The 115,343-nt window shown below is 45.8% G+C and carries 98 protein-coding genes, 4 tRNA genes and 2 pseudogenes (2 of these 104 cut by a window edge); 48 read left to right on the top strand and 56 right to left on the bottom strand.

What is annotated here, in order from left to right; genetic code table 11:
• Positions 1-894, bottom strand: partial view of a type I pantothenate kinase gene (gene coaA, locus L1D37_RS14545; RefSeq protein WP_239848314.1) — the 5' portion only. 30 nt of this gene lie to the left of the window's left edge; 894 of the gene's 924 nt are visible here — the first part of the coding sequence; the start codon lies at positions 892-894; its stop codon lies beyond the left edge, outside the window.
• Positions 895-1,104: 210 nt separating this feature from the next.
• On the opposite strand from coaA, the gene L1D37_RS14540 reads away from it, so the two are divergent.
• From L1D37_RS14540 to rpoC, 14 genes and pseudogenes are all read left to right on the top strand, one after another.
• Positions 1,105-1,180: transfer RNA gene (locus L1D37_RS14540), tRNA-Thr, on the top strand.
• Between the two features lie 44 nt (positions 1,181-1,224).
• Positions 1,225-1,309: transfer RNA gene (locus tag L1D37_RS14535), tRNA-Tyr, on the top strand.
• Between the two features lie 39 nt (positions 1,310-1,348).
• Positions 1,349-1,423, top strand: a tRNA-Gly gene (locus L1D37_RS14530).
• A gap of 13 nt (positions 1,424-1,436) precedes the next feature.
• Positions 1,437-1,512: transfer RNA gene (locus L1D37_RS14525), tRNA-Thr, on the top strand.
• A gap of 94 nt (positions 1,513-1,606) precedes the next feature.
• Positions 1,607-2,459 (top strand): annotated as a pseudogene (locus L1D37_RS14520) (elongation factor Tu); the annotation flags it as partial.
• 59 nt (positions 2,460-2,518) lie between these two features.
• A pseudogene (locus L1D37_RS14515) lies at positions 2,519-2,938 on the top strand (EF-Tu/IF-2/RF-3 family GTPase); the annotation flags it as partial.
• Between the two features lie 223 nt (positions 2,939-3,161).
• Positions 3,162-3,539, top strand: a complete 378-nt coding sequence (gene secE / locus L1D37_RS14510; protein ID WP_017631512.1) for a preprotein translocase subunit SecE — start codon at positions 3,162-3,164, stop codon at positions 3,537-3,539.
• 13 nt (positions 3,540-3,552) lie between these two features.
• Positions 3,553-4,101, top strand: a complete 549-nt coding sequence (gene nusG / locus L1D37_RS14505) for a transcription termination/antitermination protein NusG (RefSeq protein ID WP_010435556.1) — start codon at positions 3,553-3,555, stop codon at positions 4,099-4,101.
• Positions 4,102-4,314: 213 nt separating this feature from the next.
• Complete coding sequence (gene rplK, locus L1D37_RS14500; RefSeq protein WP_010435555.1) at positions 4,315-4,743, top strand: 50S ribosomal protein L11; 429 nt, start codon at positions 4,315-4,317, stop codon at positions 4,741-4,743.
• Positions 4,744-4,747: 4 nt separating this feature from the next.
• Positions 4,748-5,452: a 50S ribosomal protein L1 gene (gene rplA, locus L1D37_RS14495; RefSeq protein ID WP_017631514.1), complete on the top strand. Its 705-nt coding sequence runs from the start codon at positions 4,748-4,750 to the stop codon at positions 5,450-5,452.
• Positions 5,453-5,702: 250 nt separating this feature from the next.
• Positions 5,703-6,197, top strand: coding sequence for a 50S ribosomal protein L10 (rplJ, locus tag L1D37_RS14490; RefSeq protein WP_010435550.1), 495 nt, complete (start codon positions 5,703-5,705; stop codon positions 6,195-6,197).
• A 57-nt stretch (positions 6,198-6,254) separates the two neighbouring features.
• On the top strand, positions 6,255-6,623 hold the full coding sequence (gene rplL, locus L1D37_RS14485; protein ID WP_017631516.1) for a 50S ribosomal protein L7/L12: 369 nt from the start codon (positions 6,255-6,257) through the stop codon (positions 6,621-6,623).
• Positions 6,624-6,858: 235 nt separating this feature from the next.
• Positions 6,859-10,887, top strand: a complete 4,029-nt coding sequence (rpoB, locus tag L1D37_RS14480; RefSeq protein ID WP_017631517.1) for a DNA-directed RNA polymerase subunit beta — start codon at positions 6,859-6,861, stop codon at positions 10,885-10,887.
• A 91-nt stretch (positions 10,888-10,978) separates the two neighbouring features.
• Positions 10,979-15,181, top strand: coding sequence for a DNA-directed RNA polymerase subunit beta' (gene rpoC, locus L1D37_RS14475; RefSeq protein WP_017631518.1), 4,203 nt, complete (start codon positions 10,979-10,981; stop codon positions 15,179-15,181).
• A gap of 280 nt (positions 15,182-15,461) precedes the next feature.
• Here the strand turns inward: rpoC and L1D37_RS14470 are convergent, their stop codons facing one another.
• The gene (locus tag L1D37_RS14470) at positions 15,462-15,959 is read right to left on the bottom strand and encodes an Rsd/AlgQ family anti-sigma factor (RefSeq protein WP_017096512.1); all 498 of its coding nucleotides are present in this window, start codon (positions 15,957-15,959) and stop codon (positions 15,462-15,464) included.
• Positions 15,960-16,123: 164 nt separating this feature from the next.
• Between L1D37_RS14470 and nudC the strand changes: the two genes are divergently transcribed.
• Both nudC and hemE read left to right on the top strand, forming a co-directional pair.
• Positions 16,124-16,933 (top strand): NAD(+) diphosphatase, encoded by an 810-nt coding sequence (gene nudC / locus L1D37_RS14465; protein WP_239848313.1) that lies wholly within the window; start codon positions 16,124-16,126, stop codon positions 16,931-16,933.
• Positions 16,934-17,233: 300 nt separating this feature from the next.
• Positions 17,234-18,301 (top strand): uroporphyrinogen decarboxylase, encoded by a 1,068-nt coding sequence (gene hemE, locus L1D37_RS14460; protein ID WP_017060530.1) that lies wholly within the window; start codon positions 17,234-17,236, stop codon positions 18,299-18,301.
• A gap of 104 nt (positions 18,302-18,405) precedes the next feature.
• On the opposite strand, the gene L1D37_RS14455 is transcribed toward hemE, so the two are convergent.
• Both L1D37_RS14455 and L1D37_RS14450 read right to left on the bottom strand, forming a co-directional pair.
• Positions 18,406-18,999: a uracil-DNA glycosylase family protein gene (locus L1D37_RS14455; protein WP_239848312.1), complete on the bottom strand. Its 594-nt coding sequence runs from the start codon at positions 18,997-18,999 to the stop codon at positions 18,406-18,408.
• Entirely contained in the window at positions 18,999-19,925 is a 927-nt protein-coding gene (locus L1D37_RS14450; RefSeq protein WP_239848311.1) for a D-2-hydroxyacid dehydrogenase, read from the bottom strand. Before L1D37_RS14450 ends, L1D37_RS14455 begins: the two co-directional genes overlap by 1 nt.
• Before the next feature lie 71 nt (positions 19,926-19,996).
• Here L1D37_RS14450 and L1D37_RS14445 point away from each other — a divergent pair, with 71 nt between their 5' ends.
• Complete coding sequence (locus L1D37_RS14445) at positions 19,997-20,584, top strand: DUF416 family protein (RefSeq protein WP_017633397.1); 588 nt, start codon at positions 19,997-19,999, stop codon at positions 20,582-20,584.
• A gap of 79 nt (positions 20,585-20,663) precedes the next feature.
• Here the strand turns inward: L1D37_RS14445 and L1D37_RS14440 are convergent, their stop codons facing one another.
• Positions 20,664-21,815, bottom strand: coding sequence for a hemolysin family protein (locus tag L1D37_RS14440; RefSeq protein ID WP_239848310.1), 1,152 nt, complete (start codon positions 21,813-21,815; stop codon positions 20,664-20,666).
• A 270-nt stretch (positions 21,816-22,085) separates the two neighbouring features.
• Here L1D37_RS14440 and hupA point away from each other — a divergent pair, with 270 nt between their 5' ends.
• Both hupA and L1D37_RS14430 read left to right on the top strand, forming a co-directional pair.
• A complete protein-coding gene (hupA, locus tag L1D37_RS14435) occupies positions 22,086-22,358 on the top strand; it encodes a nucleoid-associated protein HU-alpha (protein ID WP_004729753.1) in 273 nt (90 codons plus the stop codon).
• A 47-nt stretch (positions 22,359-22,405) separates the two neighbouring features.
• On the top strand, positions 22,406-23,104 hold the full coding sequence (locus L1D37_RS14430; protein ID WP_017633395.1) for a DUF1481 domain-containing protein: 699 nt from the start codon (positions 22,406-22,408) through the stop codon (positions 23,102-23,104).
• A 178-nt stretch (positions 23,105-23,282) separates the two neighbouring features.
• On the opposite strand, the gene purD is transcribed toward L1D37_RS14430, so the two are convergent.
• Positions 23,283-24,572 carry a phosphoribosylamine--glycine ligase gene (purD, locus tag L1D37_RS14425; protein WP_123326539.1) on the bottom strand — a complete coding sequence of 430 codons (1,290 nt, stop codon included), beginning with the start codon at positions 24,570-24,572 and terminating at the stop codon, positions 23,283-23,285.
• Between the two features lie 232 nt (positions 24,573-24,804).
• Positions 24,805-26,397 (bottom strand): bifunctional phosphoribosylaminoimidazolecarboxamide formyltransferase/IMP cyclohydrolase, encoded by a 1,593-nt coding sequence (gene purH / locus L1D37_RS14420; RefSeq protein ID WP_239848309.1) that lies wholly within the window; start codon positions 26,395-26,397, stop codon positions 24,805-24,807.
• A 324-nt stretch (positions 26,398-26,721) separates the two neighbouring features.
• Between purH and zntR the strand changes: the two genes are divergently transcribed.
• On the top strand, positions 26,722-27,153 hold the full coding sequence (gene zntR / locus L1D37_RS14415; protein WP_239848308.1) for a Zn(2+)-responsive transcriptional regulator: 432 nt from the start codon (positions 26,722-26,724) through the stop codon (positions 27,151-27,153).
• 121 nt (positions 27,154-27,274) lie between these two features.
• Here the strand turns inward: zntR and fis are convergent, their stop codons facing one another.
• From fis to L1D37_RS14370, 9 genes are all read right to left on the bottom strand, one after another.
• Positions 27,275-27,571 carry a DNA-binding transcriptional regulator Fis gene (fis, locus tag L1D37_RS14410; RefSeq protein WP_004729744.1) on the bottom strand — a complete coding sequence of 99 codons (297 nt, stop codon included), beginning with the start codon at positions 27,569-27,571 and terminating at the stop codon, positions 27,275-27,277.
• Positions 27,572-27,594: 23 nt separating this feature from the next.
• Positions 27,595-28,563 carry a tRNA dihydrouridine synthase DusB gene (gene dusB / locus L1D37_RS14405; RefSeq protein WP_164913329.1) on the bottom strand — a complete coding sequence of 323 codons (969 nt, stop codon included), beginning with the start codon at positions 28,561-28,563 and terminating at the stop codon, positions 27,595-27,597.
• Positions 28,564-28,702: 139 nt separating this feature from the next.
• Positions 28,703-29,590 (bottom strand): 50S ribosomal protein L11 methyltransferase, encoded by an 888-nt coding sequence (gene prmA / locus L1D37_RS14400; protein WP_009844690.1) that lies wholly within the window; start codon positions 29,588-29,590, stop codon positions 28,703-28,705.
• A gap of 186 nt (positions 29,591-29,776) precedes the next feature.
• Positions 29,777-31,120: an acetyl-CoA carboxylase biotin carboxylase subunit gene (accC, locus tag L1D37_RS14395; RefSeq protein ID WP_017633389.1), complete on the bottom strand. Its 1,344-nt coding sequence runs from the start codon at positions 31,118-31,120 to the stop codon at positions 29,777-29,779.
• A 15-nt stretch (positions 31,121-31,135) separates the two neighbouring features.
• A complete protein-coding gene (gene accB / locus L1D37_RS14390) occupies positions 31,136-31,591 on the bottom strand; it encodes an acetyl-CoA carboxylase biotin carboxyl carrier protein (protein WP_048659206.1) in 456 nt (151 codons plus the stop codon).
• Between the two features lie 74 nt (positions 31,592-31,665).
• Positions 31,666-32,115, bottom strand: a complete 450-nt coding sequence (gene aroQ, locus L1D37_RS14385; RefSeq protein ID WP_010435475.1) for a type II 3-dehydroquinate dehydratase — start codon at positions 32,113-32,115, stop codon at positions 31,666-31,668.
• 322 nt (positions 32,116-32,437) lie between these two features.
• Positions 32,438-34,387, bottom strand: coding sequence for an acetate--CoA ligase (gene acs / locus L1D37_RS14380; protein ID WP_009844693.1), 1,950 nt, complete (start codon positions 34,385-34,387; stop codon positions 32,438-32,440).
• Positions 34,388-34,605: 218 nt separating this feature from the next.
• Positions 34,606-35,238: a 3'-5' exonuclease gene (locus tag L1D37_RS14375; RefSeq protein WP_239830596.1), complete on the bottom strand. Its 633-nt coding sequence runs from the start codon at positions 35,236-35,238 to the stop codon at positions 34,606-34,608.
• Positions 35,239-35,249: 11 nt separating this feature from the next.
• Positions 35,250-37,082 (bottom strand): DUF294 nucleotidyltransferase-like domain-containing protein, encoded by a 1,833-nt coding sequence (locus L1D37_RS14370; RefSeq protein WP_239848320.1) that lies wholly within the window; start codon positions 37,080-37,082, stop codon positions 35,250-35,252.
• A gap of 230 nt (positions 37,083-37,312) precedes the next feature.
• Between L1D37_RS14370 and L1D37_RS14365 the strand changes: the two genes are divergently transcribed.
• Positions 37,313-38,494 carry a 3-phenylpropionate MFS transporter gene (locus L1D37_RS14365; RefSeq protein WP_239848307.1) on the top strand — a complete coding sequence of 394 codons (1,182 nt, stop codon included), beginning with the start codon at positions 37,313-37,315 and terminating at the stop codon, positions 38,492-38,494.
• A 131-nt stretch (positions 38,495-38,625) separates the two neighbouring features.
• Positions 38,626-42,057 carry a PAS domain-containing hybrid sensor histidine kinase/response regulator gene (locus tag L1D37_RS14360; RefSeq protein WP_239848306.1) on the top strand — a complete coding sequence of 1,144 codons (3,432 nt, stop codon included), beginning with the start codon at positions 38,626-38,628 and terminating at the stop codon, positions 42,055-42,057.
• Positions 42,058-42,174: 117 nt separating this feature from the next.
• On the opposite strand, the gene L1D37_RS14355 is transcribed toward L1D37_RS14360, so the two are convergent.
• The 4 genes from L1D37_RS14355 to L1D37_RS14340 form a co-directional block, all read right to left on the bottom strand.
• Positions 42,175-43,560 carry a class II fumarate hydratase gene (locus L1D37_RS14355; RefSeq protein WP_239848305.1) on the bottom strand — a complete coding sequence of 462 codons (1,386 nt, stop codon included), beginning with the start codon at positions 43,558-43,560 and terminating at the stop codon, positions 42,175-42,177.
• A gap of 12 nt (positions 43,561-43,572) precedes the next feature.
• Positions 43,573-43,959, bottom strand: coding sequence for a hypothetical protein (locus L1D37_RS14350; RefSeq protein WP_239848304.1), 387 nt, complete (start codon positions 43,957-43,959; stop codon positions 43,573-43,575).
• Positions 43,960-44,159: 200 nt separating this feature from the next.
• A complete protein-coding gene (locus tag L1D37_RS14345) occupies positions 44,160-45,863 on the bottom strand; it encodes a sodium:solute symporter family protein (protein WP_017630894.1) in 1,704 nt (567 codons plus the stop codon).
• 10 nt (positions 45,864-45,873) lie between these two features.
• Positions 45,874-46,140: a DUF4212 domain-containing protein gene (locus L1D37_RS14340; protein WP_010435433.1), complete on the bottom strand. Its 267-nt coding sequence runs from the start codon at positions 46,138-46,140 to the stop codon at positions 45,874-45,876.
• Between the two features lie 413 nt (positions 46,141-46,553).
• Here L1D37_RS14340 and L1D37_RS14335 point away from each other — a divergent pair, with 413 nt between their 5' ends.
• Positions 46,554-48,305 (top strand): potassium/proton antiporter, encoded by a 1,752-nt coding sequence (locus L1D37_RS14335; RefSeq protein ID WP_239848303.1) that lies wholly within the window; start codon positions 46,554-46,556, stop codon positions 48,303-48,305.
• Here the strand turns inward: L1D37_RS14335 and L1D37_RS14330 are convergent.
• The 11 genes from L1D37_RS14330 to aspA form a co-directional block, all read right to left on the bottom strand.
• Positions 48,302-48,931 carry a response regulator transcription factor gene (locus tag L1D37_RS14330; RefSeq protein WP_019821543.1) on the bottom strand — a complete coding sequence of 210 codons (630 nt, stop codon included), beginning with the start codon at positions 48,929-48,931 and terminating at the stop codon, positions 48,302-48,304. The two genes, L1D37_RS14335 and L1D37_RS14330, sit on opposite strands and share 4 nt — an antisense overlap.
• 211 nt (positions 48,932-49,142) lie before the next feature.
• Positions 49,143-50,996 (bottom strand): protein-disulfide reductase DsbD, encoded by a 1,854-nt coding sequence (locus L1D37_RS14325; RefSeq protein ID WP_239848302.1) that lies wholly within the window; start codon positions 50,994-50,996, stop codon positions 49,143-49,145.
• Between the two features lie 175 nt (positions 50,997-51,171).
• Positions 51,172-51,660 (bottom strand): arginine repressor, encoded by a 489-nt coding sequence (locus tag L1D37_RS14320; protein WP_017630898.1) that lies wholly within the window; start codon positions 51,658-51,660, stop codon positions 51,172-51,174.
• A gap of 326 nt (positions 51,661-51,986) precedes the next feature.
• On the bottom strand, positions 51,987-52,451 hold the full coding sequence (gene pyrI, locus L1D37_RS14315; RefSeq protein WP_017630899.1) for an aspartate carbamoyltransferase regulatory subunit: 465 nt from the start codon (positions 52,449-52,451) through the stop codon (positions 51,987-51,989).
• A gap of 15 nt (positions 52,452-52,466) precedes the next feature.
• Positions 52,467-53,396 carry an aspartate carbamoyltransferase gene (gene pyrB / locus L1D37_RS14310; protein WP_017062721.1) on the bottom strand — a complete coding sequence of 310 codons (930 nt, stop codon included), beginning with the start codon at positions 53,394-53,396 and terminating at the stop codon, positions 52,467-52,469.
• A 545-nt stretch (positions 53,397-53,941) separates the two neighbouring features.
• On the bottom strand, positions 53,942-54,952 hold the full coding sequence (locus L1D37_RS14305) for an ornithine carbamoyltransferase (protein WP_016793903.1): 1,011 nt from the start codon (positions 54,950-54,952) through the stop codon (positions 53,942-53,944).
• A 147-nt stretch (positions 54,953-55,099) separates the two neighbouring features.
• Positions 55,100-56,011 (bottom strand): carbamate kinase, encoded by a 912-nt coding sequence (gene arcC, locus L1D37_RS14300; protein WP_016790859.1) that lies wholly within the window; start codon positions 56,009-56,011, stop codon positions 55,100-55,102.
• A gap of 72 nt (positions 56,012-56,083) precedes the next feature.
• Positions 56,084-57,307, bottom strand: a complete 1,224-nt coding sequence (gene arcA / locus L1D37_RS14295) for an arginine deiminase (protein ID WP_017630901.1) — start codon at positions 57,305-57,307, stop codon at positions 56,084-56,086.
• Between the two features lie 834 nt (positions 57,308-58,141).
• On the bottom strand, positions 58,142-59,590 hold the full coding sequence (locus L1D37_RS14290) for a YfcC family protein (protein WP_176680552.1): 1,449 nt from the start codon (positions 59,588-59,590) through the stop codon (positions 58,142-58,144).
• Between the two features lie 510 nt (positions 59,591-60,100).
• Positions 60,101-61,408, bottom strand: coding sequence for an anaerobic C4-dicarboxylate transporter (locus tag L1D37_RS14285; protein WP_017630904.1), 1,308 nt, complete (start codon positions 61,406-61,408; stop codon positions 60,101-60,103).
• 179 nt (positions 61,409-61,587) lie between these two features.
• Entirely contained in the window at positions 61,588-63,039 is a 1,452-nt protein-coding gene (gene aspA, locus L1D37_RS14280; RefSeq protein WP_017630905.1) for an aspartate ammonia-lyase, read from the bottom strand.
• A gap of 284 nt (positions 63,040-63,323) precedes the next feature.
• Between aspA and L1D37_RS14275 the strand changes: the two genes are divergently transcribed.
• Positions 63,324-63,848, top strand: coding sequence for an FxsA family protein (locus L1D37_RS14275; protein ID WP_061033600.1), 525 nt, complete (start codon positions 63,324-63,326; stop codon positions 63,846-63,848).
• A gap of 188 nt (positions 63,849-64,036) precedes the next feature.
• Here the strand turns inward: L1D37_RS14275 and trmL are convergent, their stop codons facing one another.
• The 4 genes from trmL to L1D37_RS14255 form a co-directional block, all read right to left on the bottom strand.
• Complete coding sequence (gene trmL, locus L1D37_RS14270) at positions 64,037-64,516, bottom strand: tRNA (uridine(34)/cytosine(34)/5-carboxymethylaminomethyluridine(34)-2'-O)-methyltransferase TrmL (RefSeq protein ID WP_009844716.1); 480 nt, start codon at positions 64,514-64,516, stop codon at positions 64,037-64,039.
• A gap of 77 nt (positions 64,517-64,593) precedes the next feature.
• Positions 64,594-65,211 carry a superoxide dismutase gene (locus tag L1D37_RS14265; protein ID WP_239848301.1) on the bottom strand — a complete coding sequence of 206 codons (618 nt, stop codon included), beginning with the start codon at positions 65,209-65,211 and terminating at the stop codon, positions 64,594-64,596.
• Positions 65,212-65,287: 76 nt separating this feature from the next.
• On the bottom strand, positions 65,288-66,667 hold the full coding sequence (gene cpxA / locus L1D37_RS14260) for an envelope stress sensor histidine kinase CpxA (RefSeq protein ID WP_239848300.1): 1,380 nt from the start codon (positions 66,665-66,667) through the stop codon (positions 65,288-65,290).
• Positions 66,667-67,356, bottom strand: coding sequence for a response regulator (locus L1D37_RS14255; RefSeq protein ID WP_239848299.1), 690 nt, complete (start codon positions 67,354-67,356; stop codon positions 66,667-66,669). Before L1D37_RS14255 ends, cpxA begins: the two co-directional genes overlap by 1 nt.
• Positions 67,357-67,534: 178 nt before the next feature.
• Between L1D37_RS14255 and L1D37_RS14250 the strand changes: the two genes are divergently transcribed.
• From L1D37_RS14250 to pfkA, 3 genes are all read left to right on the top strand, one after another.
• Positions 67,535-68,044, top strand: a complete 510-nt coding sequence (locus L1D37_RS14250; protein ID WP_017630910.1) for a CpxP family protein — start codon at positions 67,535-67,537, stop codon at positions 68,042-68,044.
• A 163-nt stretch (positions 68,045-68,207) separates the two neighbouring features.
• The gene (gene fieF / locus L1D37_RS14245) at positions 68,208-69,116 is read left to right on the top strand and encodes a CDF family cation-efflux transporter FieF (protein ID WP_239848298.1); all 909 of its coding nucleotides are present in this window, start codon (positions 68,208-68,210) and stop codon (positions 69,114-69,116) included.
• A 316-nt stretch (positions 69,117-69,432) separates the two neighbouring features.
• Complete coding sequence (gene pfkA, locus L1D37_RS14240; RefSeq protein ID WP_176680547.1) at positions 69,433-70,395, top strand: 6-phosphofructokinase; 963 nt, start codon at positions 69,433-69,435, stop codon at positions 70,393-70,395.
• Between the two features lie 369 nt (positions 70,396-70,764).
• Here pfkA and L1D37_RS14235 read toward each other — a convergent pair whose 3' ends face one another.
• Both L1D37_RS14235 and tpiA read right to left on the bottom strand, forming a co-directional pair.
• Complete coding sequence (locus L1D37_RS14235; protein ID WP_239848297.1) at positions 70,765-71,118, bottom strand: endonuclease domain-containing protein; 354 nt, start codon at positions 71,116-71,118, stop codon at positions 70,765-70,767.
• 141 nt (positions 71,119-71,259) lie between these two features.
• On the bottom strand, positions 71,260-72,030 hold the full coding sequence (gene tpiA / locus L1D37_RS14230) for a triose-phosphate isomerase (protein ID WP_086715832.1): 771 nt from the start codon (positions 72,028-72,030) through the stop codon (positions 71,260-71,262).
• A gap of 249 nt (positions 72,031-72,279) precedes the next feature.
• Here tpiA and L1D37_RS14225 point away from each other — a divergent pair, with 249 nt between their 5' ends.
• Both L1D37_RS14225 and L1D37_RS14220 read left to right on the top strand, forming a co-directional pair.
• Complete coding sequence (locus L1D37_RS14225; RefSeq protein ID WP_176680545.1) at positions 72,280-72,627, top strand: 5-carboxymethyl-2-hydroxymuconate isomerase; 348 nt, start codon at positions 72,280-72,282, stop codon at positions 72,625-72,627.
• A gap of 95 nt (positions 72,628-72,722) precedes the next feature.
• Positions 72,723-73,145, top strand: a complete 423-nt coding sequence (locus tag L1D37_RS14220) for a DUF805 domain-containing protein (RefSeq protein WP_239848296.1) — start codon at positions 72,723-72,725, stop codon at positions 73,143-73,145.
• A gap of 99 nt (positions 73,146-73,244) precedes the next feature.
• Here L1D37_RS14220 and L1D37_RS14215 read toward each other — a convergent pair whose 3' ends face one another.
• The 3 genes from L1D37_RS14215 to glpX all read right to left on the bottom strand — a co-directional run bounded on the left by L1D37_RS14215 (position 73,245) and on the right by glpX (position 75,546).
• On the bottom strand, positions 73,245-73,592 hold the full coding sequence (locus L1D37_RS14215) for a DUF3135 domain-containing protein (RefSeq protein ID WP_017630915.1): 348 nt from the start codon (positions 73,590-73,592) through the stop codon (positions 73,245-73,247).
• A 137-nt stretch (positions 73,593-73,729) separates the two neighbouring features.
• On the bottom strand, positions 73,730-74,356 hold the full coding sequence (locus L1D37_RS14210; RefSeq protein ID WP_239848295.1) for a metalloregulator ArsR/SmtB family transcription factor: 627 nt from the start codon (positions 74,354-74,356) through the stop codon (positions 73,730-73,732).
• Positions 74,357-74,538: 182 nt separating this feature from the next.
• A complete protein-coding gene (gene glpX / locus L1D37_RS14205; protein ID WP_239848294.1) occupies positions 74,539-75,546 on the bottom strand; it encodes a class II fructose-bisphosphatase in 1,008 nt (335 codons plus the stop codon).
• Between the two features lie 324 nt (positions 75,547-75,870).
• Between glpX and zapB the strand changes: the two genes are divergently transcribed.
• Entirely contained in the window at positions 75,871-76,113 is a 243-nt protein-coding gene (gene zapB / locus L1D37_RS14200; RefSeq protein WP_008219652.1) for a cell division protein ZapB, read from the top strand.
• Positions 76,114-76,207: 94 nt separating this feature from the next.
• Here zapB and rraA read toward each other — a convergent pair whose 3' ends face one another.
• The 7 genes from rraA to priA all read right to left on the bottom strand — a co-directional run bounded on the left by rraA (position 76,208) and on the right by priA (position 84,143).
• Positions 76,208-76,723: a ribonuclease E activity regulator RraA gene (gene rraA / locus L1D37_RS14195; RefSeq protein WP_239848293.1), complete on the bottom strand. Its 516-nt coding sequence runs from the start codon at positions 76,721-76,723 to the stop codon at positions 76,208-76,210.
• Between the two features lie 73 nt (positions 76,724-76,796).
• Complete coding sequence (locus L1D37_RS14190; protein ID WP_239848292.1) at positions 76,797-77,714, bottom strand: 1,4-dihydroxy-2-naphthoate polyprenyltransferase; 918 nt, start codon at positions 77,712-77,714, stop codon at positions 76,797-76,799.
• 155 nt (positions 77,715-77,869) lie between these two features.
• Positions 77,870-79,210, bottom strand: a complete 1,341-nt coding sequence (hslU, locus tag L1D37_RS14185) for an HslU--HslV peptidase ATPase subunit (protein WP_176680542.1) — start codon at positions 79,208-79,210, stop codon at positions 77,870-77,872.
• A 56-nt stretch (positions 79,211-79,266) separates the two neighbouring features.
• On the bottom strand, positions 79,267-79,815 hold the full coding sequence (hslV, locus tag L1D37_RS14180) for an ATP-dependent protease subunit HslV (RefSeq protein WP_017630920.1): 549 nt from the start codon (positions 79,813-79,815) through the stop codon (positions 79,267-79,269).
• 219 nt (positions 79,816-80,034) lie between these two features.
• Positions 80,035-80,574 (bottom strand): cell division protein FtsN, encoded by a 540-nt coding sequence (ftsN, locus tag L1D37_RS14175; RefSeq protein WP_017630921.1) that lies wholly within the window; start codon positions 80,572-80,574, stop codon positions 80,035-80,037.
• Positions 80,575-80,696: 122 nt separating this feature from the next.
• Positions 80,697-81,701, bottom strand: a complete 1,005-nt coding sequence (gene cytR, locus L1D37_RS14170) for a DNA-binding transcriptional regulator CytR (RefSeq protein ID WP_017630922.1) — start codon at positions 81,699-81,701, stop codon at positions 80,697-80,699.
• Positions 81,702-81,941: 240 nt separating this feature from the next.
• A complete protein-coding gene (gene priA, locus L1D37_RS14165; RefSeq protein WP_239848291.1) occupies positions 81,942-84,143 on the bottom strand; it encodes a primosomal protein N' in 2,202 nt (733 codons plus the stop codon).
• Between the two features lie 344 nt (positions 84,144-84,487).
• Between priA and rpmE the strand changes: the two genes are divergently transcribed.
• Positions 84,488-84,706, top strand: a complete 219-nt coding sequence (gene rpmE / locus L1D37_RS14160) for a 50S ribosomal protein L31 (protein WP_004737142.1) — start codon at positions 84,488-84,490, stop codon at positions 84,704-84,706.
• 333 nt (positions 84,707-85,039) lie between these two features.
• A complete protein-coding gene (locus tag L1D37_RS14155) occupies positions 85,040-86,329 on the top strand; it encodes a malic enzyme-like NAD(P)-binding protein (protein WP_048663011.1) in 1,290 nt (429 codons plus the stop codon).
• Between the two features lie 181 nt (positions 86,330-86,510).
• Here the strand turns inward: L1D37_RS14155 and metJ are convergent, their stop codons facing one another.
• On the bottom strand, positions 86,511-86,831 hold the full coding sequence (gene metJ, locus L1D37_RS14150) for a met regulon transcriptional regulator MetJ (protein WP_004415993.1): 321 nt from the start codon (positions 86,829-86,831) through the stop codon (positions 86,511-86,513).
• 208 nt (positions 86,832-87,039) lie between these two features.
• Here metJ and L1D37_RS14145 point away from each other — a divergent pair, with 208 nt between their 5' ends.
• The 3 genes from L1D37_RS14145 to metF all read left to right on the top strand — a co-directional run bounded on the left by L1D37_RS14145 (position 87,040) and on the right by metF (position 91,832).
• The gene (locus L1D37_RS14145) at positions 87,040-88,221 is read left to right on the top strand and encodes an O-succinylhomoserine (thiol)-lyase (protein WP_017632080.1); all 1,182 of its coding nucleotides are present in this window, start codon (positions 87,040-87,042) and stop codon (positions 88,219-88,221) included.
• Positions 88,222-88,223: 2 nt separating this feature from the next.
• A complete protein-coding gene (locus tag L1D37_RS14140; protein ID WP_239848290.1) occupies positions 88,224-90,635 on the top strand; it encodes a bifunctional aspartate kinase/homoserine dehydrogenase II in 2,412 nt (803 codons plus the stop codon).
• A 297-nt stretch (positions 90,636-90,932) separates the two neighbouring features.
• Positions 90,933-91,832, top strand: coding sequence for a methylenetetrahydrofolate reductase (gene metF / locus L1D37_RS14135; RefSeq protein ID WP_004729683.1), 900 nt, complete (start codon positions 90,933-90,935; stop codon positions 91,830-91,832).
• 165 nt (positions 91,833-91,997) lie between these two features.
• Here the strand turns inward: metF and L1D37_RS14130 are convergent, their stop codons facing one another.
• The 3 genes from L1D37_RS14130 to argE all read right to left on the bottom strand — a co-directional run bounded on the left by L1D37_RS14130 (position 91,998) and on the right by argE (position 96,911).
• Complete coding sequence (locus L1D37_RS14130; RefSeq protein WP_017061141.1) at positions 91,998-92,537, bottom strand: PadR family transcriptional regulator; 540 nt, start codon at positions 92,535-92,537, stop codon at positions 91,998-92,000.
• 349 nt (positions 92,538-92,886) lie between these two features.
• Entirely contained in the window at positions 92,887-95,523 is a 2,637-nt protein-coding gene (gene ppc, locus L1D37_RS14125) for a phosphoenolpyruvate carboxylase (protein ID WP_176680538.1), read from the bottom strand.
• Positions 95,524-95,774: 251 nt separating this feature from the next.
• The gene (argE, locus tag L1D37_RS14120) at positions 95,775-96,911 is read right to left on the bottom strand and encodes an acetylornithine deacetylase (protein ID WP_176680537.1); all 1,137 of its coding nucleotides are present in this window, start codon (positions 96,909-96,911) and stop codon (positions 95,775-95,777) included.
• Positions 96,912-97,065: 154 nt separating this feature from the next.
• Here argE and argC point away from each other — a divergent pair, with 154 nt between their 5' ends.
• From argC to argH, 4 genes are all read left to right on the top strand, one after another.
• Positions 97,066-98,070: an N-acetyl-gamma-glutamyl-phosphate reductase gene (gene argC, locus L1D37_RS14115; protein ID WP_102433309.1), complete on the top strand. Its 1,005-nt coding sequence runs from the start codon at positions 97,066-97,068 to the stop codon at positions 98,068-98,070.
• A gap of 12 nt (positions 98,071-98,082) precedes the next feature.
• The gene (argB, locus tag L1D37_RS14110) at positions 98,083-98,871 is read left to right on the top strand and encodes an acetylglutamate kinase (RefSeq protein ID WP_017063686.1); all 789 of its coding nucleotides are present in this window, start codon (positions 98,083-98,085) and stop codon (positions 98,869-98,871) included.
• Between the two features lie 113 nt (positions 98,872-98,984).
• A complete protein-coding gene (locus tag L1D37_RS14105) occupies positions 98,985-100,196 on the top strand; it encodes an argininosuccinate synthase (protein WP_017632086.1) in 1,212 nt (403 codons plus the stop codon).
• Between the two features lie 347 nt (positions 100,197-100,543).
• Entirely contained in the window at positions 100,544-102,418 is a 1,875-nt protein-coding gene (argH, locus tag L1D37_RS14100; RefSeq protein WP_239848289.1) for an argininosuccinate lyase, read from the top strand.
• 254 nt (positions 102,419-102,672) lie between these two features.
• Here argH and L1D37_RS14095 read toward each other — a convergent pair whose 3' ends face one another.
• Entirely contained in the window at positions 102,673-102,921 is a 249-nt protein-coding gene (locus L1D37_RS14095) for a DUF3624 domain-containing protein (RefSeq protein ID WP_176680535.1), read from the bottom strand.
• 87 nt (positions 102,922-103,008) lie between these two features.
• On the opposite strand from L1D37_RS14095, the gene L1D37_RS14090 reads away from it, so the two are divergent.
• Entirely contained in the window at positions 103,009-103,356 is a 348-nt protein-coding gene (locus L1D37_RS14090; protein WP_004729674.1) for a RidA family protein, read from the top strand.
• Between the two features lie 329 nt (positions 103,357-103,685).
• On the opposite strand, the gene L1D37_RS14085 is transcribed toward L1D37_RS14090, so the two are convergent.
• The 3 genes from L1D37_RS14085 to L1D37_RS14075 form a co-directional block, all read right to left on the bottom strand.
• Entirely contained in the window at positions 103,686-105,152 is a 1,467-nt protein-coding gene (locus tag L1D37_RS14085; protein ID WP_239848288.1) for a dihydrolipoyl dehydrogenase, read from the bottom strand.
• Positions 105,153-105,396: 244 nt separating this feature from the next.
• Positions 105,397-106,125, bottom strand: coding sequence for a glutathione peroxidase (locus tag L1D37_RS14080; RefSeq protein ID WP_048659171.1), 729 nt, complete (start codon positions 106,123-106,125; stop codon positions 105,397-105,399).
• Positions 106,126-106,169: 44 nt separating this feature from the next.
• A complete protein-coding gene (locus tag L1D37_RS14075) occupies positions 106,170-106,349 on the bottom strand; it encodes a hypothetical protein (protein WP_239848287.1) in 180 nt (59 codons plus the stop codon).
• On the opposite strand from L1D37_RS14075, the gene oxyR reads away from it, so the two are divergent.
• On the top strand, positions 106,348-107,241 hold the full coding sequence (gene oxyR / locus L1D37_RS14070) for a DNA-binding transcriptional regulator OxyR (RefSeq protein WP_017632091.1): 894 nt from the start codon (positions 106,348-106,350) through the stop codon (positions 107,239-107,241). The genes L1D37_RS14075 and oxyR overlap by 2 nt on opposite strands.
• A gap of 112 nt (positions 107,242-107,353) precedes the next feature.
• Here oxyR and L1D37_RS14065 read toward each other — a convergent pair whose 3' ends face one another.
• Entirely contained in the window at positions 107,354-109,915 is a 2,562-nt protein-coding gene (locus L1D37_RS14065) for a PBP1A family penicillin-binding protein (RefSeq protein ID WP_239848286.1), read from the bottom strand.
• Between the two features lie 151 nt (positions 109,916-110,066).
• Between L1D37_RS14065 and pilM the strand changes: the two genes are divergently transcribed.
• The 7 genes from pilM to aroB all read left to right on the top strand — a co-directional run.
• On the top strand, positions 110,067-111,092 hold the full coding sequence (gene pilM / locus L1D37_RS14060) for a type IV pilus assembly protein PilM (RefSeq protein ID WP_239848285.1): 1,026 nt from the start codon (positions 110,067-110,069) through the stop codon (positions 111,090-111,092).
• A complete protein-coding gene (locus tag L1D37_RS14055; RefSeq protein ID WP_239848284.1) occupies positions 111,076-111,675 on the top strand; it encodes a PilN domain-containing protein in 600 nt (199 codons plus the stop codon). The genes pilM and L1D37_RS14055 overlap by 17 nt, the downstream gene beginning before the upstream one ends.
• Positions 111,668-112,279: a type 4a pilus biogenesis protein PilO gene (gene pilO, locus L1D37_RS14050; protein ID WP_239848283.1), complete on the top strand. Its 612-nt coding sequence runs from the start codon at positions 111,668-111,670 to the stop codon at positions 112,277-112,279. The genes L1D37_RS14055 and pilO overlap by 8 nt, the downstream gene beginning before the upstream one ends.
• The gene (locus tag L1D37_RS14045; RefSeq protein ID WP_239848282.1) at positions 112,266-112,784 is read left to right on the top strand and encodes a pilus assembly protein PilP; all 519 of its coding nucleotides are present in this window, start codon (positions 112,266-112,268) and stop codon (positions 112,782-112,784) included. Before pilO ends, L1D37_RS14045 begins: the two co-directional genes overlap by 14 nt.
• A 35-nt stretch (positions 112,785-112,819) precedes the next feature.
• Positions 112,820-114,538, top strand: a complete 1,719-nt coding sequence (locus L1D37_RS14040) for a type IV pilus secretin PilQ family protein (RefSeq protein WP_239848281.1) — start codon at positions 112,820-112,822, stop codon at positions 114,536-114,538.
• Between the two features lie 176 nt (positions 114,539-114,714).
• Positions 114,715-115,233 (top strand): shikimate kinase AroK, encoded by a 519-nt coding sequence (gene aroK / locus L1D37_RS14035; RefSeq protein WP_009848907.1) that lies wholly within the window; start codon positions 114,715-114,717, stop codon positions 115,231-115,233.
• Positions 115,234-115,258: 25 nt separating this feature from the next.
• On the top strand, positions 115,259-115,343 hold the beginning of the coding sequence (aroB, locus tag L1D37_RS14030) for a 3-dehydroquinate synthase (protein WP_017061124.1). It continues 1,004 nt past the right edge of the window; the window shows 85 of its 1,089 coding nt (coding positions 1-85); it begins with the start codon at positions 115,259-115,261; its stop codon lies beyond the right edge, outside the window.

Raw genomic sequence — 115,343 nt, 5'->3', positions numbered from 1 at the left:
ATGATCTGCGCCTTTTCGCAAAATCAGATGTGCTCTTTCTCTTGTTGGAAGGATATTTTGTTCAAGGTTCAAGCCATTGATTGAACTCCAGATACCTTCCGCTTTTTCCAGTGCAGCTTGGTTCGATAGCTTAGTGTAATGACTAAAGTACGAACCGGGCTTGGTAAACGCCCCGTCGCGAAACTTCATAAAACGATTGATGTACCACTCTTTGATCTGCTGGCTGTCAGCATCCACATAGAGTGAGAAATCAAGGAAGTCTGAAATAAACACACGATGCGGTTCGTGTGGGTAGTTCATGCCACTCTGTAAGACATTAAGCCCTTCAATAATAAGCACATCGGGTAGGTCGACACACTTAACATCATCAGTAATGTTGTAAGTTAGGTGCGAGTATACCGGTGCGGTGACATTTCTTTTGCACGCTTTAACATCCGAGACAAAGTTCACTAGACGCTTGATGTCGTATGACTCAGGGAAGCCTTTCTTACTCATCAACCCTTTCTCTTCCAACACTTCATTTGGGTATAAGAAACCGTCTGTTGTGACTAACTCAACTTTTGGGTGGTTCTCCCAACGAGAGAGTAGGGCTTTAAGCAGTCGCGCAGTTGTACTTTTACCAACGGCAACACTACCTGCAATACCGATGATAAAAGGTGGCGCTTTCTCTTTCTTATCTAGGAACTCATGAAGTACCGAGTTTCTGTTTTGTCTGGCTGCCACATAAAGATTCAACAGGCGAGAAAGTGGTAGATAGATCTCCACAGCCTCTTCCATTGTGAGTTTTTCATTGATGCCTTGAAGCTCTTTTAAGTCGCTTTCAGAAAGTGTCATCGGAACTAAATTCCTTAGCTCAGACCAGCGTTCGCGGTCAAATGACATAAATGGGCTCATACAAAACTCTATAGTGGATAACAAAACAAGTGCATGGAAAATACATCAAGCGATAGATAAATAAAATATCTTCCTGTGCTAGATGCGGGTTAAAGATGGAAACCTTGAGCTAAATTGCCGTATGTAGGAGTTTGGTAATAGAATTTTGCACTTTTTTTCAATTTACTATTGCAAGGTGGAAAATCATTCAATAAAATGCGCCCCACTTGTGCCGACTTAGCTCAGTAGGTAGAGCAACTGACTTGTAATCAGTAGGTCACCAGTTCGATTCCGGTAGTCGGCACCACTTTCTCCCTTCCTTTAAGGCAAGCGAGAGAAAGCTCAAAATTTGGAGAGGTTCCCGAGTGGCCAAAGGGAGCAGACTGTAAATCTGTTGGCACTGCCTTCGATGGTTCGAATCCGTCCCTCTCCACCATATTCTAAAGGTTAAATAGCTCAAACAGAGTTACGTGTTGCGTGCATCGTATAATGGCTATTACCTCAGCCTTCCAAGCTGATGATGCGGGTTCGATTCCCGCTGCACGCTCCAACTCATTTTGTGTGCTGATATAGCTCAGTCGGTAGAGCGCACCCTTGGTAAGGGTGAGGTCCCCAGTTCGACTCTGGGTATTAGCACCAGTCTAAAGCTTCTTCTCCTTTAATAAAGAAAACCATTTTTTTGGTTGCGTGGTCTTATTTTAAGCCACCTAATCCGTACCTAGAGGGACACCCCATGTCTAAAGAAAAATTTGAACGTACGAAACCGCACGTAAACGTTGGTACTATCGGCCACGTTGACCACGGTAAAACAACTCTAACAGACTCCAGCACGTCACTACGCACACGTAGACTGTCCAGGACACGCGGATTATGTTAAAAACATGATCACTGGTGCTGCACAAATGGACGGCGGTATCCTAGTTGTTGCTGCGACTGACGGCCCTATGCCTCAAACTCGTGAGCACATCCTACTTGGTCGTCAAGTTGGTATCCCTTACATCATCGTATTCATGAACAAATGTGACATGGTTGATGACGAAGARCTACTTGAGCTAGTAGAAATGGAAGTTCGTGAACTTCTTTCTGAGTACGACTTCCCAGGTGATGACCTACCAGTTATCCARGGTTCTGCACTTGGCGCACTAAACGGCGAGAAGCAGTGGGAAGACAAGATCGTTGAGCTTGCAGAAGCACTAGATTCTTACATCCCTGAGCCAGAGCGTGCAGTAGACCAACCGTTCCTACTACCAATTGAAGAYGTATTCTCAATTCAAGGTCGTGGTACTGTTGTAACTGGTCGTATCGAGCGYGGTATCCTACGTGTAGGTGACGAAGTAGAAATCGTTGGTATCAAAGAGACTACTCTTACTACTTGTACTGGTGTTGAAATGTTCCGTAAACTGCTTGACGAAGGTCGTGCAGGTGAGAACGTTGGTGCACTTCTACGTGGTACTAAGCGTGATGACGTTGAACGTGGTCAAGTACTTTCTGCGAAAGGTTCTATCAACCCACACACTAAGTTTGAGTCTGAAGTATACGTACTTTCTAAAGACGAAGGCGGCCGTCACACTCCTTTCTTCAAAGGTTACCGTCCACAGTTCTACTTCCGTACAACTGACGTAACAGGCGACATCACTCTACCNCTTGTACTGGTGTTGAAATGTTCCGTAAACTGCTTGACGAAGGTCGTGCAGGTGAGAACGTTGGTGCACTTCTACGTGGTACTAAGCGTGATGACGTTGAACGTGGTCAAGTACTTTCTGCGAAAGGTTCTATCAACCCACACACTAAGTTTGAGTCTGAAGTATACGTACTTTCTAAAGACGAAGGCGGCCGTCACACTCCTTTCTTCAAAGGTTACCGTCCACAGTTCTACTTCCGTACAACTGACGTAACAGGCGACATCACTCTACCTGAAGGCGTAGAAATGGTAATGCCAGGTGACAACGTTCAAATGACTGTTGAGCTAATCGCTCCAATCGCAATGGACGAAGGTCTACGTTTCGCAATCCGCGAAGGTGGCCGTACAGTTGGTGCTGGTGTTGTAGCTAAAATCTTTGCATAAGATTTGACGAACCACTAGTAAAAAGGGCATCATTTGATGCCCTTTTTCTGCGCTGAAAAAAGAGTTGAGCGATTTGACATCAATTTCAGCTCTTAGCAAAGAATTAAACGGTCTTTTTGACTAAAATGACTGTTAGATGTGTTGTTTTGCAACGCAAAGGAATGTGCCCTGCAACAGCGGGGTTATTGTCGTCTATATTTAAGACTTATCACAGGTTGGTTTTATGAAAGCAAACGCTGAAACTCCTGATAGCTCAAGTGCAGCAGATACAATGAAGTGGATTGTCGCTTTTGTTCTGTTGGCTGCTGCTGTTGTGGGTAATTACCTGTATGGTGAATTGTCTGTTGTAATTCGCGCTGCAGGTGTAGTTGTGCTGATTGCTGCCGCACTAGGCGTTGCAGCAACAACAACTAAAGGTAAAGCTGCGATCGATTTTGCAAAAGAATCTCGTATGGAGATTCGTAAAGTTGTTTGGCCTACTCGCCAAGAAACTATGCAAACTACATTGATCGTTTTAGCTGTATGTATTGTTATGTCTCTAGTGCTTTGGGGAATTGACGGCATTATGGTCCGTCTAGTTTCTCTAGCAACTGGGGTGTAGAGGGTTCTGATTCATGAGTGAAGCTCCAAAAAAACGTTGGTATGTAGTTCAAGCCTTTTCTGGCTTTGAAGGTCGTGTTGCACAGTCGCTACGCGAGCATATTAAAATGCACAACATGGAAGAACTATTTGGCGATGTGCTAGTACCTACTGAAGAAGTAGTGGAAATGCGTGCAGGCCAACGTCGTAAAAGTGAACGTAAATTCTTCCCTGGCTACGTATTAGTTCAAATGATCATGAATGATGAATCATGGCACTTAGTACGCAGCATTCCGCGTGTTATGGGCTTCATTGGTGGTACCTCTGATCGTCCTGCACCAATCACTGATAAAGAAGCTGATGCTATCTTGAACCGTCTAGAGAAAGCGAGCGAGTCTCCACGTCCTAAGACAATGTTCGAAGCGGGTGAAGTGGTTCGTGTGAACGATGGTCCATTTGCTGACTTCAACGGTACTGTTGAAGAAGTAGATTACGAGAAAAGCCGCATTAAGGTATCTGTATCGATCTTTGGTCGTGCAACACCGGTTGAGCTTGAATTTGGTCAGGTTGAAAAACTGGACTAATACTCTTACCTTTTGAGCAAGTTGTGGATAAATAGTTCATAAGCTGTTCAAAATTAAAGAGTATAAAAAATCACCTTTTTAGGGTTGTTAAAGGCGCGAATTATGATTATAATTTCGCGCCTTTTTGCTTCTGAGGAAGTAAAAAAGAGTTAATTGAAATTATGGGGAGCTCGCCTTACGGCTGGCGCATGTACCCAAATATTAGGAAATATCATGGCTAAGAAAGTTGAAGCTTATATCAAACTGCAAGTTGCAGCTGGTATGGCAAACCCAAGTCCACCGGTTGGTCCTGCTCTAGGTCAACACGGCGTGAACATCATGGAATTCTGTAAAGCGTTCAACGCAAAAACAGAATCTGTTGAGAAAGGTCTACCTACTCCAGTAGTTATTACTGTTTACAACGACCGTTCTTTCACGTTCGTAACTAAGACTCCACCTGCTGCTGTTCTTCTTAAGAAAGCTGCTGGCGTTAAGTCTGGTTCTGGTCGTCCAAACACTGAGAAAGTTGGTACTGTTACTGACGCTCAAGTTCAGGAAATCGCAGAAACTAAAGCTGCTGATATGACTGGTGCTGACATCGAAGCAATGAAGCGTTCTATTGCTGGTACTGCTCGTTCAATGGGCCTAGTGGTAGAGGGATAAGATCATGGCAAAACTTACTAAGCGTATGCGCGTAATCCGCGACAAAGTTGACTCAACTAAAGAATACGAAATCAACGAAGCTGTTGCTCTTCTTAAAGAACTAGCGACTGCTAAATTCGTTGAGTCTGTAGACGTTGCTGTTAACCTAGGCATCGATGCTCGTAAATCTGACCAAAACGTTCGTGGCGCAACTGTGCTACCTCACGGTACTGGCCGTGACATCCGCGTTGCTGTTTTCACTCAAGGTGCAAACGCAGAAGCTGCTAAAGCTGCTGGCGCAGATATCGTTGGTATGGAAGATCTTGCTGAGCAAGTGAAAAAAGGCGAAATGAACTTCGACGTAGTTGTTGCTTCTCCAGATGCAATGCGTGTTGTTGGTCAACTAGGTACAATCCTAGGTCCACGCGGCCTTATGCCAAACCCTAAAGTTGGTACTGTAACTCCTAACGTTGCTGAAGCGGTTAAGAACGCTAAAGCTGGTCAGGTTCGTTACCGTAACGACAAGAACGGCATCATCCACACTACTATCGGTAAAGCATCTTTCGAAGCTAACCAGCTTCAAGAGAACCTAGAAGCACTTCTAGTTGCTCTTAAGAAAGCTAAGCCTTCTTCAGCTAAGGGTACTTACCTGAAGAAAGTAAGCATCTCTACTACGATGGGTGCTGGTGTTGCTGTTGATCAAGCTAGTCTTGACACTCAAGCAAACTAATTTGCTTAGGCGCAGATTTAGTGTATACTTCTGCGCCTAATATTTGTGGTTGGGTGGTTTTAAAGCAATTTGAAATCATCTATCCCAAGACCGTAGGCGCTGTCGATTTTCATTAGATTATTGATAGCTTAATAAAACCTACGTAGGCGATGTTGTGGTTTGAAGTGAATTTATTCATTTTTAAATAACATCGTAAACGCTCATTACATTTTGTATTGAGTGCTGTAATCACAACCAGAGGTTAATCCAAATGGCTTTAAATCTTCAAGACAAAAAAGCAATTGTTGCTGAAGTCAACGAAGCTGCCAGTGGTGCACTTTCTGCAGTTGTAGCTGATTCTCGTGGCGTTGAAGTTGGCGCAATGACTTCTCTACGTAAACAAGCTCGCGAAGCGGGTGTTTACATGAAAGTTGTTCGTAACACACTAGCACGCCGTGCGGTTCAGGGTACAGACTACGAGTGTCTAGTAGACACTTTCACTGGTCCAACTCTGATCGCATTCTCTAATGAGCACCCAGGTGCTGCAGCGCGTCTTTTCAAAGACTTCGCTAAAGAGAATAAAGATTTCGAGATCAAAGCTGCTGCATTTGAAGGCGCAGTTACTGATGCTGAAGTACTAGCGACACTACCAACTTACGACGAAGCTATCGCACGCCTAATGATGTGCATGAAAGAAGCTTCTGCTGGCAAGCTGGTTCGTACTATCGCTGCTGTTCGCGACCAAAAAGAAGAAGCTGCGGCATAAGCCTTGCTTTTCACTGGTTGCTATTTAAACTTATTGTTGACTTAAAAGAGAATTGTTATGTCTATTACTAACGAGCAAATCCTAGACGCAGTTGCAGAAATGTCTGTAATGCAAGTTGTTGAGCTTATCGAAGCTATGGAAGAGAAATTCGGCGTTACTGCAGCTGCTGCTGTTGTAGCTGGCGGCGCAGCTGGCGGCGACGCTGCTGCTGAGCAAACTGAATTCGACGTTATCCTAACTGCTGCTGGCGCTAACAAAGTACAAGTTATCAAAGCTGTACGTGGCGCAACTGGCCTAGGTCTTAAAGAAGCTAAAGGTCTTGTAGACTCAGCTCCTGCAGCGCTTAAAGAAGGCGTTGACAAAGCTGAAGCTGAAGCTCTTAAAGCACAGCTAGAAGAAGCTGGCGCTTCTGTTGAAATCAAGTAATTATTACTTAATTTCATAGCCGCAAGGCTAATGGCTGGTGGTTTATTAACCACCGGCCTTTTTGCGCTGTAGGGCTATGACGAAATTTCCGCTGTTTAACCGTCATAATCCGAGCAAAAAAACAGTCATTTTTTCGAAATGATTGTTCACTACCACTAAACAGCTGTTTGTCACCACCCCCTCTGAAGAGTGTTTTGGGTGGTTTGGGTCACTTATCAGCGAGCTGAGGAACCCCATGGTTTACTCTTATACCGAGAAAAAGCGCATCCGTAAGGATTTTGGTACTCGTCCACAAGTTTTGGACATTCCATACCTGTTATCGATCCAGCTTGATTCTTTCGACAAATTCATCGAACAGGATCCAGAAGGTCAATACGGTCTTGAAGCTGCTTTCCGTTCTGTATTTCCAATTCAGAGCTACAACGGCAATTCTGAGCTGCAATACGTTAGCTACCGTCTTGGTGAGCCAGTTTTTGACGTTAAAGAATGTCAAATCCGCGGTGTTACTTACTCAAAGCCACTACGCGTAAAACTACGTCTAGTTATCTTTGATCGAGATGCACCAGCAGGTACTGTAAAAGACATTAAAGAACAAGAAGTCTACATGGGCGAAATTCCGCTTATGACAGACAATGGTACTTTCGTAATTAATGGTACCGAGAGGGTTATCGTATCCCAGCTGCACCGAAGCCCAGGCGTGTTCTTCGACAGTGATAAGGGTAAGACCCACTCATCAGGTAAAGTTCTTTATAACGCACGTGTAATTCCTTACCGTGGCTCATGGTTAGACTTTGAGTTCGATCCTAAGGATAACTTATTCGTACGTATCGACCGTCGTCGTAAGCTACCAGCATCGATTATTCTTCGTGCACTTGGTAAATCGACTGAAGAGATCCTAGATCTGTTCTTCGACAAAGTGAACTTCGAAGTTAAAGACCAAACTCTTCTTATGGAGTTGGTTCCTGATCGTCTACGTGGTGAAACTGCGTCATTCGACATCGAAGCAAACGGCAAAACTTACGTTGAGACTGGTCGTCGTGTTACTGCTCGCCATATCCGTCAACTTGAAAAAGATGGCGTTGAGCACATCGAAGTACCAGTAGAGTACATCGTTGGTAAAGTTGCATCTAAAGATTACATCAATGAAGCAACTGGCGAGATCATCGTTGGCGCGAACCAAGAGATTAGCCTAGAAGCACTTGCTAACCTGTCTCAAGCAGGCCACAAGGCTCTACAAACTCTGTTCACGAATGACCTAGATCACGGTCCATTCATGTCAGATACTCTACGTGCAGATAGCACAGTAGATCGCATCTCTGCATTGGTAGAAATCTACCGCATGATGCGTCCTGGCGAGCCACCAACGAAAGAAGCTGCAGAATCTCTATTCGAAAGCCTATTCTTCTCTGAAGAACGTTACGACCTATCAACTGTAGGCCGTATGAAGTTCAACAGCTCTATCGAGCGTGAAGAAGAAGAAGAGCGCGGTACTCTGGATGAATCAGACATCATCGAAGTGATGAAGAAACTGATTGGTATCCGTAACGGTATTGGTGAAGTGGACGATATCGACCACCTTGGCAACCGTCGTATCCGTTCTGTAGGTGAAATGGCAGAAAACCAATTCCGTGTTGGTCTAGTTCGTGTAGAACGTGCCGTTAAAGAGCGCCTAAGCCTTGGTGACCTTGATGCAATCATGCCTCAAGATCTAATCAACGCTAAGCCGATCTCTGCTGCAGTTAAAGAATTCTTTGGCTCTTCACAGCTTTCACAGTTTATGGACCAAAACAACCCATTGTCAGAAGTTACGCACAAGCGTCGTATCTCTGCTTTAGGTCCTGGTGGTCTTACTCGTGAGCGCGCAGGCTTCGAAGTACGTGACGTTCACGTAACTCACTACGGTCGTCTATGTCCGATCGAAACGCCTGAAGGTCCAAACATCGGTCTAATTAACTCGCTATCTGCGTTTGCACGTTGTAACGATTACGGTTTCCTAGAAACTCCGTACCGTCGTGTAGTAGATGGTGTAGTAACAGAAGAAGTTGATTACCTGTCTGCAATCCAGGAAGGTCAATTCGTAATCGCGCAGGCAAACACTGTTCTTACAGAAGAAGGTACGTTTGCAGATGAGCTAATCACAGCTCGTCAAAAAGGTGAATCTGGTCTTCACCCTCGTGATCACGTTGACTACATGGACGTTGCGACAAACCAAGTAGTATCTATCGCTGCTTCGCTTATCCCGTTCCTAGAACACGATGATGCGAACCGTGCATTGATGGGTGCGAACATGCAACGTCAAGCTGTACCAACACTTAAGGCTGATAAGCCTCTAGTAGGTACTGGTATTGAACGTAACATCGCAGTTGACTCTGGTGTTACAGCGGTTGCTAAGCGTGGTGGTCAAGTTCAGTCTGTAGACGCTTCTCGTATCGTAGTTAAGGTTAATGAAGATGAGTTGGTACCTGGCGAAGCTGGTATCGATATCTACAACCTAACTAAGTACACGCGTTCGAACCAAAACACATGTATCAACCAACGTCCAACTGTACTTCCTGGCGAACCAGTTGCACGCGGCGATGTTCTTGCTGACGGTCCTTCAACAGACCTTGGTGAACTAGCTCTTGGCCAAAACATGCGTATCGCGTTCATGCCTTGGAACGGTTACAACTTCGAAGACTCGATCTTAGTATCTGAGCGCGTAGTTCAAGAAGACCGTTTCACGACTATCCACATCCAAGAACTATCTTGTGTGGCTCGTGATACCAAGCTGGGCTCTGAAGAGATCACAGCTGATATTCCAAACGTAGGTGAGTCTGCTCTGTCTAAACTAGACGAGTCAGGTATCGTTTACATTGGTGCTGAAGTTAAGGGTGGCGACATCCTAGTTGGTAAAGTAACACCTAAAGGTGAAACTCAACTGACTCCTGAAGAGAAGCTACTACGTGCTATCTTCGGTGAGAAAGCATCTGATGTTAAAGATACTTCTCTACGTGTACCAAACTCTGTTTCGGGTACTATCATCGATGTACAAGTCTTCACTCGCGATGGCGTAGAGAAAGACAAGCGTGCACTTGAAATCGAACAGATGCAGCTTAAAGAAGCTAAGAAAGACCTAACTGAAGAGTTCCAAATTCTTGAGGGTGGCCTTCTTAACCGTGTTAAAGCTGTACTTCTGTCTGGTGGTTACTCTGAAGCTAAGCTTGATACTATCGGTCGTAAGCAATGGCTAGAGCAAGTTCTAGAAGACGATGCGCTACAAACACAGCTTGAGCAACTTGCTGAGCAGTGGGATGAGCTAAAAGCAGACTTCGATAAGAAGTTTGAAACTAAGCGTCGTAAAATCACCCAAGGTGATGATCTAGCGCCTGGCGTTCTTAAGATTGTTAAAGTTTACCTAGCGGTTAAACGTCGTATCCAGCCTGGTGATAAGATGGCCGGTCGTCACGGTAACAAAGGTGTAATCTCTAAGATTAACCCTGTTGAAGACATGCCATACGATGAGAAAGGTCAACCTGTAGACATCGTACTTAACCCGCTGGGTGTACCATCGCGTATGAACATCGGTCAGATCCTAGAAGTTCACTTAGGTTTGGCTGCTAAAGGTATCGGTGACAAGATCAACCAAATGGTTAAGGAACAACAAGAACTGCATAAGTTCCGTGAGTTCCTACAGAAGGTTTATGATCTTGGTGATACTCGTCAGAAAGTTGATATTGCTGAACTGTCTGATGATCAAGTTCGTACACTGATCAAGAACCTACGTGGCGGTCTACCGATTGCTACTCCTGTGTTCGACGGTGCTTCTGAGACATTAATCAAAGAACTTCTTAAACTGGGTGATCTGCCAGAATCTGGTCAGCTTAAACTGTTTGACGGTCGTACTGGTGATTCGTTTGAGCGTCCTGTAACTGTAGGTTACATGTACATGCTGAAACTGAACCACTTGGTTGATGACAAGATGCACGCTCGTTCTACTGGTTCTTACAGCCTAGTAACTCAGCAACCACTTGGTGGTAAAGCTCAGTTCGGTGGTCAGCGTTTCGGTGAGATGGAAGTATGGGCACTAGAAGCATACGGTGCTGCATATACTCTACAAGAAATGCTAACAGTTAAGTCGGATGACGTTAACGGCCGTACTAAGATGTATAAGAACATCGTAGACGGTAACCATAGCATGGAACCTGGTATGCCTGAGTCGTTCAACGTACTGTTGAAAGAGATTCGCTCGCTAGGTATCAACATCGAGCTAGAAGACGAAGAGTAATCCCTCCTCTTTTTAAAAGAAGATAGGATTATTTGGTAAAAGGGAGCCCGCTGCAGTAGCGAGCTCCTTTAACTCCTTACAGGAGCTGAATGTGAAAGACTTATTAAACTTTCTAAAAGCACAGCATAAGACCGAAGAATTTGATGCAATCAAAATCGGTCTATCTTCACCAGACATGATCCGTTCATGGTCTTTTGGTGAAGTTAAGAAACCGGAAACAATTAACTATCGTACGTTCAAACCTGAACGTGATGGTCTGTTCTGTGCGCGTATTTTTGGTCCAGTTAAAGACTACGAATGTCTTTGTGGTAAATACAAGCGCCTGAAGCACCGTGGTGTTATCTGTGAGAAGTGTGGCGTTGAAGTTACACAGACTAAAGTTCGTCGTGACCGTATGGGCCACATCGAGCTAGCTTCTCCAGTTGCTCACATCTGGTTCCTAAAATCACTGCCGTCTCGTATCGGTCTACTAATGGATATCCCTCTACGTGATATCGAACGTGTTCTTTACTTCGAAATGTACGTAGTAACTGAACCAGGTATGACTGATCTAGAAAAATCTCAGATGCTTACTGAAGAAGAGTATCTGGATCGTCTAGAAGAGTGGGGTGACGAATTCACTGCTAAGATGGGTGCTGAAGCGATCAAAGATCTGCTTGCAACAATGGACCTTCATCAAGAAGTGGAAGAAATGCGCGAAGAGTTGGAAACAACTAACTCTGAAACTAAGCGTAAAAAAGTTACTAAGCGTTTGAAGCTAGTTGAAGCGTTCATCCAATCGGGCAACGACCCACAATGGATGATCCTGACTGTACTTCCAGTGCTACCGCCAGATCTACGTCCTCTAGTACCACTAGATGGCGGTCGTTTTGCGACTTCTGATCTGAACGACCTTTACCGTCGTGTTATTAACCGTAACAACCGTTTGAAGCGTCTTCTAGAGCTAGCTGCTCCGGACATCATCGTACGTAACGAAAAGCGTATGCTGCAAGAGTCTGTTGATGCACTTCTAGATAACGGTCGTCGCGGTCGTGCGATTACAGGTTCGAACAAGCGTCCTCTGAAATCTCTTGCTGATATGATCAAGGGTAAACAAGGTCGTTTCCGTCAAAACCTTCTAGGTAAACGTGTAGACTACTCTGGCCGTTCTGTAATCACAGTAGGTCCATACCTTCGTCTACATCAGTGTGGTCTTCCTAAGAAGATGGCACTTGAGCTATTTAAGCCGTTCATCTACAGCAAGCTAGAAACTCGTGGCATGGCTACGACAATCAAAGCTGCTAAGAAGATGGTAGAGCGCGAAGAAGCTATCGTTTGGGATATCCTAGACGAAGTTATCCGTGAACACCCAGTACTGCTTAACCGTGCACCTACACTTCACCGTCTAGGTATCCAAGCGTTTGAACCAGTACTAATCGAAGGTAAAGCGATTCAGCTTCACCCACTAGTGTGTGCGGCATACAACGCCGACTTCGATGGTGACCAAATGGCGGTACACGTGCCTCTAACTCTAGAAGCACAGCTTGAAGCTCGTACACTGATGATGTCGACGAATAACATTCTGTCGCCAGCGTCAGGTGATCCGATCATCGTACCTTCTCAGGACGTTGTATTGGGTCTTTACTACATGACTCGTGAAAAGATCAACGTGAAAGGCGAAGGTATGTACCTTGCTGGCCCTGAAGAGGCTGAGAAGGCATACCGTACTAAGACTGCTGAGCTACACGCTCGCGTTAAAGTTCGTATCACTGAGACCGTAGTAGACGAAGATGGTAACAGCACTACTGAAACGAAGATGGTTGATACAACTGTCGGCCGTGCAATGCTATGGCAAATCGTTCCAGCGGGCCTACCATACAGCATCGTTAACCAAAAGTTAGGTAAGAAGCAAATTTCTACCCTTCTTAACGAAGCGTACCGTAAGCTTGGTCTTAAGGACACAGTAGTATTCGCTGACCAAATCATGTACGCAGGTTTTGCATACGCGGCACTTTCTGGTGTTTCTGTAGGTATCGACGATATGGTTGTACCTCAAGCGAAATACGATGAAATTGAATCTGCTGAAGAAGAAGTTCGTGAAATCCAAGAGCAATTCCAATCTGGTCTTGTTACTGCGGGTGAGCGTTACAACAAAGTTATCGATATCTGGGCATCTACGAATGACCGCGTTGCGAAAGCAATGATGGATAACCTATCTTCTGAAACAGTTATCAACCGTGACGGTGAAGAAGAACAGCAAGAATCGTTCAACAGCATCTACATGATGGCCGACTCGGGCGCACGTGGTTCTGCAGCTCAGATTCGTCAGCTAGCGGGTATGCGTGGTCTGATGGCGCGTCCAGATGGTTCAATCATCGAAACGCCGATCACTGCGAACTTTAAAGAAGGTCTAAACGTCCTTCAGTACTTTATCTCAACGCACGGTGCTCGTAAGGGTCTTGCGGATACAGCACTGAAAACAGCAAACTCGGGTTACCTAACTCGTCGTCTAGTAGACGTTGCTCAAGACGTTGTAGTACACGAACATGACTGTGGCACGCATGAAGGTATCGACATGATGCCTCACATCGAAGGTGGTGACGTTAAAGTTGCACTTTCTGAGCTTGCTCTAGGTCGTGTAGTAGCTGAAGACGTTCTTAAGCCTGGTACTGAAGATGTACTGATTCCACGTAATACTCTGATTGATGAGAAGTGGTGTCAAATCATGGAAGACAACTCAGTAGATAGCATGAAAGTGCGCTCTGTTGTTACCTGTGATGCAGACTTCGGTTGTTGTGCACAGTGTTACGGTCGTGACCTAGCACGTGGTCACCTAGTGAACCAAGGTGAAGCAGTTGGTGTTATCGCTGCACAATCTATCGGTGAACCGGGTACACAGCTAACGATGCGTACGTTCCACATCGGTGGTGCGGCATCTACTGCAGCAGCAGAGAACAGCATCCAAGCTAAGACAACTGGTACTGTGAAACTTCACAACGCTAAGTTCGTAATCAACAAAGACAAGAAGCTAGTTATCACTTCTCGTGCATCTGAGATGACGATTATTGATGAGTTCGGTCGTACTAAAGAGAAGCACAAACTTCCTTACGGTTCTGTACTGAGCAAAGCGGACAACGACGCAGTGGAAGCTGGTGAAGTTGTAGCTAACTGGGAAGCGCACACTATGCCAATCATCACTGAAGTGGCAGGTCGCATCCAGTTCGTTGATATGATCGATGGCGTAACTGTTTCTCGTCAAACGGATGATCTAACTGGTCTTTCTTCTTCTGAAGTTACAGATGCAGCAGCTCGTCCAGCAGCAGGTAAAGATATGCGTCCAGCTATCAAACTTGTTGACGAGCAAGGTAACGATGTAATGATCCCTGGTACTGAAATGCCAGCTCACTACTTCCTACCTGGTAAAGCGATTGTAAACATTGAAGATGGCGCTGAAGTTGGCATTGGTGACACACTATCTCGTATCCCTCAAAAATCGAGCGGAAACAAAGATATCACCGGTGGTCTTCCACGCGTAGCTGACCTATTCGAAGCTCGTAAGCCTAAAGAGCCTGCGATCCTTGCTGAGCACACAGGTACTGTGTCTTTCGGTAAAGAAACGAAAGGTAAGCGTCGTCTAGTAATCACTCGTGAAGGCGGTGACGCTTACGAAGAGATGATTCCTAAGCATCGTCAATTGAACGTGTTCGAAGGTGAGAAGATTGAACGTGGTGATGTAATCGCCGACGGTCCTGAAACTCCACACGATATCCTGCGTCTACGTGGTATCCACGCAGTAACTCAGTACATCGCGAACGAAGTTCAAGAAGTTTACCGCTTACAAGGCGTTAAGATTAACGATAAGCACATTGAGACTATCGTTCGTCAAATGCTACGTAAGTGTACAATCACTCATTCTGGTGACTCTCAGTTCCTACCTGGCGAACAAGTTGAGTACCACAATGTTAAGATTGCTAACCGTAAGCTAGAAGCTGAAGGTAAAGAACTAGTACGTTTCGAACGTGATCTACTAGGTATTACTAAAGCATCTCTTGCAACTGAGTCATTCATCTCAGCTGCATCGTTCCAAGAAACGACTCGCGTACTAACAGAAGCTGCGGTTTCTGGTAAGCGTGATGACCTTCGCGGTCTGAAAGAGAACGTAATTGTTGGTCGTCTGATCCCAGCTGGTACTGGTTTCGCATACCACCAAGAGCGTCAAGCTAAGCGTGAAGAAGAGCAAGAAGGTCCTTCAGCTGAACAAGCTACTGACAATCTAGCAGCACTTCTAAATGCTGGTTTCTCTTCAGAAGAGTAAGCTCTACGAGTAGTCTCTAAGAGATAACAAAAAGGCACCTACGGGTGCCTTTTTTGTATCTAGCGTTTGGGTTATTGGTATGTGAGTTTAGGCGTGTTTTTACTGACGCTAGCCGGTGAATCACGAGCATTGATGGAAAGAGGATAATCGTGGGTGAGTCGAGGGTACGGATTAGCAGTTTGCTGGTGGTACTTAGGCTTTAATAGAGTTGAGTGGTTAGGGGAGTTATAGGCAAAACAAAAAGCTTGCACAGAGGCAAGCTTATTAAGGGTTCAGCTAACTAAGCGCCTGGTGGGATCGCTAAACTGTCTGCAATAAGCTGGATAAGATTATCTTCTACTTCAAAACGTACTTCGAGTAGTTCACCTACTTTTGACATATCTCCTTCGAAGTTAGGCAACTCATCGTCTGCATTTACTTTGACGTACTTATCATTGAACTCTAGAAGTGGCTCGGTTGTAAGTACGATCTTCGCGTAAGTTGTATCAATCTCGTCATTGGTTTTAAAGCCTGTTGCTTGCCATTTTTTCATGACCATATCGTAGATCTTAAAATGACCCTCTGAGATATAATCGACAACATGATCGCAGAATGAGCTTATTTCTTTAGGAGAAGGGAGTTCAACAACGTTTGATTGCCCGTTGCTAGCTGGCTGCAAGGCACCTAGCTTACAATACTCAACGATTAGAGACTGTCGAGTTTCGAGCCAATGATCGATGACCTCATTAGAGCCACCCCATTGTTCTTGTATTTGTTTGAATTTATTTAGCATGACCATGTCCTCATGATCTGATCACAACCTTGTGATCAAGTAATTGCCTAAGCAGGGTCCGTTTATTGATAGCTACTAAAAGTAATAGCTTGAATTATTCTCTGCTACAACTCTAGTATGAAATTAGATTGCCAGTAAAATGAACGAACTGCAAGCAATGAGGCATAGGGATGTTAAAAAAAAGTGATAAGAAAATGACAGAGCAAGCTTATTGGTGCGTCGTTTCAGGTAGTGATATTTGGGTTAATAATGATCAGTTTCCTTACGGCTCTGCGGACGAGCTAGGGCTGAGTGTTGAACATGCAATTTGTATTGGTCAATATCAAGGTCGTAAGGTGTATTGGCTTAACGATTGTGATGTCGAGAGTGAACTGAGCATGGTTAACCTACGCGAGTTACTGCACTGGCCTGAATCGAACTTTCTCATGGCAAGTAAGGCTATCCAGTATGGGCACATGACCCAAAGTATGCGTTTTTGCCCGCAATGCGGCGGTCGTAATCACCTGAATCACAATCAAGTGGCGATGCAGTGCGGTGACTGCCGAACTCTTCATTATCCACGCATCTTCCCGTGTATCATTGTCGCTGTACGAAACGACAACAAGATATTGCTGGCACAACACCCAAGACATAAAACGGGCATGTATACCGTGATAGCGGGCTTTCTAGAAGTAGGAGAGACCTTAGAGCAGTGTGTGGCGCGTGAAGTTAAAGAAGAAACTGGCATTGATGTGGGTAATATTCGTTACTTTGGCAGTCAGCCATGGGCTTTCCCATCGAGCATGATGATGGCCTTTCTGGCTGATTATGCTGGTGGTACTCTCAAGCCTGATTACAGTGAGCTATCTGATGCCCAGTGGTTTGACGTGACGGCTCTACCTGACGTGGCTCCGGTAGGTACTATTGCGAGACAATTGATTGAGAAAACAGTCGATGACGTGATGAAAGGCGAAGTGATAGAGCAGGTGCTCGAGCACTAAATGGCCTGCAATAGTATTTGGCCTATGGGTGGTCAAAAGCTAAAAAAAAACCCTCCACAAGTGGAGGGGGTAAGTAAGATGTCGTTATGAGATGCTGAGTAGTGACTACTCAGGTGTTATAATTGTAATTTTCGCTAGCGAACAAATTTTTAACATGCTCCCTTAATTGGGTGCAAATTAAGCATTGATTTAAAAGTTAATAACTTGATCTAGGTTGCAAAGCACACAGCTTTTACCCCTCAATCAGTGTTAGAATACTTGCCATCAAAACTAGACAAGATTGAATTGGAATTTAACGGAATGACCGAATTAAAAAACGATCGCTATTTACGCGCACTTTTAAAACAGCCTGTTGATTACACACCGGTATGGATGATGCGCCAAGCTGGCCGCTATCTTCCAGAGTACAAAGCAACGCGTGCAGAAGCAGGCGACTTCATGTCTTTGTGCAAAAACGCGGAACTTGCATCAGAAGTAACCCTTCAACCTTTACGTCGTTTCCCGCTTGATGCGGCAATCTTGTTCTCAGACATCCTAACGATCCCTGATGCTATGGGCTTAGGTTTGTACTTTGAAACAGGTGAAGGTCCTAAGTTCGAGCGTCCTATCACATGTAAAGCTGACGTAGAAAAGATTGGCCTACCTGATCCAGAAGGTGAGCTTCAATACGTAATGAACGCTGTGCGTCAGATCCGTAAAGACCTGAAAGGCGAAGTACCACTGATTGGTTTCTCTGGCAGCCCATGGACACTCGCGACATACATGGTTGAAGGTGGAAGCTCTAAAGCGTTCACTAAGATCAAGAAGATGATGTACGCAGAACCACAAACACTGCACCTGCTTCTAGATAAGCTGGCTGACAGTGTGATTGAATACTTAAACGCGCAAATTAAAGCGGGTGCTCAATCGGTAATGGTATTTGATACATGGGGTGGTGTACTTACTCCTCGTGATTACAACCTGTTCTCACTGCAGTACATGCACAAGATCGTTGATGGCCTAATCCGTGAAAACGAAGGTCGTCGTGTTCCAGTTACTCTGTTCACTAAGAACGGCGGCATGTGGCTTGAGTCTATCGCAGCAACTGGCTGTGATGCTGTAGGCCTAGACTGGACAATCAATATCGCAGACGCGAAAGCTCGCATTGGCGACAAAGTTGCACTGCAAGGTAACATGGACCCTTCTATGCTTTACGCTCAACCAGAACGTATTCGTGAAGAAGTAGGTAGCATTCTTGAAGGCTTTGGCGACGGTGGTACAGGTCATGTATTTAACCTAGGTCACGGTATTCACTTAGATGTTCCGCCAGAAAACGCTGGTGTGTTCGTTGACGCTGTTCACGAACTGTCTAAGCCTTACCACAAGTAATTCTGAGTAAGATGATTGAAAGCGCTGCTGGGCATCCCGCAGCGCTTTTTTATTGCCTGAAGCTTGGCATTTTATACTTGTTGAATTTCGTCGCGTACAGTTAATTAAGCATTTGGATCATGGTAGGCCAAATGCTCTGAGATGTGCTGTCTGATATAAGGAATGACGTCATTCTCAAACCAAGGGTTCTTCTTGAGCCAGATATTATTGCGTGGTGAAGGGTGGGGAAGTGGTAAAAACTCCGGTGCCCAAGCCTGCCAGTTCTTGACTGTCTCAGTCAGTGTTTTGGTTGCCCTTTCCTTCAAATAATAGTTTTGCGCATACTGACCAATCAATAGTGTCATTTGGATATTGGGTAGTGATTGCAGTACTTTCTGATGCCACAACTCTGCACATTCTGGTCTTGGAGGGAGGTCGCCACTTTTTCCTTTCCCCGGGTAACAAAACCCCATCGGTACAATCGCGACTTTTTGCTCGTCATAAAAGGTATCGCTGTCTACCCCTAGCCATTCTCTTAATCTTTCACCACTGGCATCGTTCCAAGGGATGGAGGATTCATGCACCTTGATACCTGGCGCTTGGCCTATGATCAGCAAGCGCGCGTTTGGATGTGCTTGAATGACAGGATTGGCACCATGCGAGAGGTGAGGCTCACATGCTGTGCATTGTCGTATCTCTTTAAGTAGCGAAGAGGACATCAGTAGCCTTTATCAAAATCAATGACATGGTTCAGTGTAAAACCATCTCGCCATTGTTGGTAATTCTCTACAAAGATCTCGACCACTTGTCTTGGCTCACTGAGTGCAGCGATGTGTGGCGTAATCGTCACTTGCGGGAGTTTCCAGAACGGGTGATCTTGCGAAAGGGGCTCGCTTTCAAATACATCTAAAAATGCGTGTTCTACCCATCGGTTTTTAATTGCCAACAACAAGGCTTTGTTGTCTAAGCTTTCCCCTCTGCCGACATTAAACAGCAGCACATTAGAACAATAACTGAGAGTGGTTTGATTAAGCAGTTGATGGGTTTCAGGCGTCGATGGCAGGGTATTGACCACAATGTCTGCTTGTTTGAGGGCGGCTTCTAACTCATTGATGTGGAATGTATCTTTGAAGGTCTCTTGCTTTGATGGGATACCCGTGCGGTTGACGCCAATGGTATGAATGCCAAACGCTTCAGCGGTTTTTGCTAAATGACTACCAATAGACCCCGTGCCTAAAATCACCATGGTTTTGTCAGTTAGGCTAGAATAAAGCTGAGGCTGCCAGTTTCGTTGCTGTTGTTGCTGGTGGTAATGAGGAAAGTGTCTAGAGTGGCTGATGGCGTAACCTAAAACGTACTCCGCGATAGCAGGGCCGAAGATACCCTTGACGTTAGTCAGCGCGTAATCCTGACGAAGCTCTGGTTGAGTGAGCTTATTGATGCCAGCGTAGGTGCTTTGTACCCAATCAAGCGTTTTAAACTCGTTAAGACGCTCGGCTATCAGGGGAGGCGAGGCTAGTACAATTTCAGCTAACTCGGGGTTTTGAGTGATTTCTAAGTCGGGTAAATCCTGGTTTAGAATCAGTTGCGTATAGGTATCGTCATGCTCAGTAAGAATATAGAGCTTATTCGTAAAATTGTTCATCGGCTTACCTTTTCCCCCCAGGGTTTATCAAGTACACTTTCGCTGTCTTTTTCTGCAATTATTGAGTGACTATGCTTCAGAATCCACTGCAGGTTCGTCTTGAAAAGTTAGAACCTTGGCAACAAATTACCTTTATGGCGTGTCTATGTGAGCGTATGTACCCTAACTATGCCATGTTTTGTGAGAATACAGAATTTGCGGAAGCTCGAATCTATCGTGATGTTTTGGATAGCATTTGGGAAATCCTAACGGTTAAAACGGCAAAGGTGAACTTTGAACGTCAACTAGAGAAAGTAGAAGAACTATTTCCTAGCGCAGATGATTTTGACTTCTATGGTGTTTACCCTGCAATGGACGCGTGCCAAGGCTTAGCAACGCTGATCCATGGTCTGCTTGACCGTGAGCACATGTTTGAGGCTGTGATTAAAGTGAGTCAACAATCGGTGAAGACGGTTGCTGAGCTTGAGTTTGCTCAAGGTGCAGATGAAGTGACAAACGAAAACCAGAAAGAAAACGAAGCGGTGTGTGAAGAGTGGGATGTTCAGTGGGCCATTTTCCGACCTCTACGTGAAACGACTGAGCGCGACCTAGAGCTTATCAAAGACCTACGTCACGAACTGCGTGAAGACCCAGTCAGTAACATTGGTGTCGCGTTATAATTCGTTATCGCATCAAAGTACGAATAAAAATAAAGGCTCCCTTGGGAGCCTTTATGTATCTGACGATATCAAATCGAGATTAAGCGTCTTTTTTCTCTTCTTTTGGCGCTTGCTCTTCATCCGTAGTTTTTGAATCAGAGGCTTCGTTGTCTGCTTGAGTTTCTTCCTCTGGCTCGTCCTCTTCATCGCGGTTTTCGATAACACCGTGTGTTTCTTTCCACTTCTCCCAGCGTTGAAACGCCAGTTCTTGCATATCAGTGGTCTTATCCGCTTCGTCGACGATCTCTTCGCCTACAAGATGCTCAAAGATGTCTTCTAGGGTGATGATGCCCTGAATTGTGCCGTACTCATCAACAACCAAAGACAGTTGCAGGCGGTTTGCCATCATTTGGTCAAAAGCTTTCGCTAAGCCCATGTTGTTCAGTAATACGTGAATAGGACGCATCACTTCACCTAGCGCTTTTTCACCACAACCGGCTTGCTGCAATCTAAACAGCTCCAAGCGGTGGACGAAGCCTATGATGTTATCGCTCTGCTCGCTGTAGACCAGTGGGCGAGAGAATGGCGTATCTTTGTGCTGCTCAAGGAAAGTATTCACACTCATTTCCGCATCAACACGGAATACAACTGGGCGTGGTGTCATTACTTGAGTCACAGGTACGTCTTGAATGCCAAGTAGGTTGCTCAGGATTTTTGATTCGCCTTCTGCAAACTCACCGCTCTCTTTAGCCAAAATTGCCATTGCAGACAACTCATCACGCATTTTTGGTGCTTGGTGGCCGCGAGCCAGACGCTTGGTAATTTGCTCTGAGAACCAAACAAACGGAGTTAGGAAGAACACCATCCAACGAAGTACGGTTGATGATGCTGGAGCAAGTTGACGCCAGTAGGTTGCACCAATCGTTTTTGGAACAATCTCAGACAAGACCAAAATACCCAGAGTTAGCACAGCTGAGAATACACCCAACCATTGGCTACCAAATACAACCGCTGCTTGTGCACCCGCTGTCGCTGCACCGATAGTGTGCGCGATGGTGTTGAGCGTTAAAATTGATGCCAGTGGACGGTCAATATCTGTTTTCAGTTTGTCTAATGACTCTGCTGCAGGGTGCCCATTTTGTTTTAGTTGAGCAATGTAGCTCGGACTAATACTCAAAAGTACAGCTTCCAAAACAGAACAAATGAAAGAAACTCCAATAGCAATGGAGACGTAAATAGTTAGCAGCAGCATGTTTGCCCTTAAATTAAATTGTACGCTTTATCAGCGATTCAGCGTGGATTATAGAGAAAAAGTAGTGGCTAGGTCATCATTAATTTTGCGCTGAGCCCCTTTTAAACAAGGGCTTGCTCAATAAAATCAGTAACAAATTGTGAGTTATTACTCATATTATGGCTAAAACTACGGCATTAGAGCTAAAGATCGACGACAAACCTTTGCCAGATGGGGCATTTATGTTTTAGAGTGAATTGAATTCAAAAATACAAAGAAGGGAAACCTAAAATGAACAAGACTCAATTAATCGACTTTATTGCTGAAAAAGCGGACCTTTCTAAAGCACAAGCTAAAGCTGCTCTAGAAGCAACTCTTGGCGGTGTTACAGATGCTCTTAAAGATGGCGATCAAGTTCAGCTAATTGGTTTTGGTACTTTTAAAGTAAACCACCGTGCAGCTCGCACTGGTCGTAACCCAAAAACTGGTGACGAGATCCAAATCGCTGCTGCAAATGTTCCAGCATTTGTTGCAGGTAAAGCGCTGAAAGATTCAGTGAAATAATCTAAACTGTACCGAGGTAGTCGTATTCCACCTCGGTACAGGTTTTTATGAAAAAAGCATTTCTTCTCGTTTCACTGTTATCTACATTTCTCATTGGCTGTTCTTCAACAAGCCCTCGCAAAAACCTAGAGCAATTTGAAACTCATACCGGCGGCCAAGTCATGGGCGACGCGACAAGTTTCTACTGGGTCACCAATAAGCTAACACAACCTCATACTTCAGCTGACTACGTCACTGTGGGCGATTACGGCTGGTACCAAACTGACTATGCTTGGTCGGAAGGTGTACTGCGTGAATTCATTCGTGAAGGTGAACAGCGTAATTCATCGAATGAGCTAGTCCCTTATCGCGTCCATGTGCGTTTCAATAAGTCAGGCGAAGCTGTGTATCAACAGTATCGTCTTAACAACAAGATCTTACCTATCCAAGCTAAACAGCTTGAGAACTACCAGAAAGAAGCTAAGTCGGTTCTAGAGACCACAATGAAGCAGTATGACGAAGGTTTTCGACTGATTCAGGGTTACTGGAATGGCAGTTCTTTCGAAACATGCTCTGGCGGCGAATTTGATAGCTTTGAGTTTAACCAGACCTTACCAAGCTTCGTGATTGACCGATTGGCGTCTGTGGAAAGCTATGCCGCGTTTCTAGGCAGCGATTCACTCGGTAAAATGTCGGTTGAAGAGTTACTGATGTTAGCTGATGACAGCCATGACTGTGTGACAAGGCCTTCATTACTGAAAGAGTAGTGGGTAATCAAATAATTAAGTGTATTTGGCCTATGGTAGGCCAAGTGCCGATTTGTCTGTACAGATGCAGATTAAGCAATAAAAAGGCGCCTTAGAGGCGCCTTTTTTCATTTTGTTGCGAACAGTCTTTTGTGGTCATTCACTTATCGTATTCGGATTAAGCGAGTGACAGTATTGATTACTGCTCTTGCTCGCGTGCAATCGCACGGTAACCAATGTCATTGCGGTGGAACATACCATTCCAGCTAACTTGCTTCGTTAACGCGTAAGCGCGTTCCTGAGCCTCAGAAACCGTGTTGCCTAGTGCTGTTGCACAAAGTACACGACCACCGTTTGTCACAACGTCGCCAGCTTCGTTATTTGTCGTACCTGCGTGGAAAACCTTTTGGCCTTCAACTTCGCTTGTTGGTAGTGAAATAACGTCACCTTTTGCGTAGTCAGCAGGGTAACCGCCAGCAGCAAGAACAACACCGATCGAAGCGCGTGGATCCCACTTAGACTCAGCTTCGTCCAGCTTCTCGTCGATAGCCATTAGGCAAAGCTCAACAAGGTCTGACTCCATACGCATCATGATAGGTTGCGTTTCAGGGTCGCCGAAGCGGCAGTTGTATTCGATAACCTTAGGTGTGCCATCAGCATCGATCATTAGGCCAGCGTAAAGGAAACCAGTGTAAGGTGCGCCTTCAGCATCCATACCACGTACCGTTGGGTAGATAACTTCCTCAAGGATACGGTTGTGGATTTCTGGAGTCACAACTGGAGCTGGAGAGTAAGCACCCATGCCGCCAGTATTCGGACCAGTGTCTTTGTCGCCAACACGTTTGTGATCTTGGCTGGTGGCCATAGGAAGAACGCTAGAACCGTCAACCATTACGATGAAGCTTGCTTCTTCGCCTTCAAGGAACTCTTCGATAACCACGCGGCTGCCTGCTTCGCCAAATGCGTTGCCAGCAAGCATGTCTTTGATTGCGTCTTCAGCTTCTTCAAGTGTCATCGCAACGATAACGCCTTTGCCAGCGGCAAGACCGTCTGCTTTTACTACGATTGGTGCGCCTTGCTCACGTACGTAAGCGATAGCTGGGTCAATCTCAGTGAAGTTTGCGTAGTAACCTGTTGGGATGTCATGACGAGCTAGGAAGTCTTTCGTGAACGCTTTTGAACCTTCAAGCTGCGCTGCTGCTTGAGTAGGGCCAAAGATAGGCAGACCGACTTCGCGGAATGCGTCAACCACACCAATAACCAATGGCGCTTCAGGGCCAACGATAGTCAGTTCGATTTTTTTCTCTTGAGCAAACGCGACTAAACCTGCGATGTCTTCAACGCCGATGTTTACGTTCTCAAGTTTCGGCTCAAGTGCAGTACCTGCGTTACCTGGAGCAATGAATACTGTTTCAACGTTTGGGTTTTGTGCTGCTTTCCAACCTAAAGCGTGCTCACGACCGCCGGCACCAATAATAAGTACATTCATGTTTTAATCCTTACATCAAAAATCGTCATTCTCGAAGTTGAGGAACGAAACTATCGGGAATCTTCTTAGTTCGTTGAATAGAGAGATTCCGTATTACGCTCGTGCCTCACTATACGGAATGACGATATCGAAAATATTAAGCTTTTAAGTCATGTTGATAGTTGAACCAACATGAGTAATGAATTCTTAAACCAATAAAAAAGGCTCTAGGAAAACCTAGAGCCTGTTCTGATTAGTGGCGGAAGTGACGCATGCCCGTAAAGATCATCGCCATGCCGTGCTCATCTGCTGCTGCGATAACTTCGTCATCACGCATAGAGCCACCCGGTTGGATAACACACTTGATGCCAGCTTCTGCTGCCGCGTCGATACCGTCACGGAATGGGAAGAATGCATCTGATGCCATTACACAACCTTCAACCTGTAGACCTTCGTCTGCAGCTTTGATACCTGCGATTTTCGCAGAGTAAACGCGGCTCATTTGGCCTGCGCCCACACCAATAGTCATGTCGCCTTTCGAGTAAACGATAGCGTTAGATTTAACGTACTTCGCCACTTTCCAGCAGAATAGCGCGTCTTTTAGCTCTTCAGCTGTAGGTTGGCGCTTAGAAACTACTTTAAGGTCATCTTCAGATACCATGCCTTGGTCGCGGTCTTGAACTAGCAAGCCACCGTTAACGCGTTTAACGTCAAAACCAGTTGTCTTAGTTGTCCACTCGCCACACTCAAGTAGACGAAGGTTTTTCTTAGCCGCTACGATTTCTACTGCCTCAGCAGAAACAGAAGGTGCAATGATAACTTCAACGAATTGACGCTCAGTGATAGCTGTTGCTGTTGCAGCGTCTAGTTCACGGTTGAATGCGATGATGCCGCCAAATGCAGACGTTGGGTCTGTTTTGAATGCACGGTCGTAAGCTTCTAGGATGTTTTCACCTAGTGCTACACCACATGGGTTAGCGTGCTTAACGATTACACATGCTGGCTGGTCGAACTCTTTCACACACTCAAGTGCTGCATCAGTGTCAGCGATGTTGTTGTAAGAAAGCGCTTTACCTTGAATTTGGCGAGCAGTAGATACTGACGCTTCTTCTGGGTTTGCTTCAACGTAGAATGCCGCTGCTTGGTGGCTGTTCTCACCGTAGCGCATGTCTTGTTTCTTCTCGAACTGTTGGTTGAACGTGCGAGGGAATTTGCTTTCTTCGTCACCTTCTTTGTTCTCACCGTAAGATGGAACCATAGTGCCGAAGTAGTTTGCGATCATGCCGTCGTAAGAAGCTGTGTGCTCGAATGCTGCGATAGCTAGGTCGAAGCGAGTCTCTAGCGTTAGAGATTTCTCGTTCGCGTCCATTTCAGCAACAACGCGCTCATAGTCGTGAGCGTTCACAACGATAGTCACGTCTTTGTGGTTCTTCGCTGCAGAGCGAACCATTGTAGGACCGCCGATGTCGATGTTCTCAACAGCGTCAGCAAGGGTACAACCTTCTTTAGCAACGGTTTCTGCGAATGGGTATAGGTTTACAACAACCATATCGATAGGGTTGATACCGTGAGTTTCCATCACGTCATCGTCTTGACCACGACGGCCTAGAACACCACCATGAACTTTTGGGTGCAGAGTCTTAACACGGCCGTCCATCATTTCAGGGAAACCAGTGTAGTCAGATACTTCTGTAACAGAGATGCCTTTTTCAGCAAGCAGGCGAGCAGTGCCACCGGTAGATAGGATATCTACACCACGGTTAGCAAGAGCTTGTGCAAATTCAACGATACCAGTTTTGTCTGATACGCTGATTAGAGCGCGGCGAATTGGACGAGCGTTATTCATGCTTCCATCTTCCTCAAATTCATGGGGTTAAAATAAAGATATTTGCCAAAAAAGAACTTGTTTCTATCTTCTTAGCGTGGATTATCTTAGATACCAGTAAGAGATAAAATATTGGCCAGTTTTGGTAAAGACCTTTGGGTTTGTCTTATGATCTCGCTATAAGATAACCAACTCCAAATTTGATGGCGCAGATTCTAACTAATTTATTACAAAAAAGCTCGCGCAATCGTTTGGCATCTCAAAATTAATTATGAAAAGTGCCATTTCAGCCTGAAAAGTAACGATAAGGTTAATTGTGGAATGGACGAAAGAGTAGGAAAAAACATGTTCCAGATCGGTGAATTAGCGAAACGATGCGGTGTGACGGCCGATACCTTGCGATTTTATGAGAAGAATAATCTGATTGCGCCAGCCAGTCGCAGTGAGTCGGGTTATCGTCTCTATGATGAAAATAACCAGAAACAGGTGACCTTTATTCTTAAATCCAAAGAGTTGGGGCTGAGTTTGGATGAGATTAAAGAATTGCTTGAGATTCGCTTGGAAGCGACACAGCACAGTTGTGCCGAAGTGAAGTCGATTACCACAGCCAAGCTGGAGGTGATTGATGAGAAGATTACCGAACTCACCAAGATTCGTACTGCACTTAAGAAGATTAATGATGCGTGTTGTGGACACATAGACGATGATGCGAGCCATTGTTCTATTCTGGCTGCCTTGGACTCAGCAAACCTTGATAAGGGGCGTTGCTGTAGCTAACAGCGCCTTTCATAGCCAGTTCAGGTACTAGATTCTCTCTGGTACTTAACCGACAAGCCAAAAAAAAGCCAAACTCAATTAATGAGCTTGGCTTTCAATTCAATTAATTACGAAAGAACGATTAGTTCATGCCGTATTTTTTAAGTTTCTTGCGAAGAGTACCGCGGTTGATACCCATCATAGTTGCTGCGCGAGTTTGGTTACCGCGAGTGTACTGCATGATGGTGTCTAGTAGTGGCTGTTCAACTTCAGCTAATACTAGTTCGTATAACTCGCTGACTTCTTGACCGTTTAATTGAGCAAGGTAGTTTTTCAATGATGCTTTCACTGAATCACGTAGTGGTTTCTGCGTGATTTGGTCTTGTGATGTTACTGTAGTCACTGTCAATGCTTCTGAAGTCAGATTTTGTTCGAACATATTCGGTCTAGCTCTTCTCGTAATTATGGTGCAACGTTATCAAAATAACCTTCTAGCGCCTCAAGCTGCAGATCACCTGCTTCGAGTGCGTTGAAGGTACGGCGAAACTCACTCGCTTGTTCATGCTCTTTTAGATACCAACCCACATGCTTACGAGCGATGCGAGGGCCTAAAAACTCTCCATAGAATTCATGCAGAGCGTTAACATGACCAAGCATGATGTCCTTCACTTCCAAGATTGGGAGCGGGTCCATCGTGGTGCCGTTTTCCAAATAGTGTAGGATTTCGTTAAAAATCCACGGACGACCTTGGGCAGGACGACCAATCATCAAAGCGTCAGCGCCGGTGTACTCCAGCACAAACTTAGCTTTTTCCGGGCTATCGATATCACCGTTAGCAATAACCGGAATAGATACAGCTTGTTTCGCCGCTTTAATGTGTTTGTATTCTGCCTCACCTTTGTACATACAAGCGCGAGTTCTCCCGTGAAGGGCAAGTGCCTGTATGCCGCAGTCTTCGGCTATTTTAGCGATTTGGACACAGTTTCTGTTATCTGTATCCCAGCCTGTACGAGTCTTTAACGTTACTGGAACGTCGACTGCGTTTACAACAGCCTTCAAGATCTCTTCTATGAGTTCTGGATGCTGAAGTAGGGCAGAGCCCGCAAGCTTCTTATTCACTTTTTTGGCTGGACAACCCATATTGATATCGATGATTTGCGCACCGTTATCGACATTGAATTGAGCAGCCTCGGCCATAAGCTGTGGATCTGCACCAGCGATTTGTACTGAACGAATGCCCGATTCGCCTTCATGTACCATACGCTGCTGAGACTTCGACGTTTTCCAAACCTTAGGATTGGAGGACATCATTTCACTGACTGCCATCCCCGCACCATAGCGAAGACACAACTCACGGAATGGTCTATCCGTTACGCCAGCCATTGGAGCGACGATTAGATTGTTCTTAAGTTGATAATTTCCGATTTTCAAAACGTCATCACAGTTCTGTACCAGCAAGGGCGCGCATTTTACGCATTTTTTCGCTGCGTGAAAAGACTAATATTTGAGCATTTACAAATTGTTTTTGTAATTTGCATAAAATTCAATCAATTAGCGCCCAAAGTCTTGTCTAGCCTTGCTTGCGACCAGAGATACGACACCACTCTTGTTGCTCGATGATCGGATCAATGTGAAGCTCATCACGATAATAAGTCGCAACATCTTCCGCTTGTGTATCTAAAACACCCGACATCGCCAGCACACCATTTGGCTTAACTAGGCCTTTAATGATGCCTGAAAGGTCGCGTAATGGACCCGCAAGAATGTTGGCAACAACAACGTCAGCCAGCAAACCTTCAGGTTGATCTTGTGGCAAGAACACCTCTAGTTGCTCAGCAACGCCATTGCGTTGTGCGTTGTCTTTTGATGCAAGCAGAGCTTGAGGATCAATGTCGATCCCGATAACTTTTGCTGCGCCAAGTTTGATCGCTGCGATCGCTAGGATGCCTGAACCACAACCGAAGTCGATCACGGTTTTGCCTGTAAGGTCTAGGCCTTCAAGCCACTCAAGACACAATGCCGTTGTTGGGTGAGTACCTGTACCGAATGCAAGACCTGGATCCAGCATTACGTTTACAGCGTCAGGTTCAGGGATATCGCGCCAGCTAGGGCAGATCCATAAACGCTCACCAAACTTCATTGGGTGGAAGTTGTCCATCCATTCACGTTCCCAATCCTTGTCTTCAATTTGCTCTACTTTATGAGCAAAGTCTGCAGGGAACATGTTGCTTGCTTTAATCTGCGCTAGAACGACACCAGTATCAGTCTCAGCGTCGTAAAGCGCGAGAATGTCAGTATCACCCCAAAGGCGAGTTTCACCCGGCAGAGGCTCAAATACAGGGGTATCTTGTGCATCCAGGAAAGTTACAGAAAGAGCACCAGTCTCTTCCATTAACATGTCGCCGATTTGTTCGGCATTTTCATTGGTAGCATTAAGCTTGATTTGAATCCAAGGCATGGCTGCATCTTCTATATGAGAAAAATTGGATGGCGAGTCTAGCAGAAAATATGAGCAAATTCACCAAAACCCCACGGAATAAAATGGGGATTAAAGATTGAGTTTTTCGGGGCTATAAAAACAAAAATGCTCACCGAAGTGAGCATTTAAAATGTTCTTAAAAGAACCGATTACTTAGGGCTAGTTTTATTGCAGACCAAGCTTCTTCTCAAGGTAGTGGATGTTCGCACCACCGTGTTGGAAGTTTTCGTCGTTCATAATAGACAGTTGAAGTTCAGTATTAACGTTAATACCTTCAACGATCATTTCACCCAGTGCGTTCTTCATACGAGCGATAGCAACATCACGGTTCTCACCGTAAGTGATCAGCTTACCAATCATTGAATCGTAGTGTGGTGGCACTGTGTAACCTGTGTAGATATGAGATTCCCAACGTACGCCCATGCCGCCTGGTGCGTGGAAACGTTCAATCTTACCCGGAGAAGGTAGGAAACGAACTGGATCTTCAGCATTGATACGACATTCGATTGAGTGGCCACGCAGCTTAATATCATCCTGAGTGAATGATAGAGGCTGACCAGCAGCAATACGCAGTTGCTCTTTCACTAGGTCGATACCCGTTACCATTTCAGTAATCGTGTGCTCAACCTGGATACGAGTGTTCATTTCGATGAAGTAGAACTCACCGTTCTCGTATAGGAATTCAAATGTACCTGCGCCGCGGTAACCAATCTCAAGACAAGCACGAGTACAACGTTCGCCGATGTACTTACGCATCTCTTCAGTGATACCTGGAGCTGGTGCTTCTTCCACAACTTTCTGGTGACGACGCTGCATTGAACAGTCACGCTCACCTAGGTGGATAGCATTACCTTGGCCATCTGCAAGCACTTGTACTTCAATGTGACGTGGGTTTTCTAGGAATTTTTCCATGTAAACCATGTCGTTGTTGAAACATGCTTTTGCTTCAGCACGAGTCATCGCGATAGCTTCTGTTAGTTCAGCTTCAGAACGAACAACACGCATACCACGACCGCCGCCGCCGCCAGATGCTTTGATGATTACTGGGAAACCAATGCGCTTAGCGTGCGCTTTGTTTTTCGCGTCGTCGTCATCAAGAGGGCCGTCAGAACCTGGTACACAAGGTACGCCAGCTTTCTTCATTGACGTGATAGCTGACACTTTGTCACCCATCATGCGAATGGTTTCAGCTTTAGGACCAACAAAGATAAAGCCACTGCGCTCTACCTGTTCTGCAAAGTCTGCATTTTCAGATAGGAAGCCGTAGCCAGGGTGAACGGCTACTGCGCCTGTAACTTCAGCAGCGCTGATGATACGAGGGATGTTCAGGTAGCTATCGATACCACGAGCTGGACCGATACAAATGGTTTCGTCTGCAAGCAGTACGTGCTTAAGATCGCGGTCAGCTGTTGAGTGAACAGCTACCGTTTTAATGCCAAGCTCTTTACATGCACGCAGAATACGTAGTGCAATCTCACCACGGTTCGCGATTACTAATTTATCTAACATAATGAGTGCTCTCTATTATTCGATAATTACTAGAGCTTGGTCGAATTCTACTGGTTGACCGTCTTCAACTAGGATAGCGGTAACAACACCTGACTTATCAGCTTCGATTTGGTTCATCATTTTCATTGCTTCAACGATACATAGAGTTTCGCCAGCTGTTACTGATTGACCAACTTTAACGAATGGTTTTGCGTCTGGGCTTGGAGCGCCGTAGAAAGTACCAACCATTGGAGAAAGAACTTGGTGGCCCGCTGGAACTGCTGGAGCCGCTGCTTCTGCTGCTACAGGTGCCGCCGCAGGAGCTGCTGCCGCTGCTACAGGAGCTGGAGCTGCTGCATATTGAACAGGTGCTACAGGTGCAGTGCTGTTACGACTGATTCGTACTGACTCTTCACCTTCAGAGATTTCTAGCTCAGAAATACCAGACTCTTCAACCAATTCGATTAGCTTTTTGATTTTGCGAATATCCATTGTTTCTTTCTCTTTATCTGTTAATTGAACTTACTCTATGACTGAGTAGGTTAGTAATAGTTCGTTGTTTATGTTTACTTTGAGTTGAGCTTGCTGAGCGCAGCGGTCAAAGCAAATTGATAACCTTGGGCACCTAAGCCACAAATCACACCTTCTGCTTTATCAGATAGGTAAGAGTGGTGACGGAATGGTTCACGTGCGTGAACATTCGATAGATGGACCTCAATAAATGGGATCGCAACGCCAAGTAGTGCATCACGCAGTGCCACACTGGTATGTGTAAAGGCTGCTGGGTTGATAATGATAAAATCAACATTTTGATAAGCACTATGGATCGCTTCAATCAGTTCATATTCACGATTTGACTGTAAGTGAGATAGCTCAACATCGTGTGCTTTCGCTTGCTCGGTCAATGAGCTAATAATCTGGTCAAGTGTTTGAGAACCGTAGTGTGCCGGCTCTCTTAGGCCTAACAGGTTAAGGTTTGGGCCATTTAAAACTAGAATGCGAAACTTTGTAGACATCGTGGGGCTATCTTCCTTTATCGTGTTTACGAACGTGAATGTTGCCATTTTATTGAAAATTTGCGGTTAATTTCTAGTGAGAAAAACCCAAATTTAAAAATTAGAACCAGATTATAGCTAATTCAGCGCAAATCGCAGCAATTTACTGGTCTAATCTCCTATTGATACAGCGTGGAATTGTTACCAACTTAACAAAAAAGCGCCTTAGCCTTAATTTGGGGCGGGATATTTGAGATCAAGATCAGCCATAAAAAAACCGCCACATAGGTGACGGTTTAGGTAAGATCTGTTTTAAACAATAACTCAGGGTGTGACTGGTTGCTTATGCCAGTTCTGCTTTCTCGGCAATCAACTTATCAACCACACTTGGGTCTGCCAAAGTAGAGGTGTCACCTAGGTTACCTGTATCACCGGTAGCAATCTTACGCAGGATACGACGCATGATTTTACCTGAACGAGTTTTTGGTAATGAGTCGGTCCAGTGCAGCACATCTGGTGTTGCGATTGGACCAATCTCTTTACGTACCCAGTCTTTCACTTCTTTATGAAGTTCAGCGGTTGGGAACTCGCCATCATTCAGCGTGATGTAAGCGTAAATTGCTTGGCCTTTAATATCGTGAGGAATACCCACAATCGCTGCCTCTGCAATCTTATCAAACGCGACTAGAGCCGATTCAATCTCTGCAGTACCCATACGGTGGCCAGACACGTTAAGTACGTCATCAACACGACCAGTAATCCAGTAGTAACCGTCTTCATCACGACGAGCACCATCACTGGTGAAGTACATGCCTTTAAAGGTAGAAAAGTAAGTCTGTTCGAAGCGATCGTGATCGCCATGCACAGTACGCATTTGGCCCGGCCAAGAGTCAAGAATCACAAGGTTGCCGTCAGTTGCGCCCTCAATGATGTTACCCATGTTATCAACCAGAGCAGGTTGTACTCCGAAGAATGGACGCGTCGCTGAGCCAGGTTTTAGGTCGGTTGCTCCCGGTAGTGGTGCGATTAAGATGCCGCCCGTTTCTGTTTGCCACCAAGTATCGACAATTGGAGACTGCTCATTACCAATTGTTTTGTAGTACCACTCCCACGCTTCTGGATTGATAGGTTCGCCCACTGAGCCCATGATTCTTAGGCTGTCACGAGAAGTACCTTCAACGGCTTCGTTGCCTTTAGCCATTAGTGCACGAATAGCCGTTGGTGCAGTATAAAGAATATTCACTTGGTGCTTATCGACTACTTCACTCATGCGGCTTGTGTTCGGGTAATTCGGCACGCCTTCAAACAAAATGGTTTTTGCACCATTAGCAAGAGGTCCGTAAACAAGATATGTGTGACCCGTAATCCAACCCACATCCGCAGTACACCAGAAAGTCTCGCCCTCTTGGTAGTCGAATACATATTTGAATGTCATCGCTGCATAAACAAGGTAACCACCTGTGGTGTGCATAACACCTTTAGGTTTGCCCGTTGATCCTGACGTATAAAGGATGAATAGTGGATCTTCTGCGTTCATCTCTTCTGGTGGGCAATCTGCCGATACATTAGCAATAGCATCGTGCCACCACACATCACGGTGTTCATGCCAAGCAACATCACCGCCAGTACGTTTGAATACCACAACCTTCTCGATGTTTTTCACTTCAGGGTTAGTCAGCGCTTCATCGACGTTTTTCTTCAGTGGAACAGCACGGCCGCCACGCACGCCTTCATCGGCAGTGATAACGACTTTAGAATTTGAATCGATAATACGACCAGACAGAGCTTCTGGTGAGAAACCACCAAATACTACCGTGTGAACTGCACCAATACGGGTACATGCCAGCATTGCTACTGCCGCTTCTGGCACCATTGGCATGTATAAACAAACCACATCACCTTTACGTACGCCTTGCTCTTTCAGAGCATTTGAAAACAGGCACACTTCTTTGTGTAGTTCATTAAAAGTTAGGGTTTTATCATCGGCAGGGTCATCGCCTTCCCAGATGATAGCGACTTCATCACCGCGTTCAGCAAGGTGACGGTCGATACAGTTAGCCGATACGTTAAGCGTGCCATCTTCAAACCAGCGGATGTCGATGTGGCCAGGGTCAAAAGAGGTATTTTTTACTTGTGTGAAAGGCTTGATCCAATCAACGATTTTTCCGTGTTCACCCCAAAAGCCTTCAGGGTCAGAAACAGATTGCTGGTACATGGCTAGGTAAGTGTCATTATCCGCGTGTGTGGTTGATTTAATATTTTCTTTTACCGGATAAACGTGGGCTTCACTCATTGCATCTCTCCTTGTGCCTACATTCCTAATGAACTGGCAACTTCCTTTGTGTTCAGTTTCTAGGTCTATTACAGAACCGTCTTTGTGTTATCACTCTCGGCTAGGACGGCGATTTCCACAATTAGACTTTAGGATGAGACGCCGCTTTTCACTTAAAAAATAGCGAGTTAAGTTCATTTTTGAGATGTTGCTCTCTATGTAGAAAGCCAGTGGTTGAATTAAGAGTAAGAAGAGTTGAAGCGAGGCAGGTCACCGTGTTTTAGGCGAACAAAGATCAGCGCGGCGGAGATAGCGTCTTGTAATGCATCATGTTTATTGACTGGAATAGGCAAGTCGAGCTGGCGACAGATGGCATCCATGCTGAGGTCGAAGTAGGCATTGGGCAGCTGTCTTTCGAGTTTGTCTTGATAGAGTTGGCTCACTTCGACTAATCGGTTAGGCAGAGGAAATCCGAGTTGTTTTAAACAGGCGCGGTCGAGAATTTTCTTGTCATAGCGGATGTGATAGCCGACTAAAGGACGATTACCAATGAAGCTTAGTAGCTCAATTAAGGCTTGTTTCTCTTCGATTCCGTGTTTGAGATCTTGATGGCGAATACGGTGGATTTTTATTGAATTGCAATCGAGTGATTGAGGCGCTCGCAACCGCACTTCAAAAGGTTGGCTGGTAATAATTCGGTTACCGATGATCTTCGTTGCGGCAATGGTCACCAGTTCGGCTTGATTGGGATCGAGGCTGGTGGTTTCACAATCGAGTGAGACATATTCTTGATGAACAGGCGCAGTAAATAGAGGCTGATACGGAGAGCCTTTGAGCTTGTGATGCCAGTAATAGCGAACCAGTCTATTCATCGTTCAATCGCCTAGTCCCTTATTTGATAGTGGTAGCCGAGCCATTGCTTGAATTTCTTAACCACGTGCAGGCTATGACGAAGCAGATCTCGGTCAGCTCGTTCCATCAGTTTGACGTCGATTTTATTGCTGTTGTGCTGTTGCGATAGGCGTTGTGATAAGCGCCACTTAAAGAACTGCTTGAGCGCTTCATTGAGGTTATCCGCAGTGCTTTGCTCTAGTACCTTCTTACTCACGAGATGCTCAATGCGTTCAAAGGTGTTATTGACCGTCACACCATGTTCAAGGCTAAGCGCTCTCACACCGTGCACGAGAGGGAAAATACCGCCTTGTTTGATGTCGAGTCCTGACTTGGATTGTTTCACGTTACCAAACAGGGTCAGGGGAACTGAGAAGTTCAGAGCAGGGCGGCAGAATTCAGTCAGAATCAACTCTTGTCCGAGCATTAAATCACTCAAGTGCTGCTTGACCGGTTTTAGTAGTTCCTTGTTTCCCGCCACAGCGTGTGCATCCGCCATGATGGCGATATCCATCACTGTCTCTGGTGTTGCTTTTCTTACCCAACTGGTGAGGGTTTGTTTCCACTCTTGCTCTGAATGCACCCATTTCGGATTGTTGACCATCACGTTGCCCGGGCATAACGGATACCCCAATTGCTGCAGTGTGTGGGTGAGGTCGTTCATGGCACTTTGACATTGATGCCACTCCAAACCATCTTGAATAATCAGAGCGTTGTCTTGATCGGTTTTGAGAATTTGCTCTCCACGTCCCTCAGAACCCAACACGATCAGGCAGCAATGATTGTGCAGTGCTGGCGGGATAACCAACTCAAACGCCTTCTCTATAATCTGTTCATTTACGGCTGAAATTAGCTCCATGATAAAGCGTGTACGAATGCCATTACTGAGTAGGCTTTCGACCAATTGACGCTGCTTGTTGGAAGCCATGGCCAACTCTTCAATGCTGGTGGCTCGCGCAATTCGCAAAGTAAGTACATGCGAGTGAGTGGAGAACGCGCTGAGTATTTGCGTCATATCGACCATGCCCACTGCGTTTTGACCATCACAAACCATCAGCCTTTTTACACGATTTCGGGTCATGGTGATCATGGCGTTAAACAAGAAATCGCCTTGATTAACATGCAGAACAGGGAAGGTTGCTATCTCGCCAACCGCAGTATCGAGCGGGCGATTATCGAGCATCACCGCGTGCAATAAATTGGTTCGTGTGACGATTCCATACGGGAAGGTACATGATGATCCAAAAGCTTTTGGAACATCATGATCTAAATGAACTAGAGCCGAGTCCAACCCTTGTTCTTTCAGGGTTTGAGTAACTTGGTTAATCGGTTGTTCGGGTTCAAGTATCAGTGGTGGGTGATAAATAGAGTCGTCGACTTTGGTTAGTATGAACTCGGCAAGATTCTGTTGCTGCTGAGCCGCTTCAATCAATGCTTTTCGGGTTGATAGGTTACTATCAAAGTAAGCCGCGAACTGGCCATTGGCGTGGTAAAGCTCAAGGAAGATATCGGTTGGTAATAGATAACTTAAGGTATCTTCCAGCGCGATATATTGGTGCTTGGTGTGAGGCTCAAATTGGCTGCGCACATCGAAAATATCGTCATTGGCATAGTGCGCGTAGATCTCACCATCGCTGCTAGCACGCTCTTCGACGGCCCCTTTAATCAGAATATGCAGATGGCGACTTGGGCGGTCGGCCTCCAATATCACCTCGTGCGCTCGGTAATAAACCACATCTAATGAGGAGCGCAGCGTTAACTGTTCCGCGTCGGACAGGCTATCGAAGGGCGGGTGCTGCATATTAAATTTATCAGGCATAAGCATCGAAAGAGTTAGGAGTCTCTTTTCAGTCTGACAAATTACCAGCGAAGCTCCAGACGACTTTAGTCTAAATGCGATCGTGAGGGCTGTTGAACACTGGATACTTGAACCAAATGGGATATCGATATTCATTGAATATAGGAATGGTATCTCTTCAATAATTCCCTTTTTCATCTTTTGTGACCTAGGCATAATTGGCGCTTCCTTGTTCCACACATTTTTATAGGTCGCCTATGTTTAATCCTTCCCCTTATGGCTGGATATCCCAGTATTTTCTCGGTTTCTTTTTTGCCTATGGCGTTTATCTGCCATTTTGGGCGCTGTGGTTTGAAGACCAAGGCGTGTCTGCAGGGGACATTGGCGTATTGATTGGTGTGGGTTTGGCTACACGTTGTGTTGCTAACTTTGTGATAACACCACGTATCTATAAAGTTGAACACTTAATGCCAGCACTGCGTTGCCTCAGTTTTGTCGCGCTATTATTCGTTGGTTTCCATTTCTTTACTGGTGGTAGCTTTTTATTGATGCTACTAGCAACGGTAATGTTCAACCTCTGCTATGGACCAATTATTCCGCTTTCTGATGCAATGGCGAACCATTACAGCCGTCTCAAAATGCTCGATTACGGACGTACACGTTTGTGGGGGTCAGTAGCATTTATTGCGGGTTCTACCGTGGTTGGTTATCTGGTGGCTGAATTTGGCACAGATATGATTTTGTATACTGCGCTGGCAGGCGTGTTGGTTTCTCTGTTGCTCGCGATGAGAAATCCAAATGTGATGCCGGTGACAGAGTCTGAGCAAGTCGCTGAAAGACCTAAGCTTGGTCAACTGTTACGTGAATCATCGGTAGTGAAGTTTCTTGCATTGATGGCACTACTTCAAGGAAGCCACGCCGCGTATTACAGCTTTAGTGCGATTTACTGGAAAGAGGCGGGGCACTCTGAGGCCATCATCGGTTATCTGTGGAGCTTGGCTGTGGTTGCTGAGGTGGTAGTATTTGCTCTGAGCAAGCGACTGTTTGCTGGATTATCATTGCGCACTCTGTTTGTGATTGCTGGTATCGGAGTAATGGCTCGTTGGGGTATCACCGCATCAACGACCGCGATTCCAATATTGATCGTGGCTCAGCTACTGCACGGGGTGACATTCGCCATGGCACACATCGCTGCGATTCAATACATTCAGTCTCAAGAGTCGAATAAAATGGTGGCACTGCAGGCTCTTTACAATGCGATACCACTTGGCGCCTTTATCGCATTAATGACGACCCTAAGTGGTTGGGGCTACGAATTGTGGGGCGCGAATATCTTCTGGGGAATGGCTGCGATGGGTGCAATTGCCCTGTTTATCAAGCTTGATGAAAGAAGCTCTGTGGTTGAAGTTAATCAACCTGAGTCAGAAGTTCATAGCTGATAGCCAATCGTGATTATTAGAGTCTAAAGCACAGAATTTAAGCGATGCGATTGAGTTAATGACTCATCCTTAGTTAAATGAAACCTCTCCCTTATGGAGAGGTTTTTTTATGGATGAAGAAAGGGTTTTCAATGCAAGGATGGGTAGTAATTCCAGTCTCTTTAGCCTACTTGGGCGTGTTATTTCTGATCGCTTGGTATGGAGACAGGCAGGTTCGTTGGCTATCGCGTTGGCGACCGTGGATCTATAGCCTTTCGATTGCGGTGTATTGTACCTCTTGGACCTTCTATGGAACGGTGGGTCAGGCGAGCAATAACCCTTGGTCTTTTTTACCCATCTATCTCGCACCGATTCTGGTATTCACTCTCGGCTGGCGGATCTTAGCGCGGCTGATCTTGATAGCGAAGCGTGAACACATTACCTCGATTGCCGACTTTATCGCGGCTCGCTACGGAAAATCTCAAGGCTTAGCGGTGGCTGTCACCGTGATTGCTGTGGTCGGTATTCTTCCGTATATCGCGCTGCAACTTCGTGGTATCACCATGGGGCTCGATATTGTTGCTCCGAGTCTGGCGCAAGACTTTGGCTATCAGGATTATCACGTCTCTTGGTTTGTGGTTGGCGCGCTAGCCATTTTTACCATGCTGTTTGGTACAAGGCACATCGACAACACGGAACATCACCGTGGCATGATGATGGCGGTAGCATTTGAGTCCATCGTTAAGCTTGCGGCATTCCTGATTGTTGGTCTGTTTATCATGTATCTGGCCATGAGCAGCGATAAAATCGACCTGCTTGATGTGGCTGCTTCTACCTACGAATCACCGAATATTCCAACCTTAATTATTCATACCGTTTTAACCATGTTGGCGATTGTCTGTCTGCCACGCCAATTCCATACCATGGTGGTTGAAAACGAGCGCCCTCAAGATCTACACACAGCACGTTGGTTATTTCCGCTTTATCTGATTTTGATGGGATTGTTTGTTCTGCCGATTGCGTGGGCAGGTCAGGGATTATTGACCGACATGCCTGCCGATACTTACGTGATCAGTGTGCCAATGGCAGAGGGGGCTAATCATATTGCCTTGCTCGCTTTCTTAGGTGGTACTTCTGCTGCGAGTGGAATGGTGATTGTCTCGACTATCGCGTTAGCGATCATGGTGTCGAACGATTTAGTGATGCCACTGTTGCTGCGTCGAATGCGCTTAACTCAAAGAACCCATCGTCATTTTTCTGGGTTGCTATTGGTGATTCGTCGCGGGCTTATTTTATTGCTGCTTCTTGGAGCGTGGTTGTTCTATCAGGCGCTCGATACCATTCATTCCTTGTCTGCGATCGGCTTTCTTTCGTTTGCGGCGATCGCTCAATTTGCTCCAGCATTGATTGGCGGTTTGTACTGGCGTCCGGGTAACAGAAAGGGTGTGTATGTCGGCTTAATGGTCGGTTCGGTGATCTGGCTAATTACTCTGATGAGTCAAACCAGCATGTTGGCAGGCGATAGCGAAAGTAACCTTTTGCTATGGATTATCACGCCGCCGGAACTGCTCAGTAGCTGGAATATCAGCAGTTCAAACTGGGGCATTGTGCTGAGTATTGTGCTCAATACCTTGTGCTATGCCGTAGTTTCGATGTCGACAAGACCAAGCCTAAGTGAGCGCTTACAATCAGCGGCATTTGTTGGTACACCGCTGCCTGAGAATGAAAATATCAGCCTTTACCAGAACCGCGTGACGGTCGCTGAATTAGAGATGTTGGCATCACGCTTTGTTGGTCGAAAGCGAGCGAAAAGCGCCTTACACAGCTATTGGCAACAACACGGACAGCCGCTGCTTCCCAATCAACAAGCACCCGCAAGTTTAATTCGTCATGCAGAGCGCGTACTCGCGGGTGTGTTTGGTGCCTCTTCCGCTAAGTTAGTACTTACTTCTGCTTTACAAGGCAGAAACATGCAGCTTGAAGAGGTCGCGACCATCGTTGATGAAGCCTCTGAACTGTATGATTTCAGCCGTGGCTTACTGCAAGGTGCGATTGAACACATAGGCCAAGGTATTGCAGTAATAGACAAACAGATGAGGCTGGTGGCGTGGAATCAACGTTACTTAGAACTGTTTGAATTCCCTGCGGGCTTGATTCAGGTTGGTCGACCCATTTCAGATGTGATTCGCCACAATGCCGAGCAAGGTTTGTGTGGTCCGGGTGACCCAGAAGATCACGTTCGCCGCCGTGTTTATCACCTTGAGCAAGGTACGCGACACACCTCTTCTCGTATTCGTCCTGATGGTCGAGTGATTGAGGTGCAAGGTAACCCGATGCCAAGTGGCGGCTTCGTAATGAGCTTCACTGACATCACGGTATTTAGACAAGCAGAGCAGGCGCTAAAAGATGCCAATGAAACCTTGGAATCGAGAGTTCACGAACGAACTCAAGAGCTCGAAAAATTGAACCATCGCTTGGTCAAGGCGACACAAATCTCTGACCAAGAATCGCAATCTAAGAGTCGCTTCTTGGCGGCTGTGAGTCACGACTTGATGCAGCCACTCAATGCCGCGCGCTTGTTTGCTTCGTCACTTTCCGAGGTAGCAAAAGAGCAAGAGGTGAAGCAGCTTTCGTCCCATATCGAGAGTGCGCTTGGTGCTGCTGAAGATTTGATTGGCGACTTATTGGATATCTCTCGATTGGAATCCGGCAAGCTAGAAACCAACATTCACGCGATTGCTGTGCACGATGTACTAACCAACTTAAATGCGGAATTTAGTGCCTTAGCGAGACAACAAAAAATTGAGTTCAAGATGATCCCATCGTCATTGTTTATTCACTCTGACCCTAAGTTGTTGAGGCGTGTGATTCAGAACTTTTTGACTAACGCCTTTCGTTACAACCCAGAAGGGAAAGTGGTACTCGGGGCGAGACGAGTCAATGGTCAGGTGCGAATTGATGTGTGGGATAACGGAACTGGTATTGATGAAGATAAGCAGCAAGAAATCTTCGAAGAGTTCACTCGTGGCAGCCAAGTGCGTGCAGACCAAGGCTTGGGATTAGGCCTTGCGATTTCTAAAGGTATTGCTCATGTACTTGGTCATCAAATATCGATGCGTTCATGGCCGGGACAAGGGAGTGTTTTCTCTATCACCTTAGCGAGAGCCGAACAAGTTGCTCCAGTTGTGCAAGCTTCAGCGCCAATGGCGACCAGCGACATCGAACATCTCAAAATATTGTGTGTCGATAATGAGCGCGAGATTTTGGTCGGAATGGAGAACCTGATTGGACGTTGGGGTTGTGAGGTTAAGACCGCGGTTGATTTGGTTGAAAGCTTGAAGTGTCTCGATGACGACTGGCAGCCGGATGTGATTTTCTCTGATTATCGCCTCGACAATGGTCGAACGGGTCTAGAAGTGTTGCAACAGTGTCGCTTGCGCCTCGGAGACTCTTTTGAGGGGGTCATTATTAGTGCTGATAGAACCGATGACATGTTGGCAGCGATAAAGGCCAACAGCTTTGGCTTTATTGCCAAGCCAGTTAAACCGTTAAAACTCAGAGCGGTATTGAATCGAGTGAGCTAGCTTGAATTAACAGGTTCGGATTAGCACGTTTGGATTTGCTAGCGGATATTGAAAAGGCCTCGTATGAGGCCTTTTTTGTCTCTGTTATTTCAGCGAGTTTTAGCAAAAATTTGCCAACTAACTTGCAATTCCACCCTGCGTCAGAGCGGTTGGGTCAAGGAGCTTGCTGAGTTCTTCTCGGCTGAGATCGGTTTCTCTTTCTGCAACATCAAGAATAGGCAAGCCCTCTTTGTAGGCTTTCTTGGCTATATCAGCAGCCTTCAAGTAACCAATAACAGGGTTGAGTGCTGTCACTAGAATTGGATTCTTTGAAAGTGCTAAATCAAGATTGTCTTGGCGCACCGTGAAGGTCGCAACCGCTTTATCTGCTAGCGCGACAGAGCTGTTAGCCAATAGCTCTATACTTTCTAGTACGTTATGAGCAATCACTGGCAGCATCACATTCAGCTGGAAGTTACCAGACTGGCCAGCGACAGTAATAGTGGTGTCGTTACCAATCACTTGTGCAGCTGCCATTGCGGCGGCTTCTGGAATCACAGGATTTACTTTGCCCGGCATGATCGATGAGCCTGGCTGTAGCGCCTGCAATTCAATTTCACCTAAGCCTGCCAATGGGCCTGAGTTCATCCAGCGAAGATCGTTTGAGATCTTCATGATCGCAACTGCTGCAGTTTTGAGCTGCCCCGAGAGTGCAACGATCGCGTCTTGGCTGCTGAGATTAAAAAAGAAGTTCTCACTTGAGTTAAAACTGATCTTTGTCGATTGAGATAGGTTACTTGCAAACTTATCGGCAAAGCGTGGGTCGGCATTGATCCCGGTTCCGACCGCTGTTCCACCTTGAGCGAGTGCTTTGATAGCAGGCAGGGTGCTTTCAATGGCTTGCTTAGCGTGTTCAATCTGGAATTTCCAGCCACCAAGCTCTTGAGCAAAGGTAATTGGCATCGCATCCATTAGATGAGTACGGCCTGTTTTTACTACCTCGGCTAGTTCTTGCTGTTTAACGGTAAGTGCGTCTGAAAGGTGAGTTAATGCAGGCAGCAGTTTGTTTTCAGCCATAAGAGCGACACTGACTTGAATCGCGGTTGGTACCACATCGTTGCTGCTTTGGCCCATATTGACGTGATCATTCGGATTCACATCCCCTTGTAAACTCCTTGAAGCGAGTGTTGCAATCACTTCGTTGGCATTCATGTTGGAGCTAGTACCAGAGCCAGTTTGGTAAACATCGATCGGGAATTGATCGAGGTATTTACCATTGATGATCTCTTGGCTCGCTTCGGCGATCGCGTTGGCAATATCACCTTCCAATAAACCCAACTGAGCATTGGTGTCAGCGGCCGCCTGCTTAATGAATGCCAATGCTTGAATGAAGCTAGTTGGCATCTTGTGTGAACTAAAAGCAAAGTTATCTGCAGCACGTTGAGTTTGTGCTTGGTATAGCGCATCGGCAGGGACTTTCACTTCCCCCATGCTGTCTTTCTCAATTCGATATTGTAGGGTCATTTTCTATCCTTGTTAGCCAAGTGGGGCTTGGACTTGTTGTAGTGTTTGGCTGAGATTCAAAAAACGCGCTTGGCCTTGAGGCTGCTGGCAGTAGTGGCGTTTCAAATAAAATAGTGGTGAGTGAATAGAGTCTAGGCAGATATGACGAAAGGCGAAACTGCGCTCAGGAGACTCAATCGCTTCAATCAAATGGAAGAAAACTTGGCGTAGGTACAGCTCGCACAACAAGATGTTTTCTTGGGCGGCGTGTTTTTCATAGTAAGCGGAAAGCGTTAGTGCGCACTCGATGTAATCTCGAATCACATACGGCTCATGGCCTTGCACTTGTTCTAATGAAGCAAAGCGATCTTGTGCTTTGTAAAACCTCGAGTAGAGGCCCTGCTGTTCTTTCATCATCATTTGCATCTCTTTATTGGATGTTAATGATAATTATTATCAAATGAGATTTTAAAAACAACCCTTTGTTTGTCTTTTTATAAAATGAAAGGGGAAAAGAAAAAGCCGATACATAACGTATCGGCTTTCTGAGATTCAGTACCTAATCCCTACAATGTAAGTACTGATTCATTTTTCTAAACATCTCTGCTTAGTAGTCGTGCTTAGTGGTCGTGAGCTTCACCAGCACCTTTCGGGTAACGGATGTTCTCAACCATATCTTGTACATCTTGTGGTACTTCAGCTGTTACTTTGTTTACAGCAATCGATACTACGAAGTTTAGACACATACCTAGCGTACCGATGCCTTCTGGGCTGATACCAAACCACCAGTTTTCAGGTGTGCTTGCTGCTGGGTTAATGAACTTGAAGTAGATGATGTAGCTTGCTGTGAAGGCAATACCTGACAACATACCTGCAATTGCGCCTTCCTTGTTCATCTTCTTGTAGAAGATACCTAGGATAATCGCCGGGAAGAAGGATGCTGCGGCTAAGCCGAAGGCAAACGCTACTACCTGTGCTACGAAGCCTGGTGGGTTAATACCCAAGTAACCTGCACCGACAATCGCGATCATGGCTGCCAAACGAGCGGCTAACAGCTCCTGCTTGTCAGTCATGTTTGGTCTGAAGCCTTTCTTCAACAAGTCATGTGAAATCGACGTCGAGATTACCAATAGTAGACCTGCGGCAGTTGATAGTGCGGCTGCTAGGCCACCTGCTGCTAGTAGTGCTACAACCCAGTTTGGCAGTTTCGCTAGCTCTGGAGAAGCCAGTACGATGATGTCACGGTTAATCTTCATCTCGTTGCGCTCATCGCCCGAGTAGAACATTTTGCCATCGCCGTTCTTATCTTCCCAACCTACTAGGCCAGTGCTTTCCCAGTTTTTATACCAGCTTGGTGCGTCTGCTGCTGCGACACCTTGCATGTCAGGGCCGTTGATTGTTTCGATCATGTTTACACGAGCGAATGCTGCAACGCCTGGTGCTGTTGTGTATAGCAATGAGATGAACAGTAGAGCCCAACCCGCTGAGATACGAGCATCACGTACTTTTGGTACAGTGAAGAAACGAATGATTACGTGTGGAAGACCTGCAGTACCTACCATTAGAGCCGCACAGATGAAGAATACATCTACCATGCTCTTGTTACCTTCGGTATAGGCGGTAAATCCGAGTTCTTCGGTGAGTCCATCCAGTTTATCAAGTAAGTAAACATCCGTACCTGATAGCGTAGAGCCCATACCAACTTGTGGAAGTGGGTTACCTGTCATCATGATTGATGTAAAGATTGCTGGAACAAGGAAGGCGAAAATGAGGACACAGAATTGAGCTACCTGCGTATAAGTGATGCCTTTCATGCCACCAAGTACTGCGTAGAAGAACACAATACCCATGCCGATGATGATACCTAGGTTAATGTCGACTTCTAGGAAACGAGAGAATACAACGCCTACACCACGCATCTGACCTGCAACGTACGTGAATGATACGAAGATTGCACAGAATACCGCTACCATACGTGCTGTTTTCGAGTAGTAACGCTCACCGATGAAATCAGGAACCGTAAACTGACCGAACTTACGTAGGTAAGGTGCTAAACATAGCGCAAGTAGTACGTAACCACCTGTCCAACCCATTAGGTAAACCGCACCGTCGTAACCAACGAATGAGATGATACCTGCCATTGAGATGAATGATGCTGCCGACATCCAGTCAGCGGCAGTCGCCATGCCGTTTGCTACTGGGTGTACACCACCGCCAGCAACGTAGAACTCACTGGTAGACCCTGCACGAGCCCAGATTGCGATGCCGATATATACCGCGAAAGTAATACCGACGAGAATAAACGTCCAAGTTTGAATATCCATGTTCTAGCCTCTAGTCTTCCTGTACGTTGTATTTTTTGTCGAGCGCATTCATGCGAACAACGTAAATAAATATCAGCGCCACGAAGGTGTATATCGAACCTTGCTGAGCGAACCAAAATCCTAGCTTGAACCCGCCAAACTGAACGGTATTGAGGGCATCCACAAATAAGATGCCAGCGCCGTAAGACACTGCAAACCAGACCGCGAGCAGTGTTCCCATAATTCCCAAGTTTTCCTTCCAGTAGGCTTGAGCATGTTCCGTAGATTCGAACGCCATTGCCTTCTCCTTTATTCCGTTTTCGTAGAAACCGTTTTTGTAAAATAGCGTGTTAACGTAATGTTACGATTTAGAATGTAGCAAGGATGAGTCAAGGGATCTGTGCAACTTTAGTCGGGATAGTATTGGCGCTAATGTACTGAAATATGGGAGTTGGAAGACAGAACCATAGAAAAGTGTGATGTTACAAGGTTGTTAAATTAGCCAAAGGTCTAACAAAAGTGGATGAATTAGAGTGCGAGTCATAAAATTTAACAACTAAATGACTGAGAAACGGTATTTAGTCCTGCGTATGACACGAAGGGAAACATAAGTTTGTTATAGTAACTAAAGCACTTTCATCGACCGTGCCATGCTTAGCGGCAGAAGATCAACATGCTTATATCTTGAGTTTTATTCTTTGGGGGAACGAATTGGACGCAATAACTATCAACCACTTATTTTTAACTGGTGCGGTGCTCATCGCCATCAGTGTGCTTTTCTCACAAGTGTCCTCACGATTGGGCGTTCCGATTCTTTTGATCTTTTTATTCGTTGGTATGTTGGCGGGTGAAGATGGTCCGGGTGGTATTAATTTTGATGATTACTCACTGACTTATTTGGTGAGTAACCTCGCACTTGCCGTGATCTTGCTTGATGGCGGTATGCGAACCAAGGTTGCGAGCTTTAAGGTCGCGTTTTGGCCATCACTCTCATTGGCGACAATAGGCGTGGCCTGTACCGCAACCCTAACCGGTTTAATGGCCGCGTGGCTGTTTGACCTGTCACTGATGCAAGGTATTTTGGTCGGCGCAATTGTCGGTTCAACCGATGCGGCAGCAGTATTCTCTTTGTTGAAAGGACAGAGTCTCAACGAACGTGTTGGCTCAACCCTAGAGATCGAATCGGGTACCAACGACCCAATGGCGGTCTTCCTGACAGTGACCTTAATTGCGCTACTTGGCACCCCAGATGCTGAGATGGGAATGAACTTCCTACTGAAAAGCTTCGCGATGCAGTTTGGTGTTGGCACGCTTATCGGGCTTGGTGGTGGTTGGGTTCTATGGAGTCTAATTAACCGAGTACAGCTGGCTGATGGCCTGTACTCGATTCTGGTGCTCAGTGGCGGTGTGGCTCTGTTTGCCTTCTCTAACATGCTTGGCGGCAGTGGCATCCTATCGATTTACCTAGTGGGCTTGTTCATTGGTAATCGTCCGACGCGCTCTCGACACTCGATTCTTAATGTCCTTGATGGCATGACGTGGCTAAGCCAAATCGTGATGTTCTTGGTGTTGGGTCTATTGGTGACGCCATCGACATTGATGGACATTGCTCTTCCAGCATTAGCACTGGCTTTCGGTATGATTCTGTTTGCTCGTCCACTGTCTGTTTGGTTGGGCTTGCTGCCGTTCAGAAGCTTTACCACCAAAGAGCGTTGGTTTGTTTCTTGGGTTGGTTTACGTGGTGCAGTGCCGATCATTCTGGCTGTGTTCCCAATGATGGCTGGTCTGCCTAATGCTCAGCTTTACTTCAACATCGCGTTCTTCGTGGTTATGGTGTCGCTGATTGTTCAAGGCGGCAGCTTGATGAAAGTCGCGAGATTAGCTCAAGTGACGCTACCTCCAACGCCGACACCGATTTCTCGTACAGGCATTGAAATCTACCCTGCTAGTGAGTGGGAGATGTTTGTCTACAAGCTGAAAGAGGAGAAGTGGTGTGTGGGCGAACCACTGAAACGCTTGTCTATGCCGGAAGGAACGCGAATTACTGCACTGTTTAGAAAGGATGCCTTGCTTCACCCATCGGGCAGTACCGTGCTAGAGGCGAACGATATTCTCTGTGTGCTTGGCCAAGATAAAGACCTAGATAGCCTAAGTGAGCTTTTCAGTGAGGCACCTTTAGCTGAAGACGCAGCTCGATTCTTTGGTGATTTCTTCCTTGAGGTTGGGCTATCGATTGCCGCGGTGAGTGACTGCTATGGCATTGAGCTTGGCTCGGAAGAAGAGCGCGACATGACGCTAAAACAGTTGGCTGAACGCGAGCTTGGCGCGCACCCTGTATTGGGCGATAGCTTCGAGTGGCATGACATCAATTGGGTAGTCGCAGAAATAGATGATCATAAAGTCGTCAAGCTGGGTTTATGTTTGCCTAAGACGACTTTAGAAGAGGATATAAGCGAAGCCTAGTTATGAACTTCTTGTAGCAAGATAACTGCTTGAGTTCGGTTTTTCACATCCAGTTTGCGGAAGATGGCTGTCATATGTGCCTTGATGGTCGCTTCCGAAACATTCAACTCATAGGCGATTTGCTTGTTCAGCAGGCCGTCAGAAAGCATCCCTAATACCTTGTATTGCTGAGGCGTCAGTGTGGAAATCTTTTCCGCAAGGTCGCTACAGGCTGCATTGTTGGTAATGAGCCCTTCTGGGAAGAACGGGTCGCCATTCAGCACTTGATTCAGTGCACTCACCAATTCACGCATATCACTCGACTTAGGGATGAAGCCAAACGCACCGTGGCTCTTCACTTGAGTCACTACGCTGGCATCTTCACTGGCAGAAATCACCACAATCGGCAGATCTGGGTATTCCGCACGAAGTTGAATGAGACCAGACATGCCATTAGCTCCCGGCATTTTCAGGTCGAGCAGCAGCAGGTCGGGTTCATCTTCTTTTTTAAGCAGAGTCAGTAAGGCGTCGAGAGAATCAGCCTCAAGCAGGTTCGCACCGCTGATCGCCATATGAACTGACTGAAACAGGGCGTTGCGGAAGAGAGGGTGGTCATCAGCAATGATGATGGTATAGGTCGAGTCCATGACGTTCATACTTTTAACAATTTAGTTAATATTTATTATCATCCTGATTGAGTATGTGGACAATATCTATGCATTAAAAGTCTGAACCATATCGACTTTTATCCCTGTTCTTGGAAAGCGTTTCCTATAATCACAAAAAAGCCGCACTACCATCTCGTTATGAGGAGCAGTGCGGCTTTCGTTAGAGCTTATATTTAGACGAATGTCGTCGTTATAGCTGGTGGTCTTGCATGTGTTTTAAGAATACATCGGCAGGCATAAAACCAGTGACACGAGCATTTGGAACATGGTTACCCTCGCCATCCCAGAACTCAATCGTTGGCAAGCCAAGTACCTGTAATTGTTTAAGCAGTTCAATGTCTTGAGGCATGTTTCTTGTTACGTCAGCCTGCAGTAGTACGAAGTCAGAAAGCTTGTTCTCAACATCAGCTTGATGAAAGGTGTACTTCTCAAACTCTTTACACGCCACACACCAATCGGCGTAGAAATCGAGCATCACAGGTTTACCCAGTTTCTTCGCTTCGATGAGTTGAATCTCTAGCTCTTCAACGGTATTGATGCGTGCAAATTGGATGTGCTGCTGTTCTACGGTTACGCTCTTCTCCGCAAACCAATAGTTCAACGCAGGCTGTGCAGAAGCGAATAAGCCAAGCATTGCGATGATGCCCACTGCGCTCTGTTTCCAACCGCCGAATGGCAGCGCATTCTTGCTGTGGTACAGCCAACCGAAGGCGATGAAGCCAAGGCCAGACCAAAGCACGGTTGCCCATAGTTCAGGGATAATACGCTCTAGCAGGAAGATTGGCGCTGCCAGCAAGATAAAGCCGAATACGATTTTTACCTTGTCCATCCAGCTGCCTGCTTTCGGCAGTAGCTTATTACCAAACACGGCAACCAAAATCAGTGGGATACCCATACCCATCGCCAATGCGTACAGAGCAATTGCGCCGGTAAACAGGTCACCACTTTGAGCGACATACAGCAGCGCACCGGATAGTGGGGCTGTAGTACAAGGCGAACACACCAAGCCAGAGATAGCACCCATCGCGAACACGCCCAAGGTATTGCCACCTTGCTGCTTGTTACTTTGGTTGTTGAGCCACGTTTGGATGCTGCTCGGCAGTTGCAGGTTATAAACGCCAAACATCGACATAGCTAACGCCACGAACAGAACGCTCAATGCAATCAATACGTAAGGATGTTGCATCGCCGCTTGGAACTGCATACCCGCAGAGGCAACCACTAAACCTAATAGGGTGTAGGTTAGCGCCATACCTTGCACGTAGATGAACGACAACATCAGCGCACGACCTTGGCTGAGCTTGCCGCCGCCTAATACGATACCCGTTAGAATTGGGTACATAGGCAGAACACAAGGTGTAAAGGCTAAGCCAACACCAAGTGCTAAGAATAATAATGGCGTCCACCAACTATCACCGAGCTTATCGGCTAGGCTCGCTTCTTTTGAAACGGGTGCAGTTGATTGTGGAGTGGTGCTAGTTGCAACGTCTGCTTTTGGAGAAGCTTGCTGTGTTGAAACATCGGCCTCACTGTTTACAGCCGATGACTCTGGCGACACGGCATTGGCTTGAGAGTCGCTCGAACCTGAACCTGTAAATGGCTCAATGTCGATGATTCGAGTCTCTGGTGGATAGCAGAAGCCCGCATCCGCACAGCCTTGATATTTAACGATCAGCTGTGAACCATCTTGGTAACTCTGTAGCGGAACTTGCACGAATAATGGCTGGGTATAAATGCTCACCTCACCAAAGAATTCATCTTGGTGTGGCTTACCATCTTCTAATTCAACATTGCCGAGCGCGAGATTTTGCCCAGTGAAAGAGAGGCTATGTTGGTAGAGGTAGTAGCCTTCTTTTACTTGCCAGTCGAGAAGCACCTTGCCGTCTTGCTGGTAGTAATTGAAAGGGAAAGCTTGGTCTACAGGGACAAAACCGTTGTTATTGCCTCCGAAGCTTGGCTCGGCGTTGTCATTTCCAAAAAGCGCCCACGCAGGCTGGGTGAATAGGGAAATACAAACAAAAAGTAATGTGGCAAGTCGTCGCATACTATTTAGTCATCAAAATGGAGTTGAAGGTATCTTAACTCAATCAGACCGTAATAGTTTGTGATTAGTTTCATCGACCAGCAAATATCCGCTAGGGCGGGTGAGCCACTTTCGTAGGCAGTCGAGAGAGAGTTAGTAGCGCAACTGCAGTGAACAGCCCTTGCCAATAAGACATTTAGGCAACGCCCAAGCGTGCTTTGACCACTTGCTCGCAAGCATCAATGTTGGTTGTGTCTTTCGGGATAATTAACACGGTGTCGTTTCCGCCAACGGTGCCGATAATCTCAGTATGTGGGTCGATATCTACTAATCTTGCAACTAACTGTGCACAACCAGGGTGGGTTTTTACTATCACCATCGCTTGGTTATGAGTGATTAATTCAATTTGCGATGAGATGGATGCATCGACACGAACTGGTGCGCTTTCAACGGTGATGCAGTACACCTTTTTGCCACAGGCGTTCTGGATTTTTACTACGCCAAGCTGCGACAAAATGCGAGATACGGTTGACTGGCTAATGCCGGTATAACCTATCTCGACCAGTTTCTCGCGCAGTTGATTTTGGGTCGAGAAGCTTTGTTGTTGTAGTAAGCGTTTGCACGCCGCAGTCAGTGTTTTATCTTCAGCTGAATACAAGCAACCGTGCTCAGTGATTTCGTTCATGAACAACTCCTTAAGGTCAACGTGTGGATATCGCTTGTCCATAGCGCCGAACGCACTCCCAAAGCCGTAGAGTACGATTATTAATAGGGCTTACCGATGAATCCCGAAGTAAAGAAGGGAGGGTATGCGAGATGTATGATCATCTATGCATTGAGTCTACCACTAAAGGATAGTTATCTTTTTGAAGGCGATCACCAAATAATATTCTGGTTTATTGCTTTTATTTTGGGGTTTTATTCTTTGGTTAATGGATATTTATTCCGGAGTGGGAATAAATATCCATGTTATCTAGGTGGTTTTTGTTGCGAAGGTAATACCGCTAAGGGTTAGCGAATCTCATTCATGATCTCGCGAGAGAATACTTTTTCACAATAGTGACATTTTAGCTGCACTTTTTCTTGTTTTAGCTGCACTTTAAAGTGACTTTCGACAGGTTCACCGTGTGAAATACAGTTGCTATTTGGGCAAGAGAACACACTGTGGATTTGCTCTGGCAGCACAAGGGTTAGCTTGTTAACCACTTTATACTCTTCAATCTGATTGACCGTTGCCTGCGGAGCATAAAGAGCCAATTGGTTGGCTTGTTCCTTGGTCAGGAAGATGTTCTCAATCTTGATTAGGTCTTTATGGCCAAGTGCCGATGATGGCAGGTTTAAACCCATAGTGATGCGTTGTTCTGTCTTGTGTAGCTTAAACAGTTTAAGGATTTTGATACCAAGGTGAGCAGGGATGTGGTCAATCACGCTGCCGTTACGGATCGCTTCTACTTGTAGCTGAGTTTGTTTAACCATGACTGTTTCTCCTGCTTATAAAGTGTCGTTAAGAACTAGGGCCAATAGGGCTTCGCGAGCATATACACCGTTTTCAGCTTGTTCGAAGTAGTAAGCGTGTGGCGTTTTATCGACGTCGGTGGTGATTTCGTCGACGCGTGGCAGCGGGTGCAGTACCTTCATGTTTTGACGAGCGTCTTTCAATGTATCGGCGGTTAGGATGTAAGCCGATTTCATGTGTGCGTATTCCGACGCATCAAAGCGCTCTTTCTGTACGCGAGTCATGTACAAAACATCCAATTCCGGCACGACTTCTTCAATGCTGCTGTGAGTGCTGTATTGGATACCCATCTCTTCTAATTCTTCACAGATGTAATCTGGCATCTCTAATACTTCTGGCGCGATAAAGAAGAAACGCACGTTATTGAATTTCGATAGTGCTTGCGTCAGTGAATGGACAGTGCGGCCATATTTTAGGTCGCCGACGAACGCCACATTGAGGTTATCAAGCGTGCCCTGAGTTTCGTAAATCGAGAACAGATCCAGTAAGGTTTGCGTTGGATGTTGGTTGGCACCATCGCCGCCATTTACCACCGGAACCCCATTCGAAAATTCAGAGGCCAAACGTGCTGCCCCTTCTTGTGGGTGACGCATGACAAAAGCATCGACGTAAGATGAAATAACCTGCACTGAATCTGCAAGCGTTTCGCCTTTCTTCGCCAGTGAGGTGTTACCGCCATTATCAAAGCCGATGACCGTGCCACCAAGGCGCTGAACTGCGGTTTCAAATGAAAGGCGAGTTCGAGTTGAAGGCTCAAAGAAGCAGCTCGCAACGACTTTATTTTTCAGCAACTCTGGGTTTGGCTCAGCCTTGAGTCTTGCTGCTGTGTCGACGATAAGCTCCAGTTCATTACGAGTGAGCTCAGGTATGGAGATGATGTGCTTGTTAAATAACGAATGCGCCATAACGGGTCTTCCTTCTATGCATACAGTCAAATTGCGGACAAAAAAAAGCCCCCTAAAAATAGGAGGCTTCGAAACGATCAATAGAGCAAAATAAAAATGACACCACCGCCACTCTTTGGCGTGTAGTTTGACAATCATGTGCGACAGAATTGCAGTTCATTTTTTGCTCTCTTAAGACAAATTGCGGAGGATTATACTCAGATAAAAACGCCATGCAATACTTTCTGTAAAGTATTCATTTAATGGATTTTTATGCGAAATGGCCTCTACATTTTGCTTTGATTTAAGCCCTTGTTGAAACAGAAAATCTCAGGTTTTTTGGGGCGATAATACCTTCAAGCTCATGAAAAAAAATGCGGGCTTTATCCAAGGGCTAAATCCCAAGTACGCCACCCGCATTTCCCTGTCATTGCACTTAACTTGTCCATGTCTTGCGAACAAGTGAGTGCTTAACTTCTTAGTTGCTTCGATTCTTAGCTGTTTAGCTGTTTAGCTGTTTAGCTGTTTAGCTGTTTAGCTGTTTAGCTGTTTAGCTGTTTGGGCAATTAACTGCCTAGTGTTGCAACCATTACTGCTTTGATGGTGTGCATGCGGTTTTCAGCTTCATCGAACACGATAGAGTATTCAGACTCAACCACTTCATCTGTTACTTCAACGCCGTCTTTTAGTTGTGGGTATTCAGCAGCAAGCTGTTTGCCAACAGTAGTGTCTTCACCGTGGAAAGCCGGTAGGCAGTGCATGAATTTCACATGTGGGTTACCCGTTGCTTTCAGCATTTCCATGTTCACTTGGTAAGGCATCATTAGGTTGATACGCTCAGCCCATGCTTCTTTCGCTTCGCCCATCGATACCCAAACATCGGTGTACAGGAAGTCACAACCTTGCACGCCTTCTTGAACATCTTCAGTCAGTGTGATTTTGCCGCCTGTGTGTTCTGCGATTTCACGACACTGAGCCAATAGTTCTTCTTGTGGCCAGAACTGTTTTGGAGCAACAAGGCGAATGTCCATACCCATTTTCGCTGCGCCAACCATCAGAGAGTTACCCATGTTGTTGCGAGCATCACCTAGGTAAGCAAAGCTGATTTCATGCAGCTGCTTGCCACGACCGTATTCGGTCATGGTTAGGAAGTCTGCCAAGATTTGAGTTGGGTGGAATTCGTCAGTCAGACCATTCCATACTGGCACGCCAGCGTATGCGCCTAGCTCTTCAACGATCTCTTGACCGAAGCCGCGGTATTCGATGCCATCGTACATACGACCAAGAACGCGAGCCGTATCTTTCATTGATTCTTTGTGGCCAATTTGAGAGCCAGATGGGCCTAAGTAAGAGACGCGAGCACCTTGGTCGAATGCTGCGACTTCGAATGCACAACGAGTACGAGTCGAAGTTTTCTCAAAGATAAGCGCAATGTTTTTGCCAGTCAGTTTTGGCTGTTCGTAACCGTTGTACTTCGCTTTTTTAAGCTCCATAGAAAGATCTAACAAGTGTTGAATTTCGCGTGGAGTGAAATCTAGTAGTTTTAGGAAGTTACGATTGCGTAGGTTAAAAGCCATGATGTATTCCTTTTTAGATTTAGGCGCTTCCTTGTTACAGGGAAAGAAAATCCAAGAAAGCGCGATTCAATATTTAGTTAAATTTGTTCGGTTCTGCTTGTTACGTTTAATTCTGTGTTTACAAGGTTATAGAGGCTCGTTAGTCCGTTAACCTTTAGTGATATTGGTACCCGCTTGGCCTTGCAGGATTTGCAAGCCATCTTCGAGTGCACCGATACCCACAACCTTGCCGCCTTGCTCAATGAATTCGCACGATGCTTCGATTTTTGGCCCCATTGAGCCGGCATCGAATTCAAACATCGCTAATTCACTTGGCGTGGTACTGCGTAATGCGTGTTGAGTCGGCTTGCCCCAATCAAGGTACACAGCGTCTGCATCGGTCAGAATCAGTAGCGCATCCGCATCTAATTGTTTAGCTAGGAAAGCCGCTGACATGTCTTTGTCGATAACTGCTTCTACACCAACTAATTTGCCATTCTCTTTTTTCACTGGGATGCCACCGCCGCCAGTACAAATTACTAGGTGACCTGCATCGATAAGCTGTGTGATCGCTTCGTGCTCAACAATGCCAGTAGGGCGTGGGCTTGGTACTACGCGGCGGAAATGTTGGCCGTCAGGTTTCACGATCCAGTGGAATTTCTCTGCTAGTTCACGCGCTTCCGCCTCTTCGTAGATCGGGCCAATCGGTTTGGTTGGATCCGCAAACGCAGGATCATTTGGATCAACCGTCATTTGGGTCAACATGCACGAGATGTTGCGGTTCGGCAGGTAGTTCTTGAACTCTTGCATCAACATGTAGCCGATCATGCCTTGAGTCTCACTGCCCAACACATCCAGCGGGTATGGGTTTACTTTTTTGTATTCCAAACCTTGCAGAGCAAGCAATCCAACTTGTGGGCCATTACCGTGTACTAACACCACGTTGTACACTTTTGCGATTTCAGAGATGGTTTTCACCGCCGTTTCAATATTTCGGCGTTGAACATCGGCTTCTAACGGCTCACCACGACGAAGTAGGGCGTTACCACCGAGTGCGACAACAACAGTTTGCTTAGTCATAATTGTGTTCTCTCATTTTGGCCAAGCTGAGATGATTTTAGATTGTTCAACGTGGCCGTTTCGTCATAGTGATTAGATACCATCACGCTCAATTGGGCAGCTCATGCAGCGTGCGCCACCGCGACCGCGGCCAAGTTCATCACCTGGAATCGGAAGAACTGTGATGCCCGCTTTGTCGTATTTTTCGTTGGTGTAGGTGTTGCCTTCGTAGCCAATCACGACACCAGGTTTAACGGTTAGAACGTTGTTTGCATCGTTCCACTGTTCACGTTCTGCATGGAAGTTGTCACCACCTGTTGTGATGAGGTTTAGCTTGTCTACGCCCAGTGCTTTTTCGATAGCGGTTACGAAGTAGCCCTCTTCTTTCACTTTCACTGCGCCAGACTCATCGCCAGTTAGGTTCCAACACTGAACGTCTTTACTCACCACTTCAGGGTAAACAGAGAAGGTATCTTCGTTCATGTGCGTCATAACGGTGTCTAAGTGCATGCAAGAGCGGTGTTTTGGTAGCTGCATTGCAATAACTTGTTTCGCTTGACCGTGTTTGAATAGGCTCGATGCTAAGTGCTCAACACCTTGTGCTGTTGTACGCTCAGACATACCGATAAGCACCGTGCCGCGACCGATAACAAGAACGTCACCACCCTCAATGGTTGAGTTGTCATAACTGATGCTCTCTTCATCGCCAAAGTATTTAATGAAGTCTTGGCCTGCGAATGTTGGGTGCCAGCGGTAAATAGCGCGAACGTGGTTGGTTTCACGTTGACGAGCCGGTTTCGCCATTGGGTTGATAGATACACCACCGTATACCCAGCAAGAGGTGTCACGAGTAAATAGGTGGTTTGGTAGAGGCTCGATAATGAAGTCAGTTGGTGCGTGCATGCCCTGCATCATTGAAGATGATTTCATTGGCATTTCAGCGTAAGACAGACCACCCGTTAGGATTTTCGCTAGCTCTAGGTTTGGTAAGTCACCCAAGTAGCAGCGCACATCGTTAGCAAAGGTTTTGCCTAAGCGGTAATCAGAAACTTGATGGCTCAAAAGCCAATCTTTCGCTTCTGGTACGGCTAGCGTGTCTGCTAGTAGGTCAGTAAGAAGAAGAACCTCAACACCTTGATCACGTAGCGTTTGAGTAAATGCGTCATGCTCTTTACCTGCACGCTCAACAGCCAGTACGTCATCAAACAGCAAATCGTGACAGTTAGAGGGTGTTAAGTGAGTCAGTGCGCGTCTTGGGCGGTGAACTAGAACGCGGCGTAATTGACCTATTTCAGAACCTACATAGAACTTACTCATGATCGTCTCTCTCTTATATATTTGAATTACTTTTATCGCTAAGAGTAATTATTTATCTTCAGTTGAGAAGAATGAATTATTTATTCATATCTCTTGTCTGGAATTAATATTACGCCTGCTAGTCAGGTATTCTTAGAGATCTATCACAAATCGTTTTTTATCCCGCAGCCCTTTAAAATTAAGGGTTTTAACAAACTTTATGCACTTTTAACTATTGGCTACCCCTTCTAAATAGTTAACTCTTTGGGAACATTATGCATGCTTTTTTCACTCGTATTACTAGAATGGGAATTCTTGGGGTTTATATGCAAATTAAATTTATTGATAAGAGTGAGCTTAAGGTGGAAGTATGCAATGTTAGTATTTATATATTTAATTTTGAATGTGAAATTAATTATTCCTTAACAATTTAAATGCGAATAAAGCTATTGTGGTCACACTTTACAATCGAGTGTTTTAATCCGATTTTCTATGAAAATAGCTAATGTTTGTCCTTTCTTTATTACAGAGTAAATTACTTTAAATATAATTAACGCTAATAAGTGACTAAGTATTTCTCTAAATATAGTAGCGATGAATATTTGCTTTTTTTATTAGCCTTAGCGTCGATGTTTAAAGGTTAGTTTTGCTTTCTAGCAAGTGTTTCAGCTCGTTTACGTTTTGCTGCTTTGATAGGGCGATAGGGCGATAGGGCTTATAGGTTGATAGAGAGGCTTTAAATGATGCGTGTGCAGCTTGTGAGGGTGTTTCGATGGAAGGGGCTTGTTGGTGAACGATAGTGACAAAAAAGCCGCTAGAAAGCGGCTTTGAGTGAGAAAGTGAGGTGTGTAGGTTTTAGATAAGCGCACCAATACTCAGAACAATGATGCAGAACACCATCAAGATACCGATTAATGGCATTACCCATTTAACCCAGCGTACGTAAGGGACGCGAGCAATCGCCAAGCCACCCATTACTACTGCAGAGGTTGGTGTGATTAGGTTTACCAAGCCAGAAGCTGATTGGTAAGCGGTGATAACAAGGTCACGACCTACGCCTGCAAAGTCGGCCAATGGCGCCATGATTGGCATAGTGAGTACCGCTAAACCAGAGGTTGATGGCACCAGGAATGACAAGAGAATCTCTAAAAAGAACATCACGTTAATAAAGATAACCGAAGACAACCCGGTGACCATTTGCTCTGCAGAGAAGAGGATAGTGTCGGTGATCATACCGCGGTCCATCACCACCACAATACCACGAGCAATACCTATGATAAGTGCTACGCCCAGTAGGTCACGAGCACCATCAATGAAGCTTGATGTAAACTCTTCTTCGCTCATGCGAGACACAATACCAACGATGATGGTCGCCGCTAAGAACATTGCAGAGATCTCAGCCATCCACCACCCAGCAACGGATACACCGTAAATCATTACTGCGAATGAGCCACCAAAAATGGTCAGGATCAGTTTACGAGTTGTGGTGAATTCAAGTTTTTCACCACTTGCGTTGCCAAGGAAGTGCGCTTTGTTCTCTTCGTATTTGTCGTACACAATCGATTTGCTTGGATCGGCTTGAACCATTCTTGCGTAACGCATCACGTAAGCAACACAGATACCCCAACCAACAATCAACATACCAACACGCAGCACAATACCGTCGGTAAATGGAATACCAGAGGCGTTGGCAGCGATAACCGTTGCGAATGGGTTAATGGTTGAGCCTAGCACCCCAATACCCGCGCCGAGCAGTACCGTTGCAGCAGCTACTAGAGGGTCGAAGCGCGCTGCCATCATCACTGGTACTAGTAAGGTATAGAATGGCAGTGATTCTTCCGCCATGCCGTAGACAGTACCGCCCGCGGCAAACAGTGCCATCAGTATTGGTATCATCAACTCTTCTCGCCCTTCTAAGCGGGCGGTAACGCGTTCGATACCGGCATCAATCGCGCCAGTTTTGGTTACTAGTCCTAAGAAGCCACCAATGATTAAGATGAATAGCGAAACGTCGATTGCTGCAGCTTCATAGCTATTGTGGTCGTAGAAGCCGTCAATAGGCGCTAGCAGTACGTCAATCACGCCTTGAGGGTTACCCTCTACCGCTTGATAAGTACCCGTTACAGGTACTTCTCGGCCGAGTTCTTCATTCATTGCTCGGTCGTATTGTCCCGCAGGAACAATCCAGGTAAGCAGAGCAACGAACGCAATTAGAATAAATAGAATGGTATAAGCAGAAGGGAATTTAAAATTGGCAAAGAAGCCGCCCTTTTTTGTCTCGCTTGGTATCGTTTGAGTTGTCATGGCTATCTCCTTACATCATCTTAAATAGAAGTGATGTGAATTAGCGACTAATGATTTATAGATTGTAAATACATTGACTCTTATAAAAGTACCCAACGATAAAAGTTGCTGACTTTAAATTAAGGCTGTTTTTATATTTACCAATCCAAATGAATTTAGATTTATTTTAGCTGCGGTTATTTTATTCCTTACGTCGGTATTTAAGTTTGGTGCTGTTCACAAAAATAATCGCCAATGAATGGGCTGGAAAATGGCAAAAAAACGGCAAGGTTTTTTGGTTAGTTAGCTTGGATTAATATTCGATGTGGATTAACGAGATGTGAGGAGAGATTGATTTGATAGGTGTTGTTTCTAGTTGGTTTGAATAACCTTGGAATTTTATTCAAACTTTATTTTTGTGCGGGTTTTAAAGTTTATAATGGTTATTTGATGTGTATCAAGTATCACATTGAGTAGAAAACAAAAAAGGAAGCCGAAGCTTCCTTTTAAATGTTCAATCATCAGCGAATGTTAGATAAACAGACCGCCGAATGCGAAGCCTAGTGCTACCGCAGTACTGATTGTTACCACACCTGGAATGAAGAATGGGTGGTTGAATACGTAGTTACCGATACGCGTTGAGCCTGTGTCATCCATCTCAACCGCCGCTAGTAGCGTAGGGTAAGTTGGAAGCACGAACAGCGCACTTACCGCAGCGAAAGAAGCAACCGCTGTTAGTGGTGCTACGCCAATCGCTAGAGCTGCAGGCATAAGTGCAACCGTTGTTGCGCCTTGAGAGTAAAGCAGCATAGAAGCGAAGAACAGAACAAGCGCCAGCATCCATGGGTAGTCAGCCAGTAGAGCGCCTGCTACGTCTTTGATTTCAGCAACGTGTGCGTTTACAAACGTTGAACCTAACCAAGCCACACCAAGTACACATACACACGCCGTCATACCTGAGCGGAATGTTGGTGCTGAAGAAATCTTAGCTGCATCAATCTTAGTGAACATAACGATTGCTGCCGCTGCTGCTAGCATTACAGACATGATTGCTTCGTTACGACCTAGCGCAGGGTTTTCAATTAGGCCAACAGAGCTAGAGATAGCCGCTGCGTAACAAACCACGAAACCAATCGCTGCTAGGAAGATGTAAGTCGCTTTCTTCGCTGTAGGAAGGATCTCGCGTTTCTCTTCTGTTGCCAGTTTGATTAGACCTTTCTCTAGACGCTCTTGGTAAACAGGATCGTCTTTTAGTTCGCTACCCATGTAGTTAGCGACAACCGCGCCAACCATACAAGCGATGAAGGTGGTAGGGATACAAACCATCAGTAGCGTTAGGTAATCAACACCGAACGGTGCAAGCATTGCTGCGAAAGCCACAACCGCTGCCGAGATTGGCGAAGCCGTGATAGCGATTTGAGAGGCTACAACTGCGATAGACAGTGGACGAGAAGGACGCACACCTTGGCCTTTCGCTACTTCTGCAATAACAGGAAGTGTTGAGAATGCTGTGTGACCAGTACCCGCCATTAGTGTCATTACAAAGGTCACGATTGGCGCATAAAAGGTGATGCGTTCAGGGTGCTTACGCAAAAAGTTTTCTGCAATTTGCACCAACCAGTCCATACCGCCAGCAACCTGCATTGCAGCAATTGCGGTGATAACCGACATGATGATCAAGATTACGTCGATCGGGATGAAAGATTGGCTTGTTGGAACGCCAAGAATAAGTGAAAGGGCAATAACACCAGCACCACCGGCAAAACCGATACCGATACCGCCAATTCTGGCCCCCAAAAAGATAAAGAGCAGGACGATAAATAGTTCTACTGCAATCATAAGTAACACCTCATTTAGATTTTATTATGTGAACATTCGCCTCCGGAATGTTCACATAATAGTTCTATGGTTAGGTTCAATTAAGCAAAAGTGCAACATACAGAAATCCACAAAATAAACAGGGTTAACCGTATTGGAGCCTAAAAAAGGGCTCCCTTTGGAGCCCTTTCTCGCTAACTTTATTCGTAGCGCTTCGCTTTATACTGAGGATGCATCAAATTTTCAACAGAGAAAATGTCATCAAGTTCTTCTTCGGTCAATAAACCGCGCTCTAGAACCACATCACGCACGCTCTTACCTGTTTCTGCACAGATCTTACCAACAATGTCACCTTCGTGGTGGCCAATGTATGGGTTAAGGTAAGTAACGATACCGATAGAGTTAAATACGTGAGACTCACACACTTCTTTGTTTACAGTAATGCCGTCTACACACTTGTCGCGTAGGTTCACACAAGCGTTTGTTAGGATGTCTAGAGACTCAAACATGCTTTGTGCAATAACGGGTTCCATTACGTTCAGCTGAAGTTGACCACCTTCTGCAGCGAAAGAAACCGTGTTGTCGTTACCTAGAACTTTGAAGCAAACTTGGTTTACTACTTCAGGAACAACTGGGTTTACTTTAGCAGGCATGATTGAAGAACCAGCTTGCAGTTCAGGTAGGTTTAGCTCGTTCAAGCCAGTACGTGGACCTGAAGAAAGCAGACGCAAATCGTTACAAATTTTAGACAGCTTAACGGCTAGACGCTTAAGCGCACCGTGCGTCATTACGTATGCGCCACAGTCAGACGTTGCTTCGATTAGGTCTTCAGCAGGAACACACTCTAGGCCAGTTACTTCAGCTAGGTGTTTAACTGCAAGGCCTTGGTAACCCGGTGCTGCGTTTAGACCAGTACCGATTGCCGTTGCGCCTAGGTTAACTTCAAGCAGTAGCTTTGATGTGTATTCTAGGTTTTTGATTTCTTCGTTGATGGTTACAGCCCAAGCGTGGAACTCTTGGCCAACCGTCATTGGAACTGCATCTTGAAGTTGAGTACGACCCATCTTCAAAATTGTGTTGAATTCTTGGCTCTTAAGCTCGAATGCACCTTTTAGGTATTCAATCGCGTCGATCAGTTTTAGTACGCTGTTGTAAACAGAAATACGGAAGCCAGTTGGGTAAGCACAGTTTGTAGATTGGCTGCGGTTTACATGGTCGTTCGGGTTGATGAACTCATATTGGCCTTTTTCTTTGCCCATAAGCTCAAGTGCCACGTTCGCAACTACTTCGTTCGCGTTCATGTTTACAGAAGTACCAGCACCACCTTGGAAAACGTCTGATGGGAACTGATCCATGCACTTACCCGTGTCTAGAATTAGGTCACAAGCTTGGATGATGTATTTAGCCACTTCGCTAGGAATTACACCTAACTCTTTGTTTGCTAAAGCCGCTGCTTTCTTTGTCATCACCATACCGCGAACGAATTCAGGTACATCTGAGATCGTTACATTTGAGATGTTGAAGTTTTCAACTGCGCGTAGAGTGTGGATGCCGTAGTAAGCATCAGCCGGAACATGACGTTGACCTAAAAGATCTTCTTCGAGACGAGTAGCTTGAGGAGCATCAACTTGTGCTTCTGATAGAGTAGCCATAACAGGATCCTTAGAGAATTATTCTGATTATATAGTTAGTTATTAGCCTATTCTGTGTGCAAATACTCCGTTCGCTAGAATATTGGGCTGATAAATCCGTCCTGACTTATGTGGCACATGATACTGTACCTAGCGCATAAAAATAGTAAGTTGATCACCTTTTTCGCTTTTGTTTCGTCAATATTTTGCAAAGTTATTCTTGGTCAATAAACACGCTTATTTACAGGATAAATTTGAGATTGATAGAGCTTTCAGCGTAAACTGCAAGTAACAAAGGAGGGCGTGTGTTTCCTATCTTATTATTACTATTTATCTTCGTACCCATCATTGAGATTGGGCTATTTATTCAAGTTGGTGGCTTCTTAGGATTGTGGCCAACTATTGCGTTAGTGTTGATTACTGCATTTGTTGGTGCCTCACTGGTTCGTAGCCAAGGCATTCAGACACTGATGTCTGTACAAGGCCGTTTGCAACAAGGCGAAATGCCTGCACAGCAGATTCTTGAAGGCGTGATGCTTGCGGTTGCAGGTGTATTGCTGCTGACTCCGGGCTTTATGACGGACGCACTGGGTATGTTGGTATTGCTGCCAGCACCAAGAGCGATGATTGCTAAGAAAATGATGGAAAAAATGGTGGTTAAAAATATGTCTGGCGGTTTCCATGCTGGTGGACAAGCGGGCTTTGGTCAGGGGCCATTTGGACAAGACCCGTTTAATCGTGACCCATTTGATCAGTCAAAAGATGGCAACACCTTTGAAGGTGAGTTTGAGAAGAAAGACGACGACAACGATCGTAACCGCTTAAACTAATTCCGTCGCTTTTTGCTTTCTTTTATATAGAAAGACAAAAGAACAGAAACAGAAAAGGCTCTTACCTTTATCCTTCGCAAGAAAGAGATAACGGTAAGAGCCTTTTTTATTGCGTGTCGCCTGTTATTTACGATTGCTAGCAGCAACAGGTAACAGGCCATGTGAGCGGTTATTTACTGAGATTGGTATTATACCGCGCCCTCAAAGCCCATTTGTCGCCACGCTTCAAATGCGATGATAGCAACCGCGTTAGACAAGTTTAGGCTACGCGCGTCTGGCATCATTGGAATACGAATACGCTGCTCCATTGGCATGCTTTCAATGAACTCAGCAGGCAGGCCGCGTGTCTCTGGGCCAAACATCAACACATCACCTTGTTGGAATTTCGCATCAACGTGGTGACCTGTCGTTTTAGTGGTGCAAGCAAAGATACGGAAGTCACCTTCGCGTTCATTTTCTAGATACTCAAGGAAGGCTTCTAGGTTCTTGTGACGCTTAACACGCGCTAGGTCGTGGTAATCCAAGCCAGCACGACGAACTTTCTTCTCTTCAAAATCAAAGCCAAGCGGTTCAATCAGGTGCAGGTTTGCGCCGCAGTTAGCACATAGGCGGATGATGTTACCCGTATTGGGTGCAATTTCAGGTTCGTATAGAGCGATATCAAACATGTTGGTTCACAAGAATAATCAAAGATAGCCAGAGTATACGGTGGCAAGCTGAGTGAGTACAGTTCACCACCATTCGCTTACGCTTTATTCGCGAGTACTTGTGCGTAGTTTTCAGCAACCGCATTCCAATTCACCACATTCCACCATGCGTTGATGTAATCAGGGCGACGGTTTTGGTAGCTGATGTAGTAGGCGTGTTCCCAAACATCCAGCGCAAGAATTGGCTCACCGTTACTGGCGATGGTATCCATCCATGGGTTGTCTTGGTTTGAGGTTGAGATGATTTTCAGTTGACCTTCTTCTACCACCAACCATGCAAAGCCTGAACCGAAGGTATTGATTGCCGCTTGAGCGAATTGATCTTGGAACGTCTCGAAATCTCCGAATGTGCTCTTGATAGCATCACCAAGCTCGCCAGTCGGTTCACCACCGCCGTCTTGAGACATGCAGTTCCAATACAAGATATGGTTGTAGTAGCCGCCACCATTATTGCGAACGGCAGGGCTGTGCTGCGAGATATTAGCGAAGATCTCGGTCAGAGATTGCTGTTCTAGTTCGCTGCCAGACACCGCCGCAACAAACTTATCGTAGTAGGTTCTGTGATGCTTGCTGTAATGCACTTCCATCGTTTTCGCATCAATGTAAGGTTCTAGGGCATCGTAAGCGTAGGGTAGTTCAGGGAAAGTGTGCGACATGGTAAATCCTCCATAATTAGAGGACTTACCATAATGATAATAACAATCATTATCAACTGTGATCTTTGTAAGGGTATTACACCGGTAAGATAGGCAGGGTGATTTCGAGCTGTAATCCACCTAACTGGCTGCAGGTCGCTGTGATGGTTCCGCTGTGTTGGCGAATCGCACTCTCAGTAATGGTTAACCCAAGCCCTGTGCCACCGGTATTACGATCGCGGGCAGTAGATACGCGATAGAAAGGTCTGAAGATAGAATCTAATTCATCATCAGGCACACCATCACCGTTATCGTTCACGCAAATCGTCAGCTGATCTTGCACCACGTGGAACTGCACATCGACCTGGTCTTTGCCGTAGTAGATGGCGTTACGCGTAATATTGTCTAGCGCGCTCATCAGTAGCTTAGGGTTACCCGAAATAGAACGTTCAGGAATTTCCGAGAACGTCAGCTGTTTACCCATCTGTTCGGCTTCAAACTGTGCGTCTTTCAAGATCTCTTCCCATAGGCTCGAGATAGGCTGAACCTCACGAGTAATGTGGCTGTCGACTTGCATGCGCGATAATGTCAGTAGCTCACTGATCATCTGTTCCAAACGTTGTGCCTCGGTATCGATACGCTCAAGTTCCTGGCTGTCACCTTGCTTACGAATTGCTAGTGCATTCGCCATACGCAGACGAGTCAATGGTGAGCGTAGCTCGTGTGAAATATCAGAGAGTAAGCGTTGTTGCCCTGAGATCATTTGGTTTACCGCTTCGACCATCTGGTTAAAGCTCTCACCAGCTTGTCTGAATTCAGACGTGCCTTTTTCAAGCGTTGGATCAACCTCAAACTGACCTTTCGCTACACGTTGCGCAGCGCGCTCAAGCCTACGAGCAGGTTGGCTTAATGCCCAAGCTAACCAAAGCAATAGTGGGGTACTCGCCAACATCACGGCAAGCAATAGCTGCAGAGGTCTATCAAACAGGCGCAGTAAGAACGGCGGTGGTTGGTTCCACTTCACTCCGGCATACATCAGTAGTTCTTCGCCAGCGAGAGTAATCGGTACTGGCCCTGCAACCATGTAGTGCCCATAGAGTTTTTGCTTCGGCATCTCAGGGTTATCAATCGAGGTAACAAAGTTACGAATCGCCTTAAGCTTATAGTCCGAATGCCTTTTCGAGGTGAGAACTGCACCTTCAAGATCGGTTAAATAGATACGGGCACGAGAATCCTTGCGGCTACGTGGCGCCTCAAGTTGGAAAACAATTTTGCCGAGATTCGGTTCTCTGGCGTAGCGTTTTTCAGCGGCCTTGGCGATACGCTCTAATTTACCGAGGTGATCAGCAGGCACATCGCGTGCGACTCGCGGGTCTAAATGAGGAAGTGACAGTACCGACAAAAGCACCAGTAACATGGTGAACCAAAAGATAGCAAAGATACGTCCATATAAGCTGGTGATTTTAGGGATACGCATTAATCCTCCTCTACTAATAAGTAGCCACGACCGCGTAAGGTCTTGATACGAGATTTGCCGTCGCTGCGCTCAGGGATCTTTTTACGCAGATTGGAGATGTGCATGTCAATTGCGCGGTCAAACGCCGCAAGCCTTTTGCCCAACACATCGAGACTCAATGCTTCTTTGGTGATCACTTGCCCCGGGTTTTGGATAAGGTGGCTCAACAGAGCAAACTCAGTGGTGGTGAGGTCGATAATCTCGCCATTACAGTAAGCTTCTTGCTTACCTGGGAAGACTTCAATGTCTTGGTATTGAATCCGATCACTGGCTGCTTTAGGTGCCATGGTGGTTTGCGTTCGACGCAAGATGGCACGAATACGTGCAAGTAGCTCTCGGTCACTGAAAGGCTTAGGTAAATAATCATCTGCGCCAAGCTCTAGGCCGATCACACGATCGATCTCTTCACCTTTTGCGGTCAGCATCAGTACGGGTGTTTCCCAATTTTCTCTTAGCTTCTTGAGAGTTTCCATGCCATTCAGGCGCGGCATCATCACATCCAAAAGAATCAGGTCAATCTCATCATTGATCGCTTCGAGCCCCGCGTAGCCGTCATTGGCTTCGGAAACAGTGAAGCCCTCAAAGCTCAGAATGTCTTTAAGTAAGCTGGTTAACTCGGTGTCGTCATCAATAAGAAGAATGTTCGCCATAGGGAAGCCTTAATCATTTAGTTAGGTTAATAATACTGCTAATTATTGGTCAGCTTTCACTCTTTACGATTATTTACGCTTTCTAAACGTCACTTTACGAGGGAAAGACTAATCTATATTCAAGCGCTGAGAAACAGACGCAACACATGACTTATTATACCGAATTGAGGCAACAATTATGAAAATGACTAAGAAACTTGTACTAGCAGCTGCGGCACTTCCACTAATGTTAGGTACAGCAAGCGCGTACGCATTTGGCGGCGGCGATAAAGGCGACCACAAAGGCATGCACGGTAAATGTGGCGGCTTCGATAAGAAAGTGATGCGTCAACTAGACCTAACTGACGCACAAAAAACAGAATTGAAAGAGATGCGCGAAGCGAATCGTGCAGAGATGAAAGAAAAACACGCTGGCAATAAAGCCGATAAAATGGCGAAAATGAAAGCGCACCAAGAGAAAGTTCAAGCATTGGTACTGGCTGACAACTTCGACGAAGCAGCAGCGAACGACCTAGCAAGCGAAATGGTTGAGAAGCAAACTGAGCGTCGCGTGGCAATGCTGAAGAAGCAACACGAAATGATGAGCGTACTAACGGCTGAGCAAAAGACTCAACTGAAAGAAATCCAACAAGAGCGCATGACTAAGTGTGCTGAAAAAATGGAAAAACGCATGAACAAAGACAAGTAATTCGAGCTTAATAAAGCAGCTTTGAATGAAAGTGTTTAGAAAGAAGCGGCCGTGTGCCGCTTTTTTTGATCCCTAAAAATGAATGTCTTACACCCTAGCTGTCATATTCAATTGGTTGTTTGCAGGTTATACTTTGTGCTATCAGTCACTTTATAGCCAAGTTATGAAACAAGAATACGCACGTTTAGTTACGCTCGCTGCTTGGGCAGCCACTACCATCGCCACTATTTTATTGATAGTGAAAGTCGCAGCATGGTGGGTGACAGGTTCTGTGAGTCTGTTGGCTTCCGTGATCGATTCAATGCTGGATATCGCGGCCTCTGTCGTTAACCTCATCGTCGTTCGCTACTCTCTGCAGCCTGCCGACAAAGAACACACCTTTGGTCATGGTAAGGCCGAATCTCTTGCCGCATTAGCACAAGCGATGTTTATCTCAGGCTCGGCTTGTTTCCTCATTCTTAATGGTATTGAGCGCTTCTTCAGGCCTCATGAACTCAACTCTCCAGAGATTGGTATCTACGTCAGCTTATTCGCGATAGTCATGACCTTCGGCTTGGTTCGATTCCAAAAACACGTGGTAAAGAAAACGGGTAGCCAAGCGATTGCCGCTGATTCACTACACTATCAATCTGACCTTTATATGAATGCCGCGATCATGCTAGCCCTAGCATTGAGCTGGTTTGGCATTGGCCAAGCGGACTCTGTATTCGCGGTGGGTATCGGTATCTACATTCTTTACAGTGCTTATCAAATGGCGATGGAAGCGATTCAATCTCTGCTTGATCATAAGCTACCGGATGAAGAGCTAAAACAGATTAAAGAGGCATCGTTGAGCATCGAAGGCGTGTTGGGTGTACATCAATTACGAACGCGTCGTTCGGGGCCAATTCGCTTCATTCAATTGCACTTAGAACTTGAAGATGAGATGCCACTTATTGAAGCGCATCGCATTTCTGACGAAGTTGAGGCCAAGCTTATCTCTGTATTCCCTGATGCTGATGTATTAATTCACCAGGATCCGTATTCGGTCGTATTTGGACCAGAGAAGCAGCAAAAATTCCACTCGTGGTGATACGGGCTAAAATTGAGTGGCAAATGGTAAGTGGGCGGCTTTTGAACTAGAGTGAGTAAAAATTACTAGTTCTTTGGTGATTCAAAAACCACCTTAGTAACAATTAATGTTGATTCTGATGTGAATCAACAAAGTTATTGAGTAAAACTGTAATACTCCTACAGAAGTAGAAATGTTACATAATTTTACGCGATTTAAGTGCTATTCCTGTTGAGGAAATGTAACATAACGCACAAATATAGATTTAAAATCTTGTTGATATACAATCAGCAAGAACAAGAATTGAATAATAGATTCCCAAAAATCGAGGGTGAGCATGATTAAGAAGATCGGTGTTTTGACCAGTGGTGGTGACGCTCCAGGTATGAACGCAGCAGTTCGCGGCGTTGTTCGTACTGCGTTATCAGTTGGCATTGAAGTTTACGGTATTTACGATGGCTACCAAGGCCTTGTTGAAGACCGTATCGAAAAGCTTGACCGTTCAAGCGTATCTGACGTAATCAACCGTGGTGGTACCTTCTTAGGTTCTGCACGTTTCCCTGAATTCAAAGATGTTGCTGTTCGTGAGAAAGGCATCGAGAACCTTAAGAAACACGGCATCGAAGCACTTGTTGTTATCGGTGGTGACGGTTCTTACATGGGTGCTAAGAAGCTAACTGAGATGGGTTACCCATGTATCGGTCTTCCAGGCACAATCGATAACGATATCGCGGGTACTGACTACACAATCGGTTACCTGACTGCGCTTAACACAGTTATCGACTCAATCGACCGTCTACGTGACACGTCTTCTTCTCACCAACGTATTTCTATTGTTGAAATCATGGGCCGTCACTGTGGTGACCTTACGCTTATGTCAGCAATCGCGGGTGGTTGTGAGTACATCATTACTCCAGAGACTGGCCTAGATAAAGACCAGCTTATCGGCAACATCCAAGATGGCATTGCTAAAGGTAAGAAGCACGCAATCATCGCTCTAACAGAGCTTATGATGGACGCGAACGAGCTTGCGAAAGAGATCGAAACAGCAACGGGTCGTGAGACTCGTGCAACGGTTCTTGGTCACATTCAACGTGGTGGTCGTCCTACTGCATTTGACCGTGTACTGGCTTCTCGCATGGGTAACTACGCTGTTCACCTTCTTCAAGAAGGTCACGGTGGTCGTTGTGTTGGTATCGAGAAAGAAGAACTTGTTCACCACGACATCATCGATTGTATCGAGAACATGCAGAACCCAGACCGTTCTGAGCTGTTCCGCGTTGCAGAAGAGTTGTTCTAAGCCGCGTTTAGTGTTCGCTTAAAGAATTTAAAAACCGCTGATTTTTCAGCGGTTTTTTTGTGCCTGACGTTCTTTTGATTCATTGTAAAATCCCCTCCTAGCCTCCCCTTAATTTAGGTTCATAGAGCCCTTTAGCTTTATTTGGAAAGGGGAGGAACAGTTCCGTAGTTGTTGGAACAGATAGCGCCTACAACAAATTTTATCTATCAGGGTAAGCTTTCCAATTAGCGATTCATGGAACATTTATTGTTTCAGTTAGCCAAGAAATCTCAGTGAATAAAGAAAGTTCTCCCCCTTTATCCTAGATCGGTAGGGTAATCGAGAATGTTAAAATAAGGGGGAGTTAGAGGGGGATGTATACATGAAATTTTATTTGGGGATTGAATTTATGATCTTCACCAAAACTTCCTCAAGGTTCTGATTAACCTCATTATTGGTAAAGCGAAGCATCTTGATTCCAAGCTTGTTTAAGTCTCGTGTGCGCTGATGATCGTAAGCCTGTGCTTGTTCTGAGAAGTGGCTATTACCATCTATCTCAATGGCGAGCTTTAGTTCGCAGCAGAAGAAATCTACGATGTATTTTCCAATACTATGTTGTCTTCTAAATTTTACGCCAAGCTGCTTTCTTCTTATATAAAACCATAGTTTGCGTTCTGGTTGAGGCATGTTGCTTCGGAGTATTTTGCGAAATGTATTGAGCTGAGGTTGTGTGTAAATCTTCATAACGCAGTCCAATGATAAAAGTGTTATTAAGTTACGAAGAGTTGGTGGTAAAAGAGAGTCAGAAGAGGGTGGTGTTCGAGCGAGATCAAAAAAGGCCAACCTAAGTTGACCTTTCATTCAATTTAAACGGTGAAGTTTAAATTAAGCTTTTGCTTCAGCTGCTGCTTTAGCGATAGCTGCGAAGCTTTTCGCGTCAAGAGCTGCGCCGCCAACTAGAGCACCGTCGATGTCTGGTTGTGCGAAGTAAGCTGCTGCGTTGTCTGGCTTAACAGAACCGCCGTATTGGATAACAACTTTCTTAGCAACTTCTTCAGATTTCTCTGCGATGTGTGCACGGATTTGAGCGTGGATGCGTTGTGCATCTTCAGCTGTAGCTGCTTTACCAGTACCGATAGCCCAGATTGGTTCGTAAGCGATGATAGCGCCTTCAAGAGCTTCAACACCTTGAGTGTTGATCACAGCGTCAAGTTGACGAGCACATACTGCAACAGTTTCGCCTGCTTCGTTTTGTGCTTCAGATTCACCGATACAAAGAACTGGAGTTAGGCCGTTCTCTTTTAGGAATGCGAATTTCTTAGCTACGAACTCGTCTGATTCGTTGTGGTATTCACGACGCTCAGAGTGACCGATGATGATGTGAGATGCGCCGAACTCTTTAAGCATTGCTGGAGACATGTCGCCAGTGAATGCACCGCTGTTGTTTAGGTCAGAGTTTTGAGCACCTAGGATGATCGCGCTGCCCGCTTCAGTAAGCGTACGCTCTGCAAGATCAACGAAAAGTGCTGGTGGAGCAACTGCTACGTCTACGCCTGTTACGCCTTCAAGTTCAGCGTTAAGACCGTTTAGTAGATCAACAACCATTTCTTTGCTGCCGTTTAGTTTCCAGTTACCCATAACTACAGGATGACGCATAGGAATATCTCCAAAGTATTTAAATAAATCGAATGTAAAAAAGTAAACTTTATTACGAAATAATATAACAGATTAATATCAACAGATCATGACTGTGGTCATGACTTTCTTGGATCTTACTCAATGGTCAGAGTAGATTTTGAGCATATATCAGTGATCCGGCAGACAGAATAATAGCTAACTTCTCGGATTTTTCATCGTTAGTTGGTATTAAGGGACAAACGATTGCGTTAACAATAGGAAGTAATAATGCCGAATCTAGTTCTAGAGTACTCAAATTCAGTGGACGAGCGAGTGAATATCCAAGGTTTACTAGAAGATCTTCATAAAGTTGCATTAAACTGTGGCTTGTTTGATGTGCCTTCTGTGAAGTCGCGTTCACTGCGTTGTCATAACTGGCTAGTCGGTGATGAAGAAGACAGTGTGGATTTTATTCACATTAGCTTCGAGTTACTTTCAGGGCGTACCGAAGAACAGAAAAGAGAACTGTCGCGTTCGTTAATGCAAACCTTACAAGAACAGGCGAGCCATATCCGCAGCCTAACGGTGAACATAAGAGATATGGACAAAAGTTGCTTTCAGAAAGTGATTAACTGATTTTTTTAATAAAAGTGATTAACTTAATAAAAGTGATTAACGAGCAATTTGCTGCTAACTTTTTTGGTAGCGTATTAATTTTTGAGTATTTTTAGATGTCGATGAAAGATTTACTGCTCTCTTTCAAAGGGAGAATTGGTCGTAAGACTTACTGGATGTGGAACATTTTCTACTACATTGCGATTACTGGTTTTGCTTCCGGTATCTCGGTTTTGTTCCCAGCATACTCTTACATTCTATTGCCAATCTTCCTACTGATGCTGGTTGTCCCAGATCTTGCGGTAACCGCCAAGCGTTGGCACGACCGTAACAAATCGAACTACTGGTTACTGTTGAACGTGCCGCTGGTACTTGGTCGTTTGGCTTCACCAATGGCAGCAACGACAACAGAGTCGGTATCGCCAATTCATATGGTGGCAACCGTTGCAGCATTAGTGTGTGGTTTATGGATTCTGATTGAATGTGGCTTGATGAAAGGCACTGAAGGTCGCAATGATTACGGCGAAGACCCGGTGTAATCGCGGAATGATGAATGAACAAAAGGGAGCATTGCGCTCCCTTTTTTGTTTTATAACAGTCTGATTGTCATCTGTATCTTCTGTTAACTTATATTCGCTTTAATACATTTTCGGCTCTGTATTGGGTCTAAAAGGCACCACATTTTCTGGCAGAGTTTCTTCAAAACCACAGCGGCCTTCGAGCGCGTCTTGGAACTTACAGACCTGACAGCGCAACTCCTGCATAAGCACGACATTGGCATGGTGCGGATTTTTACAACGGCTAACCACTAAGTCGATGTGGCTTTGCTGAGCGCGAAGTCTGTCTTGCATGGTTTCAGAAGCCGAACAAATCATCTGTTCGCACATCTCGTGTTTGAATTGATTGAATGCTTTAGGATCGCTTTTCGCAAGTTGGACAAGTTCATCAAAGGGTGGCAGTTTTTGATTGGGTTGTGGATGTGCCATCATTCCTTCCTTAGCATTAAGCATGTTTCATATGCCTTAAGCTTAAGAAAGAATTCTGTACAAATTTTGTTCTATTAACGTTTTCTCAATATTGAGACGAGATCGGTGGCTTAGCGTTCGGCTTTAGCTGCTTGGGATTACGATAAAGGCGTGGGTGTTAACGTGTAAGTGCAACGTCGCTCGCCAGCAATAATGTGCTCAGTGCGGCTTACGTGGCATTCGTCTTTGAGCAGTTCTGTGAAAACATTGAGCTCTGACTGGCATAGGCTAGGGCAACGAGTCGCTGCTTTGCAGATAGGGCAGTGGTTTTCGATCAAGATGTAATGATCATCATGCTCTTGAAGCTCTGCCATGTACCCCTCTTCTTCACGAAGTTGAGTGAGCTTTTCAAGCTTACTGATTAGGTCATTGCAGCCAGACAGGGCAGATTGATATTGCTTGAGGGTGTGCTGTTCACGTTCGGCAGCAACCTTAGCGAGTCCTTCTTTGCCAAACAGGTTCTCGACTGCATCAATGACTTGAATCGTCAGTTCACCGTGTCGGTCTGAAAACTGACCGTGGCCGTGTTGAGTGAGGGACCAATGACGAGTCGGGCGACCAACTTTCACTTTCACATCATGAAACGCAAGAATACCGTCATCTTCCAGGCTTTGCAGATGCTGCCTTGCACCCATTGTCGTCATGCCAAATTCTTCTGACAGTTGTTTCGCAGTTACTGCGCCTTGACGCTTAATGGTCTGTAAGATTTTGTCGCTTGTTTTCATACTATCCCTACCTCATGAACCTTACTATTATGAGGCAAGGTGTTTATAAAGCAAACCATTTACTATATTGACCGTAATTTACGCTTTGGGCAGAAAGCAGGGCGCGATTGTCTTGGGCCAATAAAACAAAAGGCCGATACCAAGTATCAGCCTTTGTCTGTTCTGTTTAACCTAGTTTAGGTTTACAGGATGTGACCCACTACTTCTGGATCTTTACGCTCTAGGTAGTGGATTGATTTGATGCGGCGAATCGTACGGCAGCGGCCACGGATAAGTAGCGTTTCTGTTGTCGCGATATTGCCTTGACGAGAAATGCCTTCTAGCAAGTCACCCTTAGTGATGCCTGTTGCTGAGAATACAACGTTGTCGCTGCGAGCCATGTCTTCCATTTTCAACACGATACCAGCCGTTACACCCATTTCGGCACAACGCTCTAGTTCAAGTTCACCGTGTTTACGGTTCTCTTCTGTGTCGCCTTTTACTTCGTGACGAGGAAGAAGACGACCGTGCATGTCACCGTCAAGTGCGCGAATAACCGCAGCAGAAACCACACCTTCAGGTGCGCCGCCGATGCAGTACATGACGTCTACTTCGCTGTCAGGCATACAGGTTAGGATAGAAGCTGCAACATCACCGTCTGGCACTGCGAATACACGAACGCCCATAGCTTGCATGTCGGCGATAACTTTATCGTGACGTGGCTTAGCCAGTGTCGTTACAACTAATGTATCCAGTGTTTTGCCCAGAGCCTTAGCAATGTTTTCTAGGTTTTCTTTCAGTGGCAGTTCTAGGTCGATAACGCCTTTGGCACCCGGGCCTACAACTAACTTTTCCATGTACATATCAGGCGCTTTAAGGAAGCTGCCTTTTTCGCCCGCAGCCAATACAGCCAATGCATTTGATTGACCCATTGCTGTCATGCGTGTCCCTTCAATTGGGTCAACGGCGATGTCGACAGCATCGCCGCCTACACCTACGTTTTCGCCGATGTATAGCATAGGTGCATCATCGATTTCACCTTCGCCAATAACAATCTCACCGCTGATTTCGGTTTTGTTAAGTAGGCTACGCATTACTTCTACAGCAGCGCCATCTGCAGCGTTTTTGTCGCCACGGCCAAGCCACTTGTAACCAGCTAGTGCTGCACCTTCTGTGACACGAGAGAATGACATTGCTAAATCGCGTTTCATGCGGACTCCAAAATTTTCAAAGGGGGAATAGAAATTTCGCGGCGGATTTTACCATATCCAAAAGGAAACGTTTGCCTTTTTGTTTTTTGGGGATTGCTCTCGATCAATTTGCAGTGGAAAACCGCTAATATTCATCAAAATAATTGGTTTGCCGTTGTGGCAGTAATCATTCACGTCAATATTCGGTAAAAAGCGCTGTTTTTTTCATCGAATGGCGCAAAATATCGAATATATTGAGTGTTTATCCTTGCTCTGCTGAGTAGAATGGGGAAATAAGTGGAGTGAACCTTCACCATCAAATGGATAACTTAAAGGTAGGCCAGAATGTCTTTTGAAGTACTAGAGCAGCTAGAAGCAAAAATTCAAACAGCAGTAGATACAATTGCACTTCTTCAAATGGAAGTGGAAGAGCTTAAAGAAGAGAAACAAGCACTAGCAACTGAAGCTGGTGAGCTTAAAGCAAGCCGTCACGAGCTAGAGCAAAAAACTCAGCAGATGCAAGAAGAGCATTCAGCATGGCAAGATCGCATCCGTAACCTTCTTGGTAAAATGGATGAAGTAGAGTAATTGACTCTTCAGATTTAAAAAACGCCCGCTACTCAGTAGCGGGCGTTTTTGTTTGTTCTTAATTTTGGAAAGGGTAGCTTGGAGTTAACAGGGTTTATTCAGCCTCTTCTTCAACATCCAAATCAAGCTCAACATCCAAAGGCTCTGCTGAAAGAATAATGCCGGTGTTATCAGCGTAGAGGTAATCTTCCGGTAAGAAGGTCACGCTGCCAAAGTTCACTGGTACGTCTATCTCACCAACACCTTCTTGGCTCGCACCAACAGGAATAGAAGCTAGGGCTTGGATGCCTAGGTTCATGTCTTCAAGTTCATCGACTTCGCGAACGCAGCCATAAACCACAATCCCTTCCCACTCATTGTCTTCGGCAAGTAAGGCCATCTCAGCGTCGATCAGCGCTTTACGCAGTGAGCCGCCGCCATCGATTAACAACACACGCCCTAGACCATCTTGCTCTAATACCGAGCGAATCAAAGCGTTGTCTTCAAAGCACTTTAATGTCGTGATCTGTCCTGCGAAGGATGCACGTCCACCGAAGTTGCTGAACATTGGCTCCACGACATCAACTTGATCCAAATATATGTCGCACAGTGCTGAAGTGTTGTATTCCATTAGTATACCTTTTGAACAATGAGCTTACTTTGAGTATATCGGTGCTTGATCCCTTTGCAATGATTAGTCTCAATTAACTCAATAGAGTTTGAGCTACGACAACCCCTGCAAACAATAGGTTAGTGACCAATGAGCATTTCACAATCACAGGCATCATTGGCGCGATTTGTGCTGGTTTCTCTGTTTCCCAAACCGCCTTGCCATGCTTGTAGACAATAACAATGCTCAGTAAAAACGGCAGGCTGATCCAGACCGGCTTTTCTTGAATCAGTAGGTAAATAGCAAAAGAGACAAGGGCTAAACCAAGCAGCGCAAAGTGGTAGTGTTTGGCTTTGCGTTGACCAAGGCGAACTGCCATGGTGCGTTTGCCACATTCGCTGTCGTTTTCGATGTCGCGCATGTTGTTGATATTGAGTACCGCAACCGCCATCAAGCCACAGCCCAATGCAGGAAGGAACAGGCTTGGTTCAACATGACCAGTGTGTAAGAAGTAAGTCCCTGACACGCCTAACAAACCAAAGAAGATAAATACCGATAAGTCGCCAAGACCAATGTAGCCATAAGGCTTATTACCCACGGTGTAAGCAATGGCTGCGACAATCGCTAATACGCCTAATGCAATGAAAGATAAGATACTTTCAATTGAGGTCAGCGCATGAAAAATCAGAATCAGTCCAGCAATCATGGTAAACACGATGTTGAGGATGATGGCTTGCTTCATGGTTTTAGCGGTGACCGCGCCAGACTGCATCGCACGTGTTGGACCAAGGCGATTTTCGTTGTCTGTGCCTTTAACTGCATCACCGTAGTCATTGGCTAGGTTCGACAGAATTTGTAATAGGGTGGCGGTTAAAAAAGCCAGTAGTGCTATCGATAAAGAAAACTGATCGCTGGCGAACGCTAAACTACTTCCTGTAAGAATAGAGACGAGTGCGAGAGGCAGAGTTTTCGGTCGTGCGGCATCAAGCCAAATCAGTAGAGATTGTTTCATCGTAGGTCTATTTCGTTGTAAGTCTTCGTTTCATACTGTGATTTGAGTATACGCCCATTTTTCGGGTAATAAAAAGCCCACTCGAAAGTGGGCCTTGAATTCGCTTATTAGCTGCTATTTCTTTGAGTTAGAGCAATAAGTTGGAGTTTCGTGTGCTACAGGATAAAGCGGCTTAGGTCTTCGTCTTCAACGAACTCACCAAGCTTCGCTGTTACGTAAGCTTCATCAATCACTAGCTTGCTGCCAGCCTTGTCTGTTGCGTCGAATGAAATCTCATCCATCAGGCGCTCCATTACTGTGTGTAGACGACGTGCACCGATGTTTTCAGTGGTTTCGTTCACGCGCCATGCAGCGTCAGCAATCTGGTTGATGCCATCTTCAGTGAACTCAATGCTCACATCTTCTGTTTTCATTAGGGCAATGTATTGCTCTGTTAGAGATGCTTTTGGTTCAGTTAGGATGCGTTTGAAGTCATTCGCTGAAAGCGCTTCAAGTTCTACACGAATTGGCAGACGACCTTGTAGCTCAGGGATCAGGTCAGATGGCTTAGCCACTTGGAATGCACCTGATGTGATAAACAAGATGTGGTCAGTTTTCACCATGCCGTGCTTAGTTGATACTGTGCTGCCTTCGATAAGAGGCAGTAGGTCACGTTGAACACCTTCACGAGACACGTCTGGGCCTGAGCTGTCGCCACGCTTACAGATTTTGTCGATCTCATCGATGAATACAATACCGTTGTTTTCAGCGTTGAAGATCGCGTTCTCTTTTAGCTCTTCTTGGTTCACAAGCTTCGAAGCTTCTTCTTCAGTCAGTGCTTTGAATGCGTCTTTGATTTTCATCTTACGCTTTTTCTTGGTGTCGCCCGCTAGGTTTTGGAACATGCCTTGCAGCTGGTTGGTCATCTCTTCCATGCCAGGAGGTGACATGATTTCAACGCCCATTTGCGGTGCCGCTACATCAACTTCGATCTCTTTGTCGTCTAGCTTACCTTCGCGCAGTTTCTTGCGGAAAATCTGACGAGTGTTTGAAGAGGTAGCATCTTCGTTTGATTGCTCGTTCTGACCCCAAGCATCACGTGCTGGTGGCAGTAGGGCATCAAGAATGCGTTCTTCAGCTTGTTCTTCAGCGCGGTACTGTACTTTTTCCATCGCTTGCTGGTGCGTCATCTTGATCGCAACGTCCGTTAGGTCACGGATGATGGTTTCAACTTCTTTACCCACGTAGCCCACTTCGGTGAACTTAGTCGCTTCTACCTTGATGAACGGCGCGTTTGCTAGTTTCGCTAGGCGGCGAGCAATTTCTGTTTTACCAACACCTGTTGGACCGATCATCAGGATGTTCTTTGGTGATACTTCAACACGCAGGCTCTCTTCAAGCTGCATACGACGCCAGCGGTTACGCAGTGCGATAGCCACTGAACGCTTAGCGTTGTCTTGGCCGATAATGTGGCGATTGAGTTCGTGAACGATTTCGCGAGGAGTCATCTCAGACATGGTTTTTCCTTAATTCTTTAATCACTGTTGATACACGTTTTGGGTAGAAGCGTTTGTTACTCTGGCTTTGGCAGCTCAACAGTGCTTTCTAATTCTTCAACAGTGTGGTGATGGTTGGTGAACACACAGATATCGCCAGCAATATTCAGCGACTTCTCTGCGATTTCACGCGCATCTAAATCAGTATTTTCTAGTAACGCGATAGCAGCGGCTTGTGCATAGTTACCACCCGAACCGATAGCAATCAGGTCGTTCTCTGGTTGAACTACGTCACCGTTACCCGTAATGATCAGTGAAGCGGTTTCATCCGCTACCGCAAGCAGTGCTTCTAATTTACGTAGAGCACGGTCGCTACGCCAATCCTTCGCCAGCTCAACGGCAGCTTTGGTCAGGTGGCCTTGGTGCATTTGTAGCTTGCTTTCAAATTTTTCGAATAGCGTGAAAGCATCAGCGGTACCGCCAGCAAAACCAGCCAGTACTTTGTTGTTGTATAGGCGACGTACTTTGCGGGCATTGCCCTTCATTACAGTATTGCCTAGAGATACTTGTCCATCACCCGCGATGACGACTTTATTATTACGACGTACAGATACTATGGTAGTCACGAGTAGGGCCTCTTAATATTCTTATCTTTGGGTATAAAAAGTATATGAGGATGGCACTCGGATAATTCAAGGAAGGGCGAGTGATGTCGCGCAACTTATGAGTGGAAGTTGTAAGGAAATCTGGCGAAAGGGACCAAATAAAAGAAAACCTCCACAATGGGAGGCTTTCGGTGTTTGCTGCGACTCTAGCGGCTACACAACCGCATTATCGCTTACTCACTACTCGGTATCTTTCCAAATAGCACAAGGTTCGATTTTTGCGCGCTGTAGCTTGTGGCGATCTCGCTCGGCATCACGCTTCAACTTGTATGGCCCTAGAACCACGCGATACCAACTACTGCCGTCTTTCTTGCGGATTTCACTCGAGATACCTTGGAAGGCAATATCCAGTTTACGTGCTTCTGCCTGTGCTGATGTTTTGTAAGCACCACACTGCATGATGTAAGGGATCTTAGAGATCTCTTGCTCTTTGGCTTTTACTTCAATCTCGCGGCTCGGCAGCGTTTCAACGTAGTCCCACTTCTCTTCTGGAGGTGGCGGAATCACTTTCGCTGGTTTTGGCTTAGGCTTCGGTTTGCTCACGACTGGAGCCGGCGCTGGTGGCTCTGGGTCATTACTCAATAAGTAAAGTCCGTAACCAAATCCGCCAACAAGGAGGATCGCCAAAAGACCACTACGCCATGGTTTACGGCGAGGGGCTTGCTTCTTGGTCGGTCTCTTCGTGCCACGACCGCGCTTTACATAATCTCTATTAGCCACAAGACAATTCAGTAGTTGGTAATTCTGCTCTCATGGTAATCCAGATTGCGCGAGGATAATAGTGCAGAAATGGAAGCGGCACATCAAAATGTGCCGCAGATTTATATCGGTATTTCTAAGGCTTACATTCGAGGTGGCGCAGTACTGCCACGAACCACTAATTTGGCTTCTAGTAGACGCGAACCTGCTTGCACATCGTTGCCTTTCAGTAGATCAAGCATCATCAACATCGCTTGGCGTCCAATCTCGTAACGAGGTTGAGAAATGGTGGTTAGCGGTGGATCGCAGTATTGAGCGAATTGAATGTCATCGAAGCCAACAATTGATAGGTCTTGAGGAACTCGTAAACCTAACTTTTTCGCTTCTTGAATCGCACCAATGGCCATCGCATCGTTGTGACAGAAGATAGCGGTTGGTTGTTCAGGCAGTGCCAGTAATTGACGAACCGCTTGAGCACCCGCTTCAAAAGTGAAGTCGCCAACTGTGCTGTAGGCTGGGTTCATTGCCACACCTGCACGACGCAGTGCTTGTTGGTAACCTTGTTGGCGGAACTTACACAGGGTTGCTGATACAGGGCCAGAGATTTGAGCGATACGTTTATGGCCTAACTGAGCTAGGTAGTTCACGGCTTCAAATGCAGAGGTCAGGTTATCGATGTGTACCGTAGGGAGTTCAAGCTCAGGAGCGAACTCACACGCCATTACCATCGGCGGTAAGTTCTTTTGTTCAGGTTTGCTGACATCAAACGGGTGGTCAGTGCCAAGCAATAACATGCCGTCAGCTTGTTTCGTGAAGACAAGGTTAACAAAGGAAGATTCACGCTTCTTTTGCTGACCGCTGTCACCCAGTAGAACAAGGTAGTCATTTTCTACTGCGGCATCTTCGATACCACGAATGATCTCGGCGAAATATGGGTCACAGATATCAGGAACGATAGTGATGATGGTTTTTGATTCGTTGCGACGTAAGTTTCTAGCTAATGTGTTGGGTGAGTATCCAGCTTCAAGTACTGCTGTCTCCACTCGCTTACGAGTTGAAACTGAGACTTTCTCAGGGTTCATCAATGCACGTGATACAGTGGCTGTTGAGACGCCTGCTAGCTGGGCAACATCCTTCATTGTCGCCATAAATTAAACCCTCTTTTAAGTTCCTTTGTCGCCTAAGTATCTAAGGCGTGAATAATAAATGTAATCGGATAGATATTGTGAAAGTGTTGCTAACACTTTTTTTATTGCAATATTTTATTCGTTTAATCCGTGTAAAGTTACGGCTAGATTAACAAAAATCACATGACTAGTGTGAAGTTGCTCACGAGAAATATGAAATATTTGTGAACAAACTTATCATTAGTTTTAACCCGCGTGGGTTTAGCTTAAATCTTGTGGCTCGATATCGAGTGACCAACGGACTTTTTTCGCAGCGGGTAACATATTGATTGCCGGTTTCGCGCTCATTAATAGCTTCTGCATTAATGAACGAGTCTGGGTTTGCAAGATCAGTTGCCAACGAGATTTGCCAGCTCGTTTGGCTAATGGTGCAGGAGTTGGCCCCAACACCATGCAATATTGGTCGAACAGTGGATGTGATTCCAATGTATGACGAACCTGACGTAAGAACTCTTCCACTAAGCGCGTGTCGTTTGCTTCTGCTCTGAACAGCGTCATGAATGTATAAGGAGGCAACATCGCTTGTTTACGTTCTGCTAAAGCCGTCTGAGCAAAGTGGTTGTAGTCTTTGTGTAGCAGCGCCTGCAGTAATCCATGTTCTGGATGATGCGTTTGTAATATCACTTCACCGGGTTTGCTTGCACGACCTGCACGACCAGCGACTTGGATAAACAACTGAGCAAGGCGTTCAGACGCTCGGAAATCACTGCTATATAAAGAGCCATCGACATCCAATAACGCTACAAGTGTTACGTCAGGGAAGTGGTGACCCTTAGCCAGCATCTGTGTACCAATCAGGATTTGGTATTCGCCCTTACGAATCGACTCTAGTGCGCTTTCTAAGCTGCCTTTACGGCGGGTACTGTCGCGGTCAATGCGTATGGTTTTGTATTCAGGGAATAGCTGACCAAGCTGCGCTTCAAGTTGTTCGGTACCCACACCTACTGTCACCAAATTAGCAGAACCACAGCCTTGGCAGTTGTGCACGGTATGCTGCTGTGAACCACAGTGGTGGCAACGCATTTCATTACTGTATTGGTGATAGGTGTAGTAGGCATCACAGCGCTTACATTCGGCTGTCCAACCACAGTCGTGACACATCAATGCCGGAGAGAACCCACGGCGGTTGAGGAACAACATCACTTGGTTGCCTGCTTTCAGGTGTCGTTGCATCTCGGCAATTAATGATGCCGATAAACCACTTTCCAGATATTCGCCTTTCACATCCAACACTTTGTTGGTGGTCGGCAGTGCGACACCTGCGCGCGAGGTGAGGGTTAGGTAGCTGTATTTACCGATCTGAGCGTTGTGTAGCGTTTCAAAAGCGGGTGTTGCTGAACCTAACACAACTGGAATCTGTGCTTTATGAGCACGCATGATTGCGACATCACGAGCGTGGTAGCGCAGGCTATCTTGTTGTTTATAAGAGGCATCGTGCTCTTCATCAACAATGATGATTCCTAAATCCGCAAACGGTGTGAACAGAGCGGAACGGGTACCAATCACAATGCCCGCTATTTTATCGCGCGCCGATAACCACGCATTCAGCCGCTCTGAATCGTTTAAACCAGAGTGGATAACCTCAACAGGCACATTAAAGCGTCGCTTAAAGCGATTAATGGTTTGTGGTGTGAGGCCGATTTCTGGCACCAAGACCAATGCCTGTTTACCCTTATCGAGTATCGGCTTGATCATATTCAGATAGACCTCTGTCTTACCTGAGCCTGTCACACCTTCTAGTAAGAAACAGCCGAAATCAGTCTGGCTATTGACGGTCGCGATCGCGATAGCTTGTTCTGCATTGAGCTTGGGTTTGTCTTGGTCGCTCTCAAGATCTTCAGGCCAAGGTTGGCGCTTCGGCTTTTTCTCTACCGATTCAATCCAGCCTTTTTCCTCTAACGTCTTAAGTACCGCGCTACCTACTTCTTCATCAATGAATTCTTGATGAGGAACGGGGCCGTGCTCAAGCATGTGCATTACTTTGGCTTGCTTAACGGCGCGACCAAAGCCTTGCATCAGTTGATCTCGCCCTGATGGTGTTAACTGCCATTCGACCAGTGTCGCGAAGTCTGCCGCTTTACCCTTGCGTAACGCACTCGGTAGGGCATTGGCAAAGGTTTCACCAAGCGGGTATTGATAGAACTGACTGCACCACGTTAACAGTGAGTAGACAGATTCCGGCCAAACCGGTTGGTTATCCAATAGCGCTTTAATAGGCTTGAGCTTGTCTAGCTCGAATTCGGATTCGTTAACCAGAGCCGTAACTATTCCGGTTAAGGTTTGTCGTCCAAAAGGCACAGAGACTCGTCCACCAATAATCGGAAATAGGTGGTTTGGAATCTTGTAATCGAACTGCTTGTCGAGTGGAACAGGCAGTGCCACACGGGCAATCATTGGACGCATAAAGGGACGGCTTTATCTGAGTTGACGAGAGCGAACAGTCTAAAGGATAAGGCGGTTAAATTCGAGGAGCAGTTTGAATGAGAGAGGGCAAGCTAACACATGAAGGCAGCTATCATCCCCAAATTTCAATCAACACTTCTGCTTAAAAAGGAAATAAAGACACAATTGGTGAAAAATGTATCAAATCAGTTGATCCTGCCTTATAGATTCATTACTATACTGCGCCTTAAAGGTATGGCTTCGTCACTCTTTTGTGCGAATGCGGTGTCTTTATTTCTTTTTTAAACTACGTGTGGTGTGCGGCTTAGAATCGTATAGCGACACGGCCTACTTGAGGTTATCCCATGAAAGCTGGAATCCACCCAGAATACAAAGCAGTTACTGCTACTTGTTCTTGCGGCAACACATTTGAGTTCAACTCAACGCTAGCAAAAGAATCAATCCACCTAGACGTATGTGACAAATGTCACCCGTTCTACACTGGTAAGCAACGTATCGTAGATACTGGCGGCCGTGTTGATCGTTTCAACAAGCGTTTCGGTGCTCTTTCTAGCAAGAAGTAATTCTCGCTATTTAGACATAAAAAGGACACTTCGGTGTCCTTTTTTGTTGCCTGCAATTTGTAAAATCACTGACTTCCATTCAAGCATCCATCTCTCCTAACGATAAGTTGCCTCTTTATTCTATTGCAGGGCAATTCCTTGCTTATCATTCGTCACCAAAATTCCGCATGAAAGTTCAACAAGCGATAGTAATTTCAACTGCTCACTGGTCTTATTAGTAGTGAAATCTCGTTTTTTAATGAGACAGAGGCTTCAACCACCTAGGAACTTTGAAGTACATCCATTAACATGAACAAGATCCCCCAAATAATAATATCCTAGGAACCTACACCTATGTCTGAAGACAGCAGCCAAGCTCAATCCTCTCAAGAATTATCGCCTCAAGAACAATTCCGTCAGCAAGCTCTTGATTATCATGAGTTCCCGATTCCTGGCAAAATTGCCGTAGAACTGACGAAGCCTGCAAACTCTGCAGAAGACCTAGCACTTGCATACAGCCCAGGCGTGGCTGAGCCTGTTCGCGAGATCGCACAGAACGTTGATAACGTCTATAAGTACACAGGTAAGGGCAACATGGTTGCTGTTATCTCTAACGGTACTGCGATTCTTGGCCTAGGTAACCTTGGTCCTATTGCTTCTAAACCAGTAATGGAAGGCAAAGCGCTACTGTTTAAGCGTTTTGCTGGTTTAGATTCTATCGATATTGAAGTAAAACACCGCACAATCGATGAGTTCGTTGATACAGTTGCGAACATTGCAGATACATTCGGCGGTATTAACCTAGAAGATATCAAAGCACCAGACTGTTTTGAGATTGAACGTCGCCTGATTGAGCGTTGTGATGTACCAGTATTCCACGATGACCAACACGGTACTGCGATTGTAACAGCAGCAGGTATGCTTAACGCGATCGAGCTTCAAGGTAAGAAGCTAGAAGAGTGTAAGATCGTTTGTTTAGGTGCTGGCGCAGCAGCGGTTGCGTGTATGGAGCTACTGATTAAGTGTGGCGCTCAGCGTGAGAAGATCTACATGCTTGACCGTAAAGGTGTGATCCACACTCGTCGTGACGACTTAAACGAATACAAAGAGCTGTTCGCAAACAACACCGACAAGCGCACGCTTGAAGATGTTATCGAAGGCGCAGACCTATTCTTGGGTGTATCTGGTCCTAACCTGCTTCCAGCAGAAGCACTAACGCTGATGGCTGATAAGCCAGTTGTGTTTGCATGTTCAAACCCAGATCCAGAGATCAAACCTGAGCTTGCTCACGAAGTTCGTTCTGACCTTATCATGGGTACAGGCCGCAGTGATTACCCTAACCAGGTAAACAACGTACTTTGTTTCCCATTCATTTTCCGTGGTGCACTAGACGTGCGTGCAAGCGAAATCAATGACGAAATGAAGCTAGCAGCGGTGAAAGCGATTCGTGAACTGGCGAAAGAAGAAGTTCCGGCTGAAGTGCTGGCAGCGGCGGGTGAAACTGCACTGGAATTCGGTAAGGGCTACATCATTCCTAAGCCAATGGACCCACGTCTACTTCCTCGCGTAGCGAAAGCAGTAGCAGAAGCGGCTGTTGAATCTGGCGTTGCTCGTATCGAGATGCCTGCTAACTATATGGCATAGAGACTGGATGGCGTAGTCGCTTGTTATAGCGGTTGCTCCATAGAGCACAAATAATAAAAAACCGACTCATCTGGAGTCGGTTTTTTTATGTCTCTTATTCACAGAACACTGATAAGACGAATCAGTAATGTGAACATTCAGCTAAAGCGAATCAATATTGAAGGCAGTGACTGAGTTATTGTTATTCTTCGTCAAACGCTTCGAACTCGATGCCCATCTCTGTCATCAGTTTTTTCACTTCAGCAGGAATATCATCTGGGCGGTCTTTACGAAGGTCTTCATCTGTTGGCAGTGGTTGGCCTGTGTACGCATGTAGAAAAGCTTCACACAGTAGCTCACTGTTTGTTGCATGGCGCAGGTTGTTGATCTGGCGGCGAGTACGCTCGTCAGTAAGCACCTTTAGCACTTTTAAAGGGATAGAAACTGTAATCTTCTTTACTTGTTCGCTTTTCTTTCCATGCTCAGCATATGGGCTTATGTATTCACCATTCCAGTCGGCCATTGCGTACCTTCATCACTTTAGTTGTTAGATTAAATTAATAGTGGTGATTTTAGCGGGATTTACCGCCATAAGCAAAGACATATAGACGTCTAGAAGTGTTGACGTCTCACGTTTATGAAAGTAAAGTGAATAACATATATCTAACACAGCAGCAAAATGCCGACAAGCAGCTGTGACTCTCAGACGCAAAACTTGTAAGGAAGCACCTATGAGCAGCCGGAAGCCAGCAACAATCGCAGTACGTACTGGTATCGAGTCAGACACGCAACACCATGCCGTTGTCCCACCTATTTATCTTTCGACTAACTATGGGTTTCCCGCTTTTGGTGAAGTGCCAAAGTACGATTACACCCGTTCAGGTAACCCAAACCGCGGTTTATTAGAAACGGCACTGTTTGAGCTTGAATCGGGCAAAGGCGCGGTGGTCACTAACTGTGGTACCTCGGCGCTAAACTTATGGGTTTCTGCTTTCTTAGGCGGTGATGATCTTATTATCGCACCACACGACTGCTACGGCGGTACTTACCGTCTGTTTAACACTCGCTCACTCAAAGGTGACTTCAAAGTTCTGTTCGTTGATCAATCGGATCAAGCAGCACTGGATGCGGCGATCGCGCTTAAGCCAAAGTTGATCTTAATTGAAACACCATCGAATCCTTTGGTTCGTGTGGTTGATATTGCAGAAACTTGTCGTAAAGCGAAAGAGGTTGGTGCTCTGGTTGCTGTCGACAACACGTTTTTGACTCCTGTGTTCCAAAAGCCTTTAGAGCTGGGTGCGGATTTTGTTATTCATTCAACCACTAAATACATCAACGGACACTCGGACGTTATTGGTGGCGTTGTCGTCACGAAAACTGAAGAGCACGCTGAAGAACTAGCATGGTGGGGTAACTGTATTGGTGCGACCGGCACACCATTTGATAGCTACATGACTCTACGTGGTATTCGTACGCTAGGTGCGCGTATGCGAGTTCACGAAGAAAGCTCACGTGAAATATTGGCGTCTCTGCAGCAGCAAGATCTCGTCGGCACTATTTATCACCCAAGCCTTCCTGAACATCCGGGTCATGATATCGCGAAGAAGCAGCAGTCTGGCTTTGGTTCAATGCTGAGCTTTGAGTTTGCAGGTTCATTCGAGGCGCTTAAATACTTTGTTGATAAGTTAGAGCTATTCTCTTTGGCGGAATCACTAGGTGGTGTTGAAAGCTTAATCTGCCACCCTGCGTCGATGACTCACCGTGCGATGGGCGAAGAAGCACTGGCAGAAGCCGGCGTTTCTCAACAGTTACTGCGTCTTTCTGTTGGCCTTGAAGATGCTGAAGACTTGATTGATGACCTTAAGCAAGCGTTTGAAAAAACACAAGGCTTTATTGCTGAAGGGGAGGGTTAATAATGGCAACCTTTCGCCAGCTACATAAATTTGGTGGTAGCAGCTTAGCGAATCCTGAGTGTTACCAGCGCGTGGTCAACATTCTTAGAGAATACTCATCAGCCACTGACTTGGTCGTGGTATCGGCAGCGGGGAAAACAACGAACCGCTTGATTGAGTTTGTTGAAGCACTCGACAAAGATGGTCGTATCGCCCATGAATGTCTGCAGGCACTTCGTCAGTTCCAACTTGAGCTGATTGAAGCGCTGCTTGAAGGTGAGTCTGCGGCTCAGCTAACGGCTACCATTCAACAAGAATTTACCGCTTTGGGTGAGCTAACAGCTCCTCTAAGCGAAGCGCAAAAAGCACAAGTACTAGGACATGGTGAGGTTTGGTCTTCACGTCTTTTAGCCGCTTTGTTGTGCCAACATGATTTACAAGCGGTAGCTCAAGATGCACGTGCCTTTTTGCGTGCAGAAGTAGGTGCTCAACCTGAAGTTGACCGCGCACGTTCTTATCCTCTGATTAAAGAAGCCTTGGCGCAGCATGCACATTGCCGTGTCGTGATTACTGGCTTTATGGCTCAAAACACTGAAGGTGAAACGGTTCTACTCGGCCGTAACGGTTCGGATTACTCAGCTACCGTGATTGGTGCTTTGGCTGAGGTTGAACGCGTAACAATTTGGAGTGATGTTGCTGGTGTATACAGCGCTGACCCTCGTTTGGTTTCGGATGCGTGTCTATTGCCTCTGCTTCGCCTTGATGAGGCGAGTGAGTTAGCTCGTTTAGCTGCTCCTGTGCTTCACAGCCGAACGCTACAGCCTGTGGCTCAAAGTGCTATGGACTTAAGCTTACGCTGCAGCTATCAGCCAGAGGCGGGCTCTACACAGATAGAGCGTGTTCTGGCATCGGGTCGTGGCGCAAAAATCATTACCTCTTTGGATGAAGTGCTTATCGTGCAGTTGACGTTTGGTCACGGACATGACTTCGACCGTCTAGAGAGTGAAGTGCTTGAAGGGCTTAAGCGTGCTCAACTCGAGCCGCTTGCTTATGAGCTTGAACCGGATCAGCACTGTTTGCGTCTTGCTTACACAGAAGAGATCGCTGGTGGTGCTTTAGAATATCTACAAGATCACGCGATTGAAGCTGAGATTAAGCTTAAAGAAGGTTTCTCTTTGATTGCTGCCGTGGGTGCTGGCGTGACTAAGAATCCGAACCACTGTTACGGTTTCTACCAACAACTTAAGAGCTCACCGGTTGAATTCATCTCAGAAGCTAACTCTGGCTTGAGCTTAGTGGCAGTGATTCGCAAGAGTGAAACATCAAGCCTAGTGAAAGGCATTCACTCTCAACTATTCCAAGCGCAGAAGCGTGTTGCGATTGCTTTATGTGGTAAGGGCAACATTGGTTCAAGCTGGTTGAGCCTGTTTGCTGAGCAAAAAGCGGAACTTGAAAAGCGTCGTGGAATGAACTTTGAATTGGTTGCGGTGGTTGATAGCCAAACCTATTGGTTCGATGACCAAGGTATTGATGCGACTTCGGTAGGTAAGCGCTTTGACGACGAAGCGATTGCCAACAACGGTAACGACTGGTTAGAGCGTTTGGGCTCTATTCAAGGTTATGACGAAGCAGTGGTTCTCGATGTGACTGCGAGTCCAGTGCTTGCGGAAAAATATCTGCAAATCGCACAACAAGGTATTCACCTGATCTCGGCGAACAAGGTGGCAGGCTCTGCATCAAGCGAGTATTACCATCAGGTGCAAGATGCCTTTGCGAAGATCAGCCGTCATTGGTTGTACAACGCGACCGTTGGTGCAGGTTTGCCGATTAACCACACGGTACGTGACTTGCGTGAAAGTGGCGATGACATCATTGCGTTGTCTGGCATTTTCTCGGGCACGCTGTCTTGGTTGTTCCAACAGTTTGATGGCACCGTGCCGTTCAGCGAGTTGGTTGACTTAGCATGGCAACAAGGCCTGACTGAACCAGACCCGCGCGCTGACCTTGATGGTTCAGACGTAATGCGTAAGCTGGTGATTCTGGCTCGTGAATCGGGCTTAGACATTGAGCCTGAAAACGTAAAAGTAGAATCCTTGGTACCTGAAGAGTTGCAAGAACTGTCAGTAGATGACTTCTTTGATAAGGCTTCTGTGTTGAGCGAAGAGTTGGCTGAGCGTTTAGAGAAAGCGCACTCTCAACAGAAGGTTCTGCGTTACGTAGCGCGTTTAGAGAAGAATGGTAAGGCAACCGTAGGCGTAGAAGCTCTATCTAAAGAACACGCCCTAGCGAACTTGCTGCCTTGCGATAACATCTTTGCGATTGAGAGCAAATGGTACAAAGATAATCCATTGGTGATTCGTGGCCCGGGTGCAGGTCGTGAAGTAACGGCAGGTGCAATTCAATCAGACCTAAACAGAATGTCTAGTCTGTTCTGATACTCAGTTCGGTTGGTTTAATACTCAGATCAATTGTTTTAGTACGTAAATAGCATACTATTCACTAAGATAAATAAGGCTGAAAGCACGATGTGTTTTTCAGCCTTTTTTCTACATTATTTCTGCTTTGCGAGCCATCTAACTACTTGAGTTTTACTCACGATCTACTTGAAAAAAATTCATAATGGATCTGTTGACATTAAATCGTATTCAATACATTCTACAGACATATAGACGTCTAAACGTCGTTTAAGGATTTGAGATTTTAGTGGTCACTTTTGCCACAGGGAGAGTAAGATGGGATACACACACGCTAGTCATATCGACGCTTTAAATCAGAATATCGCTGAGCTTTCTGACAACATCAATGTGTCATTTGAGTTTTTTCCACCAAGCAGTGAGAAGATGGAAGAGACCCTGTGGAATTCTGTTCACCGTCTTAAAACACTTCAACCAAAATTTGTATCAGTAACCTACGGTGCAAACTCGGGTGAACGTGATCGTACCCACTCAATCATTAAAGAAATCAAAAACCAAACAGGTCTAGTAGCAGCGCCACACCTAACGTGTATTGATGCTAGCCGCGAAGAACTGATTCAAATTGCCGACGATTACTGGGCGAATGGTATCGAGAGCATTGTTGCTCTGCGTGGTGATATTCCAGCAGGCGGCGGCGCGCCAGAGATGTACGCATCTGACCTAGTTGAGCTGCTTAAATCTCGTCACGACTTTGATATTTCAGTAGCGGCATTTCCTGAAGTTCACCCTGAAGCAAAAAGCGCTCAATCGGATCTTATTAACCTAAAACGTAAAGTGGATGCCGGTGCTAACCGTGCTATCACTCAGTTTTTCTTTGATGTAGAGAGCTACCTACGCTTTCGTGACCGTTGTGTGGCGGCGGGTGTTGATGTTGAGATTGTACCGGGTATCTTGCCAGTTTCTAACTTCAAGCAAGCGTCTCGCTTTGCTGCGATGAACAACGTAAAAGTACCAGGCTGGATGGCGAAGCAGTTTGAAGGTTTGGATGATGATCCAACGACTCGTCAGCTTGTTGGTGCTAGCCAAGCAATTGATATGGTTCGTACACTGAGCCGCGAAGGCGTGAAAGACTTCCACTTCTATACACTAAACCGTGCAGAAATGACTTACGCACTTTGCCACACGTTAGGTGTTCGTCCGCAAGTCGCTGCGCTTTAAGCAAAGTCTAGAAGTAAAGCCTAAGCACTTGTAAAAAGCTTCTGGCTGTAAAATTTCAAATCCTATAGATACAAAAAAGGCTTGGACTCTAAGAGTTCAAGCCTTTTGCTTTTCTAGCTTCTAGCTTCTAGCTTCTAGCTTCTAGCTTCTAGCTTCTAGCTTAACTTAAGCAAGAGCACCAAGTTCAAGCAGTACTTCTTCAGCCCATACAATCCATGCTTCACGGATAAGTAGGTTACGACGAAGAGTAAGACGCTCAAGGCGTGCTTGCTTGTCTAGAGTTGATGGCGTTGCGTAGTAAGCCGCTTCGATTTCACGGTAGTGAGAAACCAGTTTGCGAGACTCTTCTACTAGCTCAGCAAGTTGTACACGGTAAGCGTCAGAAGGTTGTACAGCGCAAGCCATTAGCTTAGCTGAGAACTCGTCACGAACGGTTGGGTGTGCAGTTGGTTGTTCAAACCATTCACCTAGCGCGCCACGGCCAGCATCAGTGATAGAGTAAACTTTACGATCAGGTTTGCCTTCTTGAGGCTCAAGCACGCAAGTTACCTGGTCGTTCTGAGCCATTTTATTTAGCTCGCGGTAAACTTGTTGATGGCTAGCTTTCCAGAAGTAACCAATGCTTGCGGAGAATTCTTTTGTGATATCGTAACCAGTAGCATCGCGTGTACTTAAAACGGTTAGAATTACGTGTGGTAATGACATGTCTGAAATCCAAATGGTAAACAGTAAACAAATACTTAAACAACAAGTGTGCTTCTAATGGCACGTTATATTGGTTATGTCTAAGTAGCACCAACTCATCGGTTGGTTATGTCACCTTACAAAGCCGTTTATCACCTAGGTTGACCAGTTTATTGGTCAAAAAGCTGCAGATTATTTTTTTGGAGTGTTTCCGCAGCGGAGCAGTAGTATATCTAAATAATAAGCATAAAGTAGAATACATGGACAAAATAACCCAAAAAACTGACAAAAAACTCAGTATTGCTTATTTTGTGAAATAAAAAGGTCGCACTGGGCGACCTTTTGTCTATTGTATAGTAGGAATCACTAATTAACCAGTGTTTCGCATGCCTGCTGCAATGCCTGCAATCGTCACCATTAGCGCTTCTTCAAGCTCTGCTGGTGGTGTTTCACACTTACGAGTACGGTAAAGCAGCTCAGCTTGAAGCATGTTTAGTGGCTCAACGTAGATGTTACGTAGGCGGATTGACTCAAGCCCCCAAGGGTCGCTCTGCATTAGGTTCTCGTTGTTCTCAACATTCAGTACCGCTTTGATGTCTTTTTGCAACTGTTCACGCAGCAATTCACCTAACGGTAATAGCTCTTCGTCAACAAGACGTTGGTCGTAGTACTTAGCGATTTCCATGTTGCACTTCGAGTACACCATTTCCAACATACCTAGACGGGTAGAGAAGAACGGCCACTCGCGACACATCTCTTCCAGTAGGGCTTGATGGCCTTGGTCTACTGAGTATTGAATCGCTTCACCAGCGCCTAGCCATGCCGGAAGTACCAAACGGTTTTGGCTCCAAGAGAAGATCCATGGAATCGCACGTAGGCTTTCTACGCCGCCGTTCGGATTACGTTTCGCAGGGCGAGAACCAAGAGGCAGTTTGCCTAGCTCCAGTTCAGGTGTCGCTTGACGGAAGTAAGGCACGAATTTCTCTTCGCCACGAACCACGTTACGGTAAGCCTCACAAGACACTTGAGACAGCACTTCCATTAGGTCACGCCACTCTTGTTTTGGCTCAGGTGGCGGCAGAAGGTTCGCTTCTAGAATCGCACTTGCGTAAAGGTTGAAGCTGTTTACAGCAACGTCTGGTAAGCCAAGTTTAAAGCGGATCATTTCGCCTTGCTCAGTTACACGTAAACCGCCTTTCAAGCTCTTAGGTGGCTGAGAAAGAAGAGCAGCGTGCGCTGGCGCACCACCACGGCCAACCGTACCGCCACGACCGTGGAATAGAGTCAGTTCAATGCCTTCTTCGTCGCAAACCTTAACTAGCTTATCCATTGCATCGTATTGAGCCCAACCTGCAGACATTACACCCGCATCTTTCGCCGAGTCAGAGTATCCGATCATCACCATTTGGTGGTTCTGGATAAAGCCACGATACAAGTCGATGCTCATTAGCTGTTTCATTACTGCTTCTGAGTTGTTTAAGTCGTCGAGCGTTTCGAACAGTGGACATACGTCCATGCGGTATGGGCAGCCACATTCTTGAAGTAGCAAGTGAACAGCCAGTACATCTGATGCTGTACGAGCCATAGAAATTACGTAAGCACCGAAGGCTTCACGAGGTTGGGCAGCAATGACCTTACAGGTGTCTAAAACCTCTTTAACCTGTTCAGATGGCTCCCAATCGCGAGGAAGTAATGGGCGCTTAGAGCTTAATTCATTGGTTAAGAAAGCAATCTTGTCTTGCTCGCTCCATTGGTCGTAATCGCCAATGCCTAGGTAGCGAGTCAGTTCAGACAGTACATCTGAGTGACGAGTACTTTCTTGACGAACATCGAGACGCACTAGGTGCACACCGAACGCTTTTAGGCGGCGTAGGGTATCAAGCAGAGAACCGTCTGCGATTACGCCCATGCCACATTCGTGCAGCGATTGGTAACACGCGTAAAGCGGAGTCCAAAGTTGGTCGATGTTCTGTAGTGTTTCTTTCTTCGGAACCTCAGTGTCATGCAGTTTTGCATCCAGCACTTCTAGCGTGTTGTTCAGCAGAGTGCGTAGGTTCTTCAGGATTGCACGGTAAGCTTCGTGCTCATCGCCTGCTAGATCACGAACCGCATCATTACACTTAGTCATCGACAGTTCGGTAATTAGTTCGTTTACGTCGCCTAGGTAAAGATCAGCAGCTTTCCAGCGAGATAGGCGCAACACTTCTTTAGTGATGGTGTGCGTTACGAATGGGTTACCATCGCGGTCACCGCCCATCCAAGATGAGAAGTGTACTGGGCGTGCATCGATCGGTAGGCCTTCACCAAGGTAGCCTTTTAGTCGGCCATCCATTTCACGTAGGAAATCAGGCACGGCTTCCCATAGAGAGTTTTCTACAACCGCAAAGCCCCACTTAGCTTCATCAAGTGGCGTTGGGCGTTGTTGACGAATCACATCTGAGTGCCAACCTTGAGCGATAAGTTGCTCTAGGCGGCGTTCGGTTTTCACGCGCTCTTTGTGCGATAGGTCGCTTAATTCTAGTTTAGACAGGCACTCGTTGATCTTAACCAGTTTGTTGATCATGGTGCGACGAGTGATTTCTGTTGGGTGTGCTGTCAGAACGAGTTCAATGTTCAGGTCGCGAACGGCTTGAGCCGCATCTAGCTTGCTGATGTCATTCTGGTTTAATTTGGAAAATAGAGATTGCAGCACGTCTGGTTCGCAAACATGCTCCTCACAGTGGCGAGAGATGGTGTGGTACTGCTCTGCCATGTTGGTGAGGTTGAGAAATTGGTTAAATGCACGAGCAACAGGAGTGAGTTGTTCGTTCGGCAGGTTTTTGATTTCTTCAACTAGGCTGTCACGGTCAGCTTTGTTGCCTGCGCGGGCGGATTTGGAAAGTTTACGGATAGTTTCCACTTTCTCTAAGATAACGTCACCATGTGCATCTTGGATTGTGTTACCTAGCAAGCGTCCCAGCATGCTTACGTTACTCTTGAGAGCGGCGTATTTCTCGTTCATTGTCATCCTGCCTCGTAAAAAAATTACATCCATTGTTCCTTGTTAAGTACACAATCTAGCGAAAACTGCTGTATCTAGTCAAATAAAGCATTCTAAGTTTGCAATTATTAGTTTTCGAAATGCGGGAGAAGTAAATTTTCCAAGACTTCGGAATAAAGTGAAATTTAATTACAAGATCAGGCTTTGGCAGGGATAACAGAATAAAAGCCACCTTTTTGGGCGGCTTTTATAAAAAAATATCGAGAGGGTAGCAATAACTAGAAGCAATATTTACGGATGGATTTACTCAGAACATCAATCGTTGGATCGATAAAATCGAAGCTCAAGAACTCATCCGGTTGGTGAGCTTGGTCGATTGAGCCCGGACCCAGAACTAAGGTTGGGCAAAGTTCTTGAAGGAAAGGAGCTTCAGTACAGTAGTTCACGGTTTGTGATTCAGTTTCACATACCGATTCCATGCCACCGATAAATGGATGGTCGTGTTGGCACTCGTAACCCGGGATAGGTTCGTGCAGTGGCGTAATTTCAATTCTGCCCGGCCACTTTGCTTCCACTTCTTTGAGTGCGCTGCGCAGCATGTTATCCAAGCCATCTAAGCTGATACCCGGTAAAGGACGCACATCGTAGTGCAGCTCGCAGCAACCACAGATACGGTTAGCGCTGTCACCACCATGAATATGGCCAAGGTTTAGAGTAGGGCTTGGAATCGCAAAACCTGGGTGATGGTACTCTTTAACTAACTTGTCACGTAGCTGCATTAATGCGAATAACACTTCATGCATGATCTCGATGGCGTTGACGCCTAATGCAGGGTCAGAAGAGTGACCTGATTTACCGGTTACTCGCACTGCATTTGCCACGTGGCCTTTGTGTCCACGAATTGGCACTAGGCTAGTCGGCTCACCAATGATGCAGTAGTCCGGCTTAAATGGTGCGTTCTCCGTGAAGTGACGTGCGCCTAGCATGGTGGTCTCTTCATCACAGGTTGCCAATACATAAAGTGGCTTCGCCTGTTTGCTCCAATCCATCTTCTTTGCTGCTTCATAAACGAAAGCGAAGAAGCCTTTCATGTCGGCCGTGCCTAATCCGTAGAAGCGATTATTGTGTTCTGTCAGTGCATGAGGGTTGAAGTTCCAACGCCCTTCATCAAATGGCACGGTGTCGCTATGTCCCGCTAATAGCAAGCCACCTTCACCAGAACCCATCTTTGCGACCATATTATGTTTGCCGGGCTCGACTTCCACGACCTCTACGCTAAAGCCCAAGTCTTTAAACCATTGAGCCATTTTTTCGATCACTTTTTCGTTGCCATGATCCCAGCTTGGATCAGTAGAACTAATAGAGTCGGTGGAAATTAGGCCTTTGTAGACCTCAAGAAAACTCGGTAATTGCATAATATCTTCACTTCTACTATTGACAGGAAAACTATAAGTCGGTAAAACACATATTAAATCATATTTAATGCATAAGAAATCAAATAAAGCTAAAAATTAAGTATGAATAGTCAAATTTTGAAATGTAACTTACCTCAGGAATGGATGTGTTGAGATGTTGAAAACCACGATCATTGGCGCAAGCGGCTACACAGGAGCAGAACTGGCTCTAATGATAAACAGACACCCTGAGCTCACGCTATCAGGTTTATATGTCTCAGCCAATAGTGTAGACGCAGGTAAACCTATTGCGGCATTGCACGGTAAGTTAGCTGGCTTGATTGATATGCCAGTACAACCATTAACGAATCCAGAAGAAGTGGCTAAACAGTCTGATGTAATTTTCTTAGCCACTGCACATGAAGTCAGCCACGACCTAGCACCAATTTTTCTAGAGAACGATTGCCAAGTGTTCGACCTATCGGGTGCCTTCAGAGTGAAAGGTGAGAACTTCTACCAAGAGTTCTATGGTTTTGAACACCAACACGAGCAATGGCTAGATAAAGCCGCTTACGGTTTAGCAGAATGGAATGAGCAAGCGATTAAAGAGGCTCAACTTGTCGCAGTCGCGGGTTGTTATCCAACTGCATCACAATTGGCGATTAAGCCTTTGGTTGAAGCGAAGTTACTCGATGAGAACCAATGGCCTGTGATTAACGCAACGAGTGGTGTTACAGGAGCGGGTCGTAAGGCGACCATGGTTAACAGCTTCTGCGAAGTGAGTTTGCAAGCTTACGGCGTCTTCAATCACCGTCATCAGCCTGAAATGGCTGCACATTTAGGATGTGATGTAATTTTTACTCCGCACCTCGGCAACTTTAAGCGCGGTATTTTAGCGACCATCACCATGAAATTGGCTGAAGGCGTGACAGAACAACAGATACAAGATGCCTTTGAGCAAGCTTACCAAGGTAAACCTGCGGTGAGATTACTCGAAGAGACATTGCCAAGAATTCAAGACGTAGAACAAACACCTTTCTGTGATTTAGGTTGGAAGGTTCAAGGTCAACACATCATCGTTGTTTCAGCGATTGATAACTTGTTAAAGGGTGCATCTAGCCAAGCGATGCAGTGTTTAAATTTACGTTATGGTTTTGCGCCATTAACTGCGTTAGTGTAAGGGAATCTAGATATGAGCCTTAATAATCAACCATTAATCATAAAGTTAGGTGGCGCTGCGCTATCTTGTGGTGAAACACTTAGCAAGTTATTTGGTGCTATCTCTGCTTACCAACAACAAGCACAACGACCAATCGTGATTGTTCACGGCGGTGGTTACCTTGTTGATGATTTGATGAATAAGTTGAACCTCGAAACCGTTAAAAAAGAAGGTCTACGTGTTACTCCTTACGATCAAATCCCTGTGATTGCTGGTGCACTAGCGGGTACGGCGAATAAATTACTGCAAGGTCAGGCGATTAAAGACGGTATCAATGCCGTTGGTTTGAGCCTAGCGGATGGTGGTTTATGCAAAGTGAGCGAACTGAACCCTGAGCTAGGTGCGGTAGGAAAAGCGGAGCCGGGCGACTCAACCGTCCTGCAAGCGATTCTTAATGCTGGCGCACTGCCAATCATTAGCTCAATTGGCTTAACTGAGCAAGGCCAACTGATGAACGTCAATGCCGACCAAGCTGCGGTTGCTGTTGCTGGCGCACTTGATGCTGAGCTGGTACTTCTTTCTGATGTAAGTGGTGTGTTGGATGGCAAAGGCCACCTCATTCCAAGCCTTAATCAACAACAAGCCGATGACCTTATTGCAGGCAAAGTGATTACTGACGGCATGATCGTTAAGGTTCAAGCCGCACTAGAAGCTGCCAACGATCTCGGACGACCGATCGAAGTCGCTACTTGGCGATACCCAGAAAAGTTAACACAACTGTTTTCAGGTAAAAGCATAGGAACGCAGTTTTTACCTCAGTAGTTCTCACAACGAGTCACTACTTAAAGAATTTAGACAAACTAAATAAACATATAATTATGAAGTCATTTCCAACGCTGACCGCCATGTGCAGTATGGAAACTAGGAGAAAGAAAATGAGCAAAGTTAACGTAAAGAAAGTTGTAGTAGCCTACTCTGGCGGTCTAGACACATCAGTAATCATCCCATGGTTGAAAGAGAACTATGACTGTGAAGTGGTTGCGTTTGTCGCGGATGTTGGTCAAGGCGACGAAGAGTTGATTGGTATCGAAGAGAAAGCAAAAGCTTCTGGTGCTTCAGAGTGTTACATCGCTGACCTTAAAGAAGAAATGGTGGCAGATTACATCTACCCAACACTAAAAACAGGCGCTTACTACGAAGGCAAATACCTACTAGGTACTTCTATGGCTCGTCCAATCATTGCGAAAGCGCAGGTTGAAGTCGCACGTAAAGTTGGTGCAGACGCACTGTGTCACGGTTGTACAGGTAAAGGTAATGACCAAGTTCGTTTTGAAGGTGCATTCGCTGCACTAGCACCAGACCTACACGTAATTGCACCTTGGCGTGAGTGGGATCTAGTGAGCCGTGAAGAGTGTCTGGATTACCTAGCAGAACGTAATATTCCTTGTACTGCTTCTCTTACTAAGATTTACTCGCGAGATGCAAACGCATGGCACATCTCTACAGAAGGTGGCGTTCTAGAAGATACATGGAATGCGCCAAACGAAGATTGCTGGGCTTGGACTGTAGACCCAGAGCAAGCGCCAAACGAATCTGAAACAGTGACGCTTAAAGTTGAAAAAGGTGAAGTGGTTGCGGTTGATGGTGAAACAATGACGCCATACAACGCACTGGTTTACTTAAATGAGAAGGGTGCTAAGCACGGTGTTGGTCGTATCGATATCGTAGAGAACCGTCTTGTGGGCATGAAGTCTCGTGGTTGTTACGAAACTCCGGGTGGCACTATCATGATGGAAGCACTGCGTGCAGTAGAGCAACTGGTTCTTGATAAAGCGGCATTCGAATTCCGTGAAGAGCTAGGTGTGAAAGCGTCTCACCTTGTATACGATGGTCGTTGGTTCACTCCGCTATGTAAGTCAATCCTTGCAGCGACAGAAGAGCTAGCACAAGACGTGAATGGCGAAGTGGTTATCAAGCTTTACAAAGGCCATGCAACGGTAACTCAGAAGCGTTCTGACAACAGCCTATACTCAGAAGAGTTTGCTACCTTTGGTGAAGATGAAGTTTACGACCAAAGCCACGCTGAAGGCTTCATCCGCCTTTACTCGCTATCAAGCCGTATCCGTGCTCTGAATAGCCAAAAGTAATCCTAACAATGAGTTAGTGAGCTAGCCTTTGATGAAAAATTAAAGGCCAGTAAACAGATATTATTATGCAAAGCCCATTCACTATTGATTAGTGAGTGGGCTTTTTACTTTCTATTCGCCTAATAAATCAGCTTCGGTTTTTACTATCGAATGGCATATAATTCGCGCTCCACTCTGAAAATAATCAATGGATTCAACTTGTGGTGAATAAATATGTGAAAATAATGAATTAATACTTTATTTTCATTTTGAATTGCCGTAAGTTTAAACCATCAGAAAAATACTGAATCTTAATCAGAATTATCATTTGCAAAAACAGTGAGCACTGTGCAATTAGGAGATACACAATGGCATTATGGGGCGGTAGATTTACCCAAGCAGCAGACACCCGGTTCAAAGATTTTAACGATTCTCTTCGTTTTGATTACCGATTGGCTGAGCAAGACATTGTGGGCTCAATTGCCTGGTCTAAAGCTCTACTGTCGGTCAACGTATTATCAGAAGAAGAACAACAGAAGCTTGAGTTAGCGCTGAATGAGCTAAAACTTGAGGTGATGGAAGATCCTGAACAGATTCTACGTTCTGATGCAGAAGATATTCACAGCTGGGTTGAGCAACAACTTATCGGCAAAGTCGGTGACTTGGGTAAAAAGCTTCACACTGGCCGTTCTCGTAATGACCAAGTGGCGACAGACCTGAAACTATGGTGTCGTCAGCAAGGTAACCAACTGCTACTAGCATTGGATCGCCTACAGAGCCAAATGGTGAATGTTGCTTCTCAGCATCAAGAAACCGTGCTTCCTGGCTACACTCACTTACAACGTGCTCAGCCGGTAACTTTTGCTCACTGGTGCTTAGCTTACGTTGAAATGCTTGAGCGTGATTATTCTCGTTTGAATGATGCGATTAAGCGTTTAGATACATGTCCGCTGGGTTCTGGTGCCCTTGCCGGAACCGCTTACCCGATGGACCGTGAAGAGTTAGCTCACAACTTAGGTTTCCGTCGTGCAACGCGTAACTCTCTAGATTCAGTATCTGACCGTGACCATGTGATGGAGCTGATGTCGATCGCTTCTATCTCTATGCTTCACCTTTCGCGTCTTGCAGAAGATATGATTTTCTACAACTCTGGTGAATCAAACTTCATCGAGTTAGCGGATACAGTGACGTCAGGTTCATCTCTGATGCCACAAAAGAAAAACCCTGATGCGCTAGAGCTTATCCGTGGCAAAACGGGTCGTGTATATGGTTCATTAGCAGCAATGATGATGACAGTAAAAGCTCTGCCTTTGGCATACAACAAAGACATGCAAGAAGATAAAGAAGGTCTGTTCGACGCTTTAGACACTTGGAATGATTGTATGGAAATGGCTGCACTTTGTTTTGACGGCATTAAAGTTAACGGCGAACGTACACTTGAAGCAGCGAAGCAAGGTTATGCAAACTCTACGGAACTGGCTGATTACCTAGTAGCGAAAGGCATTCCTTTCCGTGAAGCTCACCATATTGTGGGTGTAACAGTAGTGGCGGCGATTGCTAAAGGCTGTGCACTGGAAGAGTTAACCATCGCAGAGATGAAAGAGTTCTCTGAGGTGATAGAAGAGGATGTGTATGACATCCTAACTATTGAATCGTGTCTTGAAAAACGTAGCGCACTGGGTGGTGTATCACCACAACAAGTGGCTTACGCGGTAGACCAAGCTGAGAAGCGTTTGGCGCAGCGTGATACTTCCATCGTTAAGGTTCGTCCTGCTCGTTTGACTGACATCGAAGCATTGGAAGGCATGGTGGCCTACTGGGCGAACATGGGTGAAAACCTACCCCGTTCTCGTAATGAACTTGTGCGTGATATTGGTTCGTTTGCGGTCGCAGAACATCATGGTGAAGTGACAGGTTGTGCATCGCTCTATGTCTATGACTCTGGCTTAGCGGAAATACGTTCACTGGGCGTTGAAGCCGGTTGGCAAGGTCAAGGGCAGGGAACCGCGATTGTGCAGCACTTGGTTGAGAAAGCACGCCAAATGGCTATCAAGAAGGTGTTTGTACTGACTCGTACGCCTGAGTTCTTTATGAAGCATGACTTCTTACCAACATCGAAATCTCTGCTACCAGAGAAGGTACTGAAAGATTGCGACCAGTGTCCTCGTCAACATGCGTGTGATGAAGTGGCTTTGGAAGTGAATTTGGTCGAACAGATTATCGCTAAGGTGAATGTTGCATAAGGCATTGATTTTATAGTCCCTAAAAAAAAGATCAAAAATCTGATCTTTTTTGGGAACAAATTAAGAAAAGCCCGGTCTATTAAAGTACCACTGCTTTTTCTTAGAATTTTCTAAGAAAGCCCTAGAATCGATTGGTTCTGGGGCTTTTTTCTATCTGCTGTTTGGCAAATGATAATCGCTCGATAATTACGATAAACGCTTGATGTATTGAACCTATCATCTAATCATTATTGCCTATCCAACAAACACCTCAGCTAACGCTTTTTATTCCTCAAAGGCAGCACCACAAATTTCATTATCCAATGTAGCGATAGCAAACCACTGAATGCGAAAGCCGCCATCATCAAGGCGATGGCATTGATGGTTTTCGGGTCTTCCCTGAAAAATAACCACCATGTTCCCCAACTCAAGATCGACAGCACCATGAGCTGATTCATACAACGTTGGCAGCGACCGAGTTTATTGAAGATTTTTTCATTTTTATTGCAATGAAGACATGTCATCTTGGGCTTGATTCGCGTTATGCTTGTTGCCCTGATAATACCACGTCACAAGATATTGGATCACGGTGACATAGAGAGAGAAGATCGATGATTGAGCGCCAAGAAACCAAGCAACGCATGAGCCGTATTGTTAAACACAACGGTACTATCTACCTATGTGGCCAAGTTTGTGCAGATGCAACCAAAGACATCACTGAACAAACACAGACAATGCTAGATAAAGTAGAAGCGCTACTTGAGCAAGCAGGCAGCGACAAAGAGCACATGCTGTCAGCAACGATTTACTTGAAAGACATGAAAGACTTCCAAGAAATGAACGCAGTTTGGGATGCATGGGTACCAGAAGGTCACGCTCCAGCTCGCGCATGTGTGACTGGTGACATGGCTCGCGAAGCATTACTAGTTGAGATCTCTGTGATTGCAGCTGAGAAATAATTCTCTGAGTTTTAGTGGTAAGCAACGGCTTCAAGAGATTCCAGATACCTCGTCCCTCGGTTCTGGAATGACGGGTTAGGTTTTGGTTTAACTGATGTCACTTTGGTTGGACTCAACTTAGATGCGTTTTGAAAAGTACCGTTATACTGATTAGCTTCGAATTTACGGTATAGGAAAATTACCGTCATTCCCGAAAGTGACGAAGGAGCGTAATCGGGAATCTATTATTTGCTCGTTGCCAAAAACAAAAAGGAAAGCCAATGGCTTTCCTTATTAGTATCTAATCTATGTTCGTAGAGCAAATGGTTACCTGTCTCAATCAACCGAGATTAACAGCCAGGACCACAATCTAGACAGTGTTTCACCATCTCTGGGCCAAGGTGCAGTTTCGCATTGAGGTCACGCAGCGCTGTTCGTACACCCTCTTCGATTACTGGGTGGTAGAACGGCATGTCTAGCATTTCAGAAACCGTCATCTTGTTCTGGTGTGCCCATGCTAATAAGTGAGCCAAGTGTTCTGCGTTTGGTCCCATCATCTCAGCACCAAGGAAGCGGCCTGTACCTTGCTCGCCGTAAACGTGCAGAATACCTTTGTTGCGTAAGATCACTCGTGAGCGACCTTGGTTCTCGAAAGATACTTCACCCGTTGCGAAACAACCACATGTACCTAAGCGGGTGGTGATCTCTTTGTAGGTTTCGCCAACCATCGCTATTTGCGGGTCAGAGAATACCGCTGAGATTTTAGAGCGGCGTAGGCCTGCACGAATCTCAGGGAAGCGACCTGCGTTGTCACCAGCAATGCGTGCTTGGTCTGCTGCTTCATGTAGCAGAGGCAGTTGGTTGCTTGCATCACCCGCAATGAATACTGATGGCAATGATGTTTGTAGCGTGTAGTGGTCTGCGATTGGAACACCACGCTCATCAAGCTCAAGAGAGGTATTCTCTAGGCCAAGTTTATCTGTATTAGGACGACGACCTGTTGCTGCTAATACGTACTCAACGACGTTGGTTTCTAGCTCACCTTGTTTATTGATGAACTGGATTTCGACGCGGGCCTCACCCGATTCAATGGTAATACGCTTCATGCTTTCGATTTTTACATCAGCATCTAGGTAGAACTCTTCATTGAAGGCTTTGTCTGCGTAAGCCATGATCTCAGGGTCGGTGACTGGGCCAACTTGACCACCTAAGCCGAACAGTTTGGTCTTCACACCTAAGCGGTGCAGCGACTGACCAAGCTCAAGACCAATAACGCCAGGGCCAAATACGGCAACCGATTCTGGTAAGTCATCCCAGCTAAACACGTCATCGTTAATGATTAGGCGGTCGCCGAGGTCATTCCAAACGGCAGGGTATGCAGGGCGCGAACCTGTCGCGATAACAATACGCTTAGCCGTTACAACCGTATGGTCATCAATTTGCAGCGTGTTGTCGTCTAAGAATTTTGCGTAGCCAGAGATCTTGTCTTGCTCTGGGATTTCATCAACACCTTCTAAAACAAAACCAACAAAACGGTCACGCTCAAACTTCACTCGGTCCATCACTTCACGGCCGTTAATCACGATATCGCCTTGTGGGTGAACGCCAAAAGCCGGAGCTTTCTCGATTTGGTGTACGCTTTCTGCAGCTGCAATAAGCAGTTTAGATGGCATACAACCAACGCGAGCACAGGTAGTACCGTAAGGGCCGCCTTCAATCATCACGACACTGTCAGTGTGTGCTTTTGCAGCGCGGTAAGAACCTAGACCTGCCGTACCGCCCCCGATAACTGCTACATCTACATTGACTTGTTTCATAATAATTTTCTCGCAATGGCTGAATTTAGTTTGAACGAACCCCTCCAACTCTGGTGATTTTTTGAGAGTCAGGATAACGGGTCAGTTTTGTGATTCTGTTTTATTAGGTTTAGCTTGTGGTTCTTAGGTTAGCGAGTCACAAGCTATATTCTTTTTCCAAAGCTCACTTGAGAGTGGTTTGGAATAGCTAACCCACAGAGGGTGGGTTAGCTGGTATTGCTAGTTCACTTAACTATTTAAGTGATTAACCTAGGAAAGCTTCTAGTTCTTCGCTGCCACCGATGTGTTTGCCACCGATGAAAACTTGAGGAACTGTTGTGCGACCAGAGATTGCACGTAGGCTTACCGTTGTAGCGTCTTTACCTAGAACCACTTCTTCGTAGTTTAGACCTTTGTCGATTAGGTTCTGCTTCGCTTTCATACAGAAAGGACAGCCTGGCTTAGTGAATACTGTGATTGACTCTTGCTCTTTGTGCTCAGGAGCAAGGTAGTTAAGCATAGTATCTGCATCAGAAACCTTGAACGGGTCGCCTGGTACGTCTTCTTCGATGAACATTTTTTCTACCACGCCGTTTTTAACCAGCATGCTGTAGCGCCATGAACGTTTGCCGAAGCCGATGTCGTTTTTCTCAACTAGCATACCCATGCCGTCTGTGAAATCACCATTACCATCAGGGATGAATGTGATGTTTTCCGCTTCTTGGTCTGCTTTCCATGCGTTCATTACGAACGTGTCGTTTACAGAAACACAAAGGATGTCATCAACGCCGTTTTCTTTGAACACTGAGTGTAGTTCGTTGTAACGAGGTAGGTGGCTTGAAGAACATGTTGGAGTAAATGCGCCTGGTAGGCTGAATACGATAACTGTCTTGTCTTTGAAAAGCTCTTCTGTCGTTACGTTAACCCATGCATCGCCTTGGCGAGTTGGGAATGTTACTTGAGGGATTGATTGACCTTCTTTAGATGCAAACATATTGATTTCCTTAAATAGTATTTTTAATTTTGTTCTATTAGAGCTTAACGTTTTTCGTTGCTCTGTTTCGTTTTGTTGAGCCCATTATTAGATAAATTCTTTGATAGCTCTAATCGTTTGATGTTATGGTTTTGATAGGTAAATTCTATCAAGAGCATTTTTCTTTTAAATGTTTCGATGAAAACCCTTGTTCTTATTAAAACCTGAGGTAAGAGACTGATCATGAACATTCGTGACTTTGAATACTTGGTGGCGCTCGCAGAGCACAAACACTTCCGAAAAGCGGCAGAAGCGTGCTTTGTCAGTCAGCCCACACTGAGCGGTCAAATACGCAAACTCGAAGATGAAATTGGACTTCAGTTAACCGAGCGTAGCCCAAGGAAGGTGATATTTACAGAATCAGGGTTACAACTTGTTGAGCAAGCCAAGCGCATTCTCAACGAGGTGAAGACCTTTAAAGATATGGCGAGTGGACACGGTGAAGCAATGACGGGGCCAATGCACATTGGTTTTATTCCAACTGTGGGTCCTTATATCTTGCCTAAGATTGTTCCTCATCTGAAAGAGAGCTTTCCTGAGCTAGAGCTCTACCTGCATGAAGCTCAGACTCATCAGCTGGTGAGCCAACTAGAAGATGGCAAGCTCGACTGTTTGGTATTGGCTGCAGTTGATGAAACCGCGGTGTTTAAAGAGATTGATGTGTATGACGAGCCATTAAGTGTTGCCGTGCCGTGTGACCATGAGTGGGCTCAACAAGACAGCGTCGATATGCTTCAGCTAAATGGGCAAACAGTACTTGCGCTAGGTGATGGTCACTGCTTAAGAGACCAAGCCTTAGGCTTCTGTTTTGCTGCAGGTGCAAAAGATGACGAGCGCTTTAAAGCGACCAGCTTAGAAACGCTACGCAACATGGTGGCAGCAGGGGCGGGTATTACTTTGCTTCCACAGTTATCAGTACCGAAAGAGAAGCAGAAAGACGGTGTGTGTTACGTGCCTGCGGTGAACCCAACGCCTTCACGTCGTATTGTGGTTGCGTACCGTCCGGGCTCTCCATTGAAGGGGCGTTTCGAGCAACTTGCTGAAACTATCCGAACGCAATTAGAAAAATCGCTCTGATGTTCGAACTAACAATCTAGACAGCTCATGTTGTCGAAATAAAAAAAGGGTTGATATGAATTCATATCAACCCTTTTTGTTGGTTCATGTTACTGGGTTCAACAGACCCTAGTTAGAACAGCTCTTCTACGGCTTCACCTGATGAGGTTGAGTAGATGTCATCATTGAAACGCTCGGTGATGTACTCGGTAGGCTCAGTGCCTTTCTCGAAGTACTCGAACATTGATGAGCTATCGAACTTGTTGGTCAGTAAGCCAGTATCACGGTCAATACGAACGCGGACGATGTTTTCCGGAATCTCTTTACGTTGAGCCGGAACGCCTGCGAGTGCAGTACCCATGAAATCAACCCATGCAGGTTCTGCTGTTTTTGCGCCAGCTTCTGCACCAGTAATCTGGTTCTTACCAAGGTTAGAGTTCGCTTTAGTGCGACCTAGGTTGCGGTTGTGGTTATCAAAGCCAACCCATACCGTTGCAACCATGCCAGGACCGTAGCCGCTGTACCAAGTATCTTTCGAGTCGTTGGTCGTACCGGTTTTGCCACCAATGTCACGACGCTTCAATGGTTGAGCACGCCAGCCTGTACCATTCCAACCCGTACCTTGGCTCCAGTCACCGCCACCCCAGATGTTGCTGTACATCATTTCACGAACAAGGAAAGCGTTCTGCTCAGAGATAACTTGAGGTGCGTATTGCACTTCAGCATCAACGTCTTGCTCTGCAAACTCATCCGCCATTGGATCTGCGGTAATAGTCTGTTTGCAATCTTCTTTACACACCACTTTCGGTGTCGCTTCAAACTCAGTTTCACCAAATGGTGTCTCAACGCGGCTGATGTAGAAAGGTTCAACGTAGTAACCGCCATTCGCGAATACTGAGTAACCTTGCGCTACTTTCATTGGCGTTAAGCTACCAGCACCCAGAGCAATGGTTTCTGAACGAGGCACTTCATCAATATCAAAACCGAAACGAGTTAGGTAGTTACGAGTGTCATCTAAACCAACTTCACGCAGCACACGTACTGCCATTACGTTTTTCGATTGAGCTAAGCCAATACGTAAACGAGTCGGGCCAACGTAGGTAGGTGGTGAGTTCTTTGGTCGCCATGCCGTACCTTGGCTCTTATCCCATTGGTTAATCGGTGCATCGTTGATCAGTGAAGCCAGTGTTAAGCCTTTCTCAATCGCTGCTGAATAGATAAATGGTTTGATACCAGAACCAACCTGACGAATAGATTGCGTCGCACGGTTGAACTTGTTGTGAACAAAGTTGAAGCCACCTACCATCGACAATACTGCGCCGTTGTTCGGGTTCATTGCCACAAATGCCGTGTTTGCATTTGGCACTTGGCTTAGACGCCAAACAACAGGTGTTTCCGATTCTGCTGTCGCTGACTCTTCTGTCGGCTCTTCAGAGACTTCGTCGCCTGTTACGGCTTCATGACGAACCCAAACTTGCTCACCAACAGCAAGAATCTCTTTTGCTTGCGAAGGAGCAGGGCCTTGGCGATTGTCTGTTAGGAACTTACGAGCCCAGTTCATGCCTTGCCATTCAATGGTGCCTTCGCCTTGGTTTTTAACCCAAACCTGAGCGCTTTTCGAATCAACTGAAGTCACAACCGCAGGGACTAGGTCACCATAGGTTGGCTGAGACTTAAGGTGTTTAACGATCTTTTCATGATCCCAAGCAGATTGCTCGGTTTGCCATAAGACTTTTTCAGCACCACGGTAGCCGTGACGCTCATCGTAGCCAAGCAGGTTCTTAATCGCGGCTTGGTTCGCTGCTTTCTGTAGCTTCGAATCAACGGTCGTGTAGACCTTCATGCCTGATGTGTAAGCGGCTTCGCCATAGCGTTCCACCATCCAAGCACGTGCAACTTCTGCAACATAAGGCGCGCTGAGTTCAATCTCTGCACCGTGGTACTTCGAGATAAGCTCTTCACTGCGAGCCTCATCAAACTCTGCTTGAGTGATGTATTTCTCGTCCAACATACGACGTAATACAACGTTACGACGGTTGGTTGCACGTTCAACAGAATAGATAGGGTTCATTGTCGATGGTGCTTTTGGCATACCTGCAAGTGTAGCTAACTCACTCAGGGTTAGATCCGGAAGATCTTTACCGAAGTAAACACGCGCTGCTGCGCCGAAACCATATGAACGGTGACCAAGGAAGATCTTGTTTACGTATAGCTCCATGATCTCTTCTTTGCTAAGCAGTTGCTCAATGTGGATCGCAATGAAGATCTCTTTAATCTTACGCATGATCTTTTTCTCATTAGATAAGAAGAAGTTACGCGCAAGCTGCTGAGTAATGGTACTCGCACCTTGTTTTGCAGAACCCGACATAGCAACCACTATCGCTGCACGAGTAATACCGATTGGGTCAATACCCGGGTGTTCGTAGAAACGGCTATCTTCGGTAGCAATCAAAGCCTCAACTAAGTGGCGAGGAATCTCATCATAAGTGACTGGATTACGACGCTTTTCACCAAATTGAGAGATCAACTTACCGTCTTGACTGAAGACTTGCATCGGCGTTTGGAGTTCTACGTCGCGCAAAGTGGCAACATCAGGCAACTCTGGTTTTACGTAATAATAAAACCCGAAAATTGTACTGACTCCAAGAATCATGCAAATCAATGTAAATATGAATAATCGCTTTATGAACTTCACCGGATAATCCCTGATTAGTTAAGGCTGATAAGCAGCAAACCCTTGTACTCTAGGCTAAAAACTTAGCTTTCGTTTATTAACGCTTATTTAACTAATAATCACAACCCCTAGATAATCAACGAAATGCTTGGCACTTCAGGAGCTAGGTCACATGGGTTCATCATTAATTACAGGTATAGATATAAATCATCACAGCATCAAAGCCGTGGTACTAAAACCCGTGGGGGAGTTGTATGCCCTAGTGGGATACAAAGAGCTGCCGATTTCGGACGACATTTTTACAGCTAACCATACTTTGGAGTATCAGAAAACTGTTAAGAAACTCAAAGAACTTAGGAAAGGACTGCCTTTTGGCTGTCGCAACGTCGCCATTTCGGTACCCGATAACACAGTGATCAGCAAAGTACTGCAAATAGAGAGTGAGTTAGAAGACAGAGAAAAAGAGTTTTCGATCTATCAAACCTTCGCTCACCAGTCTCCCTTTCCTATCGAGGAGCTGAGTTTAGATTTTGTAAAGCTGGAAGACAAACGATTTGGCAAAGGATCGACAAGCAGTTATCAGGTGTATGCCACTCGCAAGGAAGTGGTCGATAGTCGAGCTGATGCGCTAACTAAAGCGGGTTTTAAACCTGTGGTCGTGGATACGCAGGCACATGGGCTACTCAATATCTGGCAATTGGCATCACGCTTGTATCCCGATAAGAAGAACTGGTTGCTGGTGGATGTTGGAATCGACCAAACCTCGTTAGGGGTTATCCCGCAGAATTCAACTCCCTTCTATAAAGACATCGCTTTTGGCACTCAAGATCTTCGCAGCTCGGATAACCCGAGTGATATAGAAGGCGTGTTCGGCACGGCTGAAGATACTCACCGATTTATTGTCAATTTAATCGAAAAGCTTAAGCGTCAGTTGCAGCTCTATTCTTCAGTCAATGCACTTCAGCCTATTTCAGGGATCTGGCTAATGGGTGAGGGTGCGAGCATCCCGATGGTCACTGAAGAGCTAGAGCGCCATTTTCAGCTGAGCTGTGAGTCGCTTAATCCTTTATCTCTGTTTGAGAACAAAGTAGCGAAGCGACGCCGATTGCCAATGGACTGGCAACACTTTGGTATTGCCGCAGGTATGGCGATGAGTGGGCTCAAGTGGCAGGGAGAAAAGCATGTTGCATCAAATTAACCTGCTGCCTTGGCGCGATGAGATTCGTGCTCAGCATAAGAAGCGTTTCGTTCATTTGGTTATTCTCGGTGTCATCATTGCGCTTGGTGGGCAATGGGTGGTCGGTAACTACTTTCACGACCAACAAGCCAAGCAGCAAGCGCGCCTTAATTATCTCAATCAATACATCGCTGAGCTTGATCGACAGATTCAGTCATTAAAAGTCGCCGAGCAAGAGCACAAAGCCATTCTCACTCGACTGGATGTGGTGGAGTCTTTGCAGCTTGGCCGCAATAAGACCACCGACTTCATGAACCTGATGCCGGAGCTTATCCCTGAGGGCGTGTATGTCGACAAGATAAAGATGAATGGTCAGGAGATTGAAATGTCGGGCATCAGCGACAGTACGGCTCGTCTCGCCACTATGTTGGACAACTTAGAACGATCTGATTCTCTGGAAGGGGTTGAGATGCACTCTATCGTTCATAACCGCAAGCGCTTCAATAAAGAGTTTCAGACCTTCAAGGTCTCTTTTGTGTTCAGTCCTATTTCTTTAGAAAGCACCACGGCGAACCGTAAAGGGAAGGAGGCGAATCATGGCTAACCTTCAAAATTGGATGAGTTTTCAGGATCTTGATGTTGATGAGATCACCGAGTGGCCGTTGCTGCCTCAGCTCTTAGTCATTCTGGTGTTGGTGATATTAATCCAAGGTGTCGGCACTTGGCTCTATGTGTTGCCACTCGACGATGAACTGCAACAGATGAAGCAACAAGAACAAACCTTAAAGACAACCCTACGAATAAAGGCCAATAAGGTTGCAGCCCTACCTAAGTTGCAGAGCCAGTTGGATGAGCTAACCAGTCGCTACGATTACCTGTTGGAGCAGCTACCAGTTCAAAAAGAGCTGGCCAGTATGTTGGCGTCTGTGAATGAACTCGGCTTGGATAATTCGCTAACCTTCACTCGAATCGATTGGGGACAAAAGCAGAACAAGGAGTTCCTCTATCGTTTACCGCTCAATATCGAACTGACGGGTGACTACCATGAGATAGGCGATTTCTCTGCCGCCATCGCCAAGCTGCCGCGCATCATTAGCTTTGATGATGTGAACTGGCAGCGAGTTAGCCAAGAAAGCAGCACGTTGCACTTTAGGGTTCGAGCTTATACCTACCAGTTTAAATCGGAGGTCAATGATGAAACCCAATAGCGTGCTCTACTCAATAGCGTTGCTGCTTGCGCTGTCAGGCTGCAAAGCCAATCAAGACTCACTCGAAGACTTTGTAGTGCAGGTTGAAGCCAAGGCGAGAAAAGACGTCGAGCAACTTGTCCCTGCGACTGAGTTCTTGGCTGCGACTTATCAGCGCCGAGCCTTTCGTCCTCCCTTTGAACTTCCTAAAGAAGCCATTGTGCAAAATCAGCCCTTGGTTAAGAAAGACTGCTGGCAACCCAGCACCCGCTCTCGTAACGGAAAGTTAGAGAAGTACCCACTCAGCAAGTTGCGTTTGAGAGGCGTGATGGGCAGTGGGTCAAGTGTGTTTGGGCTAGTGCAAACACCGAAAGGCAACGTGGTAAACGTCAAAAAAGGCCAGTTTATCGGCCTAAACAATGGCCGAGTTACTAAGGTGACGAGCCAGTACGTTCAGATTAATGAAACTCTTCCAGATGGCTTAGGTTGTTGGCATAAGCGCAACGTTAGGCTGGCTCTGAAGTAAACCAATGTCACATGATGTGGATATGAGATGTAAATATGAATAAAGGAATAAGTCGATTAGTGAGCAAGGCTCTACAAGGTTTTGCAGTGTCTGTGATGTTGTTTTTTAGCGTGCTCAGCCACGCAGAGAGCTTGCCTAATAAATTAGAGAATATTGATTTTAGGGTTAATAAGGATAAAGACGCCGTCATTATTATTGAACTGGCCACCAGTACAGCGGTGGTCGATGTACAGCGTGCTCAGGAAGGTTTGAGTATAGAACTACTCAATACTCAGGTTGATGACGATAAACTTTACCTTCTGGATGTGAAAGATTTCGCCACCTTAGTTGAAGGGATTGAAGTCTACAAAGAGACACCGAGCACTCGGCTTCTCGCAACCATCAATAATGACTACCAGTATGAATACAATCTAAAAGGTCGCTTCATTGAGGTAGTGATCAGCAAGCCGGTTATCGATGAAACGACAGTTGAGAAAAGCATCCTAGAGAAAGAGGGCAAGCTGATCTCAATTAACTTCCAAGATATCCCAGTACGAAACGTTCTTCAGTTGATTGCTGACTACAACGACTTCAACCTTGTTGTGTCTGATTCGGTCGCGGGCAACCTGACTTTACGTTTAGATGGCGTACCTTGGCAGCAAGTTCTCGACATTATCTTGCAAGTTAAAGGATTGGATAAGCGCGTGGATGGCAATGTCATCTTGGTTGCACCGAAAGCTGAGTTGGATCTTCGAGAGCAGCAAGCGCTCGAGAAATCTCGTTTGGAAGAGGAGTTGGGCGAGCTCAAATCGGAAATCATCAAGATCAACTTTGCTAAAGCCACCGACATCGCTGACATGATTGGCGGTGAGGGGGCGGTGAGTATGTTGTCTGATCGTGGTTCGATTACTATTGATGAGCGCACTAACTCTTTATTGATTCGTGAGTTGGAAGAGAACATCGCCGTGATACGAGGCATCATTGAATCCTTGGATATCCCCGTGAAGCAGGTACAGATAGAGGCGCGTATCGTGACCGTCACTGAGGGTAATCTTGATGAGCTTGGCGTGCGCTGGGGTGTTTCCTCGACCAACGGAAGCTTCACCGTTGGCGGTTCAATAGAAGGCAACCATCCATCACAAATAACACCATATGACGATGATGGCGGTAATAGTGCGATTGATGACTACCTCAACGTTAATTTGGGGGCGACATCGCCGAATGCATCAAGCATCGCGTTTCAGGTGGCCAAACTTGGCTCGGATACGTTGCTCGACCTTGAACTGTCGGCACTGCAACAAGAGTCGAAAGCAGAGATCATTTCTAGCCCACGCTTAATCACCACCAATAAAAAGCCCGCTTATATTGAGCAAGGTACTGAAATTCCTTACTTAGAGTCCTCTTCAAGTGGTGCTACGTCGGTCGCATTTAAGAAAGCGGTATTGAGTCTTAAAGTGACGCCTCAGATAACGCCCGACAATCGCTTAGTGTTGGATTTGAGTGTGACTCAAGATAGACCCGGCCAAGTGGTAAAAACCGGAACTGGGGAAGCGGTCGCGATAGACACCCAAAGAATCGGTACGCAAGTGCTTGTTAATAATGGTGAAACGGTCGTGCTTGGTGGGATATTCCAACACAGCGTGAGCAGCACAGTCGATAAAGTTCCTGTGTTAGGAGACCTACCTTTGTTAGGTGCATTGTTCCGTCGTAGCTATGAAAATGTGGGCAAAAGTGAACTGCTTATTTTTGTCACGCCTAAAGTTGTGATTCAGTAATGAACAATTAGATTAAAAATAAAGTTGCATTAGTGGCACCTAACCTTGATAATTTCGGGTCTTATCACGAATTATCTGTGAGGAATCGGTGCCACGGGCCTTTTAATTTCAGTACTTGTACTGACCTACCTTGTGGCGATGTCATTGAATTAACGTTGTAAATTACTGCTAAAAACATGGCTGAGAAACGCAATATTTTTCTTGTTGGCCCAATGGGCGCCGGCAAAAGTACAATTGGTAGACACCTAGCTTCCCAACTTCATATGGAGTTTTTAGACTCTGACACTGTGATCGAAGAGCGCACTGGCGCAGACATCGCATGGGTTTTTGATGTTGAGGGCGAAGATGGTTTCCGTAAGCGCGAAGAATCTGTAATCAACGATCTGACAGAAGAACAAGGTATTGTTCTTGCGACAGGCGGTGGTTCAGTGCTGAGCAAAGAAAACCGTAACCGTCTATCTGCACGAGGCATTGTTGTATACCTAGAGACAACAATTGAAAAGCAACTTGCTCGCACTAACCGCGACAAGAAACGCCCTCTACTTCAAACAGACAACCCGCGTGATGTGCTAGAAGATCTAGCTGTATCTCGCAACGCACTATACGAAGAAGTGGCGGACTACACAGTTCGTACTGACGACCAAAGTGCAAAAGTGGTAGCCAACCAGATCGTAAAAATGCTAGAAGAACGTTAAGTTCATTTTTTCGGAGAGCAAACCCATGGAACGGATTACGGTCAATCTAGCTGAGCGTAGCTACCCAATCTCTATTGGCGCCGGGTTATTTGAAGACCCGGCGTACCTTT

Source organism: Vibrio sp. Isolate33 (genome assembly GCF_022397895.1).
Classification (GTDB): domain Bacteria; phylum Pseudomonadota; class Gammaproteobacteria; order Enterobacterales; family Vibrionaceae; genus Vibrio; species Vibrio pomeroyi.
Note: the sequence above shows the minus strand (reverse complement) of the source record. Positions and strands in the feature narration are given on the sequence as shown.

What these genes read in the sequence shown, in the direction of transcription:
- secE (WP_017631512.1), top strand. Translation starts at nt 3,162, where the DNA reads ATGAAAGCAAACGCTGAAACTCCTGATAGCTCAAGTGCAGCAGATACA.
- nusG (WP_010435556.1), top strand. Translation starts at nt 3,553, where the DNA reads ATGAGTGAAGCTCCAAAAAAACGTTGGTATGTAGTTCAAGCCTTTTCT.
- rplK (WP_010435555.1), top strand. Translation starts at nt 4,315, where the DNA reads ATGGCTAAGAAAGTTGAAGCTTATATCAAACTGCAAGTTGCAGCTGGT.
- rplA (WP_017631514.1), top strand. Translation starts at nt 4,748, where the DNA reads ATGGCAAAACTTACTAAGCGTATGCGCGTAATCCGCGACAAAGTTGAC.
- rplJ (WP_010435550.1), top strand. Translation starts at nt 5,703, where the DNA reads ATGGCTTTAAATCTTCAAGACAAAAAAGCAATTGTTGCTGAAGTCAAC.
- rplL (WP_017631516.1), top strand. Translation starts at nt 6,255, where the DNA reads ATGTCTATTACTAACGAGCAAATCCTAGACGCAGTTGCAGAAATGTCT.
- rpoB (WP_017631517.1), top strand. Translation starts at nt 6,859, where the DNA reads ATGGTTTACTCTTATACCGAGAAAAAGCGCATCCGTAAGGATTTTGGT.
- L1D37_RS14470 (WP_017096512.1), bottom strand. Translation starts at nt 15,959, where the DNA reads ATGGTCATGCTAAATAAATTCAAACAAATACAAGAACAATGGGGTGGC.
- nudC (WP_239848313.1), top strand. Translation starts at nt 16,124, where the DNA reads ATGTTAAAAAAAAGTGATAAGAAAATGACAGAGCAAGCTTATTGGTGC.
- hemE (WP_017060530.1), top strand. Translation starts at nt 17,234, where the DNA reads ATGACCGAATTAAAAAACGATCGCTATTTACGCGCACTTTTAAAACAG.
- L1D37_RS14455 (WP_239848312.1), bottom strand. Translation starts at nt 18,999, where the DNA reads ATGTCCTCTTCGCTACTTAAAGAGATACGACAATGCACAGCATGTGAG.
- L1D37_RS14450 (WP_239848311.1), bottom strand. Translation starts at nt 19,925, where the DNA reads ATGAACAATTTTACGAATAAGCTCTATATTCTTACTGAGCATGACGAT.
- L1D37_RS14445 (WP_017633397.1), top strand. Translation starts at nt 19,997, where the DNA reads ATGCTTCAGAATCCACTGCAGGTTCGTCTTGAAAAGTTAGAACCTTGG.
- L1D37_RS14440 (WP_239848310.1), bottom strand. Translation starts at nt 21,815, where the DNA reads ATGCTGCTGCTAACTATTTACGTCTCCATTGCTATTGGAGTTTCTTTC.
- hupA (WP_004729753.1), top strand. Translation starts at nt 22,086, where the DNA reads ATGAACAAGACTCAATTAATCGACTTTATTGCTGAAAAAGCGGACCTT.
- L1D37_RS14430 (WP_017633395.1), top strand. Translation starts at nt 22,406, where the DNA reads ATGAAAAAAGCATTTCTTCTCGTTTCACTGTTATCTACATTTCTCATT.
- purD (WP_123326539.1), bottom strand. Translation starts at nt 24,572, where the DNA reads ATGAATGTACTTATTATTGGTGCCGGCGGTCGTGAGCACGCTTTAGGT.
- purH (WP_239848309.1), bottom strand. Translation starts at nt 26,397, where the DNA reads ATGAATAACGCTCGTCCAATTCGCCGCGCTCTAATCAGCGTATCAGAC.
- zntR (WP_239848308.1), top strand. Translation starts at nt 26,722, where the DNA reads ATGTTCCAGATCGGTGAATTAGCGAAACGATGCGGTGTGACGGCCGAT.
- fis (WP_004729744.1), bottom strand. Translation starts at nt 27,571, where the DNA reads ATGTTCGAACAAAATCTGACTTCAGAAGCATTGACAGTGACTACAGTA.
- prmA (WP_009844690.1), bottom strand. Translation starts at nt 29,590, where the DNA reads ATGCCTTGGATTCAAATCAAGCTTAATGCTACCAATGAAAATGCCGAA.
- accC (WP_017633389.1), bottom strand. Translation starts at nt 31,120, where the DNA reads ATGTTAGATAAATTAGTAATCGCGAACCGTGGTGAGATTGCACTACGT.
- accB (WP_048659206.1), bottom strand. Translation starts at nt 31,591, where the DNA reads ATGGATATTCGCAAAATCAAAAAGCTAATCGAATTGGTTGAAGAGTCT.
- aroQ (WP_010435475.1), bottom strand. Translation starts at nt 32,115, where the DNA reads ATGTCTACAAAGTTTCGCATTCTAGTTTTAAATGGCCCAAACCTTAAC.
- acs (WP_009844693.1), bottom strand. Translation starts at nt 34,387, where the DNA reads ATGAGTGAAGCCCACGTTTATCCGGTAAAAGAAAATATTAAATCAACC.
- L1D37_RS14375 (WP_239830596.1), bottom strand. Translation starts at nt 35,238, where the DNA reads ATGAATAGACTGGTTCGCTATTACTGGCATCACAAGCTCAAAGGCTCT.
- L1D37_RS14370 (WP_239848320.1), bottom strand. Translation starts at nt 37,082, where the DNA reads ATGCTTATGCCTGATAAATTTAATATGCAGCACCCGCCCTTCGATAGC.
- L1D37_RS14365 (WP_239848307.1), top strand. Translation starts at nt 37,313, where the DNA reads ATGTTTAATCCTTCCCCTTATGGCTGGATATCCCAGTATTTTCTCGGT.
- L1D37_RS14360 (WP_239848306.1), top strand. Translation starts at nt 38,626, where the DNA reads ATGCAAGGATGGGTAGTAATTCCAGTCTCTTTAGCCTACTTGGGCGTG.
- L1D37_RS14355 (WP_239848305.1), bottom strand. Translation starts at nt 43,560, where the DNA reads ATGACCCTACAATATCGAATTGAGAAAGACAGCATGGGGGAAGTGAAA.
- L1D37_RS14350 (WP_239848304.1), bottom strand. Translation starts at nt 43,959, where the DNA reads ATGATGATGAAAGAACAGCAGGGCCTCTACTCGAGGTTTTACAAAGCA.
- L1D37_RS14345 (WP_017630894.1), bottom strand. Translation starts at nt 45,863, where the DNA reads ATGGATATTCAAACTTGGACGTTTATTCTCGTCGGTATTACTTTCGCG.
- L1D37_RS14340 (WP_010435433.1), bottom strand. Translation starts at nt 46,140, where the DNA reads ATGGCGTTCGAATCTACGGAACATGCTCAAGCCTACTGGAAGGAAAAC.
- L1D37_RS14330 (WP_019821543.1), bottom strand. Translation starts at nt 48,931, where the DNA reads ATGGACTCGACCTATACCATCATCATTGCTGATGACCACCCTCTCTTC.
- L1D37_RS14325 (WP_239848302.1), bottom strand. Translation starts at nt 50,996, where the DNA reads ATGCGACGACTTGCCACATTACTTTTTGTTTGTATTTCCCTATTCACC.
- L1D37_RS14320 (WP_017630898.1), bottom strand. Translation starts at nt 51,660, where the DNA reads ATGAACGAAATCACTGAGCACGGTTGCTTGTATTCAGCTGAAGATAAA.
- pyrI (WP_017630899.1), bottom strand. Translation starts at nt 52,451, where the DNA reads ATGGTTAAACAAACTCAGCTACAAGTAGAAGCGATCCGTAACGGCAGC.
- pyrB (WP_017062721.1), bottom strand. Translation starts at nt 53,396, where the DNA reads ATGGCGCATTCGTTATTTAACAAGCACATCATCTCCATACCTGAGCTC.
- L1D37_RS14305 (WP_016793903.1), bottom strand. Translation starts at nt 54,952, where the DNA reads ATGGCTTTTAACCTACGCAATCGTAACTTCCTAAAACTACTAGATTTC.
- arcC (WP_016790859.1), bottom strand. Translation starts at nt 56,011, where the DNA reads ATGACTAAGCAAACTGTTGTTGTCGCACTCGGTGGTAACGCCCTACTT.
- arcA (WP_017630901.1), bottom strand. Translation starts at nt 57,307, where the DNA reads ATGAGTAAGTTCTATGTAGGTTCTGAAATAGGTCAATTACGCCGCGTT.
- L1D37_RS14290 (WP_176680552.1), bottom strand. Translation starts at nt 59,590, where the DNA reads ATGACAACTCAAACGATACCAAGCGAGACAAAAAAGGGCGGCTTCTTT.
- L1D37_RS14285 (WP_017630904.1), bottom strand. Translation starts at nt 61,408, where the DNA reads ATGATTGCAGTAGAACTATTTATCGTCCTGCTCTTTATCTTTTTGGGG.
- aspA (WP_017630905.1), bottom strand. Translation starts at nt 63,039, where the DNA reads ATGGCTACTCTATCAGAAGCACAAGTTGATGCTCCTCAAGCTACTCGT.
- trmL (WP_009844716.1), bottom strand. Translation starts at nt 64,516, where the DNA reads ATGTTTGATATCGCTCTATACGAACCTGAAATTGCACCCAATACGGGT.
- L1D37_RS14265 (WP_239848301.1), bottom strand. Translation starts at nt 65,211, where the DNA reads ATGTCGCACACTTTCCCTGAACTACCCTACGCTTACGATGCCCTAGAA.
- cpxA (WP_239848300.1), bottom strand. Translation starts at nt 66,667, where the DNA reads ATGCGTATCCCTAAAATCACCAGCTTATATGGACGTATCTTTGCTATC.
- L1D37_RS14255 (WP_239848299.1), bottom strand. Translation starts at nt 67,356, where the DNA reads ATGGCGAACATTCTTCTTATTGATGACGACACCGAGTTAACCAGCTTA.
- L1D37_RS14250 (WP_017630910.1), top strand. Translation starts at nt 67,535, where the DNA reads ATGAAAATGACTAAGAAACTTGTACTAGCAGCTGCGGCACTTCCACTA.
- fieF (WP_239848298.1), top strand. Translation starts at nt 68,208, where the DNA reads ATGAAACAAGAATACGCACGTTTAGTTACGCTCGCTGCTTGGGCAGCC.
- pfkA (WP_176680547.1), top strand. Translation starts at nt 69,433, where the DNA reads ATGATTAAGAAGATCGGTGTTTTGACCAGTGGTGGTGACGCTCCAGGT.
- L1D37_RS14235 (WP_239848297.1), bottom strand. Translation starts at nt 71,118, where the DNA reads ATGAAGATTTACACACAACCTCAGCTCAATACATTTCGCAAAATACTC.
- tpiA (WP_086715832.1), bottom strand. Translation starts at nt 72,030, where the DNA reads ATGCGTCATCCTGTAGTTATGGGTAACTGGAAACTAAACGGCAGCAAA.
- L1D37_RS14225 (WP_176680545.1), top strand. Translation starts at nt 72,280, where the DNA reads ATGCCGAATCTAGTTCTAGAGTACTCAAATTCAGTGGACGAGCGAGTG.
- L1D37_RS14220 (WP_239848296.1), top strand. Translation starts at nt 72,723, where the DNA reads ATGTCGATGAAAGATTTACTGCTCTCTTTCAAAGGGAGAATTGGTCGT.
- L1D37_RS14215 (WP_017630915.1), bottom strand. Translation starts at nt 73,592, where the DNA reads ATGGCACATCCACAACCCAATCAAAAACTGCCACCCTTTGATGAACTT.
- L1D37_RS14210 (WP_239848295.1), bottom strand. Translation starts at nt 74,356, where the DNA reads ATGAAAACAAGCGACAAAATCTTACAGACCATTAAGCGTCAAGGCGCA.
- glpX (WP_239848294.1), bottom strand. Translation starts at nt 75,546, where the DNA reads ATGAAACGCGATTTAGCAATGTCATTCTCTCGTGTCACAGAAGGTGCA.
- zapB (WP_008219652.1), top strand. Translation starts at nt 75,871, where the DNA reads ATGTCTTTTGAAGTACTAGAGCAGCTAGAAGCAAAAATTCAAACAGCA.
- rraA (WP_239848293.1), bottom strand. Translation starts at nt 76,723, where the DNA reads ATGGAATACAACACTTCAGCACTGTGCGACATATATTTGGATCAAGTT.
- L1D37_RS14190 (WP_239848292.1), bottom strand. Translation starts at nt 77,714, where the DNA reads ATGAAACAATCTCTACTGATTTGGCTTGATGCCGCACGACCGAAAACT.
- hslU (WP_176680542.1), bottom strand. Translation starts at nt 79,210, where the DNA reads ATGTCTGAGATGACTCCTCGCGAAATCGTTCACGAACTCAATCGCCAC.
- cytR (WP_017630922.1), bottom strand. Translation starts at nt 81,701, where the DNA reads ATGGCGACAATGAAGGATGTTGCCCAGCTAGCAGGCGTCTCAACAGCC.
- priA (WP_239848291.1), bottom strand. Translation starts at nt 84,143, where the DNA reads ATGCGTCCAATGATTGCCCGTGTGGCACTGCCTGTTCCACTCGACAAG.
- rpmE (WP_004737142.1), top strand. Translation starts at nt 84,488, where the DNA reads ATGAAAGCTGGAATCCACCCAGAATACAAAGCAGTTACTGCTACTTGT.
- L1D37_RS14155 (WP_048663011.1), top strand. Translation starts at nt 85,040, where the DNA reads ATGTCTGAAGACAGCAGCCAAGCTCAATCCTCTCAAGAATTATCGCCT.
- metJ (WP_004415993.1), bottom strand. Translation starts at nt 86,831, where the DNA reads ATGGCCGACTGGAATGGTGAATACATAAGCCCATATGCTGAGCATGGA.
- L1D37_RS14145 (WP_017632080.1), top strand. Translation starts at nt 87,040, where the DNA reads ATGAGCAGCCGGAAGCCAGCAACAATCGCAGTACGTACTGGTATCGAG.
- L1D37_RS14140 (WP_239848290.1), top strand. Translation starts at nt 88,224, where the DNA reads ATGGCAACCTTTCGCCAGCTACATAAATTTGGTGGTAGCAGCTTAGCG.
- metF (WP_004729683.1), top strand. Translation starts at nt 90,933, where the DNA reads ATGGGATACACACACGCTAGTCATATCGACGCTTTAAATCAGAATATC.
- L1D37_RS14130 (WP_017061141.1), bottom strand. Translation starts at nt 92,537, where the DNA reads ATGTCATTACCACACGTAATTCTAACCGTTTTAAGTACACGCGATGCT.
- ppc (WP_176680538.1), bottom strand. Translation starts at nt 95,523, where the DNA reads ATGACAATGAACGAGAAATACGCCGCTCTCAAGAGTAACGTAAGCATG.
- argE (WP_176680537.1), bottom strand. Translation starts at nt 96,911, where the DNA reads ATGCAATTACCGAGTTTTCTTGAGGTCTACAAAGGCCTAATTTCCACC.
- argC (WP_102433309.1), top strand. Translation starts at nt 97,066, where the DNA reads ATGTTGAAAACCACGATCATTGGCGCAAGCGGCTACACAGGAGCAGAA.
- argB (WP_017063686.1), top strand. Translation starts at nt 98,083, where the DNA reads ATGAGCCTTAATAATCAACCATTAATCATAAAGTTAGGTGGCGCTGCG.
- L1D37_RS14105 (WP_017632086.1), top strand. Translation starts at nt 98,985, where the DNA reads ATGAGCAAAGTTAACGTAAAGAAAGTTGTAGTAGCCTACTCTGGCGGT.
- argH (WP_239848289.1), top strand. Translation starts at nt 100,544, where the DNA reads ATGGCATTATGGGGCGGTAGATTTACCCAAGCAGCAGACACCCGGTTC.
- L1D37_RS14095 (WP_176680535.1), bottom strand. Translation starts at nt 102,921, where the DNA reads ATGACATGTCTTCATTGCAATAAAAATGAAAAAATCTTCAATAAACTC.
- L1D37_RS14090 (WP_004729674.1), top strand. Translation starts at nt 103,009, where the DNA reads ATGATTGAGCGCCAAGAAACCAAGCAACGCATGAGCCGTATTGTTAAA.
- L1D37_RS14085 (WP_239848288.1), bottom strand. Translation starts at nt 105,152, where the DNA reads ATGAAACAAGTCAATGTAGATGTAGCAGTTATCGGGGGCGGTACGGCA.
- L1D37_RS14080 (WP_048659171.1), bottom strand. Translation starts at nt 106,125, where the DNA reads ATGTTTGCATCTAAAGAAGGTCAATCAATCCCTCAAGTAACATTCCCA.
- oxyR (WP_017632091.1), top strand. Translation starts at nt 106,348, where the DNA reads ATGAACATTCGTGACTTTGAATACTTGGTGGCGCTCGCAGAGCACAAA.
- L1D37_RS14075 (WP_239848287.1), bottom strand. Translation starts at nt 106,349, where the DNA reads ATGATCAGTCTCTTACCTCAGGTTTTAATAAGAACAAGGGTTTTCATC.
- pilM (WP_239848285.1), top strand. Translation starts at nt 110,067, where the DNA reads ATGGGTTCATCATTAATTACAGGTATAGATATAAATCATCACAGCATC.
- L1D37_RS14055 (WP_239848284.1), top strand. Translation starts at nt 111,076, where the DNA reads ATGTTGCATCAAATTAACCTGCTGCCTTGGCGCGATGAGATTCGTGCT.
- pilO (WP_239848283.1), top strand. Translation starts at nt 111,668, where the DNA reads ATGGCTAACCTTCAAAATTGGATGAGTTTTCAGGATCTTGATGTTGAT.
- L1D37_RS14045 (WP_239848282.1), top strand. Translation starts at nt 112,266, where the DNA reads ATGAAACCCAATAGCGTGCTCTACTCAATAGCGTTGCTGCTTGCGCTG.
- L1D37_RS14040 (WP_239848281.1), top strand. Translation starts at nt 112,820, where the DNA reads ATGAATAAAGGAATAAGTCGATTAGTGAGCAAGGCTCTACAAGGTTTT.
- aroK (WP_009848907.1), top strand. Translation starts at nt 114,715, where the DNA reads ATGGCTGAGAAACGCAATATTTTTCTTGTTGGCCCAATGGGCGCCGGC.